The sequence below is a fragment of the Mycetocola sp. Y442 genome (assembly GCF_056898615.1).
Window position 1 is genome coordinate 57,672 of record NZ_JBXHBV010000002.1, and the last position, 109,807, is coordinate 167,478.

Here is a 109,807-nt window from a genome sequence, read left to right on the forward strand (position 1 = left end):
CCGACGGGGCAGGGTTATCAGCAACCTTCCATTCCGGGGGAGGTTCCACCATGCGCGAGGAGCGTCACTGGTCAGATTGGCGCTGCCGGGTTCCAACAGCCGTCCGCCTCCGACGAGAAAGGACGTCATGACGAATCAGACGCCAGAAACCCAGACGACGATTTCGGACGAGATCGCGGCGCTGCATGCTGAGCACGCTGCACGGGCGCACAGCGCCGGACGTCCGCTCGCGCCGCACCCGCCGCGCAACTTCGCACCGTATCGCAGCACCGTTCTTCGGCATCCGACCCACGAACTCGTGCGAGCGGACCCGGAGGAAATCGAACTGGTGTCACCCGCCTTCGGCCACACGGATGTGGCCGCGGAGGAGAACGACCTCACGATCCAGCACCCGGGCGAACCGCTCGGCGAACGCATCATTGTGACCGGCCGTGTGATGGACGGAGACGGTCGCCCGGTGCGGAACCAGCTCGTTGAGATCTGGCAGGCGAATGCGTCGGGGCGTTACGTGCACAAGCGCGACCAGCATCCGGCTCCCCTCGACCCGAACTTCACCGGGGTCGGGCGGCTGATCACGGGTGACAACGGCGAATACCGGCTCACGACCATCAAGCCGGGCGCCTACCCCTGGAAGAACCACCGCAATGCCTGGCGGCCGGCGCACATCCACTTCTCGTTCTTCGGTTCCGCGTTCACGCAGCGACTGATCACCCAGATGTACTTCCCCGGTGACCCGTTGTTCGGCCTGGACCCGATCTACCAGTCCATCGTCGATCCCGCCGCGAGGGAACGGCTCGTCGCGCGCTACGACCATGACGTCAGCGAACCGGAGTGGGCGATCGGCTACCGCTGGGACGTGGTCCTCACCGGGCCACGATCAACCTGGATGGAACCGGAGGATTCCGATCATGCCTGAAACAACACCAGGTCAGACGCCGTCACAGACGGTTGGCCCCTTCTTCGGCTACGCCCTGCCGTACCCCGGGGGTCCGCAGGTCGCAGCCCCGTGGCACGCCGACGGCATCCGCTTTCACGGAACCGTCTTCGACGGTGCCGGTAAACCCATTCCCGACGCCATCGTCGAAATCTGGCATGCGGATGCCTCGGGGCAGGTGATTTCCGAGCGAGGGAGTCTCGAGCGGGACGGCTACACGGTGACGGGATTCGGCCGCGCCGCCGTCGACAGGGCGGGCAACTACAGCTTCTCGACAATCAAACCGGGTCCAACCCGGCCGGATGCCGCGCCCTATGTCCTCGTCACAGTCTTTGCCCGCGGGCTCACCCACCACTTGTTTACCCGCGCGTACTTCGGAGATGAGGCCGGACGCAACGACGCTGACCCGTTCCTGGGGCGCGTGGATCCGGCGCGTCGGGGCACGCTGATCGCGGCCCAGGATGCCGAGAGGAGCTACCGTTTCGATATACGACTGCAGGGCGACGGCGAAACCGTCTTCCTGAATTTCGATGCGGAGATTCATGGCTGAGCGTCCGAAGGTGGCGGCGACCGACTGGGGGCTGCTTGAACCCCTCGCCGTAACCGCTGCGATCACATCGGACGACGCCGTCCTCCAAGCGCTCGTCGACGTGGAGCGCGCACTGGTTCTGGCGCGTGGCCACGTTCTCGGTGAAGACCTCAGCGAGGTGTCCCAGGCACTGCAGAGCGCGAAGCTCGATCGGTCCGAGCTGATTGCCGGGAGCCGCGCGGGCGGTGTGCCCGTCATCCCGCTTGTGGTCCAACTTCGCTCACTGGCCGAGTCAGCGGTCCCCGGCTCTGGCGTTCACGTCCACCAGGGCGCGACCAGCCAGGACATCCTCGATACCGCTCTCATGCTCGTCGCGCAGAGGGCTCTGGGCGATGCCCGCGAACGCCTGCGCACCGCGGGCGAGAGCCTCGTCGCTCTCGCTATCGGCGAGCGGTACACACTCTCGATCGGGCGAACGCTGGGGCAGCACGCCGCTCAGAGCACAGTGGGGGTGTCCGTCGCCGGCTGGCTCGACGGCGTCACCGCGGCGATGGGCGCTCTGACCACGGCCGGTTTCCCGGTGCAGCTCGCTGGCGCCGTTGGCACTGGCGAGGACTTCGATCGCGAGGCAGGCGTGCCGCACACGGCAGACCGGTTGCGCTCGGCGCTGGCTGGCCAGCTGGGGCTCGTCGACCCCGAGTGCTCCTGGCACACCGAGCGGAGCCACGTCCTCCGGGTTGCCTCGGCCGCAGCCCTTGTCACAGCGGCCCTCGGACGGATCGGCCGGGACGTGGCATTTCTCGCGCGCACCGAGATCGGCGAAGCATCGCTCGGCGCAACGGGCGGATCCTCGGCGATGCCGCACAAGCGCAACCCGGTTGATGCGGTGCTTCTCACGGCAAACGGGTTGCAGGCGCCGGGGCTGGTGGCGACGGTCCACTCGGCAGCGGTCTCGCAGGATGCCAGACCGGCCGGGGAGTGGCACGCCGAATGGTCGGCATTCCGTGGTCTCCTGAGGCTAGCCCTCGAGAGTTCGGATGCCGCAGCGTCGATGTTCGCACGTCTCAGCTTTGATCGATCAGCGGTCGAGGCGAATCGCCTCCTCAGCCCTGGTCTCGAGCGGGATCCCGCAGCCACTCGCGTCGCATCCGATCGCATCATCGAGTCGGCCATCGGCCGCTTTCGAGCCGTAGAGCGCAAGGAGCAGCGATGACCGTCCCCCGCCTGATCGGCTCGATCACTCCGGCAGCACCCGATGCCACGGCGAGCGAACTCCTCGTGCTGCTGCCGTCGCTCGGCACGACCACCGCGGTGTGGGACGGCGTCGTCGGGGAACTCTCGCGAGAGTTGCCTCAGGTCCGCATTCTCCGCGTCGACCTTCCCGGGCACGGCGCGAGTCCCCCGACGCGAGAGTCGTTCAGCATCGCTGACCTTGCTGAGGCGGTGCTCCGGATTGTCGACGAACTGGGCGGCGGTCGGTTCCATGTCGCCGGGCTCTCCCTCGGCGGCACGATCGCCCTCGAGCTCGCCTCGACCCATCCGGAACGGCTGCTGAGTCTTGCGTTGTTCTGCAGCGGTTCCCGCATCGGCGATGCCGAGGGCTGGGCAGAACGTGCAGATCAGGTTCGACGTTCAGGAACGGCATCCCTCGTCGCAGGCAGTGCCGCACGCTGGTATGCGCCGGGTTACCTCGAGAACAACCCGAACGGCCAGGGGGCCAGGGGGCTCGGCACTCTTATCGAGGTGGACGACGAGTCATACGCCCTGTGCACGGATGCCCTGGGGCGCTTCGATCGGACGCCCTCGCTCGCAGGCATCGAGGTGGACGCTCTGCTCGTGAGCGGAGAGCGCGACCAGGTCACGACCACCGCCTCGATGAGAGCCATGGCCAATGTGATGCCCCGCGCACGTTTCGCGGAGCTGGCCGGCGCATCGCACCTCGCTCCGCTCGAAAAGCCCGCCGAGGCAGCGTCGCTGCTGGTGGGGCTCATGCGCGCTGCGGGCGACACTTTGCCGGCGACACCGTACGACACAGGAACGGCGGTGCGCCGGGCTGTCCTCGGTGATGCCCACGTGGATGCCGCGCTTGGGGCGATCACTCCGGAGACCGCCGCATTCCAGGACTTCATCACCCGCTACGCCTGGGGTGAGATCTGGGCTCGGACCCAACTGTCCCGCCGCGAGCGGAGCATCGCCACCCTGGCGTCCCTCGTCACCGGTGGGCACGAAGCCGAAATCCGGATGCATGTGCGTGCTGCTTTGCGCAACGGGCTCGGCCGCAGCGACATCGCCGAGGTGATCCTCCACACCGCCCTCTATGCGGGGCTGCCTTCGGCCAACGCAGCGCTCGCCATCATGCGCGCGGTGTTCGCCGAGTCGGATGATGCCGAGTCGGATGATGACAGCGTCCACGCGTCGGACTAGCTTTCTCGGTTGTGTCCCATTCGGCGAGACAACTCTCCACCCACCTTCCGCTTGGATCCAAAGTCAGAGAGTGATCGCACGCGTGCGCTTCACGACCCCGAACTGTCAGAGAGGTTGACCATGCTCCGTGATCCCATGTCGAGCTGCTGCGAAGGCGTCGCGCCCTCGGGCTCGTCGGCCCTTGCCGGGGCGGAGGCGGTGTGACCCAGAACGAGCCGGAGGACCCGGACCGCTCTGCGGAACCCTCCTACGTGCCCGGGACTGACGAGGCACCGTCCGATCCCGCATTCATCCGGGTGCTGTCCACAGTGGAGATCGCGGTCAGCGTCACGCTGTTCGCCCTCGTCATCATCGGCGTGATGTACCAGGTGCTCGGCCGCTATATTCCCGCGCTGGGCTGGGTGGGTGCCGGCGAACTCGCCCTCATGTCGATGGTGGCACTGACCTTCATGACCACGGGATACCTGGTCGGTCGCAACGGCCACATCGTGATCGAGGTGTTCGATCAGGTGTTGGCCGGCCGAAAACTCTTCGCTGTGCTGCGCATCATTTCCGCCCTGATCATGGTCGTCACCTGCCTGGCGCTGGCATACGAAGCATTCGTGAAACTCGAGGTGGAGTGGCTGCGGACCAGTGCCGCGATGCACATTCCACTCGGGATGCTGTACGCCTTTGCTGTCTTCGGATTCGCGTCTGCAGCAATCCATTCCGCCTGGAAGATTCCTTACGCCAACCGCCCGGAACGCAAACTCGACATTTCAGAGATGGACGGCTGATCGATGGACCTCTGGCTTTACGTACTTCTGCTTGTCGTTTTGCTGTTGCTGCGGGTACCTGTCGCCTTCGCCATGATCGCGCCAAGCCTCGCGTACTTCTACAGTCAGGGTCTCTCGCCCGGCTACGCGATCTCGTCGATTGTCAACGGAATCAACAGCTTTCCGCTGCTCGCCGTCCCCCTCTTTATCTTCGTCGGCACCGTTGCAAACCATCTCGGTATTGCGACGAGGCTCTATGACTTTGCCAAAGCGCTCCTCCCGCGGCTCCCCGGGAACCTGGCGTACGTGAACCTGGGCACTGCCATCGGCTTCTCCTGGATCAGTGGCTCGGCGCTCGCGGATGCCGCGTCCACCAGCAAGATTCAGATCCCGCAGATGCTCAAGGCTGGTTACCCCTACGGGTTCTCGGCCGGTCTGACCGCGTCCGGCTCGCTCATGAGTACCGTCATGCCGCCGAGCATCCCCGCGGTCCTCTTCGCCGCGACCGCCTCGATTTCTACTGGTGCCCTCTTCGCGGGCTCCATCCTGCCCGCTGGCCTGATGGCCGCTGGTCTCGCCGTGTACATCTTCATCTGGGTGAAGATGCACCCGGAGGTGGCGACCAGCCGGCCCTTCGATGGCGCTGCGCTCCGCAGGGCGGTAGTGCGGGTCATCGGCCCGATGCTGTTGCCGGTGATTATTCTGGGCGGCATCTTCAGCGGAATGTTCACCCCTACGGAGAGTGCGGGCATCGCTGCCGCGTACATGCTCGTGCTCGGGGTGTTCTACCGGACGCTGACGTTGCCCGTGTTCTGGCGAGCCGCCAAGGAAACCGTGGTCATCTCGGGAGGCATACTCCTGATCCTCGGAGCGTCGAACCTCATGGGCCAGGTGCTGGCGCGTGAGCAGGTGTCGCGCAACCTGGGCGAGTGGCTGACGGCGCTGACCGACAATCCCATAGTCTTCCTGTTGCTCTTGAACGGGCTCCTCATCCTTCTCGGAATCTTCCTCGAGGCGCCCCCGGTCATCCTCGTGCTGGTGCCGATCCTCATGCCCATCATCGGCGATTTCGGTATCGAGCCCGTCCATCTCGGGGTCATCATGATCCTCAACCTGATGATCGGTTCACTGACACCGCCCGTTGGAGCCGTTCTCTTCGTCGTCGGCTCGATCACCCGAAGGCCGATGGGTGAACTCTTCCGCGGCATCCTGCCCTTCCTCATCCCGCTGGGTGTCGTGCTTCTGTTGCTGACGGTGTTCCCGTGGATCGTGACGATAGTTCCGACCTGGCTCGGTTTGCTGTGATGCACGGGATGTTGGTGAGCGCGTCCATGGCACGCGCGATCGTCGGCCAGACGAACAGAAACGGGGCATCCGTGCTCCTGGAAAGGAACCCGCTGTGACCCGCAAGCTGTACGTCCTGAACGGCCCAAATCTCAACATGCTCGGTCGGAGGCAGCCGGAACTGTACGGCACCACCTCCCTGGATGATGTTCGGACAAACTGCGGCAGAGTCGCCGATGAGCTCGGATTCGAGCTGGTCTTCGAGCAGTCCAACGCCGAGTATCAGATCGTCGAGTGGCTTCACCAGGCGTATCGCGAGAAGGCGGCCGTCGTGATCAACCCGGCAGGGCTCAGCTTCGGTTCTGTGCCTGTGCTTGACGCTCTGCTGATCATGGATACCCCCGTCGTCGAAATCCACATCACCAACATTCACGGCCGCGACGAGGCCCATCGGCATTCGCTCACATCAACCGCGGCGCGCGCGGTGATCGCGGGCGCTGGCGTGTTCGGGTATGAACTCGCCATCCGTGCGGCAGACCGGCTGACAGCGGTCGACGGTGCCTGAGTCTGCACCGCGAGCGGCTGGCATTACCGCCCTGGTGACGGGCGGCGCTATGCGCCCTGGCGCGCCGCTCTGAACTGCGCCACGTCAACCGTTTCGTGACGCTCAGCTGCCAACGCCGACGCCTCGACCAGGGCGAGCGTTCGCGACGCATCCTCCGCAGAAACCAGCGGCTCAGCGCCCCTGACCACCTCGACAAAGTGCGCGAGCTGGGCGTGGAATGAAACGTGCGGGGCTGCGTGAAGGTAAGTGCGGGAGAGAGGTGAATGCCAGTCGGCGGCGACACCGGCCGCATACGAGTACCTGGCGAGATTCGGTACGGACAGCGCGCCGGTCGTGCCAACCAGCTGGTAGGCGACCCCATCGGGCAGGAAGGGGAATTCGGCGGTGTCCTCTGTTGATTGATCCCAGCCCCACGGAGAGACGCCGGCATCAGAGGCGAGGAAACTGCCGAGGGCACCATTGGTGAACCGCAGGTTCACCACGACAGTGTCTTCGACCTCGTGACCGCGGATGTGCGAACTCGTGATCGCCTGGACAGCGCTCACTTCCCCGCACAGGTACCGCAGCAGATCGAGGTCATGCACGAGATTGATGAGCATCACGCCCGCCCCACTCTCGCGGTGCCACGGCGCATCCGTGAAGTAGCTCGCTTCCTTCCGCGCGGACCAGATGCCGTTAACGCCGACGAGCTGCCCGATTTCGCCATCGTCGAGGGCTGAGCGGGCGCGAGCGACCGCGGGATGGTGCCGCCGGTGGTGCCCAACGAGTAGCCGGCCGTCGAGGCGTTCAACCGCATCGACGAGCCGAAGGGACTCTGCATAGTTCACGGCGACGGGCTTCTCGAGCAGCACGGCAACACCCTCGGAGAGACATTGAATCGCTGTCTCGACGTGAAGCGTGTTCGGATTCGCGATGATGACGGCATCGAGCGACTCGGCTTTGAGCATGGCGCGCGCGTCCGCGTACGTCGGGCACCCGAATGCCCCATCGGTCAGCAGCGGATCGGCGACAGCCGTCAATTCGGTGTTCGCTCGACGGCGAATGAACTCGACATGCTGGCGTCCCATGAACCCGGCACCGACAACGCCGATGCGAACTGGGTCAGACACCGCAGGCGGCACGAACACTCCTCTGTCATCGTCAATTCGGCCGGTCTCGCACAGCGTATGCCAGCATGAGTCGTCATGTGCGACATGTTCCACTCACCGGCGCTGCGTCGGCTTTCACCGCCGCCGGCGCCGTGTTCCATTCGCCGGGACGTCGCTTTACGTATGGACCCGGCTGGACGAAAGTCGGCATTGCCACAGGGCCGCTTCATTGGCTGCGTGGTCGATGATGTCCTCAGCGTGACGGGGGCTCGTCGATCCAACGCCATTGCGTCCGACCCCGAACGGACCATTACCCAGAGCACGAAGACGTGCCGAAAAAGAGGAGAGTCACATGGGCACAGCAGCCCGATCGACGCGTCGAGGCCTGATGGCCGCGTCCGTGCTCGCAGTCACAACGCTCGCCGTCACCGGCTGCGCCGGCGGCGGCACCCCGGAAAGCACCACCGAAGCGACCGGTTCGGAGAACGAAGCGGTCACGATCACCGTTGCAACCAGCCAGAACGAGCAGACACCGAACTACTACTGCGGGGTCGAGTTGCTGAAGGAACGGCTCGAAGACGCGGATATCGGACTGACCGTTGAGCTGTACCCGGCGAGCCAGCTCGGGCCAGACGCCGACCGGTTCCCGCTCGTCCAGGCTGGCGACATCGACATCGACCTGCAGGGTGCCTCTGCACTCAGCTCTACTTTTGAGCCGATCGGTGTCGTCGATGCGGCGTACGCGTTTGATGACGTCGACCACGCCTTCGACTGGACCGATAACGGGTCGGAGGACCTGTTCTCGTCGTTCCAGGAGGCAACAGGCGTCAGCATCGTTGACGGGTGGTACTTCGGTAACCGCACATTCACCACGAAGGATATTGAGATCCGCAGCCCAGAGGACCTCGCCGGAGTTCCGATCCGTTTCCCGAACTCACCGGCCTTCCTCGCGAACGCCGAGGCTCTTGGAGTGGACAACCCCGTCTCGGTAGCTGTTGAAGAGGTTTACACCGCGCTCCAGCAGGGGATCGCCGTCGGCCAGGAGAACCCGATCGTCGCAACCCGCTCATCGAGCTACGACGAGGTGTTGAACGTTGCTGTTCTCAACAACCACAACATCGGCATCCACTGGATCCTCGTCAGCGACAAGACCTACGAGAAGATGAGTGAGGAGCAGGCCGCGCTGCTCGAGGAGACCATCCACGAGATCCGCCCCGAGAACCGCGACTGCGTTGACGAGGCGACCGAAGAGATCCTCGACGAGTGGCGGGCTGACGACAACTTCACGGTGATCGAGACTGAGGACATCGACATGGACGCATTCATCAGCGAATCCGAGTCCTACTTCGGGAACTACTTCTCCGGAGAGACCCTCGAAGCCTATGAGGCAATTCGGGAGATGGCCGACTAAGCCGGACTCCGGCGGCGGATGCTGGACCGCCAGCGAACTGGGTGGCTGCACATCGCAGCCACCCAGTTTTCGTTTGTCCGGTGTCAGCGGCCGGTTCCGAGGCGGCGGCTCACGTTCGCGGCTGTAGCGCGAACCGCGGGAACCAGCCGGTCGATGTCCAGTTCCTCGACTGACCCGGCGATGGAAACCGCGGCGACAGGAACGGAGCCGTAGCCGAGGACAGGACTCGCTACGCCGGCGCTGTCACTTGCGTACTCTTCGAGCTCAGTCGCTGTCCGGGTTTTCCGTGTCTCCGTGAGTTCCCTGAGGAATAGAGCCGGATCGCAGATTGTGCGAGGTGTGAACGGCTGGAGTCCATCGCGCATCACTTCCGCAACCACGGCCTGCGACGCGAAGGCGAGCATCGCTTTGCCCGGCGCCGTCGCGTGAGCCGGACGTCGCGCCCCGATCCGCTCCATCGGGTGGGCGCTCTGCGCCCCGCGGATCACCGCAACGAACACGACATCTGTTCTGTCCAGCACCGTCAGCTGGACGTTCCGCCCGGTGGCCAGCCTCAGGTCGTTCAATAGTGGGAGCGCGATTTCCCGGAGCTTCCGCGGTCTGCTGACCGTCTGACCGAGCTCGAAGAGCCGGACACCCAGGAACAGTTTGCTTCCCTCTCGGTCGAGAAATCGCTGGCTGACCAGCTCGGCCACGATCCTCGACACCGTCGACTTCGGAAGGTTGGCGCGCCGGGCAAGCTCGGAAACACCCATGCCGTCGCCGTGTTCGCCGAATGCGTCAAAGATCGCGGTGACGCGATCGAGAACGCTCACGGTCGAGGTCCAGTCGGCGTTTCGCATGGGATGTCAGGCCGCCGTGAGCCGACGGGTCAGTGCCACACCAGCGGCCCGCACCAGCGGCGCCACCTGCTCCGGATCCATTGCCCCGCTCGGTCCCGCGATCGAGATCGCGCCAAGGACAACCCGGTCAGCAGAGATTACGGGTGTCGCAACAGCGAGAATTCCCGGATACGCCACCCCTCTGTCCGTGGCTACGACGGTCGCGCGCACCTGACTCAGTTCCTCTCTGAACTGATCGGCGGCGCCGTCGATGAGCGGGGCTGTTGCCCGGTCCACAACAGCGCTGTCCGCACAAAACGCCAGATATGCCTTGCCGCTGGCTGTCTTGACAGCTGGCGATCGCATCCCAGCCCTCGTCGGCAACATGGGGAGCCGCCCGGCCACCGCGGCCAGTGAGATCATGTCGGTGCCCTGATATACCCAGAGGCCGACGCGTTCGCCGGTGAGCTCAACAAGCTCCCGAATCACGGGTGCGGCGGCTGCGAGCAGCCGGCGGGGGAGACCGGCGCGTGCGCCAAGCTCAAAGAGTCGGAGGCCCAGCGTTACCCCCTCCTCGGTGCGCTCGAGATAACGTTGCTCCACCAGTTCCGCGACCAGACGGGACACCGTGGATTTCGGCATGCCGGTCAGCTCGGCCAATCCGGTGATGGACGGGCTGGAATCAGCTTCCTTGACGGCGTTGAGAATCGCGACGATGCGTTCGAGCACCGGCGCTGACGTACTGCCGGACCCCGCTGGGGTGTTCCACTCGGCGAAACTCATCATTGAACGTCTCCTTAGAGCGGGTTAGATCATCCTTGACCGCCTGCTGCGGTCGAACGTACTAGTTAGTACCTTTTTCCGCAAGCAATTCTGAGAGTCGCTCGGGCCACGCTCCCGGTGCCCGCTGGAGGCAACATGCGAACATCGATCGCCACCGTCTGCCTCAGCGGCACGCTCGACCGGAAGCTCGCTGCCGCCAGCGAAGCCGGGTTCGACGGCGTGGAGATATTCGAGCCTGATCTCATCGCGTCGCCCGACTCTCCCGAGGCCATCAGGGCGCGAGCCGTCGAGCTCGGGCTGTCGCTCGACCTCTATCAGCCGTTTCGGGATTTTGAAGGGGTGGGACCTGACCTGCTCGAGCACAACCTGCGACGAGCGGGGGCGAAGTTCACGCTCATGAATCGTCTTGGGATCGAGACGATGCTGTTGTGCAGCAATGTCGGGACAGCGCGAAGCGGTGATGAGCAGCTCGCGGCCACGCAGCTGCGCGTGCTTGGGGAGCTCGCGGAACGCTTTGGTGTGCGCGTTGCGTATGAGGCGCTGGCCTGGGGGCGGTTCGTCGACGATTATGAGCAGGCCGCCCGGATCGTGCGCCTCGCGGATCACCCGCGGGTCGGGGTGTGCCTCGACAGTTTCCACATCCTGTCGCGAGGGCACGACCCGCAGGCTATTGAGACGATTCCTGCCGACAAGATATTCTTCGTCCAGTTGGCCGACGCACCGATCCTGTCGATGGACGTGCTTTCGTGGAGCCGACACCACAGGCTCTTCCCCGGTGAGGGCGGGTTCGACCTCGCCGCATTCATGGGGCACCTGGTGAGGACGGGCTACGACGGGCCGATCTCGCTCGAGATTTTCAACGACACGTTCCGCCAGTCGGATGCCGCGTCGACAGCCGTCGATGCCCGACGCTCGTTGCGATTGCTCGAGGACGAAACCCGGGCCTGGCTTGGGCGGTCATCACGCGGACGCACCGAGCAAATGACGGCAAGGCCTCTCCCGGTCGTCGAGCCCCCAGCCGATATCAACTATGTGGAGTTGCGCACCGATGCGATGGACGAGATGCGCACACTTCTCGCGCAGCTCGGTTTCGCTGCGCACGGCCGTCACCGTACGAAGAACGTCGAGCTTTGGTCGCAGGGCGCCGCGCGAATGGTGCTCGGCAGGCCTGAATCGCAACCGCCGCCACCGACCGTCGCGGGAATTGGATTATCCGTCAGTGATCCGGATGCTGCGCTCCGGCGGGCAACTGATTTGTTCGCACCCGAGATCCACCGATGGGAGGGTCCGGGTGACGAGTCGCTCGTCGGGGTGAGGGCGCCGGATGGATCGGAGGTCTTTTTCGGTCTGGAGGGCAGCTCGGAACCGAAGTGGGTTCGGGAGTTCCCTGTCCCCAACCGGCCGGGGGCTGAGCTCATCGAGCGGGTTGACCACATCAATCTCGCTCAACCGTGGCAGCACTTCGATGCCGGGGTACTTTTCTTCCACTCGGTGCTTGACCTGCGTTCGCAGCCGTCGATGGAAGTGGCCGCACCGGTGGGCCTCGTGCGCAGCCAGGTGCTTCGCGCGGCGGACGGTGTCGTGCGCATCGCGCTCAACCTGGTGCCGTCCGGCGCGCACGACGATGCGATCCTTCCGCAGCACATTGCCTTCGCTTCCACCGATGTTCTCGCTCTGGCGCGCCAGGCGCGAGAACGAGGGTTCCACCCTCTCGACATCCCGGCCAATTACTACGACGACATCGAGGCTCGGTACGACATGGACGCGTCGCTGCTCACAGAGCTCAAAGAACTCAACGTCATGTACGACCGTGACGAGGCCGGGGAGTTCCTCCACTTCTATACCCAGGCGATCGGGACTGTCTTTCTCGAGGTGGTCGAGCGTCGCGAGGGTTACGAGGGGTACGGAGCGCTCAACGCGCCCGTCCGTCTCGCCGCCCAGTATCAGCAGCGCCGTGAAGCGGAAGGTGTTCCGGCGTGATCCGCCACGTCGCCGTTTTCCGGTTCGTGCCGGAGTTCACCGCAGACGAACGGGAACACTGGATGGCTCTGCTGCGCGCTCTGCCCGCGCAGATCCCCTCGCTGCGAAGCATGAGCGTCGGTGTTGACCTGGTCGGCGGTGCGTCATCCCACGACCTTGCGATCGTCGCGGATTTCGATGACCTTGAGGGACTTGACTCGTACACTCGTCATCCGGCGCACGCTGAAGTTCTCAGAATCTCCGCCGGCGTCAAGGCTTCGCTTGCCACAGTCGACTTTGAAATCCCGGAAAGCTGATGGACACCCGGCGGCCCGCCAGGCCCGGGCAGGCCAGTGGCGGCTACCTCGTTGGATTGATCGGTGCTGGAATTTCGGCGTCGTTTACCCCCAGGCTGCACGAGGTCGAGGCAGCGGCACTCGGTCTCGACTACGAATACCGCATTCTTGACCTCATCGCGCTTGGCAAGCAGGCGGGGGATGTTGGGGCGTTGCTCGCCGATGCACGCAGCCGCAATTTCTCGGCAATGAATATCACCCACCCCTGCAAGCAGCTGGTGCTCGATGTCGTCGACGAGCTGGACCCGAGGGCAGAACAGCTGGGCGCGGTCAATCTCGTCGTTTTCGAGGACGAGAAACTGGTCGGCTATAACACCGACTGGATCGGTTACCGCGACGGCCTGGTCGCTGGGCTGCCTGGCGCGTCGCTCGAGCGTGTTGTGCAGATCGGCTGTGGCGGTGCAGGGGCGGCGACCGCCTATGCGCTCCTCTCGAGCGGTGTCACACGGCTCGACCTGTTCGACGTCGACGGGGCCCGCGCGAAGGACATCGCGGAGCGCATGCGCTCCCACTTCCCGTCGCAGATCATCGAAACTGTCCCGCACCACGATCTCGAGGTGATGATCACCAGAGCCGACGGAGTGGTCCACGCGACCCCGATGGGGATGCTCCATCATCCGGGTGTGGCGTTCGACGTCGATCTCCTCCGCGACGGCGCATGGGTTTCAGACGTTGTCTACCGCCCCCTGGAGACGGATCTCATCCGCCGGGCGGTGGAGCGGGGTCATCCGGTGCTCGATGGAGGCCGAATGGCCGTCGGACAGGCCTACGCTAGCCTTCAGATCATCACGGGCCACGAGCCCAACCGGGAAAGGATGGAGGAGCACTTTCGCTCCCTCATTCGACAAGAAGCACCCTCGGGTCCGCCCGCCGGAGGGTGAAGAAGGCAGAACATGGCTGAGGAGTTGCGCGAGGGTCAGGACGGCGGGTCGACGCTGCGCGCTGAGCGGACGAAGGAAGACATTCTCCACGTTGCGACGGCAGAGTTCGCGGCGAACGGGTACGCCGGGGCGCGAGTCGACGAGATCGCCGCGCGGACCCGAACGACCAAGCGAATGATCTACTACTACTTCGCCTCCAAGGAAGGACTGTATCTTCGGGTGCTGGAGCGCGTGTACGCCCAGATTCGCCAGGTGGAGCGCGGGGTGCAAATCGATGAGCTCACGCCGGGAGAGGCGTTGCGCAAACTGGCTGAAGCGACGTTCGACCACCACACGACGCATGAAGAGTTCATCCAGCTCGTCAGCATCGAGAACATCCACCGCGCTGAGCATCTCCTGCAGTCACCGACGATTCTCCGGGAGAACGCCACAGCTATCACCGTGCTCGAGAGCGTCATCCGGCGTGGGGTCAGCGAAGGTGTCTTCCGTGACGACGTCGACGCGCTCGACGTGCACATGATCATCAGTGCATACGCGTGCTTCCACGTCGCCAACCGGCACACGTTCGCGGCGATCTTCGACCGCGACATGCTCGACCCGGGCCTTCGAGCACCCCATCGGCGCCTCATCGGCGACATGGTCGTGTCCACCATGACGTCGGAGCAGGTCTGACCGCCGCTGTTCCACTGAATGGAATGCGAGGTACGGCGAGGAAGACGACGGTAGAGGATGGGCTTCAACCCTCCGACCAGAGAGACGCACCATGCCCAAATCCCCGAGCGCTCGCCCCGGCTGTGGGGAACATCCCCGTGGATAAGACTGTCGAAACGGTGAGCCTGGCCGTCGCGGATATCCCGACAGGCTCATCGCTGGCGGTGGGCGGATTCGGGTTGTCTGGTGTTCCCATCTCGCTGATCCGTGCCTTGCTCGCCCAGGGGTCGAGCGAACTCGAGGTGGTGTCGAACAACTGTGGGGTCGACGGGTGGGGGCTTGGTGAACTGCTGGCCGCTGGTCGCATCCGTCGCGTCATTGCCAGCTACATCGGGGAGAACAGGGAATTCGCTCGCCAGTACCTGTCGGGTGAACTCGATGTCGAACTCACCCCACAGGGAACTCTCGCCGAACGACTCCGCGCGGGTGGCGTTGGCATTCCCGCCTTCTACACCGCTACCGGGGCAGGGACCGCCGTTTCCGACGGCGGGATGCCGATCAGGTATGCCGCTGACGGCACAGTGGCGGTAATGAGCGATCCGAAGGAAACCCGCACGCTCGACGCGTTCGAGACCACCAGGGAATACGTTCTCGAGACCGCGATACGCACCGACTTCGGTCTGGTTCGCGCCGCGGTCGGCGACCGCCACGGAAACCTGCGCTTCGAAAAGGCGGCGCGAAACTTCAATCCGCTTGCGGGCATGGCTGGACGTGTCACCATCGCCGAGGTGGATGAGCTGGTCGAGCCGGGAGAACTTGGCCCTGACGACATCCATCTTCCCGGTATCTACGTCGACCGGATCGTGCAGCTCACTCCCACCCAGGCATCTGACCTGCCGATTGAGAAGGTCACCGTGCGGAGCAGGGAAAGGTCGAACTGATGCCGCGCACACGCGACGAAATGGCGGCAAGGGCCGCCGAAGAGCTGATCGACGGCAGCTACGTGAATCTCGGTATTGGACTGCCAACGCTCATCCCCAACCACTTGCCCGATGGCATCCATGTCGTCCTGCATTCCGAGAACGGAATACTCGGCGTCGGCCCGTATCCGTGGGAGGGGGAGGAAGACCCGAAGCTCATCAATGCGGGCAAGGAGACGGTGACGGTCCTTCCCGGTGCCAGCTACTTCGACTCGGCCGCCAGTTTCGGCATGATCCGCGGCGGACGGGTCACGACCGCGGTACTCGGAGCGATGCAGGTATCCGCCGGCGGCGACATTGCGAACTGGGCAGTCCCGGGCAAGATGGTCAAGGGGATGGGCGGGGCGATGGACCTCGTCAACGGCGCCGAGCGGGTCATCGTGGTGATGGATCACGTCGCGAAGGATGGGTCGCCGAAGATCGTGCCTGAGTGCACGCTTCCACTCACGGGCCGGGCATGCATCGACCGCATCATCACCGATCTCGCGGTTATCGACGTCACAGCGGACGGACTGGTTCTCCGTGAACTCGCACCGGGCGTGACCGTCGGGCAGGTGACCGAAGCGACGGCAGCACCGCTGACGATTGACCCGGAAGTGAAGGAAGCATCGTGAGTGCCATGCGTGAGGTCGTGATCTGCTCGCCCCTCCGCACCCCGGTCGGGCGAATGGGAGGGGCGCTGGCGCCCCTCAGCGCTCTGGAACTCGCCACAACCGTTCTCCGGGCGCTCCTCGAACGAACCGGCGTGGAACCCGGAGCAATCAACGGGGTGATCGGTGCCCAAAGCTACCCGACCATGGAGGCACCGGCCTTCGGACGGGTCGCAGCGCTCGATTCAGGTTTTCCGACCACGACCGGCGGTTACCAACTTGACCGGCGGTGTGGGAGTGGCCTGCAAGCCGTGATGAACGCCGCGATGGAAGTGCAGACCGGCGTCAGCGACGCCGTGGTCGCGCTCGGGGTGGAGTCCATGTCGAACGCTCCGTTTTACACCGAGGAGGGACGACGGGGTGCTCCCCGCGGTGGGTACTTCTTCCGCGACGCCCTCGCGCGCGGCCGTGAGACTGTCGGTGGCCGTTTTTACCCGACACCGGACGGAAACGTCGGAACCGCCGAAACCCTCCGCGCCGAGTACGGTATCGGGCGCGACGCTCAGGATGCTTTGGCACTCCGGTCACACCAGCGCGCTGTCCAGGCGCAGGCATCAGGTGCGTTTGACGCGGAGATCGTTCCCGTGACGGTGCCCGGCCGGCGAGGTGACATTGTCGTCGATCGCGACGAGCATCCTCGCGCCGATTCGACACTGGACGCGCTCGCGGCGCTCACTCCTCTCCTGGCGAAGAAGGATCCGGATGCGACGGTGACGGCCGGTAATGCGAGTGGCCAGAATGACGCTGCCGCTGCCTGCATCGTCACCACACCAGAGCACGCGAGGGTGCTCGGACTCGTGCCGGCCCTTCGCCTTCGATCCTGGGCTGTCGCCGGGGTCGACCCCCGGCGGTTCGGGATCGCTCCGGTGCCGGCAACAGAGCTGGCACTCGCGCGAGCCGGACTCGGTTTGGCTGACCTCGATGTCATCGAGCTCAACGAGGCTTTCGCGGTGCAGGTGCTCGCCTGCCTGGCTGACTGGGGTATCGATGCCGAGGACCAGCGCCTCAATCCGCGCGGCAGTGGAATCTCGATCGGTCACCCGATTGCCGCAACAGGCATCCGCATGCTCGCCACCCTCGCGAACGAGCTGTCCGACCTGGACGGCACTCTGGCCCTCGAGACCATGTGTATCGGTGGTGGGCAGGCGCTCGCCGCGGTGTTCGAACGGGTCGGCTGACCCGCGATGGGCGCGGTTTCCGTTCCAGGTCAGTTCGGTATGCGTGCGGCCACGATGACCGCGGCATAAGCCACTCGCAACCTCCCGGCGATCTCCTCGGGGTCGCTGAGGTAGCCATTGACCATGGCGCCGTCCCGCAGCATCATCAGTTGACCGCCGATAGTGTCGGGGTCGCTGGCGCCAGCGTCCGCCGCGATGGCGGTGAACAGCTCGAGGGTCCACCTTCGGTGCGCATCGACAACGACTCTGACGGGGTCACCCGGGTCGGCGATCTCCGCGGCCGCGTTGATGAACGGGCATCCCCTGAATCCCGGCATGCAACTCGCCGATCCGATGATCTCCGCAATGTTCTCAAGCGCATGCGCAGGGTCTGACTGAGCCCGAGCAGAGGTGAGTGCCTCCCGCTCTCCTGAGGCCTGCCGCTCGAGATAGGCAACAACCAGGTCGGTCTTGGTTTTGAAGTGGCGATAGAACGTGACCTTCGTGATCCCCGCCTGCTCAATGATCCGGTCGGCGCTCGTTCCGCGGATGCTGTTCGCATAGATCAACTCGGTCGCGGCATCCAGGATGCGAGCACGCGTGGCGTCGCCCCGCCGGCTACCGGTCACCCCAGGCGTCATCGGCGTTGTTTCACCCACGGTGCTCCCTTTTTTGAACGTTTTGCTTGCGTTGCTGTCGGTAACGACTCTAGAGTGTCCATTGTAGGGGTACTAGTTCGTCTACATAAACTCTGTGAAAGGAATTCTGGTGACAACCATCGACACCCGTGCGGCCGTGCCTCTTGCGAGGACACTGCGCCGGGTCTATTTCTCCCGCTTCGGTTTTGCCCTTGTCTGGGCACTGCTGCTGGCGTTTGTGGCTCCGAACGCGGCGCCACTCCTCACGGTTCTCGTGATCATTTACCCGCTGGTTGACGCGTTCTCCGTGTTGACCGAGCTGCGGGCGGCTGGAACAACGTCACGGTCCCGGGCCAGCGAAATCATCAACATCGTCAGCAGTGTGCTGGCCGCCGTTGCCCTTGGCTGGGCCTCGCTCGTGTCTCCAGGCGCGGTACTCGCGGTATGGGGCGTGTGGGCGGTGCTTTCGGGCGCCTCGCAATTGGTGACCGGCCTGATTCGCCGCAAGCTCGGTGGCCAGGTGCCGCTGATCGTCAGCGGCGGTTTGTCGGTCCTGGTTGGTTTCGCGTTCCTCGCTCAGGGACTTGGCGGATCCACCATGGTGACCTCAATCGCTGGCTACGCGACCCTGGGCGGCGTGCTCTTCCTGATTTCCGCCATCCGCCTGACTCGCTCGGTGCGTGCCTGATGGCCGGCGCATTCGAGGGGTCCGTCCCTGACTACGACCTGATCGTGATCGGGGCAGGCCCCGTCGGAGAAAACGTGGCTGATTACGCCGCGAAGCGTGGCATCCGGGTCGCGATCGTGGAATCGGAACTCGTCGGTGGTGAATGTTCCTACTGGGCGTGCATGCCTTCCAAGGCGCTGCTGCGCAGCGGGCACGTTCTTCGTGCCGCCCAGCGACTGGAGGGCACTCGGCAGGCGGTCACCGGTGAACTGGATGTTCCGGCGGTTCTTGCCCGCAGGAACACGTTCACGAGCGAGTGGAAGGATGACGGCCAGGTCGACTGGTTGAACTCCGCCGGTATCGATCTGATCCGGGGTCACGCTCGCCTCACCGGCGCACGCACCCTCGACGTGAACGGCCGGAACTACACAGCGAGGGCCGTCGCGGTCGCGACAGGTTCCGTTCCCGTGTTGCCCGACATCGCGGGGCTCGCCGCGGCAAACCCGTGGGGAACCCGCGAAGCGACCAGTGCGTCGACCGCTCCGGCCCGGCTGCTGGTGCTCGGCGGAGGTGTCGCCGGCACCGAACTCGCCACAGCCTGGGCCTCTCTCGGCTCCGACGTGACTCTTCTGTCACGGGGTCCTCTTCTGGAACGCGAAGAACCCCTTGCTGGGGAACTCGTCACGAAGGCTCTCGGGGAGATGGGTGTCGACGTGCGCATCGGCGTCAGTCCGACGGGTGTTCACCGCGACGAGGCCGGCGTTGTAACGACCACACTCGACGACGGCAGCACGGTGGTGACGGACGAAATCCTCATCTCCACTGGCCGCCGCCCGAACACCCTCGACCTCGGCGTCGACGCGGTCGGCTTCACCCCCGGAGAGAAGCTGAGCGTCGATGACACCATGCTCGTCACGGGCACCGACTGGCTCTACGCCGTCGGTGACGTGAACGGACGCGCGCTCCTCACGCATCAGGGCAAGTACCAGGCCCGCGCCGCGGGCGAGGTTATCGCTGCCAGGCTCGGCGGCAGCGACGTGCATGATGCTCCCTGGGGCAGCCACGTCGCAACCGCTGATGACGCGGCCGTGCCGCACGTGATCTTTACCGATCCCGAGGTTGCCGGAGTCGGCCTTACCGAAGCGCAAGCGCGCGCTCGCGGAATGAATGTGAAAGTCGTGGAATACGACCTCGGCTGGGTTGCGGGAGCGAAATTGCACGCCGATGGTTACGAAGGCCACGCGAAACTCGTCATCGATGAGGACCGCCACATCGTCGCCGGGGCGACCTTCGTCGGTCAGGATGTCGCAGACCTGCTGCACTCGGCAACCATTGCGATTGTCGGTGAAGTCCCGATCGACCGGCTCTGGCACGCCGTTCCCTCCTATCCCACCATCAGCGAGGTCTGGCTCCGACTCCTCGAAACCTACGGTCGGCCGAACTGAGCCTGCCCCAACCCAACGAGCAAACACCCAAACGAACACAAACCCACTGGAAGGAAAGAAGCAAATGCCCACGAAGATCACCATCATCATCGATAACCCCGCCGACGCGGACGCGTTTGAAGCGGGTTACCCCGAGATCGTCTCGCTGGCCCAGCAACTCCCAGGGCTGCGCCGCACGGAGTCCGCGAAGGTCTGGCCCAAGGAAGACGGAACTCCCACGCCGTCGCATCGCACCCTCGACCTGTACTTCGACAGTTACGACGATGCCTCAGCCGCTGTCGCTACACCCGCCGCTGGCGAGTTCTTCCAGCGGCTTGTGGGCACAGGAACACCCTTCACCGGGCTCTTCTCCGACATCGAAACGGTCTAGAGCATTCACGACCGCGCCCGACGCACCCGCGTCGGGCGCGGTCGCCCGCATTTCTCAGGGGCCCACCCCGAGCGGGTATCGTCAAGTAATGAGCCAAACGTCAGGATCCGTGACAGCCCACACCGGACCCGAATGGGTGGACCACGTGATCTGGTGGCGGGTGTATCCGCTGGGGTTCGTCGGCGCATTTCCCGAGACAGACGCTGGGCCTGCAACAGCGGATGAACACCGGTTGCTCCGCCTGATCCCGTGGCTCGACCATGTCATCGAACTCGGCGCGTCGGGAATCGCACTCGGACCTATTTTCGCGTCGTCGACGCACGGGTACGACACCACCGACCACTTCAGCATCGACCCTCGCCTCGGCACCCATGAGGACTTCGCAGCCCTCGTCGGTGAGGCGCGCGCACGAGGCCTCCGCGTCCAGCTCGACGGCGTCTTCAACCACGTCGGACGCGAGCACCCGCTCGTTGCGCAGGACTCAGAGGCGCTGAAGCGAACCAGCGACGGGGGCCTGGTCGCGTTCGAGGGCCACGACGCCCTGGTTGAACTCGACCCGGCGCAGCCGGAGACCAGACGCCTCGTCGTCGACGTGATGCGGCACTGGCTCGACCGGGGTGCTGATGCATGGCGGCTGGATGCCGCGTACCGGCTGCCGACAGACTTCTGGGCGGCAGTTCTGCCCGAGGTGCGCCGTACTCATCCGGATGCCTGGTTCGAAGCCGAGGTGATCCACGGTGAGTACGCCGCGTTCGTCAGCGAGGGAACCGTCGACAGCGTCACCCAGTACGAGCTGTGGAAGGCGATCTGGTCGAGCATCGACGAGGGCAATCTCTGGGAGCTGGCCTGGGCGCTCGGCCGCCACAATGAAATGCTCAGCTCGTTTGTTCCGACGACCTTCATCGGAAACCACGACGTCACCCGGATCGCATCCGCGATCACGGATGCCCGTCATCACCCGCACGCGATCGTGCTGCTGGCCACGCTCGGGGGAACTCCGACGGTCTACGCCGGTGACGAGTGGGGTTTCCGCGGGGTGAAGGAGGAGCGCGCCGGCGGTGATGACGTCATTCGCCCGGAGTTCCCGATTGACGGTCCCGCCTCGGTGTCGGTCGTCGACCCCGCGATCGAGCCGCTCTACCAGGAGCTTCTTGGCCTGCGGCGGCGCCACCCGTGGCTTCACCGCGCCACGACCGCGGAACCGCGCGCTCTCAGCAATGAGCACCTCGAGGTCGATGTGGTCTGGGAGGGGGAGAGCCTCACTGTCGCCCTGAACCTCGGCGATGACACGTTCCCACTCGTTGAAGGCGGTGTACTGGCTGCGGATCCGGCAACGCGGGAGACCCCGGGACGGCTCGCGGCGCACGGGTGGGCCATCGTCGGCTGAGGTAGTGGCTTCCGGCGTCAGCGCCGTTATCGAAGCGGATTCAGGCAAACCGGTTGACCAAAACGACTCCTGTGGGAGAGGATGGGCACGCCGTGAAGTAACCGAAAATAACGCAGCATCCTCAATGTCGAGTGACCTGTCGCCACTGCATGAGACACCTGACCCGCAAAGGAGCGGTTAATGTCCCTCACCGCACCACGTCGTCGCCTTTATGTGAGACTCGCAGGCGTTGTGCTGTCTATCGCCGTGATCGTGGCTGCGATAACCAGCACGCGGGTTCTGTCGATCGACGCGGCCGCAGAAGCCTCGCAAGCGGGCGCCTTCGAACCCGACGAGTACGCTGCCGAGCATTTCGAGGAGGACATCGCTCCGGCGATCAGCGACGACGCGGTGGATCTCGCAACGCTCCTCGGTGAACTCGCGGCAGGAGCTGACGAAGCGGACTTCGGGAACACCGCCGGGTCGTCCAGCGCCTATTCATACCCGGTCACGTTTACCGGAATCGCCGGTGCACCCAACGGATCGATCCTGCCGGTCACTGTCGACGGGCTCCCCGAGGGAACAGTCGTGCAGGTCCAGATCGGCCCGGCCATCAATGGCACAGCGATTCGGGATGCCACGGGGACCGTCAAGTTCAACGACTTCACCAACCAGCTCGAGTTTCAGGAAGTCGCGACCGCGCTCAACACCCTCGTCAAGGAGCAAGTGCTCGCCGATGTCGACCCCGCAGTCCTCGAGGGCAAGACCGTCACGGTGACCGGTGCGTTCACCAGGGTGAACCCGGCACTTGTCTCGGTCGTTCCGGTGAAATTTGAGGTGGGGCAATGAGCGACAACGACGTTGTGATGCGCGCCATCGGAATCACGAAAAGCTACGGGGCCACCCGGGCACTCAAAGGTGTCGATTTTTCGATTCGACGAGGGGCCGTCACCGTGCTGTTCGGTGAGAACGGAGCGGGTAAATCAACGCTGATGAAGATCCTCAGCGGCGTCGAGTCCCCGACATCCGGCACCCTCGAGCTCGACGGTGAACCGTTGCGCCTCCGAGACACCGTCGATGCGGCATCCAGAGGTATCGCGATCATCCACCAGGAACTGAGCCTCGCCCCCAACCTCAATGTTCGAGACAACATCTACATGGGACGTGAGAGCACCAGAGGTGGTGTTGTGATCGATTACGGTGCGGAGAACGCGACAACCGCGCGGCTGATGACGCGGCTCGAGGAGCGGCTCGACCCTCGGACTCTTGTCGGAGACCTCCGTCTTGGCCAGCAACAGGTGGTTGAGATTGCCCGGGCGCTCGCCGGAAATGCGCGGGTGCTGATCATGGACGAACCGACCTCCGCGCTGAGCGGAAGCGAGGTCGAGGTGCTGTTCAAACTGATCCGCGAACTGACCGCCGAGAACGTCGCCATCGTCTACATCTCACACCACCTCGAAGAGGCGCTCGAGATTGCAGACCACGCCGTAGTGTTCCGCGATGGCGATCTTGTAGCCACAGGCGACCGCGCCGAGATCGACCTCGGCTGGGTCATCTCGAACATGGTTGGCCGGGACGTTGGCGACCTGTCACCGGATCTCCTCGAGGAGTTCGGCGAGCCAGTTCTCGAACTGGAGAACATTGTCATCGCCGATCCGTCCAACCCGGCGCGCCTGGCCGTCGACGACCTCTCCCTCTCTGTCCGCGCCGGCGAGGTGGTATGCCTCTACGGGCTGATGGGAGCCGGCCGCACGGAGCTCCTGGAAGCACTCGCCGGGCGCATCCCGATCCAATCCGGAACAGTTCGGCTGAAGGGGCGGGTGATCCAGGGAGAATCTGTCGCCGAGCGCATCGCACTCGGACTCGCGCTCGTGCCCGAGGACCGGCAGCGCGACGGTCTGGTTCAAACCATGTCGGTAGGTGAGAACGCATCGCTGGCGAATCTGCTTGCTTTCGTCAAAGGGATTGTCCTGGACCGACGCAGCGAACGCGCCAGCATCGACAAGGTGGTCTCGGATGTCCGCGTCAAAACGTCGGGTCCCAATGCCGCTATCTCCTCGTTGTCGGGTGGAAACCAGCAGAAGGTCGTGATCTCCAAAATCCTCATGACAGAGCCGGAGGTGATCCTGCTCGACGAACCGTCCCGAGGCATAGATGTGGGAGCGAAGGCGGAGATCTTCGGACTCATGGCGCGTGAGGCAAAACGCGGCCTTGGAGTCCTCTTCGCCACGTCCGAGGTCGGGGAAGCCCTCGGCGTCTCCAACCGTGTGATCGTGCTCTCGAAGGGCCGCATCGTCGGCGAGTTCGATCCGAAACACACAGACCGAGAAGGCCTGATGGTGGCCTCAGGCGAATCAACCGAAGCTGCGAAACCAGAGAACGGACTCGTGAAGTGACTGCAACCACAACGGGCATGCGTCCGTCGACCGACGGCGGTGGGCCCGGCAATCGAGACAACGGCGCTGGAAAGCGACAAATCGACTACCTCGGGATCCTTCTCGAGGGGCGCGCGTTCATCGCTCTCATTGTCCTGATCATCATTTTCGCGCTGCTCTCCGATTCCTTCCTGACGTTCAACAACCTGTTGACCATGACCAAACACGTCGCATACAACGCGATTCTTGCGCTCGGCATGCTCTTCGTCATACTCAAGGGCGGCATCGACCTCTCCGTCGGTTCCACAGTGGGGCTGTCCGGTGTCGTCGCCGGTGTGCTGCTGCAGGGGTGGCAGCTTGATGCCTTCGGCGTCGTTGTGTACCCGCCTGTGTGGGTCGTGGTCCTCTGCTCACTCGCCGTCGGCACCCTGGTCGGTTATGTCAACGGTTTGCTCGTGACGAAGTTCAACGTCGCACCCTTCATCGCGACCCTCGGGATGTTATACGTCGCGCGCGGTGCCGCGCTGCTCATTTCAAACGGCTCCACCTATCCGCGCCTTGGCGGGGAGGAAGCCCTGGGAAACACAGGCTTCAACATCATCGGCGGCGGCCGTCTTCTTGGCATTCCGACCGCCATCTGGATCATGGTCGTTTTCGCCCTCGTCGCCGCTTTTGTTCTCAAGAGCACGCCGTTCGGTCGCTGGGTCTACGCCACCGGAGGGAATGAGCGTGCCGCTGAACTCTCGGGTGTGCCGGTGCGTCAGGTCAAATTGCGCGTCTACATGATCAGTGGATTCTGCGCGGCGACAACCGGTCTCATCATCTCCTCTGAGCTGACGAGCGCTGCTCCCCAGCTCGGGGAATCATTCGAGCTCAACGCCATCGCGGCTGTGGTCATCGGTGGCGCCGCGCTGACAGGTGGCCGAGGAAACGTACGCGGCGTGCTCATCGGCGCCTTCGTCATCGGTTTTCTCAGTGACGGACTCGTGATCGTCGGTGTTTCCACCTTCTGGCAGATCACCATCAAGGGTGCCGTGATCATCCTCGCCGTGATGCTGGACCAGGCTCAACAGCGGATCAAGCGGTCGAAGAACGCGGCTCTTGCCGCCGGCAACCACGCTGAACCGGCATCGGCCCCAACCACGCCCTGACGAGACCCCACACCGCGGTGGGTGCACCGCGGCACACCAAGAAAACGAAAGGCTGAAGCAATGAAGCGACAGATTCTGACGGCGACAATCGCAGTGCTCGCCATCGTCGGCCTGGCCGGTTGTTCAGGCGGCTCAGGGGGCTCCGGCAGTTCCGGGGACTCCGGCAATGGTTCCGGCGAGGCCGGTGGCCTCATCGCCATCATCACTCCGGCACAGGAGAACCCTTTCTTCAAGGCAGAGGCGGATGCCGCCAAGGCAGAAGCGGAGGAGCTCGGATACGAGACGTCCGTCGCGTCCCACGACGACGACCCGAATAAGCAAAGCGAACTCATCGACTCGGCCATCAGCAAGGGTGCCAAAGCGATCATCCTCGACAACGCGGGAGCTGACGCATCGATCGGTCCCATCACCAAAGCCGAGGAAGCGGGGGTTCCCGTCTTCCTCATCGACCGGGAGATCAACGAGAACGGAATTGCCAAGGCTCAGATCGTTGCCAACAACGCTCAGGGCGCGGCCGCCGTTGCCGAGTCGTTCGTCGCTGCCCTTCCCGATGGTGGGAAGTACATCGAACTGACCGGCAAAGAGTCAGACACCAACGCCGGTGTGCGGTCGGAGGCCTTCGCGAGCGTGATCTCCCAGTACCCGAACCTGGTGCCAGCGGCGAAAGAAACTGCCAACTGGAACCAGGACGAGGCGTTCCAGAAGGTCGAGACGCTGCTGCAGCGTGATCCCAACATCCAGGGGATCATCGCCGGGAACGACACGATGGCGCTCGGTGCCGTTGCGGCCGTCGAGGCTGCAGGGCTGCTCGACAAGATCAAGATCGTCGGCTTCGACGGCAGCCCCGACGCGGTGCAGGCCATCAAGGACGGCAAGCTCGTTGCGACCGGCCTGCAGCCGGCGGTGCTTATTTCGCAAATGGCCGTTCAGCAGGCTGACGAGTTCATCCGCACTGGTGAGACCGGTGCTGAAGAGAAACAGTCCATCGATTGCGTTGTGATCGATGCCAACAACGCCGAGCAGTACACGAGTTTCGCGCTCGAGGACTAGCTCGGAGCGGCGCAGGGCGATCGGTGGGCTCGCACGAGTCCGCCGATCGCTTACCGCGGGGATCGGCACGTCGTGCGAGCGTGATGGGGCAGGCCTGGAGCAGGGAACGGTCCATCTGATTCAGCACGTCCCCGCCTTACATCCCCGACGGAGCGACACCGTTGGTGAAGGCCCACACGACGGCCTGCAGCCGGTCCCGTGCCCCGGTCTTGGTGAGGATGCCGGCGAGGTGGTATTTCACCGTCGTGAGCTCGATGAACAAACGCTCTGCGATCTCCTGGTTGGAGAGTCCCTCGCTCAGAAGCGCCAGAATTTCCAGTTCCCGGGCGGTGAGCGGCACAGAAGGCGGGGTCTGGATGCGATCCGGTCGCCTCCTTCGGTTGGCGAACTCGGAGATCACCCTTCGGGTCAGGCGCTGGTCGAGCGTTCCGTCACCGCGGGCGACGGAACGGATGGAACCGAGCAGAGTCTGCTCGTCGGCTCCTTTGAGTAGGAAGCCGGCAGCGCCAGCTTCCAGCGCTCCGAAGACGTAGTCGTCGAGATCAAACGTGGTGACGACGAGCACGCTCGTGGTGTTCGCCGGATCGGAGACGATCGCTCTCGTCGCTGAAATACCGTCGAGTCCCGGCATCCGGATATCCATGCAGATCACGTCCGGGTGCTGCTCCTTCGCGAGCGCAACGGCCTCATAGCCGTCCTTCGCCTCACCGACCACCTGGATGTCCTCCTCCTGGTCGAGGATCACGGACAGGCCGGCCCGCACGATGGCCTGGTCGTCGGCAATGGCAACGGTAATCATGACTGCACTCCGTCGTAGGGGATCTCGAGGGTGTTCGCCCAGCCGGCGTCGGGGCTCGGCCCGGTTGTGAGCCTCGCGCCGATCAGGTCGGCGCGTTCCGCCATGCCGACGAGGCCGAACCGGGGCCGGGAGTCCACCTCCTGGGCCACAGCCCGCGAACCCGGCCCGTTCCGCACGGTCACGCGCAGGGCATTCTCGCCGTAATCCACCTCGACGGTGCGAGGCGACCCGGGTGCGTGCCTGGCGGCGTTTGCGAGGGATTCCTGCACCATCCGGTAGACGGTGATGCCGGTGAGCGGGCCGATATCGACCGGAGTACCGGATTCCGACAGCGACACAGGGCTTCCCGCGGCGGATGCCTCGGCAATGAGTCCCGGCAGCTGCTCGATTGACGGAACGGGGGCGAGCGAACCCTCTCCGTCGGCGCGGAGCAGGCCGACCGTCTGGCGAAGGTTATTCAGCGTGGTTCGAGCGTCACTCTGAACGCGGCGGATGTATTCACCAGCGCGGTCCGGATCCGTCGCCCGCAACGCGTCAGCGGCCTGGGCGCTGACGATGATGCCCGTCAGGTGGTGGGCGGCGATGTCGTGTAGTTCCCGTGCCATGAGTGCGCGCTCCTCACGCACGGCATCCTGCGCCAGACGTTCTCTTTCTCTCTCGGCGGCATCCGCCCGTTCACGCAACGCCTCAACGAGCCTGGCGCGACCGTCGACGACCTCGGCAAGGATCACCGGCAGGCCGAACGTGAGAGCCGCACGCAGTAATGCGAACGGCAGCGCCAGCTCGCCGGGCACTTCGAGGCTGGACTGCACGGTGACGATCGTGACGATGACGGATGCCACAGCGATGGCAGCGGGAAGCAGGTAATGGGAGGCCTCGCGGCGCTCGCGGGTATACGAATACACGGCGATGATGACCGCGAAGGTGCCGGTGCTCGCCTCTCCGGAAGAGATGAGCAGCATCAGGACATCGAGCGCCGACGTAGCGATGAGTACGACAACGGGGACGCGGTACCGCCCCAGCAGGGTCGCCGCCTGGGCGAGCACGATCACGCCGGGAAGCCAGGGGTATCTCTGGCCGGCGGACTCGCTGTCGATAACTGCCACCCCGATCACGTAGCCGATGCCGAGGAGAGCCGTCAGCACAACGGGAGTACCCCGCCAGAGCGCGTTGCGAACGCTGCTCTGACGGGGTGGTGTGGTCATCCGACCATTGTCCGGCACGGGGTGCTCAGATGTCACGGGATCGCATTGCCGCTCCCGCCGCTGCCGTCACCACGGCCACGAGCGCCGCGAGTGCCGCTACGGCGATGAGAGGCGGGATGCTGCCCGCCACGCCCGGTGAGACGGCCGCCTGTCCGAGTGACAGGGGCATCAGCTGCGCCCAGACCGGCAATGAGCCGGTGACGAGCTGGATGGTGGCCTGCGCGATCAGTTCGAACAGGAGCACGCCGAGCGTAATGAGCACTCCCGCCAGCTGATTGCGCGCGAGGATGCCGATGGCCAGGCCGAGGAGCCCGAGCAGGGGCACCACGAGAGCACCGCGTCCCAGCACCCCGAGAAGGTCCGGAATGCTGACGGCCAGGTCGGTTTGCGCGAGCGCGAGCGAGATCAGCAGCGTCGCAACGCTGACGACCGCGTACGCGACCCCGACAACCGCCCCGACGATGGCCATTGCGCCCACCTTCGCCGTGAGGATTCGTCCACGACGGGGTTCCGCAAGTGCCGTGGGAACGATCCCGCCGAACCGGTAGTCGGTGGTGCCCGCGAGGACGCCGAGGATCAGGACCGCGAGCACCGCGATACCGATGGAGCCAGCGCCCGTTGAAGAACCGAGCGGGCTGACCGCGGCGAGCTGTGCCGCCGCTGAGGTGAGCTCGAACGCGGGAAGGTCATCTCCCAGCGCTTCCCGGCCGGGGCCGATGGCGCCGCTCGCGAGGGCGGGCAGAACGGTAACGAGGGTGACTTGTGTTGCGATGAGACCGGCGATGCCGACGCCGATCGCTGCCTTGGTGGCTCGAGTCGTGGTGACCTTGAGCAGTTCTGCGCGGATCATCAGCGCACCCCCGCACTTGTCGAGGTGAGGTCGAGATAGTAGCTCTCGAGGTCTCCTCCGTGGGCGTCGACGGTGGAACGCAGGTCGCCGGATGCCGCGACCCTGCCCGCTGCGATCACGACGATGTCGTCGGCGACAAGCGCCACCTCTGACAGGACGTGGGACGACAGGAGGACTGAGCCGCCGGCATCCGCGAAGGAACGGATGAGCTCGCGAAGCCAGTGCATCCCCGCAGGGTCGAGGCCGTTGGCCGGCTCGTCGAGGATCAGGATGGACGGCTCACCGAGCAGCGCTGCTGCCAGAGCGAGTCGCTGCTTCATGCCGAGCGAGTAGCCACCGATCCGTCGATCGGCCGCTGTGCTCAGGTCAACCTCATTGAGCACGGCGTCGATCCGGGGCTGTGCCACGCCGATCTGCGCTGCGGCGATGCGGAGGTGCTCCCTGCCGGTGCGGCCAGGGTGCAATCCTGCCGAATCGAGGAGTGCCCCGATGGTCTGGGCCGGCTGCTCGAGGTCGCGGTACCGGCGTCCGTGGATGAGCGCCTCGCCGCTGTCGGGAGAGGCGAGGCCGAGGATCATGCGGGTGGTGGTGGTCTTGCCGGCGCCATTGGGGCCGAGGAGACCGACAACCCGGCCGTCGAGGACGTCGAATGAGACGTCCTCGACCGCGGGATGTCCGGAGAAGGACTTACTCAGCCCGCGAATCGCGAGGGCTGGTGATGTGGAATTCGTCATGTCCCCAGAGTGCTGCGGTCGCTCCGTCGGCGCCCCATCCTCAAGGACAGTCCTCATCCTGTTCCTCCGGGCGGGGCGCGAGCGTGTGCATCTGGCGAGGCTGGACATGTCCGATTCGGACAGCAGAAGTCTCAACACGATCCAGCTCACGCAGCATGGACCACCTCATCACAAGGGAAGAAACGACATGTCCATGAACCAGCAGGAATCACAGAACACCGTCGAACCGACGGAATCCCAGCCGAGCAGGCGCCGTGGCGTCATCCTCGCGACGACCAGCGTGCTGGCCGTCGGAGCGTTGGTGGCCGGTGCGTGGGGTGCCGGTGCGTGGTCGGATGCCGCGCCGGTGGAGGAGGAGGAGACCGCGAAGAGTTCGGTCATCCAGGAACACCTCGACGGCCTGGTCGATCTCGGCTTTCCCGCAGCGCTCGCCTCATTCACCAGCCCCGACGGGCAGCACGAGGATTACGTGGCTGGCGTCGGGAACCTCACGACCGACGAACCCGTACCCGTCGACGGGGAAGTGCGGCTCGGGAGCAACTCGAAGACGTTTACATCCGTCGCCGTGCTGCAGCTCGTCGAGGACGGTCAGGTCGCTCTTGATGAGCCCATCGACAGCTACCTGCCGGGTCTGGTCACGGGTGATGGCATCGACGGCACCCGCATCACCGTGCGTCATTTGCTGCAGCAGATGTCAGGACTCCCCGAATACGCCGACGAGATCGCGATGGACTTTGAGAAGGCACAGGGCGTCTACACATCGCCGCGCGACCTCCTCGATATCGCGCTCAGCAAGCCGGCGGGCTTTGCCGCCGGTGAGCGCTGGCAGTACAGCAACACGAACTACCTGGTGCTCGGCCTTCTGATCGAACGCCTGGCCGAACGGCCGCTCTTCGAGGTGATCACCGAGCGGATCATTGAGCCACTGGGGCTTGAGCACACCTACTTCCCGACGGTCGGCGAAATGTCACTCCGCGGGGAGCACCCTTCGGGGTATCACAAGGACGCGGATGGCGAGTTCTACGACGTGAGCACACTCGACCCGTCATGGGGCTGGGCCGCCGGCCAGGTCGTCGCAAGCCCGAGCGACCTGAATGAGTTCATGAGGGCGGTTCTCGACGGTCGACTGCTCGGCGAGGGGATGACAACTGAGATGCAGAAGACCGTGCCGGCCGATGAAGGCCTGTGGCCTGGAGCGGGGTACGGCCTCGGTTTGCAGAGCTACCCGCTGAGCTGCGGCGGCGTGATCTGGGGCCACGGTGGCGACATCCACGGCTTTCAGACTCGCAATGGTGTCGCAGCCGACGGAACGGCATTCAGCGTTGCCGTCACTGCTCTGCCCTGGGCCTTCATCGCCGAGGAGGACGAGCCCCGGATGATGGACACTTACAGGGCAGTAACGAAGGCAGTTGACGCGGCCTTCTGTGAAGACTGACGCCGAGCATCCGATCACCAACGCTTCCGGCGCCAACCTCATGAGGTTGGCACCGGAAGCTGTTGTGCGTGAAGGGCTGCCGGTGCGGCCTACGGAACGATGTGGCCCGCCGCGCGGAACAACTCGTACCATTCGGCGCGCGTCAGCGGAATCTCAGAGCCGAGGGCAGCCCCGGCAACGCGTTCTGGGTTCGTCGTTCCGAGCACCACCTGCATCTGGGCCGGGTGGCGGGTGATCCACGCCGTTGCGATCGCGATCGGCGGCACGTCGTACTGGGCGGCAAGTCGATCGATGGCGGCGTTCAGCTCCGCGTACTCGGGAGATCCGAGGAAGACCCCGGTGAAGAACCCGGCCTGGAAAGGCGACCAGGCCTGGATCGTGATGTCGTTGAGGCGGCAGTAGTCGACGATCCCACCACCGTCGAGCGTGACCGACTGCTGCTCGCCGAGCATGTTCGCCGCGACGCCCTGCGTCACGATGGGAGCGTGGGTGATCGAGAGCTGAAGTTGGTTGGCCACGATGGGCTGCCGCACATATCGCTTCAGCAGATCGATCTGTCGAGGGGTGTGGTTCGAGACGCCGAACGACTTCACCTTGCCGGCGCTTTCAAGTTCATCGAAGGCGCGGGCAACTTCTTCCGGTTCGACGAGGGCATCGGGGCGGTGGAGGAGCAGGATGTCGATCCGGTCCGTTTGCAGCGCCTCGAGCGATCCGTTGACCGACTCGATGATGTGCTCGTAGGAGAAGTCGAAGTACGGTCCCTCCCGCACGATCCCGGTCTTGGTCTGGATGGTGATGGCGTCGCGATCCGACGCGCTCAGCTTCATCGCCTCCGCGAATCGTCGCTCGCATCCGTGCAGATCGTTCCCGTAGACATCCGCATGGTCAAAGAAGTCGATGCCGGCATCCCGGGCGGTGTGTACGAGCTCCCGGACCTCATCGTCCGTCTTGTCGGGAATGCGCATGAGTCCGAGGATGACGTTGGGGGCGACGATTTCGGTGTTCGGCAGGGTAAAGGTCTTCACGGTGATTCCTTTCGCAGACGCGGCAACTCCGACGGTGACGCATGCCTACCTAACCACTCACCGGGGCAAAGAGTCCACCACGGCGGCACCCTTCACACGGGGCACGCAGCTGTGTACAGTGTCCGCATCATTGGGGTCGCCGACGGGCGGGCTGCATCGCCGTGACGAGCGCCATCTCTCGAAGGGGGAGCCGTGCCCAATCCCGTCGTTCACTTCGAGATCATCGGTCGGGACCCGGGTGCTTTGCGACGGTTCTACTCCGCTTTGTTCGGCTGGACTGCCGATACCGATTCGCCCGTTGCCCCGGAAATCTCGGAGGCGGGCGAGTACGGGTTCGTCGGTGACGCGGCCGGGGGTCCCATTGCGGGCGGCATCGGAGGCGGGCACGAGTTCGCGCCGCACGCTCTCTTCTACGTTGGGGTGGACGATGTGGAAGTCGCGCTCGCGCGTGCCGAGCGGCTGGGTGGCACTCGAGTGCTCGGTCCAGCGCGCAATCCCAGCGGCGCGCTCGTGGTCGGCCATTTCGCCGATCCGGAGGGCAATCTGATTGGTGTTGCCGGTCCGAGGTAGCGTCCTCGTTACAGCGGTTCTGTCAGAGATTGACAGCCAGAATGGCGTACTACAACATGGTGTGCGACTAGCGCATAGTGTGTGACACACACTATGGTGTGAGCATGGACGACGACCTCTTGAGCGGACACCTGCAGGAACTGCGGCGGGGCACGATCGTGGTGGCCTGCCTGTCCGTGCTGAAGCGACCCGGATACGGCTACGGCCTCCTTGAAGCTCTCGAGCAAGCGGGGTTTGCCGTCGAGGCAAACACGCTGTACCCGCTCCTGCGCCGCCTCGAAAAGCAGGGACTGCTGACCAGTTCCTGGGACACAGACGAGGCGAGGCCCCGCAAGTTTTACACCACCAGTGAGAAGGGCAGCGAACTGCTCGACCTGCTCCTCGCGGAGTGGGATGACCTTCACTCCTCCATTCACCAGCTCAACGAAGGACGATCATGACGACTCTCACCGACCGCTACGTCTTCGCCGCCCTCAAGTCCATCCCCGAAGAGAAGCGCGACGATATCGATCGTGAACTGCGCGGATCAATAACGGATGCCGTCGAGGCGCGGATTGAGAGTGGCCAGGCGCCTGCCGAGGCGGAGAGCACGGTGCTCACGGAGTTTGGTGACCCTCGTCAGCTGGCCGCACGCTACGCCGAGCAGCCGCTGTACCTGATCGGACCCGATCTCTACCTCTCGTGGGTGCGCGTTCTGAAGCTCCTCCTCTGGATCGTGGGCGCGACATCCTTCGTTGGTGTGCTTGTCGTTCGGATGGTCATCGAGCCGGAAGATCCAATCACCGCCTTCAGCGCCGCTCTCAGCGCAAGCATCGGTCTGCTGATTCAGGTGGCGTTCTGGGTGACCCTCGTGTTCGCAATTCTGCAACGCACGGGTGCCCGCCGCAGCTCCCTCGGGCTCAGGGCGTGGGTTCCTGAGATGCTTCCGCCGATCGAGCGACGCAATCAGGTCTCGCTCGCTGACACGATCGCGACGGTAATTCTCCTTGCCTTCTTCATCGGCCTGCTCCTCTGGCAGCGGGTCGGATCCCTGCTGTATCTGGAGGGAAAACCGGTTCTGGTTTTGCAGGAGCACCTGTCGAATTTTTGGCTGCCGTACCTGATCGCTGTGCTGGTTCTCGAGGCCGTCTTCGCCGTGGTGCTCTTCGCGGTTGGGCGCTGGACGCACGCGCTCGCTGCTGTGAACCTCGGCGTCGGCCTGCTGTTCATGATTCCTGCACTCTGGTTGCTCACGACCGACCAGGTCTTCGACTGGTCGTTCCTGTCGAGCGTCGACTGGAATGCCGACACCGCCAGGTGGATCTCGGGCATCACCGCCGCGGCGGTTGTGGTGACCGGTCTGTGGGATGTTGCGAGCGCCTTCCTGAAAGCAGCGAGAAGCAACGCGCAGGTCGTCTCGCCTCGGTAAGAGGCATGCTCGCGGAAATGCCGCCACGGTCCCGGAGGAATCACCCCGGTTCCGGAGGCGTCAATGGAGTCCCGGAGGTGCCATTGGAGCCCCGGGAGGAAAAACCGGGCGGCCAGCCCGCTGTCGCGCTTCGCCCCGGCGAATCTCCTCCCGAAAAACCGCCACTGCCCCTGATCCCCGGGCACCAAAGTCGGTGCCGGATGCGGGGTCAGAGCCTGAACCTCGGTCAACGCCGATGTCAGTGGTTGGCTGTGTACTGAATTCATGAACATCCCGGTCAACTGCGCAATCCGCACCCTTACAGGGTCGCGTCCGAGCGCCCGGGATGGTGTCGGTGCGAGGCCCGCAATGTGGCGGTTCCAATGTCAGGGGTTGGGTGTGTAGTTAAGTCATGAACATCCCGGTCAGCAGCCCGATTCGCACCCGTGCTGGTGTGGCGTTTGGACGCCTGCGAAGGCTCGGGAACGATGCCCGTGGCGCCCGGTTTCAATGTCAGTGGTTGGGTGTGTACTGAGGTTATGAACATCCCGGTCAGCAGTCCGATCCGTCACCGTTCTGGTGTGGCGAACTTCGCTCTGGCCGGGCGTCATGTCCTCGCCTCGGCTCGTGGGGGTGTGCGGGTGTCATGAGCCTCGCGGTGAGCGACTTTCCGCCGGCGTCGGTGCCGGAGGGGGAGAGTGCGCTTACCGGGTTGCTCACGCACCTGGGTCAGGTGGTTGATGTTCTTGACTTGGATCATCTGGACCGGTTGACCGGCGAACAGTTGCTGACGCAGTTGGGCCAGGTCGCCGGGGTGGTGCGTGCCGGTGAAGCGGTCCTCGCGGCGTTGAGTGCCGAGGTCGCGGACCGGTCCGACCCGGCGCGCGGCAACGATGGGTTGGCGGTGAAGCACAACTACCAGCGTCCGTCACACCTGATCGAGGTGATCACCGGAGTGTCCTCGGCTGCCGCGTCACGGTTGATCCGGGTCGGGCAACGGACCTGCCGGAGGCTCACCGATGCTGGGTTCCCGTTGCCGCCGTTGTTTCCGGTGGTGGGGGAGGCGTTCCGTCAGGGTTTGATCGGGGTGGAGACCGCCGAAGCGATCACCCGGGAACTATCGCTGGCCGCGCCCCGTGCCGAGGTGGAACACCTCGCTATTGCCGAGCGCACTCTCGTCAGTGAGGCGGTTGGTGCTGGCTGGCGTGACGGCTTACCGATGTCGGCGGATTTGGTGGGTATTCAGGCTCGGCAGTGGCGTGACCGGTTGGACGAAGACGGGATCGAACCCCTGACCGACAAAGCGTTCCAGAAACGTGACTTCTGGATCGCCCGCGCCGCGAAGGACGGGTTGGTGAAGTTCGGAGGGCAGGTCACCGTCGACGTCGGCGCGAAACTCCACGCGTTACTCGATGCGGTGTTGAGTCCGAAGACCGCGGACCGGTACGAGACAACCGATCCCGCCGGGGCGGACGTGGCCCCGAATGCCACACCGGGCGAGACGCAGGACCAGACTCCGGACCAGACGCCGGAGGAACCCATCCGGGCCCGGCGAACCGCGGGACAGCAACGCGCTGACGTGTTCGCCGCGATGATCGACGCCCTTGCCCGCTCCGGGGACGCACCATCAGTGACCGGCGCTGCACCGACCGTCGTCGTCACGGTCAACGCGGACGTGATCGACTCGAAGTCCGGTACCGGACAGATCGTGGGAGTGAACAGCCCGGTGGCGGCGTCAACGATCACGCAGATTCTGTGTGATGCGAGCATCATCCCGGTGTTCATCGACCCCGACGGCACTGTCGTTGCCCTCGGCAACGACCAGCGCGGGTTCAACCGGACGCAGCGAATGGGCATGATCGCCCGCGACGGACCGACCTGCGCGATGCCGGACTGTCAGATCCCGGCCACCGGCTGCGAAGCCCACCACATCATCCCGCACTCCGAAGGCGGGCCCACCCATCTCGATAACGGAGTCTTGTTCTGCTGGTTCCACCACCGGATGGTCGACACCGGGGTTTTCACGGTCACGATGGTGAACGGCAAACCCAAGGTCACCATCGCCGAATGGATCCGCCGCAAACCATACTTCCGGTAAACCGTGCCACCATCCCCGATGTCCAGGGGCAGGAACGCGACAGCCCGGGTGCGGTCGTGGCAGTGTCCGTCCGTCGGTCAGCGCCTCCTGCAGCGCTCAACGATGTTGATTAATTCCCCCTGGCAGAGCACGCCCGCCAGAAGAAGTTATTAGCGCTGGGTTTGGTGCGGACCTAGTATGGATGTGTAGCTGATTCCCCCGGACCCTGGGACGTGCAAACGGACGATTTCAGGAGATTTCTATGGGTACTTTTACGTACGACGGCGGCACGCCTATCGAGTTTGAAGACCGCACGCTAGCGCATCTTCAAATAGTGATCGGTGCCAAATTACGCCGAGGCGAGTCGTGTTACTTCAGCTGGCCAGTCCCGGAGGGTGGACGAACGACCATCTGGATGCATCCCACTCTCTCGTTGCGATATGACTACACCGCCAGCGAAATGCCGGCGCTGAATCGAGCATGGGTTGAGCTGCTGACCCAGTCTTCATTTGGGCCGGCGGGGCTTGTTCTTCTAGCGGAGCCCGAAGCCATCGACGAATCAGCGCACCAGAAAGCCCCCGAGGGCGATCAAAAAGCCTCCAACGGTGAACGTGATGCTCGCGTCAGAGTTCCAGTGGCGAGTCGTTAAGACAAATTTCGGGCCGCTCAAGCGGCGGCCGTTCCATCTCTCTCCGCCCACGCTCGCTCCAGCGCGTTGGTGATGGCCGCCGCGCTCTGGACGCCTTCAACGCCGTATCTGCCGTCGATGACGAAGAAGGGAACACTGTTGATCCCGTAGGACCGGGCTCGGGCTTCATCAGCGCGGACCGCGTCCAGGTATTCGTTGGACTCCAGCGAACGGATGGCGTCCACAGCGTCGAGGCCGAGCTCCCCGGCGATCCGGCCGAGTTCTTCGATGTCGGAGATATTGCGGCCCTGGGTGAAGTAGGCGGCAAACAGGGCCTCCTCTGTCTGAAGCTGCTTGCCGCGCGCTTTGCCGTAGTGGATGAGCTGGTGCGCGAGCGACGTGTTCGTGAGCAGCGCGGTGTCGAAGTGCAGGTCGAGGCCGACGGCGCGAGCCCGGGTGGTGATCCGGGACAGGAGCGCGCTGGCACTGTTTGGACTCATCCCCTTAGTCATAACGTTGAAGTCGAATACGCGCTGCGTGTGCCCGATAGCGATGTCCGGCTCGAGTTCAAAACTGTGGAACTCGATGTCGATGTCGCGGGCCTCGCCCGGCTCAGCGGCACCGAAGATTCGTGCAGCCTCTTCCAGCCGTCGCTTTCCGATGTAGCACCAGGGGCACATCACATCGGCCCACACATCTACTTTGAGGCGATAACCTCGGCGCGGCTCAGTGGTTTCCGGGCTGAGCCCGGTCTGCTCATTCATGGGACACATCTCCTGTTCGGGTTGGCGGCGCTGTCCGCGGAGGCGCACGCGCCGGGGGTTATGAGCCCGGGGCCACCGGGCTGTGGGATGCGCGTCGGGTGCCAGCAGTCAGGAAGTGATGCGCTCGGCGCGCTGTAGATTGCGCATGAGTTCGTCGCGGCTCTGCCCGTCGACGTGGTGGCGCCACATCGGTGTGCCGGGCGCGCTGCGCCACGATTCGCTCAGCGGGCTGTTGTCGACCGCGTCGAATCCGAGGTCGTCGTAGAAGCGAGTCACCAGCTCGACAGCTTCCGGGTAGTTGCTCGAGACCACCAGCGCCTTCCGGTCGGGTGCGCCCGCTGGCCTCGCCAGCCGGAGTATCGCCGGGAGTGCATCGCTCGGAACACGGATCAGGTGGCGCTCGTGAAACTGGATGTGAGTAAAAGCCTTCGTGACCATAGACTCGGGCAATTGTTCCTGCCGCAACTCATGAATCGTCTTTCGTCCCGAAGTCACCTCGGGAAAGTTACCGTCGCGCCAGGGCATGTAGTTGTTGTTGTCGATCACGACCTTCCCCGCCAGCTCCGCGACGGGCAGCGTGTCGGTCGGCGTGTACCGGAAGGCGGCAACGGCGAAGTCCGCAGCAGCGGCAGCATCCGCGGCTGACGCCGCACGCGCCATCGGACCCAGCGCTCTGACGAGGCCCCTCAGCGTCTCCGGGCCACGGGAATTGGCGATGACGATGTCATAGCCCGCCGCAATCGCCGCGCGGGCGAGAGTGCTTCCCGCCTGGCCGGCGCCCAGAATACCGATTGTGGTCATGAGCGGCTCTCCTCGTGCTGTCGTCGTGAACCTCTCTGCGGCTCACGACGTCAGCCTAAGTCGCTTCAACGAAAACATTCGGGGCCCTGTCATACCCCCGGCTTCACGGGGACTAGATGGAAAACTCGCGACGCCCGCCGGTTACGACGAGCCTCTCGCCCCGCAGCTCACCGCGCCGCTCCTCGGTGATGAACGCCGAGTTGATCGCATTCGTGGCCAGCGTGTCGAGGTCAGCGGCCGACAAACCGAGCGCCGCTTCGACCTCGCGATAGTTGTCATCGATGTAACCCCCGAAGTACGCGGGATCGTCGGAGTGAATCGAGACGTTAAGCCCGGCATCCAGCATCCGCTTCAACGGGTGCCGGGCGAGATCCGCCACCGCACGCAACCGCACATTCGAGAACGGGCAGATGGTGAGGGGCGTCTGCTCGCTCCGCAGGCGCTCGACCAGCGCCGGGTCGTCCATCGAACGGATGCCGTGATCGATGCGTTCAGCCCGTAACACGTCGAGTGCCTCAAGAACGTACTCCGCCGGGCCCTCTTCGCCAGCGTGCGCAACTGCTCGGAGTCCCAGTTCGCGGGCTCGCTCGAACACGTCGGCGAACAGGTGCGGCGGGTAGCCGACCTCGGCCGAATCGAGTCCGACGCCGAGCAGATCGCCCGCCCGGTGTGCGGCTGACTCGAGGGTTGCCGCGGCCTCGGCGACCGGGCGGTCACGAAGGAAGCACAGGATGAGTCCGGCTGTCACCCCGAGATCGTGGTGCGCGGCCGCGATGCCGTCGAGCAGCCCATCGATGACGTCGTCGATGGGCACGCCCCTGAGGGTGTGCGTCTGCGGGTCGAAGAAGATCTCGGCGTGAGCGACACCGGCCGCAGCTGCCCGGCGGAGGTACGCGAGCATCAGGTCGCGGAAGTCCTCGGGGGTGCGGAGAACCGCACAGCACTCGTAGTACAGGTCGAGGAACGAGGGGAGGTCGTCGAACTGCATCAGCTCGCGCAGCGCGGCGACGCTGGCGTAGGGGAGCCGGATGTTGTTTCGGGCCGCGAGGTCGAACACCATTTCTGGTTCGAGGGTGCCTTCGATATGGACGTGCAGTTCGACGAGCGGTTTCATGCCTTGCCTTATTCGGTGGAGCTCTGCCTCAGGGCGGCGAGCCGGGTGGCGACATCGGCGAACGGAAGCCCGTTCACCCGGTCGAGTGTGGTGACGAGGTCCGCGTCGATCGACGCAAACCCTCCAACCGCTCCCGCCATGCCGACGGCCATGGCCCCGATCGTGTCGGTATCGCCACCGAGGTTGGCGGCGAGGAGCGCGCAGCGGTGCGGATCAGCCTGTGCCCTGACAGCGAGGGCAATCGCGGCCGGTACGGACTCCGTGGTTTCCGTACCACTGCCGACAATATTGTAGATGTTCTCGAGAAACGCATCGTCGTCGATGCCCATGCCCGCGAGCGTGATTCCCCATTCGGCGCGTGCGGTCAGTGACGCTCCAGCAACGTCTTCGCCCCGCTGCATCCCTCGATATCCCGCATCGAGAGCTGCTTTCGCCGCGGTCTCGACGGTGGCGGCGACGGCCGAATCTGCCGTGAGCGCCGATGTAATCGCACTGTCGATGTAGCCGGCCACCATCGCGGCCCCGGCGATGGCGATGTTGGTCCCGTGGGCAATGCGGCACGACGCCTCGACCTGGTTGACGAGGCAATCGAGGTTTCCACCCCGCATGCCGACGATGCCGATGGGCGCAATCCGCATGGCGGCGCCGTTTGTCGTTCCTGCCACCCCGGTGGCCGTGGCATCCGCACCGTTGCGGAGGGCCGTAATCACCCGGGCGCTTGTCGGTCCGAGGAAGTGCCCTTCTGACGCGCCGACCCGGTCCGCCCAGGCGACGAGGTCCCTGGCGAGCGTGACCACGTCGACGGTTCCGCCGGTCGAGAGCATCGACTCAGCGAGCATCAGCATCTGTTGCGTGTCATCCGTCACCTGTCCCGCCACGAAACCATCCACGACGAAGTGGCCGTCCGGCCCGTCGAGAAACCTGTCGATGCGTCCGAAGTGGTCCTGGATGTGCTTCCGGGACCACAGTTCTCCCGGCATCCCCATCGCATCGCCGAGCGCTACCCCGTAGACGGTCCCGAGCGCGCGGTCGAGCAGGATGGGGTTGAGGGTCGACGGTGTCGACGTCTGGGAGGTCATCTGGAGGGCTCCGGTCTGGGGCAGTTGACGGTGGCGATGCGCGTGATCGGAAGGTCGGGGCGGATGCTTCTCAGCACGGTTTCGGCAGCGGATGTCGCCGAAACGAGCACGCAGGTGGACGGCCCCGCTGTCGCGTGCACGTCGAGGTCGTGAGCGACAGGCTCGGCGGCGAGCCCGGAGGGGCTGAGAAGGTCGGCCAGTTCGGCCAGGATTCCCCGAGACCCGACGGGCAGGCACTCGTGCACTCCCGCTGTCGCGGCGATGCGGAGGGTTTCCGCGAGTGACGGCATCCGTGGGTCGCCGACGACCAGCCGGTGTTCCGGAGCGCTCAGTGGCACACCGACGCAGAGGATGCTGTCGCCGGGTTCGGTGCTGCCGACGGTGAGCGCCGACGCGGTGCCGATGGCGGTGACACCGAAGCCCGTGGCTGTCACCGTCACGTTATCCTCGGTGGACCCCGTGACGCCGGTGTCGGGGTCGAGCCCCAGTTCGCCGGCCAGTGCGCGGAACTCCGCGATCATCTCCAGGCCACCCGCCCCGAGCGAGAGGGAGAGCGTATTGACGATCAGCGATGGTTTCGCGCCGGCGCAGATCAGTTCCAGAAGCGGCACCCGGGCGCCGAAGTGGGCGACTGTCCTGTTCTCGGTGAGAAAAGTGTCTCCGGGCAGTTCACCGATCCCTCCGACCGAATCGCAGGCCACGACGATCGTCGTGCCGCCGGGGCCGGGCAGAAGGGTCAGGTCGCGGAGCCTACGGGGTACGGATGCCGTCACGCGCTTTCCTGCGTGAACGCCGTGGTAACCCTGCCGGGATCAGCGAGTAACTGGTCTGCCGCGTGGAGAGTCGTGACGTAGTAGAACCGGTCCCCGCGAAGCAGGGTCTCGGCGTATTCGACCGGCTTTCCGCCGGAGTCGAACGTCGTGCGATTGATCAGGAAGACGGCCGTTCCGGGTGCGCACTCGAGCTGTTCTGCCTCGAACCGATCGAGTGAGGTCGCCCTGAGCGTCTCGGTGGCGTGATCGAGGGTGATTCCCTGCTCGTCGACAAGCAGCCGGAACAGGGACTTATCGGTCATGTCGGTGCCGAGCAGGCTGGCACCGATTGCCGCCGGCATCCATGACACCTCGTAGGTGCTGGCGACGTCGCCGATGTAACGGACGCGCGCGAGCCTGATGGTCGACAGGGCATCGTCGGGGACCCCCAGTTCGCGTCTGGCGCTCGCGCTGGGAGCGTGGTAGCCCAGCTCGACGACACGGGTTCGGATCGTGTCGACTCCGCCGCCGACTTCATCACTCAGGCCGGAGAGAAGCCGAAGGCTGCCCTGGACCTGGTTCCGTTGGACAAAGGTCCCTGCGCCACGGCGACGAGCCACAACGCCGTGGCGTTCGAGGCCCTCGTATGCCTTGCGTACCGTGACGCGGGAGACCCCGAGGGCATCCGCGAGTGAGCGCTCAACCGGCAGCTGGGTGCCATGCGGAAGCTCATCGGTTTCGATGAAGCTCTCGATCGCATCCCGGACCTGTAAGTAGAGTGGCGCGGATCCGCCGAGGTGGCTCCGAACATACCCAACCATGGCCTCGGACATCGATGACTCCCTCCGGTGCAACCACAAGCGTTGTATTGCTCATTGACAAGCCGATTCGCGAAGAACCATGATACCAATATTGCCAATTGGATCTATATCGTACCAACCTGCCTTCGGATTGGATATACCTGTGACTTCCCGCTCCTCCCGTGCAATAGCGACGGCGACCCTGGTTTTTCTCGCCCTCCCGGCCCTGGTCGCGTGTGGCCAGGCGCCCGATAGCGCCGCTCCGGAGGGCGCAGGGGATTCGGGAGACTTCCTCGCCTGTGCTGTGTCTGGTGCTGGCGGCTGGAACGACAACTCGTTCAATGAGCAGGTTCGCGACGGGCTGGACCGGGCCGAAGCAGAGCTGGGGGTCGCGACCATTGCTTTCGAGGCCGACACCTCCGACGATTTCGCGCCGGGCCTCGACAGCCTCATCGAGCAGGACTGCAACCTGATCTTCAGCGTCGGTTTCGACGCCAACGCGGGAGCAAACGCCGCTGCTGCGGCGAACCCCGACATCAACTTTGTGTCTGTCGATGGTTTCCAGACCGAAGAATCGATTACAAACTTCAAGCCGGTGACGTACCTGATGGACGAGTCGAGCTACCTCGCCGGTTACCTCGCAGCCGCCCAATCGAAGACCCACACGATCGGCACGTTCGGTGCCGTCCAAAACGAATCCGTCACGTCGTTCATGGACGGCTACTACTACGGGGCACAGGCATGGGCGGAGGAGAACCAGACCCCGACGAAGGTCGCCGGGTGGGACGCCGAAGAGCAGGTCGGTACCTTCGTCGGCGACTTCGTGAACCAGGTGCAGGCGAAGTCGATCTCCCAGGTGCAGATCGATCAGGGTGCAGATGTACTGTTCCCTGTCGCAGGCCCGCTCTTCGTCGCTGCGGCCGAGGCGATCCGTGACAACGGAAACAGCGCAATGCTGATCGGTGTCGATTCCGATATCTCCGTCACCGCACCCGACTTTGCTGACATTGCGCTGACGAGCGTTGAGAAACGGATGACGAACGCGGTCGTCTCGATCATCGATGAGGCGAGCACCGGCGAATTCGACCCGACGCCGTATGTGGGAGGCCTCGACAACGAGGCGACGGGCCTCGCCGGATTCGGCGAATTCGAGGCAGAGATTCCGGACGAGCTCGAGGCGCGGCTGGACGAGCTCCGCATATCCATCATCAACGGGAACGTAAAGACCCGGGGCTGAGCACTGGCCGCGGTTGCGGCTGGCTCAGTCGCGCGTCTCTTGCGGCCCCAACTCGATGCCACTCGGTGTGCCGGTTGCACGGCGGATGGGGAAGTCTGCAGACTTACCGCATGGCGTTGTGCGGATCACCGCGTCGGCGGGTTCTTCGAGGGATGTGGGCGGTATGAACGACGACGACGAGGTGGACCTGCTCGTTGACGCCTGGGCTACGCGCATCCCGGAGATCGACTTCACTCCGCTTGATGTGATGTCGCGCCTTCGTCGCGTCGCGCTCCGCCTGAACGAACTGAGGGCAGAGGCGTTCCGCCGAGCGGATCTGAGCAGCTGGGAATTCGACGTCCTGGCCGCGCTTCGGCGCGTCGACCCTCCCCACGAAATGAGTCCGATGGCGCTCTCGCGAGCAACCATGATCGGGACTCCCGCGATGACCAACCGCCTGGAAAACCTCCACGAGCGCGGTTTGATCGTGCGTAAGCCGAACCCCAATGACGGCAGAAGCAACCTGGCGCGTTTGACGGCCGAGGGCACGGCGCGCGTCGATGCAGCGATGATCGCTCTCGTTCGGCTCGAGGCGGACGAGCTCGAGGTGCTGACCAGCCAGCAGCGCGCCCAGTTCGCAGCCTTGCTCAGGCAGTTGGGGGCTTCGAGCAGCTGATCGTGCCGCTGCAGATCTGTGGCGTGCATCGCTGGCCGCGGCATCCGTTCTGGAACCCCGAGACCCCTCCCGCGTAGGCTTGTCCTGACTCCGCGGTGCGCGCACCGATTGCCGGCCTCGAACGAAAGCAGAACCGTGCAGGTATCACCCCTGATCTGGACTCTCACTATCGTCTTCATCCTGGCGCTGCTGGCGTTCGACTTTTTCTTCCACGTGCGCAAGGCCCACGTTCCGACGCTCAAGGAAGCAGCGATCTGGTCGTCGATCTACATCGGCATCGCGGTAGTTTTCGGCCTCGGAGTTCTCATTTTCGGAGGCACCGGCCCCGGCTCGGAGTATTTCGCCGGCTACATCACCGAGAAGGCGCTGTCTGTCGACAACCTCTTCGTCTTCCTGATCATCATGTCGAGCTTCCGGGTTCCCCGTGAAGACCAGCAAAAGGTGCTGCTGTTCGGCATAGTGTTCTCGCTCATCGCGCGCACCGCGTTCATCTTCCTCGGCGCAGCGCTCATCAACTCGTTTGCCTGGGTTTTCTACTTCTTCGGACTCATCCTCCTGCTCACGGCGGGCAACATGCTCAAGCCGAAGAAAGACGAAAAGGACGAGGCAGACAACCTCATCATCCGGTTGGCGAAGAAAGTGCTCCCGACATCCGAGCACTACGACGGAGACAAGCTCTTCACTGTCGAGAACGGGAGGCGCGTTCTCACTCCGATGCTCCTCGTCATGGTGGCCATCGGTGGAACCGACATTCTCTTCGCGCTCGACTCGATCCCGGCAATCTTCGGACTCACGCAGGACGTCTTCATCGTGTTCACTGCGACGGCGTTCTCGCTGCTCGGGCTTCGCCAGCTCTTCTTCCTCATTGACGGGCTCCTCGACCGCCTCGTTTACCTGTCATACGGCCTCGCCGCGATTCTCGGATTCATCGGCGTCAAGCTGATCCTGCACGCGCTGCACGAGAACAACGTGCCGTTCATCAACAACGGTGAGCACGTTCCCGTTGTCGAGATCAGCACCGGCGTCTCGCTGACCTTCATCCTTGGCGTACTCGTCGTCACTGTCGTTGCGTCAATGGTGAGTCCGAAGGGCAAAGCGCATGCCGCGATCTCCGGAGCGCGCCGCCACGCAACCTCATACGTCGACCTCGAATACACGGCCGACCAGAGCGAGCGTAATCGCATCTTCGCCCAGCTCGTGGTCGAGGAGGAGGCCATCCGTTCCCTGCAGCCCAAGTACCGTCAGTGGGTTCGCGACGAGGCGGAACTCATGGCGCTTCTCAAGCGGGCGCACGACGAGCACGACCAGTCCCTGGCGAAGTAATACTCAGCCCGAAAGGGGCCGACGCTCTCCAGGAGGGCGTCGACCGCCTTCGGGCCCCGTCGGTTAGAGAACCGCGGGTACGAGCACCCGGTCAATGCCGTGCAGAACTCCATTGCTCGCGCGGATGTTGAGCTGCTTCAGGATGAGGCGCGGGTCGCGAAGACTCGTGTTCTCGTCGCGGAGCGTGGTCAGCCGTGGTTTGATCACCCCTCCATTCGCCATGGTGATGGACTTGGAGAGGAGAACCTCGATCGCTCCAAGTGAGCGGTCGGGCACCACGTGGTACAGCAGGACGTTGCTGATCTGTTCCGTGGTGAGTGCTGTCGTGATCGTCGTCAGCGCTGCAGCCTCACTCGCGGGCGCCGCACCGGTCAGATCTGTCACGAGCCGGGTAAACGCGCGGTCGTTCGGTGCAAAGACCGTGAACCGACGCGAGGTGTCTGCGAGCACCGGTGCCAGCCCGGTGGCTCCCAACGCCTGGATCAGCAGATCGTAGTCGTACGGGTTGTTGTCGGGGGTTCCACCACCGGATGCCGCGACAGCGACGTCGACGATGGAGCCGGTGGGGGGTGTGGAGCCGTGCGCACTCGCTGGCGCGATCGGTCCGACGAGGATCAGGGCCGCTGCGGCGGCGACGATCGCGGAGACTGTGTTCTTCTTTTTCATGTTCGGCACTCCTTTGTCATGGCATCTCTATGCCCCGAATGGGTGCCTCCCGCGAAGGAGCATACGACAGTCGCAGAGCCAGCGCCATAGCCAAAAAAACTTCCACACTATTTCAGCGTGGGTGCATCCAAACCGTGCGCTGAGGCGGAAGTACCTGTGAGAGCGCGGGTGTGTCCGCCTGATCCTGGCCGGGTGCCTCTGTCTTGGGTTCCGGCGGCGCATCCCGCTTTCTCATATCCCGGCGTCCGCCGGGATTCAGCACGGCACGACGGCGGGACGCGATGTCAGCGGATCACACTCCAGCCCGGCTCGACGACGGGCGGGGCTGGTCTCGGGGAGGTGAATGGTCGAGACTATCGGTGGCGGCGCGCTCAACTGAGCACCGACCGACTCCAACGTCTCAACCGCGACTCCGGACCGAGAGGTCACACACCGACGTGACGGACCACCCTGATGCCGATATCGCCGCGCGATTCAGTGCGGGTGACGAGCGAGCGCTCGCCGACGCATACGCCCGATTCTCACGCGTCGTGTATTCCCTGGCCCGACGGGTCCTCGGCGTCGATGCCGACGCTGAGGATGTGACACAACAGGTATTCATCGCAGCGTGGCGCGGTCGCGAAACCTTCGATGAGACCAAGGGGTCGCTCGGCGCCTGGCTCGTCGGAATCACCCGCAGGCGCATCGCCGATGCGCTCGAAGCACGCTCACGCCTTCGAAGAATCGAGGAGAGCTGGGCGGATGCCGCGGGCACAAGCGCACAACCCGAAATCGTGGATGTCGCCGACCGGCTGATGATTGCCGACGAGCTGGAACGCCTCGACCCGGTTCCCCGGCGCGTCATGGCGCTCGCGTTTTACGGCGACCTGACACACTCGGAGATCGCAGAGACCACAGGAATCCCCCTGGGCACCGTGAAGAGTCATATCCGGCGAAGTCTCGGCAAGTTGCGCACACGATTGGAGGTGGCTGATGACGCACCTCGATGATGACGAGCTGATTCTCTACTCCCTCGGAGAAGTCACACCGGATGCCGCACAGCGAGAGCACCTCGATGCCTGTTCCGTGTGTGGCGCGGAGCTGAGCGCTTTGCAGCGTCTCGTGAGCGCGGGACGCTCCAGCGACGCCACCGATCTCGTTGAACCACCCGATTCCGTGTGGCAGCGGATCCACGCAGAACTCGACCTGTCGCCGGAACTCGAACCGGTTCCGCGCGACGTCGCTACACAGCCCGTGGTTAGCAGCGTCGAACCTCCCCGAGAGACGGCCTCACGGGGCGCGTCGCCCGACCGGCCCCGGCGCGAACGCCGCAGGGGGATGCCCCGCCCGGTGACAGCCCTGCTCGTTGCGGCGGCGCTCGTGGTCGGACTGATCGCGGGGATTGCAGGCACAGTGCTGTTCTCCCGGCCCGATGATCCGCGACTCCTGGCCCAGGCTGAGCTTGAACCGTTCCCCGATTGGGACGTTTCAGGATCGGCACGCGTCGAGGAGACCGGTTCAGGCACGCGCCGCATCGTCGTGGACGTCGCGGCACCCGGGGAGGGGCTGACGGAGGTGTGGCTCATCGATCCCGAAACGTCCGGGCTGGTCAGCCTCGGACTGCTCGGTGGCGAGTCGGGCACATTCCTGATTCCCGAGGGTGTGGACCTGTCCCGCTACACAGTGGTCGATGTGTCGCGGGAGCCCGTCGACGGGAATCCGGCCCACTCGGGTGACTCGATAGTCCGCGGCGAGCTCCGCGGCTCCTGAGCTTTTATTTGCCCGCCTTTCCTCCTACCGAAAGGCGGGGAACAGGCGGAGAATGGCGGCATGGCCGAGGACGCGGCTGGTCCGCACTTCGAGCAGCCCGCCCCGCCGAGCGTGCGCGCCCAGTTGCTCGCAACCGAGCACTGGGGGTTGCTTGCTGCGCGCGGCACGGCACAGAGCGAAGTACTCTCCCGGATCGGAATCCTCCTGACGCTCGTTTCCGCCGGGCTGGTCAGCCTCGCGCTCGTCGGCCAGGCCACCGGCTTCTCGGAGGCTTTCATCGCTTTCGCCATTGGCGTGCTGGCCTTCATCGTTCTGGTTGGCCTTCTCACGCAGGTGCGGGTGATCAACATCGGCATGGAGGATCTCATGTACGTCGTCGCCATGAACCGGCTGCGAGGTGCGTATGTGGAACTCGACGGCGATATCGGCAGGGTGCTCCTGTCGTCCCCGTACGATGACTTCGCCGGAGTCCAGCAGACCTATTACTTCTTTACGCCGAAGCGGAACCTGAGCCAGTTCCTCGGCAGCACCATGTTCTTCATCATCCTCATCAATACGGCATTGCTCGGCCTTCTCACCGCCGCGATCACCATGGTGTTCACGTCCTCAACACTGATGGCTGTCGCGATCGGACTCGGCGTCGCTGTCGTCTTCCTGGTCCTGTGCTTCTGGCTGGGGAACCGGCACTTCCGACGCACACTCGCCGAGTACCGGCCGGAGTTTCCGTCACCGTCCCCGCCGCCGGGATCATCGGTGGCATAAGCTCGCCCCATCCACTTGCCAGCGGAAGGTGCAGAACATGCCACGGATCGTCGTCATCGGTGCAACCGGCCACGTCGGAAGCGCTCTCGTTCCCCGGTTGGTTGCGGCCGGCCACGATGTCATCGCGGTGAGCCGCGGCATCCGCTCACCGTATCGAGAGGATGCCGCGTGGCGACAGGTGCGGCGGGTCGAACTCGATCGCAAAGCCGGTGATACCGACGGCACGTTCGCGGGCGCGGTCGCCGACCTCAACGCCGACATCGTCGTCGACATGATGTGTTTCACCGAGAGTTCTGCCGCGCAACTCGTCGAGGCTCTCCGCGGGCGGGTCGAGATTCTCCTCAGCGCGGGAACGATCTGGGTGCACGGGCCGGCGGTCTCCGTGCCGACCCGCGAGTCGGACGACAGGAACCCCATCGGCGACTACGGAATCAACAAGGCGGCGATCGAGGCCCTCCTTGCGGCTGAAACCCGAAACGGCGGCCTGCGGACCGCGGTTCTGCACCCCGGGCACATTTCAGGCCCAGGCTGGCCCATGGTCAACGCGCAGGGAAACTTCGACACCGGCGTGTGGGAGACCCTCGCCGCCGGCGAGACGCTGGTCCTCCCGAATCTCGGGCTCGAGACCGTGCACCACGTTCACGCGGATGACGTCGCGCAGGCGTTCCACAAGGCGATCGAGCACCCTGGCGCTGTGGCGGGGAAGAGCTACCATGTGGTGTCGGAACGGGCCATGACGCTCCGCGGAATCGCAGAGACCGCCGCGCGCTGGTTCGGCCGCGAGCCGCGACTCCGGTTCGCCCCGCTCGAGGAATTCCTCGCCACGCTGACACCGGAACACGCGGACGCGTCACGCGAGCACATCTCCCGCAGCCCGTCAATGAGCATCGCGGCGGCAGCGACTGACTTCGGCTATGCGCCGCGCTTCACCTCGGCGGCAACGATCGCGGACGGCGTGCGGTGGCTCGTGGCCGACGGGCAGATCGACACGGGTGGTCGGCCCTTGAGGGAGTGATCCCGGCGCCGCGCCTGGCCTGGAGTGCCCGTGCTGGGAGTGCCCGTGCTGGGAGTGCCCCGTGCTCAGCCCACAACTTCGCCGGTCGCGTCATCCGCTGAGGCGTCGAAGAGGTCGTGGCCGCCGATGGGATCCCCGTCCCACTCCACAACGTTCCAGCCGTCGACCGGGCTGCCGGTCACGATGATGACGCCCGTGTTCGACAGCGGATGCTCGGCGGCGTAATCCCCGTCGATGTTCGCGGCGCGAGCGGCGACCCAGGTGCGGATGGCCGCGCCATGGCTGACCACGGCCGCCGTCGACGTACCTCCCTGCGCTACCCGCTCGACGGCGCCGTCAAATCTCTCGAAGAATTCGTGGCCGTCGTATCCGCCCGGCATGGAGCGGGAGAGATCGCCGGCCGCCCAGGCGAAGACGGTTTCCAGGTACGCCAGATGCGACTTGTGATCACTGTGTCCCTCGAGTGATCCCGCGTGAATTTCGTGGATGCCATCGATGATGCGGGTGTCGAGGCCGCGATCGACGGCGAGGGGTTCGGCGGTGAGCTGGGTCCTGATGAGTGTGGATGCGAACAGTTCTTCGATGTTCTCGGCGCGGAGCGCACGGGGAATGGCGCGCGCCTGACGAGTGCCGAGCGCCGTCAGTCCCGGCCCGGGATAGGCGGTGTCGAGCAGGCCACGCACGTTGGATGGGGTCTGACCGTGCCGAATGAAGAGAATCCGCACTGTGTGGCCTTTCGCAGAGAGTGAAGCTGGAACACCGCGGAGCTGTACCGGGTGGGGGATGGGTTTCCAGTCTCGGTTGACCGTGCCCTGGAGGCAAGTGCGTCGGGTGCGAGCGAGTCGGTGGACTTTTTACATAGAGCGCTTGGCGTGTCGCAACAAAGCTGTCTATGCTCCTTAACATTCGAACATAGATACGCATCAGGGAGTCACAATGAACGGCGTGAGGGATCGAACCGCGACGGTGTGGACCGACGGTGATCGGCCGTTGCGAATGTTCTGGCAAGACAAACGGTGGCGGGTCTCCGACACCCCGACAGGGATCTACGGCGAACCCGATTTCGCTCACCCGCTGCTCACGCACTCGCCCGTCGTGCGCATCGGGTGGCGATTCCAGGTCACCGACGACGAGGGAGAATCCGTGGTCGTGGATGCCATCCAGGACGACGGTCAGTGGGTCATCGCGAGAACGTACCGGTAGACGGGAGAGAATGGTCGTGTGACACATTCGCTCCCGGCACCGCGGTACGGCCAACCCGCCACGATGCCGCGATGAGCGACGGAGCGGTGGCTGATCGCGTGACGCAACTTCGCGACACCGCGAGCGAGCGCATCAAGGACGCCGCGGAGCGCGCGAACGGCGATCCCAAGGTGCGGATCGCCGCTCGTGCAGGACTCGTCGCCAACGGGATCATTCACATTCTCATCGGCTGTATCGCCATCGGCATCGCCTGGGGCGCCTCTGGCCAGGCCGACCAGTCGGGGGCTCTCACCGCTGTGGGTTCCACCCCGGTCGGCAGCGTCCTGCTCTGGGCGGCTTCAGCATCGTTCCTCGGCCTCGCCATCCTGCAGGGCAGCGAGGCGGCGCGGGTCTATTCGATTCACCGGGGGCTCGTTCTTCTTCGCCGGTGGACCAACGTCGCCAAGGGGCTCGGCTACACGGGTATCGCCATGGTGACGTCGCTCTATGCCCTCGGCGGCCGGCACAAGGGCTCCGAGGTTTCGCAAACGCTCAGTGCTGACCTGCTCAACACCCCCGGTGGGGTCTTCGCGCTCGTCGCTGTCGGTGTGCTCGTCGGCACGGTTGGCGGGACCCTGATCTTCCGCGGGCTTTCGCGCAATTTCCGCGAGGAACTCGAGCCGCTCTCCGGCGCCCGCTCACACGTCGTCGTCACGCTGGGGCTCATCGGGCACACGGCAAAGGGTGTCGCACTCGTGATCTCCGGCGTGCTGTTCCTCTGGGCCGCGGCATTTGCCGATCCGGATGCCGCGCGCGGCGTCGATGGCGCGCTGCGGGTTGTCGCGTTTCTCCCCCTTGGCGGAGCTCTGCTCGTCGTGGTGGCGAGCGGCTTTGTCGCGTACGGGTTCTACCTCTTCGCTCGCGCGCGTTTTCTCCGGAAGGGCCCGCTCGTGGTCGTCACCCGGAAGGACCGCAGGCGACTGCAGCGCGGCGAGGCGCTCGACATCTGAATGTTCATGCGCGGTGCCCACGCATGCAAATGGCCCGGTCCCACCTGAGGTGAAACCGGGCCACGACTGGCCTACTTGTTGAAGGCATCCTTCACGTGTTCGCCAGCCTGCTTGAGGTTTGCCTTGCTTTGGTCTTTTTGGCCATCAGCCTGAAGTTTTTCGTTGTCGGTAGCTCCGCCAAGGCCTTCCTTGGCCTTGCCCATCGCTTCTTCAGCGCTGTTGCCGATCTTGTCTCCGAGTCCCATAGGCTTCTCGCTTTCTGTCGTTGCGAACCACAGTGTGGTCGGACAGTTTCACACTAAGCGCTGCCCGGGCCGGTCTCAAGGCCTTGACAACGGATGCCGCTGCACTGGCGTGATCAGGCGCCGTCGGCGTCCGTAGCGGCGTCGCTGTCAGGGGCAGAGTCCTTGTTCACGTCCGGCCGGTTCAGGGGAGGAATGTGGTCCTCGCCCTCAGCGCTTTCCGGTACGGAACCTTGCGACGTTCCGCCGCCCGTCGCGGTGCTGCCGGGTCCGAGGAGGGCTGCGTCCGGGGCATCCGGGTTATCGTCGCCGATATTCGACATGGTTTCTCCTCAGCTCGTGGGCCAGTTGCTGACCCGGTGACGGTGAACGGCCAGTCTGCACGGCGTCGCACGCGGGGTCAAACCGCGGACAGTGTGGCACCGTGAAAGCAACCGGGCGGAAGCGGACCGCGTTGTTGCTCTCGCCGGGGCGGAACTGGCCCTGTGGTGCACGGCGTTGTCGGGCTACATTGTCTGCATGCCAGAGCGCGACCTGCCGACCAGACTCGATGAGAGCCTGCCGGACGTGGACTGGGACCGCGTCGTACCCGGCGCTCGCCGCTGGACGTTCAGCGCACCAAGCGGTCCGCTCGCCGCTCTGGAGTCCGGGATCCCGTCAACAGAACGAGCGGTCCTCGTCCCGGGGGTGACCGGTTCGAAAGAGGATTTCCGGTTCGTGATGCCGCAGCTCGTCTCGGCCGGGTATTTCGTGCAGAGCTTCGACATGGCGGGGCAATACGAATCGTGGCAAGCGGGACCGGAGAACCTCCGCCCGCCTCGCCCCGAATACGACTATGACCTGTTCGTGGACGACCTGATTGCTTTTCTCGAGGCGGGCAGCACGCCCGTACACCTCCTCGGATACTCGTTTGCCGGCGTCGTCGCGCAGCTCGTCGCCGCGCGCCGGCCTGACCTCATTTCGAGTCTCACCCTGCTCAGCACGCCCCCCGTTTCCGGCAGGGCCTACCGCTCGATCAAACGAATCGGCTGGCTCGATCGCTTCGTCGACGCGCGGGGGAGCGCGCTGTTGATGAAGCTCGGGATCGTGTGGAACGTGCAGCGGGTTCCTCCGGGCCGGTTACGGTTCGTGCGAGCGCGTTTTGCGCTCACCCGCAAGGAGGCACATCGGCAGGTCATGGGCCTGCTGTCGAGGACACCCGACCTGGCCGACGCCCTCGCCGCTCAACCGTTTCCCAAACTCGTCGCCGTGGGGATGCACGATCTCTGGCCGCTCGGGCTTTATCGCCGGTTCGCGCAGAGGCTCGGCGCAACGATCGCGGTCTACCGCACGGGTCACAGCCCCTGCGAGACCGCGCCGCATCAACTCAGCCGCGACCTGCTTGAGCTTTTCTCCAGGGCGCGAGCGGAGCGCCGATGAGCCCGGCCGCGCGCCGCTGTGCGCGCCGGCGCCAGAATGGCTGCTCTCGTTCGTTGACGAACACCGTGGCGAACCCCCACCACACCCGCCGGAGAAAGCCAGCAACGGTGCCGAATGGGCGCGCGGAGATCGACATACCCAGACGACTGTCGAAAACCACGCGCATGTCCGGCTTGATCCGGTAGCTGAGATCGAGGTCGTCGTGGATGTCGTTGCGTGACAGGTGGAGGCCGTCTCGCATCCGCTGCCACGCATCGGCCCTGAGCGCGAAGTTGGATCCGAAGAGGGGAGGGTGGCCGAGCAGGTACGCGATGAGCGTGAAGTACGCACCCAGGAAGCAATACCGCCCGAACCAGCGCGAGAATGCGGTGCCGCCGTAGAACGAGGCGGTTCCCGTGATGGCGGATGCTTCGGGCAGCGACCGGAAGTCCGCCTCGATACGCTCCAGCCAGTGTGGTGGCGGAACCGAGTCGGCGTCGAGTCTCGCGAGGATGTCTCCGGTTGCCGCATCGAAACCTGCGGTGGTCGCCCACAGGATCCCGCGGTGCGGCTCTGGCACGATGCGCGCGCCCGCCTGGCGTGCCACGTCGGTCGAGGCATCCGTCGATGCATTGTCGACCACGATCACTTCGTCGGCTGGCCGGGTTTGTGCCGCGATGGCCGACAAGCATGTACGGAGCAACTCTGCGTCGTTATAGACGGGGATGATGACGGAGATCGAAGGCACCCCCCAACACTAGGGAGACTGGGGGATGAACACAGGGGCTTGCGCCGCGGGTCCGCGGATGCCGGTCGGATCGCAACCCCTACCTCGAAGTGTTCGAGTGCCGATATCGTGAGTGCATGGTTGACGAAAACGATGTGCGAATGACGCTGCCCACTGACCGCAAAGACCGCGGTCCGGAGATGGGTGAGGCGGTACAGATCCTCAATCTCGAGGAGATTCGCGAGGACCTCGCGTCCACCATTTCGGCCATTCGCGAGAAGGTGTCGACGGGCATGCTCATCGCTGTCGCCGTCACACTTGCTGGCATCGTTGTCGCCGCCACTCTGGCCATTGTGAGGGGCGATCATGGCGACGACCGCTGACGACCGGTCGCAGGCCGCGCGCGACGACGACGACACGGTCCTCGCCGCTGCGCCGTCCGATAAGGAACTCGCCGAGGACTCCGACGCAGATCGGGATGCCCCACGGCGAGCCAGGCTCACCCCGAAGGGACTGCTCGCCGTCTACTCGCGTGCCTTCCGTGAGTTCACCAAGGACCAGGTCGGTGACATTGCGGCCTCGCTCACCTACTTCGCAATTCTCGCGCTGTTCCCCGCGATCCTCGCAATCGTCTCGCTGTTGTCGCTCATCAACCAGGGCACCAACGTGACCGACGGTCTGCTCAGAATCTTCAGCGAGATTGCTCCGCGCGACACCGTCGAGACCCTGGAGGGCCCCATCGAGGACCTGACCAGGACGCCGGCGGCCGGCCTCGGTTTCGTCGTCGGTCTTGTCGGTGCCATCTGGTCGGCATCCGGCTATGTCCGGGCGTTCTCGCGCGGGATGAACCGGATCTACGGCGTGCAGGAAGGTCGGCCGTTCCTTAAATTCCAGCCGGTCATCCTCCTGATCACCGTCATCTCGCTCATTACCCTCACCCTCATGGCGCTCATGATCGTCCTGAGCGGTGACATTGCTGAGGCTGTCGGAAGCGTGATCGGCCTGGGCGAAACGGCGCTTCTGGTCTGGAATATTGCCAAGTGGCCGGTGATCGCGTTCCTCGCCGTGATGATCCTCGCGATGCTCTATTACGCGACGCCCAACGTGAAGCAGCACCGGTTCCGGTGGCTGACCGTTGGTGCACTGACCGCACTTGTGGTGTGGGCTCTCGCCACCCTCGGATTCTTCTTCTACGTCGCCAACTTCGGCAGTTACGACAAGACATACGGCACCCTCGGTGGCGTGATCGTCTTCCTGCTCTGGCTCTACCTCAGCAACATGGCACTCATGTACGGCGCCGAGGTCGACGCGGAGGTTGAGCGGGTTCGTGAGCTGCAGGCCGGCATCAAGGCGGAGTACGCCATCCAGCTGCCGCTGCGCAGCACCGCGCTCATCGACGCTGCAATCGAGGCCGAGGCGAAGGCCGTGCTAGCGTCCAAGAAGCTGCGGCAGGACTGGCACGCCGAACACGCGCAGGGCTCCGAAGGCGCGTAGTCGCCACCGGCGCGGACGGTGCGCGCCGAGAACATCAGTTGCGGTCGAGAGCATCAGTTGCGCGGGGTGTTCTCGACCGGAAGTGATGTTCTCGCGGCGAGCCGCGTCACACGAGCGTGAGCCGCGCCTCGCGCGTGAGCAGCGACCGCTTCACATCGACGCCCCAGGCGAATCCGCCCATGGTGCCGTCTGTGCGCAGCACCCGGTGGCACGGCACGAACAGCGCCGGCGTGTTGGTCGCGCAGACGCTCGCCGCGGCGCGCACCGCCGCCGGGTTGCCGATCAGTTCGGCGAGTTGACGGTAGGTGAGCGGATGCCCCGGCGCGATTGAGCGGAGCGCGGTCCAGCCCCGAAGCCGGAACTCTCCACCGCTCTGCTCGACGGCAACGTTCTCGATGGCGGCGAGGTCGCCGTCGTAGTAGGCGGTGACGGCATCCGCTGCGGATACTGAACCGGCGGTCACCGTTGCTGGCCGAAGCGCCGCGGCGATGCGCGCGGTGAGGGCGTCGACGTCGGTGGTCCAGCCGGAGGCGAGCACTGCTCCGTCGTCGCGGGCGATGATCGTGAATGGGCCGTCCGGTGTGCTCATCGTCTGGCTGAGCGCGGTGGTCGCGGTCGACGACGGAACCAGAGCGGTGTGTGGCGGGCGGAGGGTCGTGCTGGTCATGCGATCTCCTCGAGGGTCCTGGCTGCCGGTGGCACGGGAGGCGTTTTCGAGCGGCGGGATACCGGCGGTGCCGTGGCGGCGCTCCGCCAGAGGTGCATACAGAGGTAGGAGCGCCACGGCGCGAAGCGTTCGACGTCGCGAGTGAGCGCACGCGGCTCGGCGGGAAGGCCGAGAGTGCGCGCACCGGTGCGCACGGCGACATCGCCGGGCAGGAAAACGTCGGGATTGCCGAGCACACGCATGCTGAGGTAACCCGCCGTCCAGTCACCGATGCCGCGGAACGCGGTGAGCGCCCGATGCTGCTCGACGGCGTCGTCGCCAAAACCGATCGAGAACTCGCCGGTCGCGAGAGCCTCGGCCACGGTCAGCAGTGTGTCGATCTTGGAGCGCGGGCCGACCATGGCATCGCGGCCGTGCTCGACGATCTGCGCTGCGGTCGGGAATAGGTGGGTGAAGCCCTCCGGCCCCTCGGGGCCGTCGACCGGGGTGCCCGCTGCCGCGGTCAGCCGGTTGAGCTGGGTCCGGGCTGCGGCAACCGAGATCTGCTGGCCGATGATGGCGCGGAAGAGCATCTCTTCCGGGTCCAGGGCACCGGGCAGGCGGATGCCGGGGGTTGCGAGAACGCTCGCCGCGAGGCTCGGGTCGGCCCCGAGCGCCCGGTCGATGGCGATCGGATCCGCGTCGAGGTCGAACAGGCGTCGCACCCGCGACACGAGCACGGGCAGGTCGCCGAGCGAACTCAGCGTCGCCCGCAACCGCAGCGCGTCGCCGTCGAGGCGCACCTCGAAGCTGCCGGGGCCGCCGGGGAGGGAGACGGTGCGCCGGTACCCGCTCGCTGTAGCGACCTCGACGCCAGCGACCGCGCGCGGCACGAACCAGCCGAACAGCCCGGCGGCGTCGAACGGCGGACGGAACGGAAGGGCGAGATCCAGGGTGCCTGGCACTGGGCGGTTCGACTGCCTCTGCCGACTGCGAATCTCACCGGGAGTGAGCTGGAACACCTCGCTGACCGTGTCGTTGAACTGCCGGATGCTCGAGAACCCCGCGGCGAACGCAACGTCGGACGCGGGCAGGTCGGTCGAGGTCAGCAGCGTGCGTGCGGTCTGCGCGCGCAGGGCGCGCGACAGCGCGAGCGGCCCGGCGCCGAGCTCTTCGGTGAGGATCCTCGTGAGGTGTCGACTGGAGTAGCCGAGCCGGCCGGCCAGCCCGGGGACACCTTCACGCTCGATGACACCGTCGCCGATGAGCCGCATGGCCCGCGCGGCGAGGTCGTTGCGGAGGTTCCACGCTGGTGTGCCCGGCACGGCTTCGGGGAGGCAGCGCTTGCACGCGCGGTAGCCGGCCTCGTGCGCGGCGGCACTGGTCGGGAAGAAAGTCACGTTCTCGGACTTCGGTGTGCGGGCGGGGCAGGATGGACGGCAATAGATGCCGGTCGTGCGTACCGCCGTGATGAACTGCCCGTCGAATCGGGAGTCCTTCGCCTGGATGGCGGAGTAGCGCTCGGTGAAGTCCATGCTTCGAGCATTTCACAGCGGATGCCGATCGGCTAGCGGAAATCGGACATGGCCGTGGATGCTGCCGAGCGTTAGCGGGACGGCCCGGCCGCCCGGGCCGCCCGGGCCGGCGCGGGCCGGTGTCGCCCGGTGTGGGCGAACTAGTGCCCGCTCTCGCCACGCAGCTTGGTCGTGAGTTGCTTGAGTTGCTGCAACTCGTCGTCCGAGAGGGCGCTCATGAGCTCGGTGATGGTGGCCATGTGGTGGCGTGCGGCGTCCCGGTACCTGTCGAAGCCATCATCCGTCATCGCCACGATCGTGCCACGTTTGTCAGTGGGGTCGGGATGCTTCGACACCAGTGCGCGCGCGGCGAGCCGGTCGATGAGGCGGCTCACGCTGGGCTGGCTCAGCAGAACGAGCCGGTTGATGTCGCGCAGCCGTGCCCTGCGGTCGGGCTGGAGCGACAGGTTGAAGAGAACGTCGTACTCGTTGAACGACATGCCGCGCAGGGGAAATTCGGCGCCGAGTACGCGCAACACGCCGACCTGCGCACGAAACAACGATTCCCACGTGGATACGGCGAGTTCGCGGTCTGTCATTGAGCCTCCTTGCGGATCAAGCCTAGGGGGTGTCGTCTCGCTCGTTCCGGTTCTTCGGCGTTGTGCCGGTGATGGCGCGGTAAATCAGTACGAGCCCAGTGAAGTTGACGGCGATGCCGATGAGGGCGACGAGGATGCCGGGAATCAGTGCGACCGGATTCGACTCAACGAGCTGCACAAGCACGAAGACGACGGCGCTCGCCACCAGCAGTAGTCCGCCGCCGAAACAGACGAGACCGGTGAGCATGCGCCGACGTGCCCGGTCTGGTTGTGAGCTGCTGCGGGTATCCGGCGGGGTGTTCGACATGGGTTCAGGGTATCGATCCGAAGCTGGTGTCGAGCCGTATGCGAACGGATGCCGCGGCATCCGTTCGCGCTTGCGCTTAGTCGCGGCTCACATCGTTGAGCGCCTTCACCCGGCTGAGCGGGGAGAGAGCGACCCACAGGATGGTGGACAGGCACAGGATGCCGCCGACAAGCATGCCGAGGCGCGTGCCGAGCCAGTCGCCGGCAAAACCACCAGCGAGAGCCCCGAGTGGAATGGTTCCGTAGGTCACCGTGCGCATCGTGGCGTTCACGCGGCCGAGAAGTTCGTCGGGGGTTCGCAACTGGCGGATGGTGATGAGGAGCACGTTCGAGATCGTCGTTCCAGCCCCGTTGAGTGCGAGTGCAGCGCCGAGGAACGCGATGATGGCGACGGTGCCCCACGAGGCATCCGCCAGCGGCAGGACGGCGAGCATCAGGCACTCCACAGTGACGCACAGCATCATGATCCGGCCAACGGTGAGCCGCGCGGTGAGTCGTGGGGTCAACGCTGCCCCGGCAAGCGCGCCGGCGGCACCGATGGAGAAGACCAGTCCGAGCTGGGCCGGTTCCAGGCCGAGCTCCCGCACGGCGTGGACGACGAGCAGGATGGTCACCCACTGCGCAAACGGGTTGTAGATCGCGGAGAAGCCGACATTGGACCTGAGGTACGGGTCGTGTGCCACCAGCGATACGCCCGCGCGGAGCTCAGCGAGAAAGTTGGGGCTGGCGTGTGTGGCCGGTTTCGACTCGGGGGTGCGGATCGCCGCGAGTGCTCCCGCCGACGTGAGGTAGGCAAACGCGTTCACCAGGAGCGTCGCTGGGGCCCCGAGCAGCTGCACGATGAGGCCACCGAGTCCCGGGCCCCCGACATCGGCGGCGGCGACGGTTGCCTGGATGCGCGAGTTCGCCTGTTCCAGGTGCTTCCGGGGCACGAGTGAGGGGATGACGGACTGGTAGCCCACCTCGTGCACCACGGCGAAGATGCCCAGCACGGCAGCGGCGACGACCAGGCCGGGCACGCTGAGGGCACCGAGGGTCACAGCAGCGACGAGCGCGACGATGAGTATCGCGCGCGCTGCGTCCGACAGGATGAGCAACCGCCGGCGCCGGTGGCGATCGATGAGGACGCCGAGGGGGAGTGCAAGCAGAAGGAAGGGCACCCACTGTGCGGCGTTGATGACGCCGAGGTCGGTCGCCGACGCGTTCAGGGCGTACAGCGCGAGCAGGGGAAGCGTGAATTCGCGCAGCTGGTCGCCGGTGAACGAGGCGCCCTGCGCCGTCCAGAACCACCGAAAGTCCCGAACTTGCCGCCGCTCCTGCACGGCGTCCGGCGTAATGAGTGATGGCTGATTCATGCATTAGAGTATGGCCGATTTCTAATGGGCAATACAAGCAAAATCTATTAGAATTGCGTCATGGCATCCACCGAGCGCCGCACAACGTTCTCCACCATCGCGGGGCATCCCGCGCTTGATCTCGTCAACACGGTCGACTGGCGGCTGAGCCGGGAGCGGTTCAGCGAGGAGCTGGTGGGCTACCGCGACGTCCTTAACTGGGCTCGCCAGTTCGAGTTCATCGATGCGGGCGAGACCCGTGAACTCGAGCTGCTCGCGAGCGAGCGTCCCCGCGAGGCGGAAGCCGAAACACTCCGTGTCCGCGAATTGAGGGAAGCGATCTACCTCGCCGGTTTCGCTGACGCTGACGGCGAAACCGTTGCCGCCCACTACCGCGACGCAATCCAGGATGGCCGTCTCGATTCCGCCGGTGGGAAGCGGGTGTGGAGATTCCCCGTCGACCTGTCGCTGCCGCGGCGCCAGATCGCGATTCAGGCTCTTGACCTCTTCACGCGGGTGGATGCCACAACGTTCGGCCAGTGCCACGACGCCGAGTGTGGCTGGGTCTTCCTCGACACCTCACCGCGGCACAACCGGCGCTGGTGCGTGTCCGCCGACTGCGGTAATCGCAACCGGGTGCGGGAGTTCTACGAGAGAAACCGCAAGACGGATGAGGCCGGCCCCGCCGCATAGAATCGGCCGCGTGCATGCGCTGCAAAACCGGGCGTTAACGGATTGAAGGCCGGTCGTAGAGGCTTACGACCGGCCTTCCCCTTGCACCAAGAGTGTCCTGCAATCACATTCCGCTTCAGCTGCCACAGCAAACAACTTCCGCTCTTTGAATATATAACGGAAAGGTAACGGCGTCTAGTTACCGAAACGTTATTTTTCTGAAATTACGCCGCGCGTCTCCGACGCAGTACAACCATCGTGGCCCCGGCTGCAACGAGAAGAGACGCGACCGCGGCCAGGAGTGCGGCGTTGGCACCTGTCGCCGCCACGGTCTGGGTGTCAGATCCCGCACTGTTCTCGCGGGATTCCTCACGGGGCCCATCACTGTCGCTCGGCGGCGTGGCCGTGGTGGCGTCATCCCCGGCGGGAAGGGTAACGGCGGGCGCTGCGGTGGCCGGGGGTGCACTCACCGGTGGGGTGACGACCGGAGGGGTAGCCCCCGATGGCGTTTCGGGGGGAAGGGTGGCCGCTGGCTGCTCTACGTCAGGTGCCGTTCCCTCTGGCGGCGCAGTTACGGGCGGTTCGTCAGCTGGCGGAGCCGAAACGGGTGGGGCACCCTGAGGGCCGCAGTCCCGTGGCGCGGTGATCGTGCTCGCGTCGAGCGTAACTGCTCCGTTCCTCGCGAGCAGTCGACCGGCGACATCCGCCCCGGTGTTCGCCGTAATCGATGTCAGGGCCATCACAGTGCCGGCGACGTGTGAGTACGAGCCGAGAGTTGCCGATGAGGTGGACTGCCAGAAAACGTTGCAGTCGGTCAGCTCGCCGCTGAGGACGACGTTGCTGTTCGACGCGAAATTGATGGTGCTCGCGGATTGGAAGATGAAGACCGAGCTGGCGTCGCCGACGAGAGTCAGCGTGCCGGTAAGGCTGAGGGCTCCTCCGGCATACACTCCGGCGGTGAGGCTGCGTCCACCGAGTTCCGTGACGCCGGATTCGGAGGCCGGGCGCCCGGCCGCGTCGAGGTACGCCGTCGTCAGGTCGTTCTGCGCTGTGCGTGCAACGGTGTCGCTCGAGTGGATCGTCCCGTCCACTCGTCCCGGCGGGAACCCCGTGACCGCGGCGGAGGGGCTCACACCGAGGTCGCCGGAGATCACCGACGGGCCCGTGTTGGTGACCGCGGAACCGGCGAGAACGGCGAAGTCTCCGGCCGTGGCGAGAGCAACCGGTGCTTCTGCTGCGGTGGCGCTGAGCGGTGTGGAAACCGACAGGAGCAGTGCGAGGGCGGCGGCGGACACGGCGCGGGCACCGAACTTCCGTGCGGCGATGGGCGAGGGGAGAAAGTGGTGCATGGTGCGGGCCTAACGGGAAGTTGGAGGTGTGAGCGGCGAGCCGCCGTTGGCACGGCGATCTGTGTCGTTCGCTAATGCCTCATCTTTGCGGCGGATCGCCCGCGGTGTTCTCCCAGCCCTGCTCCACAGTCTGGTTCGCGGCGAATGTGACGGACTCGTTCGACGTTGACCTCACCCGCGCAGTCCGAGCGGATGAGCGACGTTAGCATCCTCGCGCGCACCGGTAAGACGGTGGCGAGGATGTCGAGCCCCTCCTGAACCTTACAGTGAGCGGCGGTGGGGCGGCGGCGCTCGGACGGGGAGCGTGGGCGATTATTGTAGGTGCGGATGCCCCGGCGCGCGACCCACGGTCATTTTCAACCACACCCGCATAGTGTGGAGACGGTGTCGACTCTCACGCAGGACCCCGCCCCGATCATTCCCGACGCCACGGACGCGTCAGACGGCTTCGTGCGCGTGCGCGGTGCTCGGGAGAACAACCTCACCGATGTGGACGTGGATGTGCCCCGCGGCTGCATCGTCGCGTTCACCGGGGTGTCCGGCTCGGGCAAGTCATCGCTGGCGTTCGGCACGATCTTCGCGGAGGCGCAGCGCCGATTCCTTGAGTCTGTCGCGCCGTACGCCCGGCGACTGATCGCCCAGGGCCACAACCCGCACGTCGACTCGATCACGGGACTGCCTCCCGCCGTCGCGCTGCAGCAGCGCCGAGGAGCGCCGAGCACACGGTCGACGGTCGGCACGCTCACGACCCTGTCCAACTCCATGCGTATGCTCTTCTCGCGTGCAGGCACCTACCCGGCGGGGGCGCCGCGGCTCGAGTCCGACTCGTTCTCACCCAACACAGCCACCGGCGCGTGCCCGCGCTGTCACGGCCTCGGCATCGCCCACACGGTGACCGAAGCGTCAGCGGTCCACGATCCGTCGCTCAGCATCCGCGACGGTGCGATCACCGCGTGGCCCGGCGCCTGGCAGGGCAAGAACCTGCGCGACGTCGTCGCCGGGCTCGGTTACGACATCGACGTTCCCTGGCGCGAGCTTCCACAGGCCGATCGCGACTGGATCCTGTTCACCGAGGAGCAGCCCGTCGTTGAAGTTACCCCCCAGCGCGACCGCGTCGCGAAGCCGTACAAGGGCCGGTTCTGGAGTGCCAAGAGCCACATCATGCACGCGCTCGCCGATTCCAAGAGTGAGATGTCTCGCGCGCGTGCCGCTCGGTTCGTCGAGTCTGGCCCCTGCGACCTGTGCGGTGGCAGCGGACTCACCCGTGCGGCACTCGATGTGACCTTCGCCGGTCACACCGTTGCTGACCTCAATGCTGTTCCGCTCTCCGAGCTCGCGGAGATCCTCCGCCCGACAACCCTCATCCGCTCGGCGACCGCAGCGGTGTCATCCGCATCGTCCGGTGAATCGACTGAAGTTGCCGTCACGATCGCCACCGACCTCGTCGGCAGGATCGACGTGCTCATCGGCCTCGGTCTCGGCTACCTGAGCCTCGGTCGCAAAACGCCGACACTGTCGCCGGGGGAGATGCAGCGCCTGCGGATCGCCACCCAGCTGCGCTCGGGTCTCTTCGGCGTGATCTACGTGCTCGACGAACCGTCGGCAGGGTTGCACCCCGCCGACGCCGAGCCGCTCATGGTCGTGCTTGAACAGCTCAAGGCGTCGGGCAACTCGGTCTTCGTCGTCGAGCACAACATGGATATCGTTCGTCGGGCCGACTGGCTCGTCGATGTCGGCCCCGGCGCGGGCAGTAACGGCGGAGCCGTGCTTTACAGCGGTGCCGTCGACGGCCTCGCCGATGTGAAGACCTCGGTAACGAGGCGCTTCCTGCACCCGGCAGGCGCGGACCGCGATGAGCCCCGCGAGCAGCGCGAACCGTCGGCGTGGCTCGGGCTTCGCGGCGTCTCGCGGCACAACCTCGTCGACCTCGACGTCGACGTGCCGCTCGGCGTGCTCACGGTCGTCACGGGGGTCTCGGGTTCGGGCAAGTCGACGCTCGTCAGCGGTGTGCTCGGCGACGCCGTGCGCGAGGGACTTCGTGCCGGTCGCCACCACGCCGATCCTGTCGTGACCGAGTCCGCTCCCGATGACGAGTCCGCTGCCGTGGCCACGACCATCGACGGCGTCTCTGGCCTCGACGCCGTCGATCGGATCGTGCGGGTCGACCAGCGTCCCATCGGCCGCACTCCCCGATCGAACCTCGCCACCTACACCGGCCTGTTCGACGCCGTCCGGTCGGCGTTTGCTGCAATGACGGATGCCGCCGCGCGCGGATACGACGCCGGTCGCTTCTCCTTCAACGTCGCCGGTGGCCGCTGCGAGACCTGCCTCGGTGAGGGTTTCGTCGCCGTCGAGCTGCTCTTCCTGCCCGGCAGCTATGGTGCGTGCCCCGACTGCGGCGGCAAACGGTACAACGACGAAACGCTGGAGATCGACTACCGCGGAAAGAACATCGCGGACGTGCTCGCCATGACCGTCGACGAAGCCGCCGGTTTCCTCACCGACGTCGCCGCGGCATCCCGCAGCCTCGAAACGCTCCGCGACGTCGGCCTCGGCTATCTGCGCCTCGGCCAGCCGGCGACCGAGCTGTCCGGTGGAGAGGCCCAGCGCATCAAACTCGCCACCGAACTGCAGCGAGCACGTCGTGGGCACACGCTCTACCTGCTCGATGAACCGACCACAGGGCTGCACCCCGCCGACGTCGAGTTGCTCATGACCCAGCTGAACAAGCTCGTCGACACGGGCAATACCGTCGTGCTCGTCGAGCACGACATGGGCGTCGCCGCCGGTGCCGACTGGGTCATCGACATGGGTCCGTCCGGAGGAACAGCGGGCGGGCGCGTGCTCGTCGCCGGAACCCCGGCCACGGTGGCCGCTCACGATGGCAGCCGCACGGCGCCCTACCTGGCCGAGCGGTTGGCAGGAGCCTGATCGCGCCGGCCGAGCGGGGTGCCCGGGCGTGGACGCGGCGGCCCACCCGCGACGGCCCACGCGCGGCGGCCCAGCCGCGGCGGCCCAGCCGCGCGGTCGGCTCTAGATGAAGTCGGGCGAGTGCGCTGCCGCGTGACGGATGGAGACATCCGCGTGGCGGTCGAAGCGGTAACCGACACCACGCACCGTGCGAACGATGTCTTCGTAACGCCCGAGCTTTGCGCGCAGGCGACGAACGTGGACGTCGATGGTGCGCTCGTTCGGTGCATCGTCGTCGCCGGCCTTCCACAGCGAAGAGATGAGCTCGGCGCGGTCGATCGTGCGGCCCTCGCGGAGCACGAGGTACTGCAGCAGCTCGAACTCCTTGTAGGTGAGGCCGACCGAGTCGTTGTCGAGGATGAGGCGCTTGCGCGAGATGTCGATGACGACACCGGCGTGGGCGCGGTCGAGTTCTTCGTCAGTGTCGGCTTCACGGTGCCTGGCGAGAGCGGACGGGTCCTGGAGCGCGAGCCGAACCACGTCGACGTCGCGTCCCCCTGCGCCCTGCGGCGCGAGCGCGACGGCCGCGTAGGTCTCCGACTCGGGTGCCAGGTCGGCGGCGAGTGCCTTGAGTGCGTGAACGATGGCACCGAGGCTGGTGCCTGCCGCTGCCGCTTTGGCATCGTCGATGCCGACGTAGAGGACGAAGCCGCGGGCCTCGGTTCCCTCCGGAACGGCGCGAAGGTTACGGCCCTGTGGGGCGGATGCTGCCGGCGCGGTCGGCCGGACGTTGGTCGGAGCGAGTGTGGTCGCGTGTGCGAGAGACATGGGAGAAATCCTTGGATGATGTGCCTGTGTCGAATCCGGGTACACCGGATGACGTTTCGACGGTGAGTCGGTGTAGCGGCCGGTGTTACGGCCTGCGCGAATGCGGGGTGTGGCATCCGTTCGCTCGAGCGGGACCTCGATGGGTCACCGGGAGCGGGGCGAGGGTTTCGCGGTCAGCGACACATTCGACAACACATGACTGCGCTGCGGGCCATCATCAAGCCGGCAGTTCCGTGAGGCTCGGACGAGCTCAGGAGTTGCGCGTTATCAGTCATGGGCATGAGTAAACCCCACTGTGTCAGCACGTGTCAAATCTTTGCATTGGATGACGAAATATCGTCGAAAAGTGCAGATCGTGTGAATCAGTGGGGTTTGGCTCGAAGGATATTCGGGACTATTTCCTGTGCGACGAGACCCGTCGCAGGAAGTTCTAAGTGGAATTCGACCTAAACGAGGCCGTAGAGGCGGTCGCCTGCGTCGCCGAGGCCCGGCACGATGTAGCCGTTCTCGTCGAGGCGTTCGTCGAGGGCGCCGAGCACGATGGTGACATCGCGACCCTCCGTCGCCTTTTCGAGGGCGGCGATTCCCTCCGGTGCCGCGAGCAGGCAGATGGCCGTGACGTCGATGGCACCGCGGTCGAAGAGGAACTCGATGGCAGCGCCGAGTGAACCACCCGTCGCGAGCATGGGGTCGAGCACGAAGCACTGGCGATCAGAGAGGTCTTCGGGGAGGCGCTCGGCGTACGTTGTCGGCTCGAGAGTCTCTTCGTTGCGAAGCATGCCGAGGAAGCCAACCTCTGCCGTTGGCAGCAGCTTGACCATGCCCTCGAGCATGCCGAGGCCGGCGCGCAGGATGGGCACGACGAGCGGTCGAGGGGTGCTGATCGTGATACCCGTCGTCCTGGTGACCGGAGTCTCGATTTCGACCGCTTCGGTACGGACGTTACGTGTCGCTTCGTAGGCCAGAAGGGTGACGAGTTCCTCGGTCAGCGCGCGGAAGACCGGCGCCGGTGTCGATTTGTCACGCAAAACGGTGAGTTTGTGGGTGATGAGGGGGTGGTCCGCTACGTGCACTCGCATAGGCTCTAATCTACCTGTTCACCCGCTCTCCGCCGCACAGTTGCTGAGAACCGCGCCGACCCCGAGGATGCCGTGTCACTTCCTGAGCTGCCGGAGCACGTCGACTGGATGGCATCCGCCATCGCCGAGGCCCGGCTCGCGCTGGAGACCGACGATGTGCCGGTCGGTGCGATCGTCGTGAACGGCGATGGCGTGGTGATCGGTGTCGGACGCAACGCTCGCGAAGCCCGGCAGGACCCCACGGCTCACGCCGAAGTCGAGGCGATTCGGCAGGCCGCTGAGGCATCCGGCGACTGGTACCTCACCGACACCACACTCATCGTGACCCTCGAACCGTGCGTCATGTGCGCCGGTGCGATTCTGGCTGCGCGCATTCCGCGTGTGGTGTTCGGCGCCTGGGACGATAAGGCCGGTGCCGCAGGGAGTGTGTACGACGTGCTCAGGGACCGGCGGCTCAACCACCGGGTCGAGGTGTTTGCCGGCGTCGAAGCGGATGCCTGTGGCCGCCTGCTCACTGACTTCTTCCGCGGCGCCGGACCTAGCGAGCGATGACCGTCGGCGCTGCGAGCCGGGCGAGCACGCCGTGGCTCACCGAGCCGAGCAGGAACCGGGCGACCGCACCGCGACCGTGACTGCCGACGACAACGAGTGACGCACTGGCCGCCTCCGCGTTGATCACCGTCGCCGGGTCGCCCTGGCTGACGACCCGCCGCACATCGAGGGCCGGATGGCCATCGCTGACCCACTCGATCGCCCGGGAGATGGCGTCGTGCCCGGTCTCGGTGAGGTCCTCGACATAGTCGACGGGGAACGCGAGGTCGTAGCCGTAGACGACGGGATTCGGCCAGGCGTAGACCGCGACCAGGGGCTGATCCAGTCGTTCCGCTTCGTCCGCGGCGAAGGCGAAGGCGTTGCGTGAGTTGTCGGAGCCGTCGACCCCGACGATCACACCGTTCCGGCCGCGGGGATCGACCTCCGGAATGACCGCCACCGGTGTCGTGCTCGCTGCGGCGATGCGGAAACCCCGGGTTCCGTGCCGCGCCGGACCGTTCGCGCCAGGGTCGCTGCCGACCACGACCATGTCGACGTCGGCCGATCGTCGGGCGAGTTCGGTGATCGGGTCGCCCTCGGTGACGTCGGTCTGGATGTCGACGCCAGGTGACACTGATCGGGCGAGTTCGGTGCTCTTCGTCAGCACCTGTTCGACCGCGGATTCTGTGGCGTCGAGGAGGTCACGGCTGCCCGCCCTGCGGATGCCTTCATCGACGATGTGAACGAGGGAGAGGCCGAGCCCGCGGGATCCCGCTCGCTCGGCTGCCCACAGCACGGCGGCCCTGCTCGCGATGGGATCCTTGACGCCGACCAGAATTCGATTGTTCATGGCTGCCCCCTTTGGGACCACACGGTAGCGCAGGCCCGTCACGCACGCCAGAGTATGGGCGACGCTGCGCGGGCGGTTGGCGGTTGGCGGTCGGCCGTGTGGGTGCCGGGCGAGGGGTGCGCTGCAGTTTCGGGAGGAAGAACGGGTGGTGCATCGCAGATAGTGGTTCGGGCGTGCGGTTTCTCCTCCCGGAGCGACGGTGCTCGCCGCGGAGTCGCGTCCGAGGTGACGGGGCCGTCCACCACGTGACGCCCGCCGCTCGCCGGCCTAGTGCGCCGGCTCCACCTGCGCCGTCGAGATGAAGCGGTAGAGCGGATGCGACGGCGCGACGTCGAGCAGCGACTGAACCCCGTCGAGAGGGAGGCCGAGCGGCGGGGCAAGCACCGCCCCCGGTGCACGGTGGGCAAGGGCCGCAGCCAAGCGTTCCGGCATGAGCGCTGCGCGAGTCGCGAGTGCGCCGACGACACCGACCCGGGCAGGTTCTCCCTGCTGCCAGCCGACGCGGGCAAGCGCGCTGGCCGCCGAGTGTGCGAGTTCTGCGGCTGCCGCCGTGACGATCCCATCGGCGATATCGTCCCCGGCCTGGGCGGCATCCACCACGTCGCGACAGAAGGAGGCGATGACGGAGACGCGCTTGGGGTCTGCCTGAAGGGTCATGTAGAGCTCATCGAGCGGCCCGAAACGCGCCTCGGCGATCTCCCGGAGGGGCGTCGGGGCCGACCTGCCGTCGAATGCGCGAAGCGCTGCGTCAAGTCCGGCGCGCCCGATCCAGTAGCCACTGCCGGCGTCGCCGAGGAGGAATCCCCAGCCATCGACCTTGGCGACGCTCGACTCGGACAGCGCGAGGACGACGACCCCGGTGCCGACGGCGAGCATGACCCCGGGCTCCATACCGTTTGCGGCGAGATAGCCGGTGATCGAGTCGTGGGCGAGCGCGACGCGCTGCACTCCGATCGCGGCTGTCCGGGCGAGCAGCCCGTCCGGGTCAGCGCTCGCCGGTGTCAGGCCAGAGGTGCCGACGGCGAGTTCATCGATCCTGGTCCCGGTTTCCTTCGCGAGGCCGACGGCGATGTCGGCGAGCTGGTCGATCACCGGCCGGTCAGTGAGTACTCCCGGGCGGTCGACCTCGGCAATAACGCCTGTTGGGCCGGTAAGCCTCGTCCGGATGCCGGACTGGCCGCCATCGAGTGAGAGGCGGGTGAGCTGTGAGGTGGTCATGGGAGCCTTCGGGTTGGAGAGGCGGTTCAGAAGAGTGCTGACCGAATGTTCCTGATCAGGCGAACGCGACGGAGCGGAGAGAGCGAGGGGAGAGGCGATCCTGCAGAACGAGCGTCGCTGCACCGAGCGCGGCGGCATCGTTGCCGTTGACGGACATGCGCACCTCCACCGGGTGGATGTCGCGCACCATGGCTCGCTCGGCGAGCGCGCGGGAGATTGTACGCACGTAGATCGAACCGGCGGTGGAGAATGCGTTTCCGGCCAGGACGATGAGCGGAAGATCGAAGAGGTTGACCATCGAGACCAGGGCGCTCGCGAGGTAGTCCGCCGATTCCTCGATCAGGGCCACCGCTCTGGGCTGGCCCTTCATTGCGGCGGTGCCGAGGCTGGCGAAGTCGACCGAGGTTTTTCCGGTGAGCGGGATGTCCAGCTCGCCGCGGTCGACGGCATCCGCTGCCTTCTCCATAATGGCGGCAGGGCCCGCATAGAGCTCGAGGCAGCCGAGGTTGCCGCACGCGCATTTCGGGCCGCGAGCGTTGACGGTGAGGTGGCCGATCTCGCCGACGTTGCCCGAGAGCCCGTGGTAGATCGTCCCGTCGATCACGATGCCGGAGCCGATGCCCGAGCCCATGTAGACGGATGCGTAGCTGCCGTAGTCGACGGTCGCGCCGAGCCAGTACTCGCCGATTGCTGCGGCGGTCGCGTCGTTGTCGAACTCACACTGGAGCCCGGTCGTCGTTGCCAGTGCTGTCCGGATCGGGAAGTCAGTCCAGCCCATGAGCGAGGGGACGCCGCGGACCGTCCCCTCGATGCGGTCAACGGGCCCAGGAATGGCGAGCCCCATGCCAACGATCGATGCCCTGTCGAGGTCGAGGCCCACAATGAGCGACTCGATGTCGTCGGCCATGCGGCCCACAACGGTGATCGGAGAGGCGTCGCCGGGGCCATCCACCCGTTTGCGTCCGACCACGGTACCGGCGAGGTCGGCGGCGATGTAGGTGATGTAGTCCTGGCCGATGTGGACGCCGATACCGAGGCGCGAGGCCGGGTTGATTTCGAGTTGCATGCGCGGCTTGCCGCCGGTTGATTCGCCCCTGCCGGTTTCGCTGATCACTCCGTCGGCGAGCAACTCTCGGACGACCGTCGAAATGGTGGCCTGGGTGAGGCCGGTGAGTTCGGCGAGCTCTACGCGACTGATCGGTCCGGAGGAGCGGATCAGGTCAAGGGTCCTGCCCTTGGAGTTCGCGCGACGGCGCGTTTTCTCGGTCATGCATTCACGATAACTTACTTTGCTTTATAAAGTGCATGAAGTAAGTGGGTGCTGGCGGATTTGCGGTTTCCACACTCTACTCGCGGCGCGATTACTCTGCCACCGCTGCAGAACCATGCGCGCGCTGCAGAAGTATCTGCAGCGCGCGCATGGATGTGTAGCGCTCGGCGGTTACAGCGTGGCCGCGTGCGGGTCCCAGTTGTCCGGCAGCGGAGGCACGGTCGGTGCCGTGCTGTCCACGGTGACGAACTCGCCGCTCGAAATCGACTCGCTGATCGACACCATTGTGTCGACCACGTGGAACGCGAGCTCACCCGATGCCCGGTGCGGGCGGTCCTCGCGGATCGCGCGGGCCAGGTCGAGCACGCCCGTTCCGCGGGTCGAGCTCGCGACGGTCTTCTCGAGAACCTCGCTCGACTCAGAGCCGCGGCGGTGAATCACGAGGTCACCGTCGAAGTAGTTCGGGTCAGGCAACACGAGGGTGCCCTCGGTACCCGCGATCTCCACGAAGCCGTGCCGGCCGATCGCCGAGTCGAAGCTCCACATGCTCTGCGACGAGCCGCCATCGGCAAACTGCAGCAGTGCGCTGACGTGCGACGGCACGGTGACGTCGAACTCTTCGCCGGCCTTGGGGCCCGAGCCGATGACGCGCTTCGGGTGAGCCGTCGATCCGGTTGCCGCGACTCGCGATATCGACCCGAATGCCTGCACCAGAGCCGTGAGGTAGTACGGTCCAATGTCGAACAGCGGGCCGGCACCCTCCTGGAAGAGGAAGGCGGGGTTCGGATGCCATGACTCCGGTCCCGGGGACTGCATCAGCGTCAGCGCGGTGAGCGGTGTGCCGATGTCACCACGACGGATGGCGCGGAATGCCGCCTGCAAACCGGCACCGAGGAAGGTGTCGGGCGCGCAGCCGACGCGCACGCCGGCATCCGCTGCTGCTCGCAACAGTTCGAGGCCGCTCGCACGATCGAGCGAGAACGGCTTCTCGCCGATGACGTGCTTGCCCGCGGCGACGGCCTGGAGAGCGATCGGCACGTGCGCGGTCGGAATCGTGAGGTTGACGACGATCTCGGCGTCCGGGTGGCTGAGCACGGCGTCGACCCCACCGCTGGACTCGATGCCGAACTGTGCCGCTCGCTTCGCGGCAGCATCCTCGAAGAGGTCGCCGACGACGTGCACCTTCACGTCGGGAAACGACGTGAGGTTCTCGAGGTACGTCTCGCTGATGACGCCAGCGCCGATGATTCCGACGCCGACCGGGCCGGTGCCGCTCATGCCGATGCCTTTCCGGTGAGGTAGGTGTAGCTGTCGGCGATGGCCTCGAAGACGTCGCCTGACGTGTCGTCGAGTTCGACCACGCCGATCGCCGAGGCGGGGGCGGCCGCGACGATGCGCTCGATCGGGAGGACGCCCGAGCCGACGGCCACCTGCTTCTTGGTGTCGAGCGTGCCGTCTCCGTCCTTGATGTGGATCGCTACGACGCGCTCGCCGAGGTCCGTCAGCAGTGCAACAGGATCCGCACCGCCGACCTGGGCCCAGTAGGTATCGATCTCGAGCACGACGGACGGGTCGAGGGCGTCGACGAGAAGATCGAGCGCGTACCGGCCGTCGATGCGGTTCTCGAGCTCGAAGTGGTGGTTGTGGTAGCCGACGGTGATGCCGAACTCGGCTCCGAGTTGAGCGGCGCGGTTGAGCTGCTCGGCGGTCGCGGCGATGTCAGCGGCCGTGGTCCAGCGCGCACGGTCGACGTGCGGGTCGATGACGATGTCGATGCCGAGGCGGTTGGCAGCCTCAAACGCGGGGCGCTGGTCGTCGAGGCGCAGGAGCCCGACGTGGGCGGACGGCGCGGTCAGGCCGTACGCCGCGAGACCCTTCTCGAGTGCGTCGACGTCGGCCACGAAGTTGTATGGCTCGACCCGGCGGTAGCCGATGGCGGCGACACGTTCCATCGTGCCGGTGAAGTCCGCCGCGAGGGCGTCCCTCAGTGTGTAGAGCTGCAGTGAGGGGTTGTCGAATATCGGCATGGACTCCATCATCCTTCGTGCGGTCGATCGTGCGGAAAAGGCGAGACGCTCATCGCGCTACTTACTTAACTCGCCTAAGATACTGTCTACCACGCCAGCGCTGTCGAGGAAAGAGATCATGACCACATCCACAACTCCGCCGCAGATTCACCTCCGCAATGCCGGGGTAAGCCTGGTTCTCGATACTCCGGAGAATGCCCTCCCTTCTATCCTGCACTGGGGCGCCGACCTTGGCGAGGCCTCGGCCGATGATCTTCGCGATCTCGCACGTGTCACAGCGCCCATGCTCGAGAATGCCGTCGACGTCCCGGTGCGGGTGAGTGTTGTCCCCGAGCACAGCGCGGGCTGGCTCGGTGCGCCGGGGCTGCAGGGGCACCGCGCCGGTGGTGGCGACTGGTCGCCGCGGTTCGACCGGGTGAGCTACGAGATCGACGGCTCCCGGGTGGTGGCTGCGGCGACGGATGCTGTCGCGAACCTTGACCTCCTCCTCGAGATCGAGCTGACGGCATCCGGTGTTCTCCGCTCGCGTGCAACCGTGACGAATCGCGCCGAGAGCACGTACGAGGTCCAGCGGCTCGTGGTCACCCTGCCGGTGCCGCCCGTCGCGACCGAGTCGCTCGACCAGGCGGGGCGGTGGGCGAAGGAGCGCGTGCCACAGCGCCGGGCGATCACGGTCGGAACGCACCTGCGTGAGTCGCGGAGGGGGCGGACGGGGGCGGATGCCGCGACAGTCCTGGTCGCGGGCGAGGCCGGTTTCGGTTTCGGCCCGCGGACCGGCGAGGTGTGGGGCCTTCACGTCGGGTACAGCGGCAACCACGTCTCGTACCTCGAGCGGATGACGAGTGGCAGGACCCTGCTCGGCGGCGGAGAACTGCTGCTGCCAGGAGAGGTGGTCCTCGGGCTGGACGAGTCCTATGCGACGCCATGGGTCTACGGGTCGTGGGGGTACGGGCTCGATGAGCAAGCGGCTCGATTCCATGAGTGGCTGCGGGCGCGGCCCCAGCACCCGAGGTCGGTGCGGCCCGTAACGCTCAACGTCTGGGAAGCGGTCTACTTCGACCACAGGCTCGAGCCGCTGCTCGAGCTGGCCGAGCACGCGGCGGCGGTCGGAGTCGAGCGGTACGTGCTCGACGATGGCTGGTTCTCCGGCCGCCGGAGCGACAACGCCGGGCTCGGCGACTGGGTCGTCGACCCGGAGGTATGGCCGAACGGCCTCGATCCGCTCGTGAACCGCGTGCGCGAACTCGGCATGCAGTTCGGGCTGTGGTTCGAACCCGAGATGGTGAACTCGGACTCCGACCTCGCTCGCGCGCACCCCGAGTGGATCCTCTCGACCGGCGGGCGGCTGCCGCTCGAGCAGCGCCAGCAGCAGGTGCTCAACCTCGCCATCCCCGAAGCATACGAGTACATCCTCGGGTCGATCTCGAGCCTCGTTGACCAATACCGGCTCGATTACCTCAAGTGGGACCACAATCGCGACCTCGTGGATGCCGGTTCCACCGCGACGGGGAAGGCGGGGGTGTCAGCCCAGACCCACGCGGTCTATCGCCTGCTTGCTGAACTGAAGTCACGGCATCCGCACCTCGAAATCGAGTCGTGCTCGTCGGGTGGCGCCCGGGTCGACTTTGGCGTGCTCGAGTACACCGACCGGGTCTGGGCGAGTGACTGCATCGACCCGCTCGAGCGGCAGGGCATGCTGCGCTGGACCGGGCAACTCCTTCCGCCCGAGCTCGTCGGCAGCCACATCGGCAGCCCGCGCTCGCACACGACCGGGCGCACGCACGACCTGTCGTTTCGGGCGTCGACGGCGCTGTTCGGGCACTTCGGGGTGGAGTGGAATATCTCGAGCGCGACCGAGAAGGAGCGGACGGAACTCGCCGAGTGGATCGCGCTGCACAAGCGGTTCCGTGCGCTGATCCACTCCGGGCGGACGGTGCGGGTGGATCACCCGGTCACCGAACTCGCTGTGCATGGCATCGTGGCGCAGGATCGGTCGGAAGCGCTGTTCGAGTTCGCGCTGCTCGCGCGCCCGTCGACCTGGCCGCCGGGGCTTGTTCGGATCCCGGGCCTTGAGCCCGACCGGCGCTACCGCGTGAGCGCGGTGGGCCCGCACGGCCGGTTCACGACGACCGCCACGACGCCGAGCTGGTTCGCGGACGGCGGTGTCGTGCTCTCGGGCAGGGCGCTCGCCGCGGTCGGAATCCAGGCGCCGAGGCTGCATCCCGAGCACTCGGCACTCGTGCACATCGAGGCGCTGTAGCCGATTCCTCGGGGCTGCGGACCCGCCGACAGCGGCGACCGCTGCACATCCATGCCCGCGCTGCAGAAGTATCTGCAGCGCGGGCATGCAAATGCAGCGCTCCGTGGCAGGGGCGTCCCGCACCCGCGCTCAACCCATTTCCACGAGTTACTTGACTTACCTAATAAAGTCGCCTAAGAAAGTACCCGACGGCTTTTTCTCCTCCCAGGCGCAGCACGCTCGATGGCGAGAACGACCGTGACCCTCGCCACTTTCCGTGGCTTTTCACCGATGAAAGGTCCAAAGATGTCCCTGAAATCACACGGCAGACGGCGGGTGGGCGTGACAGTCACCGCTGTCGCCTCTGCGGCAGCGCTGGCGCTGACCGGCTGTTCATCGAGCGGCGGCGAGAAATCCGACGCCGGCTCAAGCATCACCGTCTTCAACGGTGCCACCGGCACCATCACCGAGAACTTCAACCCGTTCTCCTCCACAGCGCTTCAGCCCACCCTCGGCGTGATCTTCGAGTCGCTCTACTGGTTCAACGCGGCATCCGACCAGGAGCCCGTTCCCATGCTCGCCACCGATTACGAGTGGAACGCCGAGGGCACCGAACTCACCATCACCACCCGCGACGACGTGAAGTGGAGCGACGGCGAAGACTTCACGGCAGAAGACGTCGCCTTCACCTTCAACCTCGTGAACAAGACCCCGGAACTCAACACCACAGGACTCTCGGCCACTGCGGAAGCGACCGACGAGAACACGGCAGTCCTGAAGTTCACCGAACCCTCCTTTATGCAGGAACCGAGTGTGCTCGGTAACCAGGGCATCGTGCCCGAACACGTCTGGAAAGACGTGGAAGACCCGGTGACCGACGTCAACAGCGACCCGGTTGGTACCGGCCCGTACAAGGTCAAGGACTTCAACGCGCAGAGTTACGTGCTCGAGAAGAACACCTCCTACTGGGAGAAGGGCAAGCCCGAAGTCGACGAGGTGCGTTTCATTTCCCTCGAGACAGCGGATGCCGCAAGCGCGGCGTTGCTCGCGGGCCAGGTCGACTGGATGAGCTCGTTCCTCCCCGGTCTTGAGCAGATTCTCAAGGACCACGAGAACCTCTCCTACATCAACACTCCGGCCATGACCACGGCGATCTTCACGTGCTCGAACCCTGACCTGGGTTGCACGGGCCCGCAGACTGACCCTGCCGTTCGACAGGCGATCTACCACGGCATTGACCGCGAACAGCTCGACAAACTCGCCGGCGGCGGATTCGCCGAGACGGCGTCCCCGACGATCATCCTTCCCGAGCGGGACAAGAAGTGGATCGCGAACCCCGAGCACGTCGAAGCGCCAGCGGGTGCAGACGTTGATACCGCAGCAGGAATTCTCGACGCAGCGGGCTGGGCCGTCGGAAGCGACGGCATCCGCGAGAAGGACGGCGAGCGACTGAGCCTCACCATCCAGACCGTCTCCGGCTGGAGCGACTACATCTCGCTCAACGACGCGATGACGCAACAGCTGGCCGAAGTCGGCATCGAGCTGAAGCCGACGCAGCTGTCGTGGAACGAGTGGAACAGCAACCAGACGCTGGGCCAGTTCCAGCTCTCGCTCGACTCCATCGGCCTTCAGCCGTCGAACAACCCGTACTTCACCTACGACAGGTGGTTCAACTCCGCGAACACCACGCCCGTCGGTGAGTCGGCCATCGCCGGCAATGCTGCCCGATACACCAACGACGCGGTGGACACGGCCATCGCCACGGCACGGGCTACCAACGATGAGGCCATTCAGATGGAGCAGTACGCGCTCATCCAGGAGCAGATCGTCACGGATATGCCGTACATCCCGATCTACGTGAACGCCATGCTCACCGAGTTCAACACCGACCGGGCGACCGGCTGGCCGTCGAACGACGACAAGTATGCGCTCCCCGTGTCCTGGAAGTCATGGGACAACGGCATCGTGCTGAAGAGCATCTCTCCGGTCAAGTAGTCTCACCGGCCGGCCGGGGCCCGCTCCAACGGGCCCCGGCCGGCCCTCTTCAGCAGAGAGTTGCTCCTCGTGAAATTTCTTCTTTCGAAGATCGGGTTCTACATCGTGGCGCTGTGGGCGGCGCTCACCCTCAACTTCTTCCTTCCCCGATGGATGCCGGGAAACCCGGTTGACATGATGTTGTCGAAGCTCGCCCTGAAGGGCCCCGTCTCGCCCGAGGCGCGGAGCGCGATCGAGCTGCTTCTCGGCACCAACAGCAAAGCGCCGATCTGGGAACAGTACTTCGACTACCTCGGCAAGGTGCTCACCGGAGACTTCGGGGTCTCCGTCGCCTATTTCCCTGCGACCGTCGGCGACGTGATCGGTCGCACCCTGCCGTGGACGATCGGCCTCATCGGCATTGCAACGATCATCTCCTTTGTGCTCGGCATCGTGCTCGGGCAACTCGCGGGCTGGAAGCGCGGCTCCTGGCTCGACAACCTCATCCCTGTGACGACGATGTTCCAGTCGGTGCCGTACTTCTGGCTCGCGCTCATCCTCCTCTTCTTCTTCGGCAGCATGTGGCAGATGTTCCCGCTCAACGGCGGGTACGACGTCTACACGACGGCGCCTGGCCTCGACTGGGACTTCATCGGCAGCGTCCTCTACTACGGCACCCTTCCCGCCCTCACGATCGTGATCTCCTCGGTCGGCGGCTGGATGCTCGGCATGCGCAACATGATGGTGTCGACGCTCAGCGAGGACTACATCCTCACCGCGGAGGCCAAGGGCTTGAAGCCCCGCCGCATCATGACGACGTATGCCGCCCGCAACGCGGTGCTGCCATCCGTCGCCGGTTTCGCCATCTCCCTCGGCTTCGTCGTTGCGGGGTCCATCGTCACCGAGGTCGTGTTCTCCTACCCCGGCATCGGCTCAGCGCTGCTGCAGGCGGTCTCGAGCAACGACTACTCGCTGATGCAGGGCATCTTCCTCGTGATCACCCTCTCGGTCCTCGGCGCGAACCTGCTCGTCGACCTGCTCTACACACTCATCGACCCGCGCACCCGCGCACGCGCATAGGAGCGACAGTGACGACAACAACGCAGGACCCGGCACTCGCCGCCGTCAGCGCACGCGCGGTCACCCGCAAGACCACGCTTCCGCCGATGACACCGAAGCTCGCTGCCGGGCTGATCATCGCCGGCTCCATCATCCTGTTCGGCATCTTCGGGCCGCTCTTCGTCGGCAACCCGTCCACTGTCGACAACGTCGGCCTTCGCGGGCCCGGGGATGGTTTTATCCTCGGAACGACACAGACCGGTCAGGATGTCTTCGCCCAGCTTGCGTACGCAACGCGCGGTTCGCTCACCATCGGTTTGATCGTCGGTGTGCTGACGCTGTTCCTCTCCGCGTTCTTCGGCATCGTGGGCGCCTACGCCGGCGGCTGGCTCGACGAATCATTCTCGCTGTTCAGCAACGTGATGCTCGTCATCCCTGGCCTGCCGCTCATCATCATCATCTCGAGCTACGTCCCGGACAAGAGCATCCTGCTCGTCGCGCTCGTGCTCGCGATCACCGGCTGGGCCGGATCCGCGCGCGTGCTGCGCGGGTTCACCCTCAGCCTGCGCAACCGGGACTACGTCGCTGCGGCACGCGTTTCTGGCGAGAAGCCGTGGCGGGTGCTCGGCGTTGAGATCCTTCCGAACCTCATCCCACTGCTCGCGTCGCAAGCCGTCTTCGCCGTGATCTTCGCCATCCTTGGAGAAGCCGGTTTGTCCTTCCTCGGCCTCGGGGCATCCGGATCGTTCACCTGGGGCACCATGCTCTACTACGCCCAGAACGGGCTCGCCCTGAGGCTCGGTGCGTGGTGGTGGTTTGTACCGCCGGGGCTGCTCATTGCCCTGTTCGGCGCGGCACTCTCCCTCATCAACTTCTCCATCGACGAGATCATCAACCCCAAGCTGCGCAACCAGACCCGCGCGACCCGCAAGAAGTGGAACCTGTCGAAGTCTGAACTCAAGCAGGTTGTGAAGGAGGACGAGCTGTGACCATCAGCGAACAGGCACAGGCCAGGGTCGACCGGGCGACGACAGCGAGGTCACACCCGGTGCTCACCGTCGACGACTTCAGCGTCGAGTACCGCGGCGAACGCGTCGTCCAGGCCGTGAAGCACGTCTCACTCGAACTCGGCCGCGGCGAGATCCTCGGCCTTGCCGGCGAGAGCGGGTGCGGCAAGTCGACGCTCGCCTACGGCATCAACCGGTTGCTCAAGCCGCCGGCGATGATCACCTCGGGCGGTGCGCACTTCCACTCCCGCGAGGGCTACTCGATCGACCTCGGCGAACTCCGCGGTGACGACCTCCGCGCGTTCCGCTGGGACAAGATTTCGATGGTCTTCCAGGGTGCGATGAACTCGCTCAACCCCGTCATCACCATCCGGGACCAGCTCGAGGACATCTTCACCACCCACCGTCCCGAGATGCGCAAGAAGGAGCGGCGAGAGAAGTGCGCCGAACTGCTCGAGCGCGTCGGGGTCGACCGCTCGCGGCTCGTGTCGTACCCGCACGAGCTGTCCGGCGGCATGCGCCAGCGGGTGATGATCGCCATGGCGATGGCGCTCGACCCGCAGATCATGATCATGGACGAGCCGACGACGGCGCTCGACGTCGTCGTGCAGCGCGAGATCCTCCGCGAGATCACCCGACTGCGTGCCGAGCTCGGCTTCGCGGTCATCTTCATCACCCACGACCTGCCGCTGCTGCTCGAGATCAGCGACCGGATCGCCGTGATGAAGGAGGGTGAAATTGTGGAGCTGGGGGATGCCGTCGACCTCTATACCAACCCACAGCATCCGTATACGAAGAAGCTTCTGGCGTCATTCCCGAGCCTCACCGGCGCTCGCGGCGGATTCGTCCGGGGCCACGCGCAGGACCAGGACGGGGGAGTGGCATGAGTGTTCTCGAGGTAAAGAACCTGGTCAAGGAGTACAAGCTGCGCGAGGGCTGGAAGGGCCGGACGCTCACCGCGGTGAACGACGTGACCTTCTCGATCGAGTCGGGGCGCACCGTTGCGCTCGTCGGCCAGTCCGGCAGCGGCAAGTCGACCCTGGCCAAGCTGCTCATGCAACTGGAGACGCCGACGTCGGGTGTGATCGAACTCGACGGGCAGCCCGTCGTGCGTCGTGGCGCCGGATTGAGGCAGTACCGGAGCGACGTGCAGATGGTCTTCCAGGACCCGTTCGCGTCGTTGAATCCGTACCACACCATCGCCCACCACCTTGCTCGGCCGTTGATCATCCACGGCAAGGCGAAGGGCCGCGACGAGATCGACGCCGGTGTCGCCCGGTTGCTCGAGCGCGTGCGGCTCGAACCCGACATGGCGTCGCGCCGACCGCACGAGCTGTCCGGCGGCCAGCGCCAGCGGATCGCGATCGCCCGGGCGCTTGCACCGGAGCCGAAGATTCTCGTCGCCGACGAGCCGGTGTCGATGCTCGACGTCTCGATCCGGCTCGGGGTGCTCAACCTGTTGGCCGACCTGCAGCGCGAAGAGAATCTCGGTGTGTTCTACATCACCCACGACCTTGCGACAGCCCGGCACTTCTCCGATGACATCCTCGTGATGTTCCAGGGCGAGATCGTTGAGCGCGGCCCGGCTGACGACGTCATCCTCAACCCCCAGCACGAATACACCAGGCTGCTCGCAGAGGCGGCGCCGAACCCAGAGAAAAGAATTTCCGCGTGAGCTTCACCTCCCTCAACTCCACCGACGGCGCAACCTGGACCCTCCGCGCGACGGCCGGTCCGATCGATGCGAGCATCACCGACCGGGATGTGCCCGCGACGGTACCGGGCGAAGTGCAGCTCGACCTGCTCGCCGCCAGCCTCATCGATGACCCGTTCGACGGTGCCAACGAGAAGGTGCAGGCCTGGATCGGCTACTGCGACTGGCGGTATCGCACCTCGTTCAGCTGGACCCCGAACGACGCCGAGCGCCACGACCTCGTTGCCGACGGGCTCGACACCGCCGCGACCATCACCCTCAACGGCACCGAGGTTGGCCGCACCCAGAACCAGCACCGCGGGTACCGGTTCGACATCGGCGCGCTGCTGGTCGATGGTGACAACGAACTCGTCGTCGATTTCCGCTCGCCGATTGAGTTTGCCCGTGAGCAGGAGGCGCTCCTCGGCGCGCGGCCGACCGTGATGCACCACCCGTTCAACGCGATCCGCAAGGTGGCCTCCAACTTCGGCTGGGACTGGGGCATCGACGTGTCGAGCTCGGGCATTCTCAAGTCGATCGGCATCGAGTCCTGGTCGGGCGTTCGCATCGCTTCGGTGCGTCCGCTCACCGAGATCGAAACCGGCGCACACGGCAGCAGCACCGGCATCCTGAACGCACACGTCGCCCTCGAGTGGGCGAGTGCGAACAGCTCCGACGCCACAGTGGCTGTCACCGTGAACGGCGCCACCGAAACCGTTCCGGTGAAGAACGGCGAGACGGATGTCGCGGTGCGGTTCGACGCCGGATTGATCGACCTCTGGTGGCCGCGAGGCTACGGCGACCAGCCGCTCTACGACGTCACGGTGACGGCCGGCGACGCCGAGTGGTCGAGTCGCATCGGGTTCCGCACCGTCACCCTCGACACCGCGCCGGATGCGCACGGCTCGCCGTTTTCCATCCTCGTCAACGGCCAGCTCATCGGCATCCGCGGCGCGAACTGGATCCCCGACGACGCCTTCGTCACCCGCATCACCCGCGAGCGTTATCGCGCGCGGATTACGGATGCTGTCGACGCGAACATGAACCTGCTGCGGGTCTGGGGCGGCGGAATGTACGAATCCGACGACTTCTACGACGCCTGCGATGAGTTCGGAGTGCTGGTCTGGCAGGACTTCCTCTTCGCCTGCGCCGCCTACGCGGAAGAAGACCCGCTGCGGAGCGAGGTCGAGGCCGAGGCCCGGCAGAACATCACCCGGCTGAGCACACACCCGAGCCTCGCGCTCTGGAACGGCTGCAACGAGAACATCTGGGGCTACCTTGAGTGGGGATGGCGCAGTCAGCTCGGGAACAAGACCTGGGGTGAGGGGTACTACATGGACCTCCTGCCGTCGCTCGTCGCCGAACTCGCTCCTGGCACGCCGTATTCGCCCGGCAGCCCGTTCTCGTTCACGAAGTACGCGCACCCCAACGACCCGCGCAACGGCACGATGCACATCTGGGATGTCTGGAACGACAAGGACTACACCGCGTACGCCGACTACTCTCCCCGGTTCGCGAGCGAGTTCGGGTTCCAGGGGCCGCCCGCGTGGTCGACGCTCACGGCATCCGTTCATGACGAACCGCTCGAGCCGTACGGCGAACAAATGCTCGTGCACCAGAAGGCGCACCAGGGCAACCTCAAGCTCGAACGCGGACTCGGGGAGCACCTGCCCGAGCCACGGTCGATCGACGAGTGGCACTGGGCGACCCAGCTCAACCAGGCACGGGCCCTGCGCTTTGGGATCGAGCATTTCCGTTCGCTGTGGCCGCTCAACACCGGGTCGATCATCTGGCAGCTCAACGACGACTGGCCCGTCATTTCCTGGGCCGCCGTCGATTACGCTGGGCACCGTAAGCCGCTGTGGCACGCGCTCAAGCACGCATACGCCGACCGCCTGCTGACGATCCAGCCGCGCGACGGAGTACCCGTGCTCGTCGCGCACAATGATTCGGCCGAACCGTGGACCGCGACGGTGAGCGTGTCGCGCCAGAGTTTCGACGGCACCGAGCTGGCGGCTCAGGCCATCGAGATCGACGTCGAACCGCGCGGTATTGCCCTGATCCCGTTCGACGAGAAGGTGCTCGCGGTGACGGATGCCGGTCGGGAGTTCGTGCGCGCGAGCGTCGACAGCACCCCGAGCACCGACAGCATCGACAGCGCGTTCTGGTACTTCGCTGAGGATCCGCAGCTGGCGCTCGAGCCGACTACAACGGCGCTCGACGTCACGGTCGAGCCTGTCGAGGGCGGCGTCGCCGTCACGGTTCGGGCGAACTCGCTCGTCAAGGACATCGTCGTGCAGGCTGACCGCCTGCACCCGCAGGCATCCGTCGATCGGGGACTCGTCACGCTCGCGGCCGGAGACAGCGCCGTATTCACCGTCTCCGGACTCCCCGGATCCTTCTCCATCGACCGGGCGCCCATTGCCGGTTTCCCGGTGTTATGTTCGGTCAATGACCTTGTCACTGGGTAGCCCGGAGGCGATTGACGTCGTCGGACTCTGCCTCCATCAGCCCAGGCGGCGGGTGTCGCTCGAGCCGTTTTGGATGCAGTTCCTGCAGGGTGCAGAAGACGTCCTCGCTGAGAACGGCAAGACACTCCTGCTCGCGGTCGTGGCCGACCTGGCTGACGAGGTCGCCACTCTGCGGCGCTGGCATGAGAGCGGCCAGGTCGTCGGGGTGATCCTGTCTGACCTGGCGTCGGGTGGAGACGAACGGCTCCGGTTGGTGCACGAGATCGCGATGCCGGCCGTTGTGCTCGCGCAGCCGTTGCTGGCACTCGGGTTCGCGACGATCTCGACCGATAATGCGCGATCGATGCGTGAGATGGTCGAGTTCCTTGCAGCGGCCGGGCACCGCAGAATCGGCAGGGTGACGGGTCCGAAGGAGTTCATGCACACCCTGGTTCGGGATGACGCGTTCTCGGATGCCGCGGAACGTCTCGGCGTTGAGACACTCTCGGTGACGAGCGACTACACAGCGGATGGCGGTGCCGAAGCGACGGCGGAGCTCCTTGGGCGGGCCGACCGGCCCACTGCCGTGATCTACGACAACGACCTGATGGCGCTCGCCGGCCTCGAGACGGTCACCTCGTTCGGCCTGGCCGTTCCGGGTGATGTTGCGATCCTGGCCTGGGACGACTCGGTCCACTGCCAGCTCGCCTCCCCACCGGTATCCGCCCTGATGCACGACCTGGTCGCATACGGGGCGGACACCGCACGCGTGCTGCTCGATGTGTTGAATGGTGTGCCGGAGCCCGGTCGGTTCGCCGAGCAACCCCACCTCGTCGCCCGCGAGTCGACCCGCGTGGTTCGGGACAGGGAGCCGGAAGGGCACCCGGACATACACTTGCAAGGGTGAGCAGCGAGAACAGCACAGCGACCGAAACCACCCTCCCCACGATTGCCATTCTCGGCAGCGGCTCGATGGGATCGGCCATTTTATCCGGGCTGCTTCAGCCGGGAGTGACCGTGGCCGGCGGCATCCGCGTGACAAATCGAACCAGCGCGAAGGCCCAGGAACTCGCTCGGCTTTCCGGCGTCACGTCGCTCGCTCTCGAGGAGCGGCCCGATGCCAACCGGGTCGCCGTCGACGGTGCTGAGGTTGTGCTCGTCGCGGTCAAGCCCGCGATGGTTCCTGACCTGCTGCGCGAGATCAGCGATTCGCTCGCGCCAGGCACGATCGTGATCAGCGTCGCTGCCGGCGTGACGGTTGCGACGTTCGAGTCGCTGCTGCCGGAGACTGTGCCGGTGCTTCGGTCGATGCCGAACACCCCGTCTGTGGTCGGTCGCGGGGTCACCGGGCTGTCGGCCGGTACCCGCTCGAGTGAGAACGATCTCGCCGTCGCCCGGGCGATCTTCGAGACCGTCGGAACCGTGGTCGAGGTGCCCGAGAACCAACTCGACGCGCTCAGCACGATCTCGGGTTCCGGCCCGGCCTACGTTTTCCTGCTGATCGAGGAGCTCACGAAAACCGCCGTCGCGAAGGGCTTCACTCCGGAGCAGGCCGCTGTGCTCGTGAACGGCACCTTCCGGGGTGCCGCAGAATTGCTCGCGCAGTCGGACAAGACTCCCGAGCAGCTCCGCATTCAGGTCACCAGCCCCAAAGGGACGACGGAACGCGCTGTTGCGGTGCTGCAGAAGGCTAACCTCACGCACGTCTTCGATGAGGCGACGGATGCTGCGCTCGAGCGGGCGAGGGAGCTCGCCGCCGGGTCCTGACGGGGTGTGCTCGGAAGCCGGCCACCGGCATCCGCTTGTCGCGACCGCGACCGCGCCGGCATCCGTTCACCGCGAGAACATCACTTGCGGTCGAGAACACCCCGCGCAACTGATGCGCTCGGCCGGAACTGATGTTTTCGGCGAAGGCGAGCGCCTGGGCCGGGCTAGCTCCCCAGCGCCGCGAACTTCTCGATGTCGGCTGACGTTCCCGACACGATGATGAGGTCGTGGTCGGAGACGACGGTGTCTGCCGTTGCGTAGGTGAACGGCTTGCCCGGGCTCTTGACGCCGACGACAGTGATGTTGTGGCGCGATCGCACGCCGCTCTCCGTCAGATTCTTGCCGCGGATCGGCCTCGGCGGGTACATCTTGACGAGGGCGAAGTCGTCGTCGAACTGGATGAAGTCGAGCATGCGTCCGCTGACCAGGTGCGCCACCCGCTCGCCGGCCTCGGCTTCGGGGTAGATGACGTGGTTCGCGCCGACCCTCGCGAGGATTTTGCCGTGCGACTGCGAGACGGCCTTGGCCCAGATCTGCGGGACCTTGAGGTCGACGAGGTTCGCGGTGATGAGCACGCTCGCCTCGATCGACGAGCCGACGGCGACGACGGCGATGGAGAAGTCCTGCGCCCCGATCTGCTTGAGGGCTTCGATGTTTCTCGCGTCGGCCTGGACCGTGTGGGTAATCCGCTCTGACCACTTCTGTACGAGCTCGGCGCCCTCGTCGATGGCGAGCACCTCGCGGTCGAGGCGGTCGAGTTCGCCGGCGCACGCGGCGCCGAAGCGGCCGAGACCGATGATGAGCACGGGGGCGTCGTGCTTGATACGGTCAACCAACGATTGGCCTCTCTTCTGGACGTCGATACAGCTTGGAACTTGTGGTGGCCGCGACTGCCGCAGCGAGTGTCACTGTACCAACACGGCCAAGGAACATCGTCATAGCGAGCACATACTTGGCGGGGTTGTCGAGCTCGGCGGTGAGTCCTGTGGAGAGCCCGACGGTACCAAAAGCGGAGATCACGTCAAAGAGCACATGGTCGAGTGGTGCCTTCGTCATTTGAAGAAGCACGATCGTGGAGATCGCCACAATCGTCGCGCCCCAGAGCACAACGCTCAGCGCGACCCTCAGAACGTCGGGCGGAACCCGGCGGCCGAACGCCTCCATGTCGGGGCTGCCCTTCGCCTCGGCAGCAGCGGCGAGGAAGATCACGGCGAGGGTGGTCACCTTGATGCCACCGCCCGTCGACGCGGACCCACCGCCGATAAACATGAGCATGTCGGCGACGAGCAGGCTCGACCCGTTCATGTCGCCGATCTCGACCGTCGAGAACCCACCAGACCGCGTCATCATCGAGAAGAACAGGGACTGGAAGACCGTGTCACTGAAATTGAGTGTTCCGAAGGTCCTGGGATTGTCGAATTCGAGCACCGAGATTGCGAGCGCTCCAGCGAACAGCAGGATGACGGTGGTCAGCAGCGTGAGCTTGACGTGGAGCGACCAGTACCGCACGTGCCAGAGGTGGCGCTTGAGTGCGTAAATCACCGGGAAGCCGAGCGCTCCGAGGAAGACGCCGAGCATCAGGATGGAGAGGAACCAGTAGTCGTTCGCGAACTGGCCGATGCCCCCGGCGTTGGGAGTGAACCCGGTGTTGGTGAAGGCCATGGCCGAGTAATAGAGGCTGTTCCAGATGGCATCCCAGGTGGGGATGCCATCGATCACCATGCGGGGAAACAGCAGGACAGCGATGATCCCCTCGATCACGACGAGGCTGAGTGCAACGGTGACGAGCAGGTTGCCGATTTCGCCGAGCCGTACGGCCTGTCCCTCGGCGACGGGGCCGCGGTGGCCCCGCATGGGGTTCGAGTCGCTCGCGGCCATGAGCTTCGCGCGAAGCCCGAGCCGGCGCGAGATGACGAGACCGAGAATGGACGCCAGGGTCAGCACGCCGACAGCACCGATCTGCACGCCGATGTAGACGAGGGTATGACCGGCCAGCGACCAGTGCGTTGCCATGTCGACGGTGGCCAGGCCGGTGACGCAAATGACGGAGACCGCCGTGAAGAATGCGTCGGCGAGCGGAGTCATCCTGCCGTCAGCGGAGGCGATCGGAAGCGAAAACAGGAGGGTGAAAAGGAGGATCAGCGCTGTGAAGATCAGGATGGCAAATCGCGATGGAGAGCGCCCGGTAAAGTCCTCCACCTCTTCGCGGATACGCGCGAAGCCCGTCGCAACGAGAATGTGCGGACGCGCCTCGGTGGTGCTGCCGGCCACGGTTCCCCCGATCTTGGGCTTGGTTCGGACCGTTGTCATGGTACTCCGTGCTGAGAGTCACTAACCTTGGGCCATGGCTGACATATTTGACGTTATTGCGGATGCCACCCGGCGTGACATCCTGCAGATCCTCCTTGACCGGTATGAGTCCGACTCGACGGTCTCTCACGGGGGGACGAGCGTATCCGAAATTGTGACCGCTCTCGGCCTCAGCCAGCCGACGGTCTCCAAGCACCTCAAGGTGCTTCGCGAAGCAGGTCTCGTCGCCGTGCGTGAGGAAGGCCAGCACCGTTACTACCGGTTGGAGAGCGCCCCGCTCGAGACCGTCGAAGACTGGTTGATCCCCTTCCTCAGCGTCGACTTCGACGTCGCCGGTGCGATCGAGGTTGCCCTGACAGATCAGGCAAAGCAAATGGCGGATGCCATCGGGCACGCGGTCGCCGACACCACTCATCGCGTAACGAGTGCCGTTCAGGCAGTGAGCAAGAAACTGGGAAAGTAGGGACCCTCGACACCACTGATGGGTGGCGCTACAGTCAGAGAAGATCAGCCTGTTCCGCTTCGACGACACCCATCAGACCGAGAATCCCGCACCAGGAGACACCATGGCAAGTGGTTTGGAAGACGTACGTTTTCTTACGGTTGCCGAGGTCGCCGACATGATGCGGGTGTCTCGGATGACCGTGTATCGCATGGTTCACGCCGGAGAACTCCCGGCCATCCGGTTCGGCCGGTCGTTCCGTGTGCCCGAGTCAGCGGTCGAGCAGGTTGTCGGCTCGCACGTCGCATCCCAGGTCGCGGATAGCGCCTGAGTCAGCGTGGGATCTTGAGCCTTCGGGATCGGGTAGACTGTCCCGAGGGCATTTTTTCTGCCGGCCGTGGCATCCGCGGCCATAGCCGATCTTTGTGAGGTAAGTAGTGGGTTCTGTAATCAAGAAGCGCCGCAAGCGTATGGCAAAGAAGAAGCACCGCAAGCTGCTTCGCAAGACTCGTCACCAGCGTCGCAACAAGAAGTAGCGAAACGCACCAGTTAAGCGCCGGGCCTTCGGGACTGGCGCTTTTTGGCGCGCCCGGGGGGGGCCGGCGCTTTCTTACGCCGCCATCGTTTTCTCGTAACGGCGGCGAAGGGCTGCCCGCTCCACGAACGTCCAGGTCGTCGTGACAGCGAGGTAGAGCGTTGCGGCAAGCGGAACGATCGCCGCAAAGATCAGCGTGATGAATGGCATCCAGCTCAGAATCCCCGTGAGGTTCTGCATGCCGGGCGGAAGCTCGTCGCTGACCGGAGGGGCGTTGCGCTGGGCTGCGCGGCGACTCAGCCAGGCGACGACCGCAATGATGGCGAGGAGTGCGACATAGACGAGCACTCCCGGCCACACGGCACCGCCGCCGAGGAAGCCGATCAGTGAGCTGCCGAGTTGGACACCGAAGACGTCCTCGGTGAGCAGATCATTCGAGTGTCCGTTGATGCTCTGCAGAATGAACAGGCCGTAGACGGTTGAAATGACGGGTGCCTGCAGAAGTGTGGGAAAGCATCCGGCCAGCGGTGACGCCTTTTCGGCCTGGTACAGCTCCATGGTCTTTTGTTGCAGAAGTTCGGGTTTCTTCTTGTAACGCTGCTGCAGTTCTTTGAGCTTCGGGGCGAGGCGTCGGCGGGTGAACTCGGCGCGCACCTGGGAGCGGCCGACCGGGATCAGAAGCGTGCGCACGAGCAGAGTGATGGCCACGATCGCTGCAGCGGTGCTCAGCTCTCCGGCGATCGGTGCGAGCAGGGTGGCGAGAGCGGTGACGAGTGAATAGGCAAAGTCGAGCACGATCGCGATGGGCGCGAACGAATAGATGTCCACAGGGGGAGTCCTTACGGTCAGAGGAAGAGGTGGCGACTGAAGGTCGCGGGTTCTCTTCGTTACCGAAGGGCTACGCGACCGCCTCTGACAGCCCTGGGGCTCGCGGCTGGGGGCGTCCGGCCGTGTTGGGGTGGCTCGGCGCGGGAATGCGGGTGAGTGACTCGCGGTGTTCGCGCGCGCGGGACCCGACCATGAGTCGCAGCGCGATGATGATGACGGCGAGATAGCGGGCACCAAGAAGAGCGGATGCCGCGAGGACCGCAACACCGGCAACGAGCACGGCGGATGGTTCTGCGGCCTGCGCTACAGCGAGCACGAGGAACGACATGGTGAGCACCATGATCAGTTGCTCGTAGCGGGATCTCATCGGTTCCTCGGTTAGCGGTTGGATTCGAGGGTATCGGATGCCGCGGCCCGCGTCAGCCTGGCGGGGCTGTGGGCCGGGCACCGCGGGCGTCAGCGGAGGCAGAGGTGCCGACCACGTCCCGGGGCGTCACCCGAGCCCCGGGAGGAAAAACCGGGCCCCCAGCCCTCTACTGCGCTTCGCCCCCACGATTCTCCTCCCGAAACACCGGGAAGCAGCGGCGGAGGCAGCGGAGGTAGCGGGGTGCTAGTCGAGCGGAGCGCGCCAACCGAGCCCCGGAGGCGTCACCCGAGCGGAGCGCGCTAACCGAGCTCCCGGAGGCGTCACCCGAGCGGAGCGCGCTAACCGAACTCCCGGAGGCGTCAGCCGAGCCCCGGGAGGAAACACCGGCCACCCGGCCCCGTATTGCGTTTCGCCCCTCCGATTCTCCTCCCGGAACACGGCCAAGATTCTCCTCCCGAAACCGCCACTACCCCTGATCCCCGAGTGCGAGAACGGTGCCGGACGCCGCGGCCATCGCCTTGAGTTCGGCCAACATCGCTGTCAGTGGTTGGGTGTGTAGTTAAGTCATGAACATCCCGGTCAGCTGTTTGATCCGCACCCATGCAGGGTCGCGTTTGAACGCCCGGGATGGTGCCGGTGGAAGGCCCCCAGTGTGGCAGTTTCAATGTCAGTGGTTGGGTGTGTACTGAAGTCATGAACATCCCGGTCAGCAGCCCGATCCGAACCCGTTCCGGTGCGGCGGACTTCGCTGTGGCCGGGCGTCATGTCCTCAGCTCGGCTCGTGGGGGTGTGCGGGTGTCATGAGTCTCGCGGTGAGCGACTTTCCGCCGGCATCGGTGCCGGAGGGGGAGAGTGCGCTCACCGGGCTCTTGCAGCATCTGGGGCAGGTGGTTGATGTTCTCGACCTGGATCATCTGGACCGGTTGACCGGGGAGCAACTGTTGACGCAGCTGGGGCAGGTTGCTGGCGTGGTGCGTGCTGGGGAGGCGGTTCTCGCGGCGTTGAGTGCTGAGGTCGCGGACCGGTCTGACCCGGCGCGCGGCAATGAAGGTTTGGCGGTGAAGCATAACTACCAGCGTCCGTCGCATCTGATCGAGGTGATCACCGGGGTGTCGTCTGCTGCCGCGTCACGGTTGATCCGGGTCGGGCATCGGACCTGCCGGAGGCTCACGGATGCTGGGTTCCCGTTGCCGCCGTTGTTTCCGGTGGTCGGGGAGGCGTTCCGGCAGGGTTTGATCGGGGTGGAAACCGCCGAAGCGATCACCCGGGAACTCTCACTCGCCGCACCACGTGCCGAGGTGGAACACCTCGCTATTGCCGAGCGCACCCTGGTCAGTGAGGCGGTTGGTGCGGGGTGGCGCGACGGCTTGCCTATGTCGGCCGATCTGGTGGGTATTCAGGCTCGGCAGTGGCGGGACCGGTTGGACGAAGACGGGATTGAACCCCTTTCCGACAAAGCATTCCAGAAACGCGACTTCTGGATCGCCCGTACCGCGAAGGACGGGTTGGTGAAGTTCGGTGGGCAGGTCACCGTCGATGTCGGAGCGAAACTCCACGCCCTGCTGGATGCGGTGCTGAGCCCGAAAACCGCGGACCGATACGAGACAACCGACCCCGCCGAGGCATCGGACGGCGAGGCAGGTGATCGGGCGCCGGACGAACCGATCCGGGCCCGGCGGACCGCCGGGCAGCAACGCGCTGACGTGTTCGCCGCGATGATCGACGCCCTCGCCCGCTCCGCCGACGCACCCAGTGTTACCGGCGCAGCACCGACCGTCGTCGTGACGGTCAGCGCGGACGTCATCGACTCCAAGAGCGGCACCGGACAGATCGTGGGAGTGAACGCCCCGGTGGCGGCGTCAACAATCACCCAGATTCTCTGCGATGCGAGCATCATCCCGGTATTCATCGACCCCGACGGCACCGTCGTCGCCCTCGGCAACGACCAACGCGGGTTCAATCGAACCCAACGAATGGGCATGATCGCCCGCGACGGACCAACCTGCGCGATGCCGGACTGTCAGATCCCTGCCACCGGCTGCGAAGCCCACCACATCATCCCGCACGCAGAAGGTGGGCCCACCCATATCGACAACGGTGCACTGTTCTGTTGGTTCCACCACCGGATGGTCGACACCGGAGTGTTCACCGTCACGATGGTGAACGGCAAACCCAAGGTCACCATCGCCGAATGGATCCGCCGGAAACCCTACTTCCGGTAACGGGCGCTGACCGGCGCTGACCCGCATGACCGGTGCAGACCGGCGCTGACCCGCGTGACCGGTGCGGAGGGTGCTGACGGCGTTGACCCGCGTGACCAGTGCGGAGGGCGCTGACCATCGTCGGCGCATGCTGACCAGCCCGGCTCCGCCATCCGCGTGGGCATCCCATCGTCCGCGTGGGCGCCCCACCATCGCCGTGCGCGTACTCTTGATCCCATGAGTGAATCGCGCAACACCCCAGGCCAGAAGAACGACACCGGCTGGGATGTGGGCGTACGAAAGACCGTGGACACCACACCTCAGAGCCTCTGGGATTACCTCTTCGGTGAGGGACTTCCGCTCTGGCTCGGCGAGATTGACTCCCTTCCGACCAAGAAGGGCGTCCGTTACCAGACCACCGACGGCGTTCGGGGCACGATTCGTGCCTTCACCGCCGGCAAACAGGTCCGCCTCACCTGGCAGCCCCAGGACTGGCCGCACGACACCACGCTGCAGCTCACTGTGTCCAAGTCCGGCCCGGGCGCTATCGTCGAGTTCCACCACGAGGACCTCGCCGACCGTGACGAACGACGGATGATGCTGGGTCACTGGCACAACGTCACCGACTCCCTCGTCGACCACTTCGCCTAGCCGATTAGGCTGGAACCGTGGCAACGGCATCCCTCACCCTGATCTCGAAACCGGGCTGTCATCTCTGCGATGACGCTCGCACGGTCGTCACCAGCGTGATGACAGAACTCGAGTCTCGCCAGGACGCACCCCGGCTGACGCTCGATGAGGTATCGATCCTCGACGATGCCGAATTGCACGAACGCTACGTCGAAGAGATTCCCGTTCTCCTCATCAACGGACGGGTCCACAACTACTGGCGCATCGACCCCAAACGCCTCACAACAGCACTTTTGGAGCTCACATGATCCGCCACATCGTCTGCTGGAAACTCGCCGCAACGGATGCCGCCACCAAGGCGGAACACGCCGCCCGCATCGCCGCGGAGATGGGCGAATTGCCCGCCCTCATTCCCGAGATCCTCTCGCTTCAGGTGGGCGAGAACGTCCTGTACCCCGAGGTCAACTGGGATGTTGTGCTGATTGCCGACTTCGCGGATGCCGCTGCGCTCGAACGTTATTCGGCGCACCCCGAACACCAGAGGGTGGGTAAGTTCATCGGCGAGGTCCGGTCGGACCGCATCGCCGTCGACTTCGAGGTCTAGACCCGGCCAGACCCGACACCGCTAAGCGCGAGCGAGCGCCTTCGCTTTGAGGGTCTCGAACTCGGTTTGCGAGATCGCCCCCGAATCGAGCAGCGCCTTTGCGGTGGCTATCTCGTCACTCGGCGTCGCCTTTCCGGCAGTTTCGCGAATGTAAGCATCCGTCGCTGCCTTCGCGGTGTTTGCTCGCTCCGCCGACCGCTCTGCCATGCCTTTGCCGCGCGCGATCAGGTAGACGAGCGCGGTGAGGAACGGCAGGAAGACCAGGAAGATGAGCCATGCGGCCTTAAGCCAGCCGTTGAGGCTACGGTCCTGAAAGATGTCCGCGATGATCGAGAACAGGGCAAACAGGTAGGCGATAAACGCGAACGCCCAGAAGAAGACCCACAAGAGGTCCCAGATGTTTCGAACGAATTCCACAGCGGATCCTTCCTGCGGGCGAGCTCATGTGACTCGCGTGGCCGGATCATATCGCCGTGGAACGGCGAAAAGACAGGGCCCCCGGGAAGCTGCCTGCGCGTGACGCGGCGTTCCCGGGGGCCCTCGGATTCAGCGTCCTACGGCAGCAGGCGCGTCGGTCCGCGGAACAGGTACGTGACCTCGCGGATCGACGTCTCGTGCAGCATGAGCATCAGTACACGGGCGAGGCCCATGCCGAATCCACCGTGCGGCGGAACGCCGTAACGGAAGAAGTCGAGGTAGAACTCCAGCTCCTCCGGGTCGAGGCCCTTCTCCTTGGCCTGCTCGATGAGCACGTCGACGCGGTGTTCACGCTGGGCGCCCGTGGAGATCTCGACGCCGTTGAAGATGAGGTCGTAGCTCTTCGTGATCGACCCATCGCCCTCGTGACGCATGTGGTAGAACGGCCGGATGCTTGACGCATAGTCGGTGAGGAATACGAACTCGTGGCCGAACTTCTCCGCGACGTGGGCCGCGATCTGACGCTCACCCTCGGGGTCCATGTCGTCATCGGCGCGGGGCACTTCGTATCCACGGTCGGCGACGATCTGCTTGGCCTCGGCCAGCGGGATGCGGGGGAACGGGGTGGCAGGAACGGTGACCTCGAGGTCGAACAGCGCCTTGATCTCTTCGCCGTGCTTCTCCTTGACCGCGCTGAAACCGGCGACGATGAGGTCCTCGTGCAGCTTCATGACGTCTTCGTGCGAATCGATCCAGCTCACCTCGGAGTCGATCGACGTGAACTCAGTGGCGTGACGTGAGGTGAACGACGGGTCGGCGCGGAACGCGGGTCCGACCTCGAAGACCTTGCCGAAGCCGGCAGGCTGAGCCATCTGCTTGAAGAACTGGGGGCTCTGCGCGAGGTAGGCCTTGGTGTCGAAGTAATCGACCTCGAAGAGCTCGGCGCGCGACTCGCTGGCGGATGCCATTAGCTTCGGTGTGTGGATCTCGATGAAGTCGTTCTCGATCCAGTACGTACGCAGCGCGTGCTCGAACGTCGTCTGGATACGGAAGATGAGGTTCTGCTTCGGGTTGCGCAGGTCGAGGAAGCGCCAGTCCATGCGCTTGTCGAGGCTCGAGTCGGCGGCGATGGGTGTCTCGGGCAGGGCCTCGGAGACAACGGTCAGCGTCTCGAGCTTGATCTCGAGTCCGCCGAGCTTGACGCGCTCGTCGTGCTTCAGTGTTCCGGTCACGGTGATGAAGGAGCCGTGGGCCAGGGCCGAGATTGACTCGGTGATGGCCAGCTTCGATGCCGACGCCTCATCCTCGGGGTTCAGCTCGCGCACCGCGGGGTTCACCAGCTGTGCGGCACCAGACTCATCGCGCAAGACGATGAACTGCACCTTCTTCTGGTCACGGACGGTCTCGACCCATCCGGAGACGGAGACGGGACCTTCGGGAAGGTCGGCCAGGTTCTTGATCAATACGCGTGTGGTCACGAGGGTCAATCTTACCCGCGCGCCGCTGCGGTTCTCCTGACGGCGTCGACCCGCGGTCCTCGGCGTTTCCGCTCCCGCTGGCGAGGGCGAGTCACTCTCGGTGTTTTCCGAGTTCTACCGAACGTAGACTGGGACGTGTGGTAGCCAGCCAGATCCACCTCGTCCGTCACGGCGAGGTGCACAATCCGACACGAGTCCTCTATGGTCGACTCCCTGGTTTCCGACTCTCCGAACGGGGAGAACTCATGGCTGCCGCCGCAGCAGATGACCTCGCCGCGCGCGATCGCACGATCACCCGGCTGGTGGCCTCCCCGCTCCAGCGCGCACAGGAATCCGCGGCTCCCATCGCGTCCAGGTTCGGTCTTGAGATCGTCACCGACGACCGCATCATCGAGCCGACCAACCACTTCGAGGGCAGGATCATGCGGGCCGCCCTTCGCAACCCTGCGAACTGGCCGGCGCTGCGCAATCCGCGCAAGCCAAGCTGGGGCGAACCATACGTGTCGATCGTCGCCCGGATGCTCGACGCCGTCCGTGACGCGTGGGAATCCACCGAGACGGGCGACGCCGTTCTCGTGAGCCACCAGTTGCCGATCTGGATGGTGCACTCATCGCTCACCGGCACACCGCTGCCCCACGATCCACGCCAGCGTCGGTGTGCACTCTCGAGCATCACCACTTTCGAACACCGCGATGGAGCCTTCGTCGAGGTCGGCTATTCAGACCCGGCGGCACCGCTCAGTGCTGGCGCGACGGACGTGGGGGCGGTATGAAGCACCGGATGCCGCTGGTCGCCACGCTCCTCGCCTCGACGCTCCTTCTCGTCGGCTGTTCGAGCGACCCACTCGCTGAGCAGTATGCGGAGGGCAGCAACAAGGGTTACATCGCGGGCGACGGGAGCGTCACCGAGATCGCCGAGGCCGACCGCGGAGAGTCGATCACGTTCTCCGGCGTCGCCGACACCGGTGAGCAGATCGCGTCGGCCGACTTCGCCGGCGACGTCCTGGTGGTCAACTTCTGGTACGCCGCGTGCGCACCCTGCCGCGCCGAAGCGCCACTGCTCCAGGAACTCAGTGCGGAGTACGACGGCAAGGACGCGCAGTTCATCGGCGTCAATGTCTACGACCAGCCAGACACCGCACTGTCGTTCAACGACAAGTACGGCATCACCTACCCGTCGATCATGGACGTGCAGGATGGGGCGGTGAAGCTCGCCTTCACCGGCAGCGTGCCACCCAAGGCCGTTCCCACCACCCTCGTCCTCGACAAGGAGGGTCGGGTCGCCGCACGAATTCTCGGCCAGGTGAAGGAAGCGTCGATTCTCGACACCCTCATCCGCGACGCGATCGCCGAGTAACCACGTGAACCCCGGCGAGATCATTTTCAATGGCCAGCTTCTGGCCGCCATCCCGATAGCTCTGCTCGCGGGGCTCGTCTCGTTTGCGTCTCCCTGTGTGCTCCCGCTCGTTCCCGGTTACCTGGGCTACGTCGGTGGCATGTCGAACGGCGCACGTGGCAAGGCCACCCCGGCGCGGTCACGCGTGCTTCTCGGTGCCACGCTCTTCGTGCTTGGGTTCTCGCTTGTCTTCGTGCTCATCGGCGCGTTCGCCGGAACTGTTGGCGCATTCGTCGTCCGCTGGGAAGACATCATCACCCGGGTGCTTGGTGTCGTCGTCATCGTCATGGGACTCGTCTTCATCGGCCAGTTCTCGTTCCTGCAGCGCACGGTGAAGTCCAACTTCCGCCCTGCAACGGGACTCGCCGGAGCGCCGCTACTCGGCATCGTCTTCGCGGTCGGCTGGACCCCGTGCCTCGGCCCAACACTCATCGCCATCAACGCGCTGAGCTTCGAGACCGGGTCGACCGGGCGGGGAGCGATCCTCGCGCTGTTCTACTGCGTCGGACTCGGCATCCCATTCCTTCTCGTCGCGGCCGGCCTCAACTGGGTGACCGGATCCGTTGCATTCTTGAAGCGGCATATTCGCGCAATAAATATCGGAGGCGGCATCCTGCTCGTAATCATCGGCCTGCTCATGGTCACTGGTGTGTGGGGCATCTTCATGTCGAAGCTCGGGGTGGTGATCAGCGGATTTGTCCCGGCCATCTGATTACGTTGACGCCGGAGCGCCGCTGAGCGAACGCGAGCGCCCGGATTCCGACGCCGCAGACGTCCAGCAGCCCAAGCTCGGATTCGTCGGCACTCTTCGCTTCTTCTGGCGCCAGCTCACGAGCATGAAGACGGCGCTGCTGCTCCTCCTCCTGCTCGCTGTCGCGGCGGTACCGGGTTCGCTCGTGCCCCAGCGCAGCTCGGACCCGAACGGCGTCATCCAGTATTTCGCCGACAACCCTGACCTCGCTCCGGCTCTCGATAACATCCAGATGTTCGACGTCTACGGGTCCGTCTGGTTCTCGAGCATCTACCTTCTCCTCTTCGTGTCGCTCATCGGTTGTGTGATCCCTCGCACCAAGCACCACCTCCAGGCCATGCGCGCCCGGCCGCCGCGCACTCCCGCCCGGCTCGAGCGCTTGCCTGCCCACACCGAGCAGACCCTCTCGGGCGGGGATGCCGGAGCCGCAATCGACGCGGCAAAGGGCCTGCTGAAAAAGTCTGGCTATCGTGTCGAGCTCTACCAGGGCAGGGACGGCGCCGTCTCGGTCTCCGCGGAGCGCGGTTACCTGCGCGAGACGGGCAACCTCGTCTTCCACTCTGCTCTCGTCGGCATGCTCGTCACCGTCGCGATCGGCGGCGGACTCGGTTACGCCGGACAGCGGGTTGTCGTTGAGGGGCAGACTTTCGTCAACACCCTGCTCGACTACAACTCCTTCAACCCGGGCCGGTTCTACAACCCGGACGACCTCGCGCCGTACTCGCTCTCGCTCGATCGGTTCGATGTGGCCTACGAGCAGGAGAACCTCGACGCCTACGGCCAGCCCATCGACTTCACGGCATTCGTCACGACCCGCTCGCCCGGCGGCGATCCGGTGGAACGCACGGTGAAGGTCAACGAACCGCTCCGCTACGAGGGCACAGACGTCTACCTCCTGGGCAACGGCTACGCGCCGACGATCACTGTCCGGGACCCGGACGGCACTGTCGTGTTCACCGATTCGGTGCCATTCCTTCCGCAGGATGCCAACCTGACGTCCCTTGGTGTCGTGAAGGTCCCCGACGGACTCGAAGAGCAGATCGGGATGATCGGTTTCTTCTACCCGACGGCGCAGCTGCTCGAGACCGGCGCATACACCTCTACCTATCCCGACCTCGTGTTCCCGGTCCTGACGCTCAACGTGTACACGGGTGACCTTGGGATCGACGAGGGAGCACCGAAGTCGGTGTATGAACTCGAGACCGACGACATGACTCAGCTCACGGGCGGCAAGACCGGCGTCGACTCCATCGAGCTGATGCCGGGCGAGAGCCAGGAGCTCCCGGGCGGCGTCGGCACGATCACCTTCGAAAATGCCAACCCCGACGCGGTTCCCGTCGATCCGGATGCCGCTGCGAGCGACGACCACGCAGCCGTCACCGCCGCGCACTACGAAAACGCGGTCCCGCGGTTCGCGTCATTCGATGTCCACCGCGACCCGACCCAGGGGTGGGTGCTTCTGTTCGCCATCCTCATCCTCGGCGGGCTGCTCACCTCGCTGTTCGTACCGCGGCGCCGGGTCTGGGTCAAGGCAACGGACAAGCCCGACGGCACTGTGCACATCCAGTACGCCGGCCTTGCGCGCGGGGAGGATCCCGGTCTCGTCGAAGCCGTCGATGCGATCGCCTACCGTCACGGCACGGCGCTCGGCCTCGAACGATGAGCGTGCGCACCCGCGATGTAGCAATCGCTGTCGCTCTCGACGTCGTCGTGACGCTGGTTTTCGTGCTCATCGGGCGCGGCACGCACAACGCTGACCCTACGCTCGTCGGTCTTGCGACGGCGTGGTGGCCGTTCCTCGCCGCGCTCGCGCTCGGCTGGGTCTTCACCCTCGCGTGGCGCCGTCCGTTCGGACCTGTCTGGCCGGGGCTGGGACTCTGGCTGATTACCGTCTCCGGTGGGATGCTGTTCCGCACGCTGTCAGGGCAGGGAACAGCCCTCGCCTTCGTCATCGTTGCCACCCTGTCCCTCGGCATCCTGCTTATCGGATGGCGCGGCATCGCCGTGTTGATCCGCCGTCGATCATCACTTACTCACGCTCCCTCAGCGTGAAACCCGAGAGGTACTGTTAAACCGTGGATCTCAACGAACTGTCCGTTCTCGCCCTCTGGTCCGCCATGGCGATCTACGCGCTGGCGTTCATCGCCTTCGCGGCCGACCTCGCCAAGCGCTCAGCCGACGTCACGGCGGCCGCAGAGCTGACCGAGGGCGACGGCGCGAGCGCGCCAATGGCTGCAACAGTCGGCTCAGCAGGGAACGCCATGGCCGCAGCATCGGCGGATTCGTCGGCGTACTCGGGGCGTCGTCCCGTCGGGACGCTCACGCGCACTGACCCGGACGCTCCACAGGTCCAGGCTAAGAAGTCGGCTGTGCTCCGGGTTGCGGTCGCGCTGACCGTGCTCGGGCTCCTGCTTCACCTGACCGCAGCGGTCACCCGTGGCGTCGCCGCTGAGCGTGTTCCGTGGGCCAACATGTACGAGTTCGCCATGACCGGCACGCTCCTCATCATTGCCACCTACCTCGTCGTGCTCACCCGGGTGGACCTGCGCTTCCTCGGCACCTTCATCGTCGGCCTCGTGCTCATCATGCTCGGCGTCGCTGCCGTGAACTTCTACGTTGAGGTCGTTCCGCTTCCGCCGGCGCTGCAGTCCGCGTGGCTCGTGATCCACGTTTTCGTCGCGTCGACCGGAACCGCACTGTTCGCGCTCGGGTTTGCGCTGTCTGTTCTGCAGCTTGTGCAGCACCGCAGGGAAGCGAGCGGTTCCGACCTCAAGTCGCTCAAGCTCAAGTTCGTCGCAACGCTCCCGTCGGCAGCGCGCCTCGAGAACCTCGCTTACCGTTCCAACATTGTCGCGTTCATCCTCTGGACGTTCACCCTCATCGCCGGTGCGATCTGGGCAGAGCGCGCGTGGGGCCGCTACTGGGGCTGGGACACCAAAGAGGTCTGGACCTTCATCATCTGGGTGATCTACGCCGGATACATCCACGCACGCGCGACGCGTGGCTGGCGTGGATCGCGCTCGGCGTGGCTGTCGATCATCGGCTTCGTCGCGGTGATCTTCAACTTCTCGATCGTGAACCTGTTCTTCAAGGGCCTGCACGCCTACTCGGGCCTGTAAGCCTGCAACCCCAACCGCCGGCCGAGCTCCCGCGAGTGTCCGCTTGCCCGAGCGCCCGAGCGTCTGCGCGGCTGCCGGGTACCGAGCGCTGGTGCGTCTGCGCGGCTTCGTCCTGCCGCTCGTCGAGAGCTACAGTCCCATGCTCACGCTGCAGATACTTCTGTAGCGCGGGCATGGATGTGCAGCGCGCGCCGACCCGGGCCGGGGTCGTGGTCGGGTGTGGGTGCGGCGGGCCCGGCTCAGGCAGCGCGCGGTGGGCAGGTTTGCCCGGCTGCCGGGGCCGCTCGTCGTGAGCGCCCGTCCCTTGCCATGCGGCCGCCCGGCAATCCGCTGCCGCTCATCGAGAGCTACAGTCCCATGCCCGCGCTGCAGATACTTCTGCAGCGCGGGCATGGATGTGCAGCGCGTGCCGAGCAGGCCATGGCTCGCGCCGGGCTCGTGGTGGGGCGTGGGTGCCGAAGGGACTGCGGGCCCGGCTCAGGCCTGCGCGCCGTGGGCAGAGCCTACGCAACCGCCCGGCTGCGCCCTGCCGCTCGTCGAGAGCTACAGTCCCATGCTCACGCTGCAGATACTTCTGCAGCGCGGGCATGGATGTGCAGCGCTCGGTGGGTAGCTCCGGGGCTCAGGCCAGCGCCGCAGCCGCGTCGCCCTCCGCGAGCAGCTCGTAGCAGCGCGACACCCGCTCCAGCCACCATTCGCGGCGGGCCGGTGACGCCGCATAACCGTCGATCAGCCGCGGCGTCGGGGTGACCCTGCGCACATCGATCGATCCGCCGGATGCCTGCATCGGGGCATCCGTGACATCCGCCGACAGCAGCGACGCCGTACCGAGCCCGCAGTCGTAGTCGAGCTCGGGAATCACCGACGCGAGCCACGCCCCCATCGACAGGCCAACCGACGTGTCGAGGGCACTCGACACGACCACGGGAAGCCCGGCCTGGGCAATGATGTCGAGCGAACGACGGATGCCGCCGAGCGGCTGCGCCTTCAGCACGAGAATGTCCGCGGCACCGGCCCGCGCAACGTTGAGCGGGTCGGCGGCCTTGCGCACACTCTCGTCTGCAGCGACCGGCACTCCCATGTACTTCGTCCTGCGGCGGATTTCGACGAGCTCCGCAACCGTGGCGCAGGGCTGCTCGACATACTCGAGGTCGTACTCGGCGAGGGCGTGGATGGCGTGCTCCGCCTCGTCGATGTTCCAGCCGCCGTTTGCATCGATACGGATCCGGGCTTCCGGGCCGAGGATGTCGCGCACCGCACGCACCCGCGCGACGTCTTCGGCGAGCCCCTGGCCACGTTCGGCGACCTTGACCTTTGCCGTGCGGCATCCGTCGAACCGCTTGAGGATTCCGGCGACGCGGTCGACGTGCACCGAAGGGACCGTGGCGTTGACCTGGATGCTGGAGCGCAGCGGGGTGGGCAGGTCGCCGAACGCGAACTCGATGGCAGCCCGAAGCCAGGTGGCGCTCTCAGCGTCGTCATATTCGACGAACGGGGAGAACTCGCTCCACCCGTTCGGACCCTCGAACAGCAATGCTTCGCGTTCCTCGATGCCGCGGAACCGGGTGGCGAGGGGCAGCGCGACGACCCGCGCTGTGTCGAGGAGATCGTGGAGCTGTGGACGCATGCCTCCAGTCTGGCATCCGTTCCCGCCGTCGTTAGGCTGGAGCAATGACCGTGTCAGAAATATTCGACGAGACCCAGTGGGCGGATGTGACGGGGTTCGATTCCCTCACTGACGTGACCTATCACCACGACACGACGGGCCGCATCGCTCGTATCGCGTTCAACCGGCCAGAGGTGCGCAATGCGTTCCGGCCACACACGGTCGACGAGCTTTACCGGGTGCTCGAGGATGCGCGCACCAACTCACGAATCGGTGTCGTGCTGCTCACCGGAAACGGTCCGAGCCCGAAGGACGGCGGCTGGGCGTTCTGCTCCGGCGGCGACCAGCGCATTCGTGGCCGCGACGGCTACAAGTACTCGGACACCGACTCGGCCGGGGGAGTCGACCCCGCGCGCGGCGGGCGCCTGCACATTCTCGAGGTCCAGCGTCTGATCCGGTTCATGCCGAAGGTCGTCATCGCTGTCGTTCCCGGTTGGGCTGCCGGCGGCGGCCACTCGCTTCACGTGGTCTGCGACCTCACGATTGCCAGTCGTGAGCACGGCAAGTTCAAGCAGACGGATGCCGATGTCGGCTCCTTCGACGCCGGTTACGGAAGCGCGTACTTCGCCCGCCAGATCGGCCAGAAGTTCGCCCGTGAGATCTTCTTCCTCGCCGAGGAGTACTCGGCAGAGCGCGCCTACCAGATGGGCGCGGTCAATGCCGTCGTTCCACACGAGGAGCTCGAATCAACTGCGCTCGACTGGGCGCGTACGATCCTCGGGAAGTCGCCGACAGCCATCCGGATGCTCAAGTTCGCGTTCAACGCGGTCGATGACGGCATGGTCGGTCAGCAGGTGTTCGCCGGTGAGGCAACGAGGCTTGCGTACGGAACCGACGAAGCCGTTGAGGGCCGCGACTCGTTCCTCGAGAAGAGGGAGCCGGACTGGGGGCCTTACCCCTGGCAATACTGACGGCTCGGCCCGGGGTCTTTAGTCTCCTGACGGGGCGGTCGCTGACGCGCATACTGTGCGGAAGGGCCGCTCGGTCCGCGTCCACACGACGAGCACAGGAGGACGAAATGACCGCTAGACCCGCCCAGTCACACAGTGACGACGTCAGAGAAATTCCGGTTAACGGCCGCGGCGATATCCTCACTCGAACCGCTCGCCGCTGGCTCGCCGTTCTCAGGCTCGCCCTCGGTTTCCTCTTCCTCTGGGCTTTCCTCGACAAGACCTTCGGACTCGGCTTTTCGACCCCGTCTGAGCGCGCCTGGATCAACGGAGGAGCGCCAAGCCAGGGTTTCCTCAAGAGCGATGCGGTCCGCGGGCCGCTGAAGGACTTCTTCGGCAGCATCGCCAGCCCGTTGACCGACTGGCTGTTCATGCTCGCGATGCTCGGACTCGGTGTTGCCCTGATGCTCGGCATCGGCTTGCGCGTGAGCGCCGTCGTCTGCACCTTTGTGATGATCCTCATGTACCTGGCTGAGTGGCCGTTCACGCCCAACTCCGGGTCCACCAACCCCCTCGTGGATTACCACATCATCTACGCACTGGCCAGCATCGTGATCGCCGCAACCTATGCTGGCGACACCTGGGGCGCCGGCCGCCCGTGGAGGCACCTGGGGATCGTGCGCAAGAACCCCTGGCTGATCTAGCACTGCCCGTTACCACGAAGGGCGAACGGATGCCGATCCGTTCGCCCTTCGTCTGTGCGGGCATCACGCACGGCGAGCAGGACGCTGACACGCCTCGTTGTGGTGCCATCCCGGCGCCTGGGGGCGTAATCGGAGCTGCTAGGCGGAGATGAGGGAGGCAAGCTCCGCCCACTCGGCGCGCGGCAGCCTCCGTTGTCCCGTCAGCACGTGCAGCGCGAGGTGGTCGGCCCCGGCGGCGATGTGCTCGTCGATGCGGCGGCGCACATCGTCCAGTGACCCCCAGGCGACAACGCGGTCGATGAGCCCGTCGCTGCCGCCGGGCACGAGGTCGTCGTCGCTAAAGCCGAGGCGCCGGAGGTTCGCCTGGTAGCTGGGGAACCCGATGAACATGCCGATGCCGGCTCGTGCTATCTGGCGGGCCTTCGCAGGATCAGTTTCGAGCACGACCGCCAAGTGGGGCGCGATCAGCCTGCTCTCGCCGAGAAGGGAGCGGTTTACGATGTTCGACTCGGGGGTGACGAGGAATGGGTGAACCCCCGCGCCTCGCCGCCCCGCGAGCTCGACCATCCGCGGGCCGAGTGCTCCAAGGATGCGGTCGTTCGCCGTCAGTGGCGGCGTGGCCTGGTCGAGGCGGTCCAGGTACTGGTTCATCGCGCCGATCGGGGTGCCGAAGGGCTTGCCAACGGCGGCAGCGTTCTGCGGACTGCTGACGCCGAACCCGGCGAGCAGCCGGTCGCCGTGTTGCCCGGTGATGCGTGCGAATTCGTTGGGTGCGGCATCGGCGTCCGGCCCCCAGATACTCGCGACGCCGAGCGCGACGCTCAGCCGGCTGGTCGCCGCGAGCAGATCGCTGGCGCTCCGCCAGATTCCCGGTCCACCGGCGCCGGCAAGCCAGAGAGCTCCCCAGCCTGCGTCGTCGAGCTCGGCGGCGGCGTCGCCAGCCGCGGAGGGATCGGCTCCGCGCAGTTCGAGGCTCCAAACTCCGAGCCGTCCAATGTCGGCGTGGGCCGACCTCTCCGTAGTCATCTCGCGTGTCCTTTCGTATGTGTGCGATTCAGTCGTTCGGGGCTGGGACTCAGGCGGTCCAGCCGCCGTCGATGGTCACCGTTGAGCCGGTCATGTAGGCCGCTTGGTCGCTGGCGATCCACGCCACGAGTGGTCCGACTTCCTCGACGGTGCCGAAGCGGCCCACGGCAGTCAGGCCGGCGAGGAACTCACCCGCGGGACCGCCCGCGGGGTTGCCCTCGGTGTCGATCGGGCCGGGCTGGATGATGTTCGCGGTGATCTTGCGTGAGGCGAGGTCACGGGCGAGGCCCTTGGTGAACGCCACGAGGGCAGCCTTGGTCATGCCATAGATCGCCCCGCCGGGGAACGGCAGGCTCTCGGCAGTGACGCTGCCGATCGTGATGATGCGGCCGCCGACGGGCAGGTGCTTGATCGCCTCCTGCGTCGCGTAGACGGTGCCCCGGATGTTGATGTTGACCGTGTGATCGATGTGCTCGTCGGACGCGTCCTGGAACGGCTCAAACCACCCGGCGCCCGCGCTGTTCACCAGGATGTCGAGCGAGCCCAGCTTCTCAGCCGCCTCACGCACGCCCGCGCGGGCGCCATCCGCGGTGGAGTTGTCCGCGCGGATCGCGACCGCCTCGCCGCCGGCGTCCTGGATCGCCGTGACGACCTGCTCAGCCCGCTCCGGCGACGACCAGTAGGTGATGGCGACCCTTGCGCCCTGTGCCGCGAGCTCGGTCGCCAGTCCTGCGCCGATGCCGCGGGACGCTCCCGTGACCAGGGCTGTCTTGCCTGCGAGGGGACGAGTAGTGGTGGTGGTCATGCTGACTCCTTCGATTTGTGTTCGGTACAGTACAGAATCACGATGCACCCGCCGGTATTCCTCGAAGCGGTAAAATTGTTCGATCGGGTACAGAATGAAGGACCGGAGGCGCAACATGGCGGAGCGAGGCCGACCACGTGAGTTCGAGCTCGACGTGGCGCTGGACGCGGCAATCGAGGTGTTCTGGCGGCAGGGGTATGAGGGCACCACGCTCGACGACCTGACGAGGGCCATCGGGATCAACCGGCCGAGCCTCTATGCGGCGTTCGGGAACAAGGAAGAGACCTTCAGGCGGGCTATCGCGCGCTACGCCAAGGTCGACATGGCCTATGTCGACGAGGCGCTCGCCATGCCAACGGCCCGTGCCGTCGCCGAGCACTATGTGCACAGCAATGTGCTGGCGATTACCGATCCGTCCAAGCCGCCCGGTTGCCTCTCGATCCAGGGTGGACTTGCCGGTGCCCCGACCGATCAACGGGTCGTCGACTTCCTCAACTCCAGCCGGGCCGCCGGCGAAGCGCGCTTCGCCGAACGCTTCGCACGCGCGATCCGTGAGGGGGACCTGTCGGACGCCGAAGACCCGGCAGAGCTCGCGAAGTATCTCAGCACCGTCACCAGCGGGCTCGCTGTCCAAGCCGCTGGAGGCGCCGAGCGCCCCGCCCTTGCGAGAGTCGCCGAACGAGCGCTCCGAGCCTTTCCGGGATGACCAGCCCCGCGCCACAGCCGAGGTTACGAAATCCGCCACGGCGCTGCCTCCTCTCAGGCTGCTCTCCGCGGCCAGGCATCCGAAGCTCCTGACACGGTCGTTGCCACCCGCATACACTGAAACCATGACGAGGCCACTCACCCGGGTGTCTGCCACCGACCCGCTCGAGCTGATGGTCGAGCTCCGGCGCGCACTCGACAGGTCGGGCCCGGCCATCACTCCCGTTCCTGGTGCCGACGATGGCGCAGATACGACAGTGCCGACGGATGAAGAGGTGTCACAACCTGTCGGAGTAGTCATCGAGACCTCTGGCTCGACCGGGGTGCCCAAGCGGGTTGCCCTTGGCTGTGATGCCCTGCTCGCGAGTGCCGCAGCGTCGGCAACGGTCCTCGATGGCCAGGGCCAGTGGCTCCTCGCTCTGCCGGCTCACTACATCGCGGGGATCCAGGTTCTCGTCCGCTCGATCGCCGCGGGAACCACCCCCATCGCTTTGCCCCAGGGGCGCTTCGATCCGGCCGCGTTCGCCGACGCATCGAAGCGTCTCACCGCTGAACGCCGGTTCACCTCCCTCGTGCCGCTTCAGCTCTCGCGCCTGCTGGAATCCAGGGCCGGGCTTCTCGCTCTTCGGCGATTCGACGGCATCCTCATCGGTGGCCAGGCGATGCCGCTCCCGCTTCTCGCGCGCGTTGAACAGCTGGGCCTTCCGATCTATCGCACCTACGGATCGAGCGAGACCTCTGGTGGCTGCGTCTACAACGGGGTCCCGCTTCCCGGTGTGCGCGTCCGGGTGGTCAACGGTGAGGTCGAGCTGGCGGGCCCGATGCTCGCGGAAGGGTATCTCGGCGACGACGCGCTCACCCAACGAACTTTTGTTGTCGATGACGGTCTGCGCTGGTATCGCACCGGTGACCTCGGCGAATTCGAGGACGGCGTCCTCCGGGTGACCGGGCGTGCCGACAACGTCATCATTTCCGGCGGCGTGAACGTCTCCCTCGACCGGGTCGAACGCGTGGTCCGGGGAATTCCCGACCTGGCGGAATCTGTGGTCGTTCCCGTGGCGGACGACCGGTGGGGAGAGGTTCCCGTCGTCGTCACGGTCGGACGGCATCCCGAACTGTCTGACATTGCGGATGCTGTCGCGGTCGCGCTGGGCAAACCGGCCAGGCCAGCGCACGTCGTCCGTCTCGACTCGATGCCAACCCTGCCGTCCGGTAAACCCGACCGGCTCGCGATCGTCGCGATCGTTGCGGTCACGCTCGGTTCTGAGGACGCGCAGACCGCCGAGCCGTAGTCCGCCCGCCACGTCCGCCCCCCCCAATCGGTTACCTCCGTCCGACCGCCTGGGCTGACCGGGTAAGCGAAAAGGCCGGGGCATGACGCCCCAGCCTTTCGCTTCTGCTCACTTCGGCAGCCGACGGTTCAGCAGATCCCGCCGGAGTCAGCCGCTCAGGAGCCGCTGCCCGACTCGGAAACCTGGAGCGTGTCCTGCGGCTCGTTGGCGAGCGAGACCTCGATCTTGCGTGGCTTGGCCCGCTCCGAAACAGGGATCAACACCCGCAACACGCCGTTGGTGTAGTTCGCCTCAATACGCTCGGTGTCGATGCCCTGACCGAGGTTGAGTTGCCGCAGGAAGGTACCGGTCATCCGCTCTCGTGCCAGCCACTTCACGCCCTCGCCCGTGCTCAGGGTGCGCTCCGCGCGGATCGTCAGCAACTGGCCGTCAACATCGATGTCGACGGACCCCGGGTCGATGCCTGGGAGATCGGCCTCGAGTACGTATCTCTCGCCCTCGCGATACAGATCGACGGGCATCAGGCGCGGTCCGTGCCTGAGCAGGGAATCGGTCACACGGTCGAGTTCACGGAAGGGGTCGAAGTTCAGTGCCATAAGAAAGTTTCTCCTTTGCTTCACTGGGTTAAACAGGTACTGATCGTGAAGTTGAGTCGGTCAGACTCAAGTTCTGGCAGACATGCTAGCACCGGTGGCGAAAAATCAAAATGACGGCGCTCGCGTACTGTGGCGCGCAACAAAACCCGTCACGTCGTAGCTGTAAACTCCTTCCGGACAGAGGGAGGTTGCCAGGTGGCAGCTAAGCAGCAGAGACTCACGCCGCCCACGGCACCGGCAGCATCGAAGCGAAAGGGCAAGAGCGGGAACCCCGCGGCACGTGTGTACGCCGATGTTCGCCCGGCCCGGTTCAGCGACTGGGTCGCCGGAGCGCGCATCCCGACCCTGCCGATGTCGGTCTCCCCGGTGCTCGTCGGCACCGGCGCGGCGATCGCGGCGAGCGACCCGGGTGAGTACCACTGGGTGCGTGCGCTGCTCTGCCTCGTCATCGCGGTGAGCCTCCAGATCGCGGTCAACTACGCGAATGACTACTCAGACGGCATCAGGGGTACCGACCGCGACCGTGTCGGTCCGTTCCGTCTCGTTGGCAGCGGCAAGGCGACGCCTAAGGCCGTGCTCACCGCTGCACTGATCTTCTTCGGCATCGCGGCTGTTGCTGGCCTGATTCTCACCGTTCTCACCCAGCTGTGGTGGCTGATCGCCGTCGGCGCCGTCGCAATAGTCGCTGCCTGGTTCTACACAGGCGGCAAGCGCCCGTACGGATATCTGGCGCTCGGTGAGCTCTTCGTTTTCATCTTCTTCGGTCTCGTGGCCACACTCGGCACCACCTACGCGCAGGTCATGGACCTCACCCAGGAGGCATGGCTCGGAGCGGTCGGCGTCGGTCTCATTTCCGTTGCGACGCTCATCGTCAACAACATCCGTGACATCGAGCAGGACCGCGTCGCAGGCAAACGCACCCTGACGACGTTCCTCGGAACGATCCCCAGCCGCATCCTGTACATCGTGTGCCTGCTGGTTCCGTTCGGCATCGCCGTCTGGATCGCGCTGCTTTACCCGATCGCCTGGTTCGCGCTCTTCGCACTTCTCGCTGCGCTCCCCGCGGCGATCATCGTCGCAACGGCGCGGACGGCCAGGGAGTACATCCTCGCGCTGAAGCTGACCGGACTCACCCAGCTGCTCTACGGCATCGCGCTGTTCTGGGCGTTCTGGAAGTAGCTCAGCGCTCGGTTGGTGAGCGGGACTCGTCTGTGTTCCGCTCATTCACCGTGTCCTCGGCATCCACCGTGTGCTCGGTGTCGACCGTGCCATCGGCGTGCGCTACGTGCGCGGTGTCTTCCGCGTCTTCGTCGGCGGTGACCGGCGTGCGGTTGCCGTGGCGGCGGTCGTACAGTTCTGCCGCGACCTGCTCGCGCGGCTGCCTGAGGAAGATGTACGACAGGCTCAGCCCGATGATCGCGGCGAGCACCGTCGCGACCCACGGCTCGAAGCCCAGGAAGAGAAGCAGGGCAAGGGGAACCGCGAAAGCGAGCAGGCGGAGCACCGTGTAGGTCACAACGGGGGGAATGCGTTTCACGGGATCAAGTGTATGCGCGCCAGTCTGGGAGGACGCTCGCCGGTGCAGCGTCCGTGATCCCCTCCCCGGGGTAATTCACAGAATGAAGACTACGATGAAGGTATGCGTTGGCTCGTGATTCTCCTCGTTGTGGTGGTAGTCGCAACGATCTTCGCCGTGATCGATTGCGCCATGATGGCGAGGGAGAGAGTGCGGGGCCTGTCCAAGCCCGTTTGGCTCGTCGTGATCGTGTTGTTGCCGGTTCTCGGCCTCATCCTGTGGTTCACGATCGGTCGCGCGAGGGTCACCCAGGTCGCCCGCCCGCGGCTCGCTCCAGACGACGACCCCGCCTTCATCGGCACCCTCGGCCGCGATAAGGAGCAGGACGAACGCATCCGGCGGCTTGAAGAAGAACTCGCCGCCCTCGACTCGGACGC

The 109,807-nt window shown here is 65.3% G+C and carries 116 protein-coding genes (1 of these 116 running past the window's edge); 72 read left to right on the forward strand and 44 right to left on the reverse strand.

Annotated features, from left to right (window positions below; translation table 11 throughout):
• Positions 1-127: 127 nt before the first annotated feature.
• From pcaH to AC1X6S_RS06995, 7 genes are all read left to right on the forward strand, one after another.
• Entirely contained in the window at positions 128-916 is a 789-nt protein-coding gene (pcaH, locus tag AC1X6S_RS06965; protein WP_483405039.1) for a protocatechuate 3,4-dioxygenase subunit beta, read from the forward strand.
• Positions 909-1,484 carry a protocatechuate 3,4-dioxygenase subunit alpha gene (gene pcaG / locus AC1X6S_RS06970; RefSeq protein ID WP_483405040.1) on the forward strand — a complete coding sequence of 192 codons (576 nt, stop codon included), beginning with the start codon at positions 909-911 and terminating at the stop codon, positions 1,482-1,484. The genes pcaH and pcaG overlap by 8 nt, the downstream gene beginning before the upstream one ends.
• Positions 1,477-2,676 (forward strand): lyase family protein, encoded by a 1,200-nt coding sequence (locus tag AC1X6S_RS06975; protein WP_483405041.1) that lies wholly within the window; start codon positions 1,477-1,479, stop codon positions 2,674-2,676. The genes pcaG and AC1X6S_RS06975 overlap by 8 nt, the downstream gene beginning before the upstream one ends.
• The gene (pcaDC, locus tag AC1X6S_RS06980) at positions 2,673-3,887 is read left to right on the forward strand and encodes a bifunctional 3-oxoadipate enol-lactonase/4-carboxymuconolactone decarboxylase PcaDC (protein ID WP_483405042.1); all 1,215 of its coding nucleotides are present in this window, start codon (positions 2,673-2,675) and stop codon (positions 3,885-3,887) included. Before AC1X6S_RS06975 ends, pcaDC begins: the two co-directional genes overlap by 4 nt.
• A 200-nt stretch (positions 3,888-4,087) precedes the next feature.
• Positions 4,088-4,663, forward strand: a complete 576-nt coding sequence (locus AC1X6S_RS06985) for a TRAP transporter small permease (protein ID WP_483405043.1) — start codon at positions 4,088-4,090, stop codon at positions 4,661-4,663.
• Between the two features lie 3 nt (positions 4,664-4,666).
• Positions 4,667-5,947, forward strand: coding sequence for a TRAP transporter large permease (locus tag AC1X6S_RS06990; protein WP_483405044.1), 1,281 nt, complete (start codon positions 4,667-4,669; stop codon positions 5,945-5,947).
• A gap of 94 nt (positions 5,948-6,041) precedes the next feature.
• Positions 6,042-6,491 (forward strand): type II 3-dehydroquinate dehydratase, encoded by a 450-nt coding sequence (locus AC1X6S_RS06995; RefSeq protein ID WP_483405045.1) that lies wholly within the window; start codon positions 6,042-6,044, stop codon positions 6,489-6,491.
• A 47-nt stretch (positions 6,492-6,538) separates the two neighbouring features.
• Here AC1X6S_RS06995 and AC1X6S_RS07000 read toward each other — a convergent pair whose 3' ends face one another.
• Positions 6,539-7,600 carry a Gfo/Idh/MocA family protein gene (locus tag AC1X6S_RS07000; RefSeq protein WP_483405046.1) on the reverse strand — a complete coding sequence of 354 codons (1,062 nt, stop codon included), beginning with the start codon at positions 7,598-7,600 and terminating at the stop codon, positions 6,539-6,541.
• A gap of 331 nt (positions 7,601-7,931) precedes the next feature.
• On the opposite strand from AC1X6S_RS07000, the gene dctP reads away from it, so the two are divergent.
• The gene (gene dctP, locus AC1X6S_RS07005; RefSeq protein ID WP_483405047.1) at positions 7,932-8,990 is read left to right on the forward strand and encodes a TRAP transporter substrate-binding protein DctP; all 1,059 of its coding nucleotides are present in this window, start codon (positions 7,932-7,934) and stop codon (positions 8,988-8,990) included.
• Between the two features lie 83 nt (positions 8,991-9,073).
• Here the strand turns inward: dctP and AC1X6S_RS07010 are convergent, their stop codons facing one another.
• Complete coding sequence (locus AC1X6S_RS07010) at positions 9,074-9,832, reverse strand: IclR family transcriptional regulator (RefSeq protein WP_483405048.1); 759 nt, start codon at positions 9,830-9,832, stop codon at positions 9,074-9,076.
• A gap of 6 nt (positions 9,833-9,838) precedes the next feature.
• Positions 9,839-10,597, reverse strand: coding sequence for an IclR family transcriptional regulator (locus AC1X6S_RS07015; protein ID WP_483405049.1), 759 nt, complete (start codon positions 10,595-10,597; stop codon positions 9,839-9,841).
• 132 nt (positions 10,598-10,729) lie between these two features.
• Between AC1X6S_RS07015 and AC1X6S_RS07020 the strand changes: the two genes are divergently transcribed.
• From AC1X6S_RS07020 to AC1X6S_RS07050, 7 genes are all read left to right on the forward strand, one after another.
• Positions 10,730-12,574 (forward strand): bifunctional sugar phosphate isomerase/epimerase/4-hydroxyphenylpyruvate dioxygenase family protein, encoded by a 1,845-nt coding sequence (locus AC1X6S_RS07020; protein WP_483405050.1) that lies wholly within the window; start codon positions 10,730-10,732, stop codon positions 12,572-12,574.
• Positions 12,571-12,870: a Dabb family protein gene (locus AC1X6S_RS07025; protein ID WP_483405051.1), complete on the forward strand. Its 300-nt coding sequence runs from the start codon at positions 12,571-12,573 to the stop codon at positions 12,868-12,870. Before AC1X6S_RS07020 ends, AC1X6S_RS07025 begins: the two co-directional genes overlap by 4 nt.
• Entirely contained in the window at positions 12,870-13,790 is a 921-nt protein-coding gene (locus tag AC1X6S_RS07030) for a shikimate dehydrogenase (protein ID WP_483405052.1), read from the forward strand. Before AC1X6S_RS07025 ends, AC1X6S_RS07030 begins: the two co-directional genes overlap by 1 nt.
• 12 nt (positions 13,791-13,802) lie before the next feature.
• Positions 13,803-14,462, forward strand: a complete 660-nt coding sequence (locus AC1X6S_RS07035) for a TetR family transcriptional regulator (protein WP_483405053.1) — start codon at positions 13,803-13,805, stop codon at positions 14,460-14,462.
• A gap of 137 nt (positions 14,463-14,599) precedes the next feature.
• The gene (locus tag AC1X6S_RS07040; protein ID WP_483405054.1) at positions 14,600-15,382 is read left to right on the forward strand and encodes a CoA transferase subunit A; all 783 of its coding nucleotides are present in this window, start codon (positions 14,600-14,602) and stop codon (positions 15,380-15,382) included.
• Positions 15,382-16,035 carry a CoA transferase subunit B gene (locus tag AC1X6S_RS07045; RefSeq protein ID WP_483405055.1) on the forward strand — a complete coding sequence of 218 codons (654 nt, stop codon included), beginning with the start codon at positions 15,382-15,384 and terminating at the stop codon, positions 16,033-16,035. Before AC1X6S_RS07040 ends, AC1X6S_RS07045 begins: the two co-directional genes overlap by 1 nt.
• A 5-nt stretch (positions 16,036-16,040) precedes the next feature.
• A complete protein-coding gene (locus AC1X6S_RS07050; protein WP_483405878.1) occupies positions 16,041-17,249 on the forward strand; it encodes an acetyl-CoA C-acetyltransferase in 1,209 nt (402 codons plus the stop codon).
• Between the two features lie 29 nt (positions 17,250-17,278).
• Here the strand turns inward: AC1X6S_RS07050 and AC1X6S_RS07055 are convergent, their stop codons facing one another.
• Complete coding sequence (locus tag AC1X6S_RS07055; RefSeq protein WP_483405056.1) at positions 17,279-17,887, reverse strand: TetR/AcrR family transcriptional regulator; 609 nt, start codon at positions 17,885-17,887, stop codon at positions 17,279-17,281.
• 109 nt (positions 17,888-17,996) lie between these two features.
• Here AC1X6S_RS07055 and AC1X6S_RS07060 point away from each other — a divergent pair, with 109 nt between their 5' ends.
• The 8 genes from AC1X6S_RS07060 (at position 17,997) to AC1X6S_RS07095 (ending at position 26,290) form a co-directional block, all read left to right on the forward strand.
• Entirely contained in the window at positions 17,997-18,554 is a 558-nt protein-coding gene (locus tag AC1X6S_RS07060) for a hypothetical protein (protein WP_483405057.1), read from the forward strand.
• Positions 18,554-19,978: a dihydrolipoyl dehydrogenase family protein gene (locus tag AC1X6S_RS07065; protein ID WP_483405058.1), complete on the forward strand. Its 1,425-nt coding sequence runs from the start codon at positions 18,554-18,556 to the stop codon at positions 19,976-19,978. The genes AC1X6S_RS07060 and AC1X6S_RS07065 overlap by 1 nt, the downstream gene beginning before the upstream one ends.
• A 64-nt stretch (positions 19,979-20,042) precedes the next feature.
• Positions 20,043-20,348: an EthD family reductase gene (locus tag AC1X6S_RS07070; RefSeq protein ID WP_483405059.1), complete on the forward strand. Its 306-nt coding sequence runs from the start codon at positions 20,043-20,045 to the stop codon at positions 20,346-20,348.
• A gap of 88 nt (positions 20,349-20,436) precedes the next feature.
• Entirely contained in the window at positions 20,437-21,735 is a 1,299-nt protein-coding gene (locus AC1X6S_RS07075; protein ID WP_483405060.1) for an alpha-amylase family glycosyl hydrolase, read from the forward strand.
• Positions 21,736-21,915: 180 nt separating this feature from the next.
• On the forward strand, positions 21,916-22,563 hold the full coding sequence (locus AC1X6S_RS07080) for a DUF2291 family protein (RefSeq protein ID WP_483405061.1): 648 nt from the start codon (positions 21,916-21,918) through the stop codon (positions 22,561-22,563).
• Complete coding sequence (locus tag AC1X6S_RS07085; protein ID WP_483405062.1) at positions 22,560-24,110, forward strand: sugar ABC transporter ATP-binding protein; 1,551 nt, start codon at positions 22,560-22,562, stop codon at positions 24,108-24,110. The genes AC1X6S_RS07080 and AC1X6S_RS07085 overlap by 4 nt, the downstream gene beginning before the upstream one ends.
• Positions 24,107-25,240 carry an ABC transporter permease gene (locus AC1X6S_RS07090; RefSeq protein ID WP_483405063.1) on the forward strand — a complete coding sequence of 378 codons (1,134 nt, stop codon included), beginning with the start codon at positions 24,107-24,109 and terminating at the stop codon, positions 25,238-25,240. The genes AC1X6S_RS07085 and AC1X6S_RS07090 overlap by 4 nt, the downstream gene beginning before the upstream one ends.
• Before the next feature lie 60 nt (positions 25,241-25,300).
• Positions 25,301-26,290: a substrate-binding domain-containing protein gene (locus AC1X6S_RS07095; RefSeq protein ID WP_483405064.1), complete on the forward strand. Its 990-nt coding sequence runs from the start codon at positions 25,301-25,303 to the stop codon at positions 26,288-26,290.
• 136 nt (positions 26,291-26,426) lie between these two features.
• Here the strand turns inward: AC1X6S_RS07095 and AC1X6S_RS07100 are convergent, their stop codons facing one another.
• Genes AC1X6S_RS07100 through AC1X6S_RS07115 form a run of 4 tightly spaced genes read right to left on the reverse strand, consistent with a single transcriptional unit; the run spans position 26,427 to position 29,878 of the window.
• Positions 26,427-27,089, reverse strand: a complete 663-nt coding sequence (locus AC1X6S_RS07100; protein ID WP_483405065.1) for a response regulator — start codon at positions 27,087-27,089, stop codon at positions 26,427-26,429.
• Positions 27,086-28,294 (reverse strand): sensor histidine kinase, encoded by a 1,209-nt coding sequence (locus AC1X6S_RS07105; protein ID WP_483405066.1) that lies wholly within the window; start codon positions 28,292-28,294, stop codon positions 27,086-27,088. Before AC1X6S_RS07105 ends, AC1X6S_RS07100 begins: the two co-directional genes overlap by 4 nt.
• Positions 28,295-28,319: 25 nt before the next feature.
• Complete coding sequence (locus AC1X6S_RS07110; RefSeq protein WP_483405067.1) at positions 28,320-29,144, reverse strand: hypothetical protein; 825 nt, start codon at positions 29,142-29,144, stop codon at positions 28,320-28,322.
• Positions 29,144-29,878: an ATP-binding cassette domain-containing protein gene (locus AC1X6S_RS07115; protein WP_483405068.1), complete on the reverse strand. Its 735-nt coding sequence runs from the start codon at positions 29,876-29,878 to the stop codon at positions 29,144-29,146. The genes AC1X6S_RS07110 and AC1X6S_RS07115 overlap by 1 nt, the downstream gene beginning before the upstream one ends.
• A gap of 187 nt (positions 29,879-30,065) precedes the next feature.
• Between AC1X6S_RS07115 and AC1X6S_RS07120 the strand changes: the two genes are divergently transcribed.
• Entirely contained in the window at positions 30,066-31,313 is a 1,248-nt protein-coding gene (locus tag AC1X6S_RS07120; protein ID WP_483405069.1) for a serine hydrolase domain-containing protein, read from the forward strand.
• Positions 31,314-31,402: 89 nt separating this feature from the next.
• Here AC1X6S_RS07120 and AC1X6S_RS07125 read toward each other — a convergent pair whose 3' ends face one another.
• On the reverse strand, positions 31,403-32,338 hold the full coding sequence (locus tag AC1X6S_RS07125) for an aldo/keto reductase (protein WP_483405070.1): 936 nt from the start codon (positions 32,336-32,338) through the stop codon (positions 31,403-31,405).
• 192 nt (positions 32,339-32,530) lie between these two features.
• Here AC1X6S_RS07125 and AC1X6S_RS07130 point away from each other — a divergent pair, with 192 nt between their 5' ends.
• The 5 genes from AC1X6S_RS07130 to AC1X6S_RS07150 all read left to right on the forward strand — a co-directional run bounded on the left by AC1X6S_RS07130 (position 32,531) and on the right by AC1X6S_RS07150 (position 37,021).
• Complete coding sequence (locus AC1X6S_RS07130; protein ID WP_483405071.1) at positions 32,531-32,908, forward strand: VOC family protein; 378 nt, start codon at positions 32,531-32,533, stop codon at positions 32,906-32,908.
• A 104-nt stretch (positions 32,909-33,012) separates the two neighbouring features.
• Positions 33,013-33,348 (forward strand): PadR family transcriptional regulator, encoded by a 336-nt coding sequence (locus AC1X6S_RS07135; RefSeq protein WP_483405072.1) that lies wholly within the window; start codon positions 33,013-33,015, stop codon positions 33,346-33,348.
• Positions 33,345-34,316: a permease prefix domain 1-containing protein gene (locus AC1X6S_RS07140; protein WP_483405073.1), complete on the forward strand. Its 972-nt coding sequence runs from the start codon at positions 33,345-33,347 to the stop codon at positions 34,314-34,316. The genes AC1X6S_RS07135 and AC1X6S_RS07140 overlap by 4 nt, the downstream gene beginning before the upstream one ends.
• A gap of 625 nt (positions 34,317-34,941) precedes the next feature.
• Positions 34,942-36,393: an HNH endonuclease signature motif containing protein gene (locus AC1X6S_RS07145; RefSeq protein ID WP_483405074.1), complete on the forward strand. Its 1,452-nt coding sequence runs from the start codon at positions 34,942-34,944 to the stop codon at positions 36,391-36,393.
• Positions 36,394-36,634: 241 nt separating this feature from the next.
• Complete coding sequence (locus tag AC1X6S_RS07150; protein ID WP_483405075.1) at positions 36,635-37,021, forward strand: DUF7882 family protein; 387 nt, start codon at positions 36,635-36,637, stop codon at positions 37,019-37,021.
• A 17-nt stretch (positions 37,022-37,038) separates the two neighbouring features.
• Here the strand turns inward: AC1X6S_RS07150 and AC1X6S_RS07155 are convergent, their stop codons facing one another.
• The 6 genes from AC1X6S_RS07155 to AC1X6S_RS07180 form a co-directional block, all read right to left on the reverse strand.
• Complete coding sequence (locus tag AC1X6S_RS07155; RefSeq protein ID WP_483405076.1) at positions 37,039-37,764, reverse strand: DsbA family oxidoreductase; 726 nt, start codon at positions 37,762-37,764, stop codon at positions 37,039-37,041.
• A gap of 108 nt (positions 37,765-37,872) precedes the next feature.
• Positions 37,873-38,565, reverse strand: a complete 693-nt coding sequence (locus AC1X6S_RS07160) for an NADPH-dependent F420 reductase (RefSeq protein WP_483405077.1) — start codon at positions 38,563-38,565, stop codon at positions 37,873-37,875.
• Between the two features lie 112 nt (positions 38,566-38,677).
• Positions 38,678-39,679 (reverse strand): adenosine deaminase, encoded by a 1,002-nt coding sequence (locus tag AC1X6S_RS07165; protein ID WP_483405078.1) that lies wholly within the window; start codon positions 39,677-39,679, stop codon positions 38,678-38,680.
• Positions 39,680-39,687: 8 nt separating this feature from the next.
• The gene (locus AC1X6S_RS07170) at positions 39,688-40,758 is read right to left on the reverse strand and encodes an ADP-ribosylglycohydrolase family protein (protein WP_483405079.1); all 1,071 of its coding nucleotides are present in this window, start codon (positions 40,756-40,758) and stop codon (positions 39,688-39,690) included.
• The gene (locus AC1X6S_RS07175; protein ID WP_483405080.1) at positions 40,755-41,531 is read right to left on the reverse strand and encodes a hypothetical protein; all 777 of its coding nucleotides are present in this window, start codon (positions 41,529-41,531) and stop codon (positions 40,755-40,757) included. The genes AC1X6S_RS07170 and AC1X6S_RS07175 overlap by 4 nt, the downstream gene beginning before the upstream one ends.
• Positions 41,528-42,343, reverse strand: coding sequence for a GntR family transcriptional regulator (locus AC1X6S_RS07180; protein WP_483405081.1), 816 nt, complete (start codon positions 42,341-42,343; stop codon positions 41,528-41,530). The genes AC1X6S_RS07175 and AC1X6S_RS07180 overlap by 4 nt, the downstream gene beginning before the upstream one ends.
• A gap of 130 nt (positions 42,344-42,473) precedes the next feature.
• On the opposite strand from AC1X6S_RS07180, the gene AC1X6S_RS07185 reads away from it, so the two are divergent.
• From AC1X6S_RS07185 to AC1X6S_RS07195, 3 genes are all read left to right on the forward strand, one after another.
• Positions 42,474-43,547 (forward strand): BMP family lipoprotein, encoded by a 1,074-nt coding sequence (locus AC1X6S_RS07185; RefSeq protein WP_483405082.1) that lies wholly within the window; start codon positions 42,474-42,476, stop codon positions 43,545-43,547.
• A 163-nt stretch (positions 43,548-43,710) separates the two neighbouring features.
• On the forward strand, positions 43,711-44,202 hold the full coding sequence (locus tag AC1X6S_RS07190; RefSeq protein ID WP_483405083.1) for a MarR family winged helix-turn-helix transcriptional regulator: 492 nt from the start codon (positions 43,711-43,713) through the stop codon (positions 44,200-44,202).
• Between the two features lie 135 nt (positions 44,203-44,337).
• Positions 44,338-45,525: a TerC family protein gene (locus AC1X6S_RS07195; RefSeq protein WP_483405084.1), complete on the forward strand. Its 1,188-nt coding sequence runs from the start codon at positions 44,338-44,340 to the stop codon at positions 45,523-45,525.
• Between the two features lie 63 nt (positions 45,526-45,588).
• Here AC1X6S_RS07195 and AC1X6S_RS07200 read toward each other — a convergent pair whose 3' ends face one another.
• Positions 45,589-46,191: a fasciclin domain-containing protein gene (locus AC1X6S_RS07200; RefSeq protein WP_483405085.1), complete on the reverse strand. Its 603-nt coding sequence runs from the start codon at positions 46,189-46,191 to the stop codon at positions 45,589-45,591.
• A 437-nt stretch (positions 46,192-46,628) separates the two neighbouring features.
• Here AC1X6S_RS07200 and AC1X6S_RS07205 point away from each other — a divergent pair, with 437 nt between their 5' ends.
• From AC1X6S_RS07205 to AC1X6S_RS07220, 4 genes are read left to right on the forward strand one after another with little or no spacing between them, the layout of a single operon-like run.
• Positions 46,629-47,180, forward strand: coding sequence for an RNA polymerase sigma factor (locus tag AC1X6S_RS07205; RefSeq protein WP_483405086.1), 552 nt, complete (start codon positions 46,629-46,631; stop codon positions 47,178-47,180).
• The gene (locus tag AC1X6S_RS07210) at positions 47,164-47,940 is read left to right on the forward strand and encodes an anti-sigma factor (protein WP_483405087.1); all 777 of its coding nucleotides are present in this window, start codon (positions 47,164-47,166) and stop codon (positions 47,938-47,940) included. Before AC1X6S_RS07205 ends, AC1X6S_RS07210 begins: the two co-directional genes overlap by 17 nt.
• A 60-nt stretch (positions 47,941-48,000) precedes the next feature.
• A complete protein-coding gene (locus tag AC1X6S_RS07215) occupies positions 48,001-48,702 on the forward strand; it encodes a hypothetical protein (RefSeq protein WP_483405088.1) in 702 nt (233 codons plus the stop codon).
• 37 nt (positions 48,703-48,739) lie between these two features.
• Complete coding sequence (locus tag AC1X6S_RS07220) at positions 48,740-49,717, forward strand: NAD-dependent epimerase/dehydratase family protein (protein WP_483405089.1); 978 nt, start codon at positions 48,740-48,742, stop codon at positions 49,715-49,717.
• Positions 49,718-49,782: 65 nt separating this feature from the next.
• Here AC1X6S_RS07220 and AC1X6S_RS07225 read toward each other — a convergent pair whose 3' ends face one another.
• Positions 49,783-50,442 carry a histidine phosphatase family protein gene (locus AC1X6S_RS07225; protein ID WP_483405090.1) on the reverse strand — a complete coding sequence of 220 codons (660 nt, stop codon included), beginning with the start codon at positions 50,440-50,442 and terminating at the stop codon, positions 49,783-49,785.
• Positions 50,443-50,662: 220 nt separating this feature from the next.
• Between AC1X6S_RS07225 and AC1X6S_RS07230 the strand changes: the two genes are divergently transcribed.
• Positions 50,663-50,920 (forward strand): hypothetical protein, encoded by a 258-nt coding sequence (locus tag AC1X6S_RS07230; RefSeq protein WP_483405091.1) that lies wholly within the window; start codon positions 50,663-50,665, stop codon positions 50,918-50,920.
• A 71-nt stretch (positions 50,921-50,991) separates the two neighbouring features.
• Positions 50,992-51,909: a DUF1206 domain-containing protein gene (locus tag AC1X6S_RS07235; protein ID WP_483405092.1), complete on the forward strand. Its 918-nt coding sequence runs from the start codon at positions 50,992-50,994 to the stop codon at positions 51,907-51,909.
• A gap of 71 nt (positions 51,910-51,980) precedes the next feature.
• Here the strand turns inward: AC1X6S_RS07235 and AC1X6S_RS07240 are convergent, their stop codons facing one another.
• Together AC1X6S_RS07240 and AC1X6S_RS07245 are read right to left on the reverse strand one after the other, a co-directional pair.
• Positions 51,981-52,154, reverse strand: coding sequence for a CsbD family protein (locus tag AC1X6S_RS07240; protein WP_483405093.1), 174 nt, complete (start codon positions 52,152-52,154; stop codon positions 51,981-51,983).
• Between the two features lie 113 nt (positions 52,155-52,267).
• Positions 52,268-52,474: a hypothetical protein gene (locus tag AC1X6S_RS07245; protein ID WP_483405094.1), complete on the reverse strand. Its 207-nt coding sequence runs from the start codon at positions 52,472-52,474 to the stop codon at positions 52,268-52,270.
• A gap of 196 nt (positions 52,475-52,670) precedes the next feature.
• Between AC1X6S_RS07245 and AC1X6S_RS07250 the strand changes: the two genes are divergently transcribed.
• Complete coding sequence (locus tag AC1X6S_RS07250) at positions 52,671-53,570, forward strand: alpha/beta fold hydrolase (protein ID WP_483405095.1); 900 nt, start codon at positions 52,671-52,673, stop codon at positions 53,568-53,570.
• Here AC1X6S_RS07250 and AC1X6S_RS07255 read toward each other — a convergent pair.
• Positions 53,518-54,297: a glycosyltransferase family 2 protein gene (locus AC1X6S_RS07255; RefSeq protein ID WP_483405096.1), complete on the reverse strand. Its 780-nt coding sequence runs from the start codon at positions 54,295-54,297 to the stop codon at positions 53,518-53,520. The two genes, AC1X6S_RS07250 and AC1X6S_RS07255, sit on opposite strands and share 53 nt — an antisense overlap.
• Positions 54,298-54,413: 116 nt before the next feature.
• On the opposite strand from AC1X6S_RS07255, the gene AC1X6S_RS07260 reads away from it, so the two are divergent.
• Positions 54,414-54,659: a hypothetical protein gene (locus AC1X6S_RS07260; RefSeq protein WP_483405097.1), complete on the forward strand. Its 246-nt coding sequence runs from the start codon at positions 54,414-54,416 to the stop codon at positions 54,657-54,659.
• Positions 54,643-55,770: a YihY/virulence factor BrkB family protein gene (locus AC1X6S_RS07265; RefSeq protein WP_483405098.1), complete on the forward strand. Its 1,128-nt coding sequence runs from the start codon at positions 54,643-54,645 to the stop codon at positions 55,768-55,770. Before AC1X6S_RS07260 ends, AC1X6S_RS07265 begins: the two co-directional genes overlap by 17 nt.
• A gap of 106 nt (positions 55,771-55,876) precedes the next feature.
• On the opposite strand, the gene AC1X6S_RS07270 is transcribed toward AC1X6S_RS07265, so the two are convergent.
• From AC1X6S_RS07270 to AC1X6S_RS07290, 5 genes are all read right to left on the reverse strand, one after another.
• On the reverse strand, positions 55,877-56,437 hold the full coding sequence (locus AC1X6S_RS07270; protein WP_483405099.1) for a methylated-DNA--[protein]-cysteine S-methyltransferase: 561 nt from the start codon (positions 56,435-56,437) through the stop codon (positions 55,877-55,879).
• Positions 56,434-57,951, reverse strand: a complete 1,518-nt coding sequence (locus AC1X6S_RS07275) for an AlkA N-terminal domain-containing protein (protein WP_483405100.1) — start codon at positions 57,949-57,951, stop codon at positions 56,434-56,436. The genes AC1X6S_RS07270 and AC1X6S_RS07275 overlap by 4 nt, the downstream gene beginning before the upstream one ends.
• A gap of 140 nt (positions 57,952-58,091) precedes the next feature.
• Positions 58,092-58,529 carry a MarR family winged helix-turn-helix transcriptional regulator gene (locus AC1X6S_RS07280; RefSeq protein ID WP_483405101.1) on the reverse strand — a complete coding sequence of 146 codons (438 nt, stop codon included), beginning with the start codon at positions 58,527-58,529 and terminating at the stop codon, positions 58,092-58,094.
• Positions 58,530-58,551: 22 nt separating this feature from the next.
• Positions 58,552-58,836, reverse strand: coding sequence for a hypothetical protein (locus AC1X6S_RS07285; RefSeq protein WP_483405102.1), 285 nt, complete (start codon positions 58,834-58,836; stop codon positions 58,552-58,554).
• 76 nt (positions 58,837-58,912) lie between these two features.
• Positions 58,913-60,190: an MFS transporter gene (locus AC1X6S_RS07290; RefSeq protein WP_483405103.1), complete on the reverse strand. Its 1,278-nt coding sequence runs from the start codon at positions 60,188-60,190 to the stop codon at positions 58,913-58,915.
• 60 nt (positions 60,191-60,250) lie between these two features.
• On the opposite strand from AC1X6S_RS07290, the gene AC1X6S_RS07295 reads away from it, so the two are divergent.
• Positions 60,251-60,862: a CGNR zinc finger domain-containing protein gene (locus tag AC1X6S_RS07295; RefSeq protein WP_483405104.1), complete on the forward strand. Its 612-nt coding sequence runs from the start codon at positions 60,251-60,253 to the stop codon at positions 60,860-60,862.
• 203 nt (positions 60,863-61,065) lie between these two features.
• Here AC1X6S_RS07295 and AC1X6S_RS07300 read toward each other — a convergent pair whose 3' ends face one another.
• The gene (locus AC1X6S_RS07300; RefSeq protein WP_483405105.1) at positions 61,066-62,190 is read right to left on the reverse strand and encodes an ice-binding family protein; all 1,125 of its coding nucleotides are present in this window, start codon (positions 62,188-62,190) and stop codon (positions 61,066-61,068) included.
• Between the two features lie 327 nt (positions 62,191-62,517).
• On the opposite strand from AC1X6S_RS07300, the gene AC1X6S_RS07305 reads away from it, so the two are divergent.
• On the forward strand, positions 62,518-65,121 hold the full coding sequence (locus tag AC1X6S_RS07305) for an excinuclease ABC subunit UvrA (protein WP_483405106.1): 2,604 nt from the start codon (positions 62,518-62,520) through the stop codon (positions 65,119-65,121).
• Positions 65,122-65,223: 102 nt separating this feature from the next.
• Here AC1X6S_RS07305 and AC1X6S_RS07310 read toward each other — a convergent pair whose 3' ends face one another.
• On the reverse strand, positions 65,224-65,928 hold the full coding sequence (locus tag AC1X6S_RS07310) for a winged helix-turn-helix domain-containing protein (protein ID WP_483405107.1): 705 nt from the start codon (positions 65,926-65,928) through the stop codon (positions 65,224-65,226).
• Between the two features lie 446 nt (positions 65,929-66,374).
• Positions 66,375-67,007: a uracil phosphoribosyltransferase gene (gene upp, locus AC1X6S_RS07315; protein ID WP_483405108.1), complete on the reverse strand. Its 633-nt coding sequence runs from the start codon at positions 67,005-67,007 to the stop codon at positions 66,375-66,377.
• Positions 67,008-67,115: 108 nt separating this feature from the next.
• Between upp and tadA the strand changes: the two genes are divergently transcribed.
• Positions 67,116-67,559: a tRNA adenosine(34) deaminase TadA gene (tadA, locus tag AC1X6S_RS07320; RefSeq protein ID WP_483405879.1), complete on the forward strand. Its 444-nt coding sequence runs from the start codon at positions 67,116-67,118 to the stop codon at positions 67,557-67,559.
• On the opposite strand, the gene AC1X6S_RS07325 is transcribed toward tadA, so the two are convergent.
• The 5 genes from AC1X6S_RS07325 to AC1X6S_RS07345 form a co-directional block, all read right to left on the reverse strand.
• Entirely contained in the window at positions 67,546-68,388 is an 843-nt protein-coding gene (locus tag AC1X6S_RS07325) for a universal stress protein (protein ID WP_483405109.1), read from the reverse strand. The genes tadA and AC1X6S_RS07325 overlap by 14 nt on opposite strands.
• Positions 68,389-68,655: 267 nt before the next feature.
• A complete protein-coding gene (locus tag AC1X6S_RS07330) occupies positions 68,656-69,606 on the reverse strand; it encodes an N-acetylglucosamine kinase (protein WP_483405110.1) in 951 nt (316 codons plus the stop codon).
• A 55-nt stretch (positions 69,607-69,661) separates the two neighbouring features.
• On the reverse strand, positions 69,662-70,876 hold the full coding sequence (locus AC1X6S_RS07335) for an ROK family transcriptional regulator (protein ID WP_483405111.1): 1,215 nt from the start codon (positions 70,874-70,876) through the stop codon (positions 69,662-69,664).
• A gap of 171 nt (positions 70,877-71,047) precedes the next feature.
• Entirely contained in the window at positions 71,048-72,154 is a 1,107-nt protein-coding gene (locus tag AC1X6S_RS07340; RefSeq protein WP_483405112.1) for a Gfo/Idh/MocA family protein, read from the reverse strand.
• Entirely contained in the window at positions 72,151-72,903 is a 753-nt protein-coding gene (locus AC1X6S_RS07345) for a sugar phosphate isomerase/epimerase family protein (RefSeq protein ID WP_483405113.1), read from the reverse strand. Before AC1X6S_RS07345 ends, AC1X6S_RS07340 begins: the two co-directional genes overlap by 4 nt.
• A gap of 118 nt (positions 72,904-73,021) precedes the next feature.
• Between AC1X6S_RS07345 and AC1X6S_RS07350 the strand changes: the two genes are divergently transcribed.
• From AC1X6S_RS07350 to proC, 9 genes are all read left to right on the forward strand, one after another.
• On the forward strand, positions 73,022-75,163 hold the full coding sequence (locus AC1X6S_RS07350) for an alpha-galactosidase (RefSeq protein ID WP_483405114.1): 2,142 nt from the start codon (positions 73,022-73,024) through the stop codon (positions 75,161-75,163).
• Between the two features lie 321 nt (positions 75,164-75,484).
• A complete protein-coding gene (locus tag AC1X6S_RS07355; protein ID WP_483405115.1) occupies positions 75,485-77,137 on the forward strand; it encodes an ABC transporter substrate-binding protein in 1,653 nt (550 codons plus the stop codon).
• Positions 77,138-77,206: 69 nt separating this feature from the next.
• Positions 77,207-78,196 (forward strand): ABC transporter permease, encoded by a 990-nt coding sequence (locus AC1X6S_RS07360; protein WP_483405116.1) that lies wholly within the window; start codon positions 77,207-77,209, stop codon positions 78,194-78,196.
• A gap of 8 nt (positions 78,197-78,204) precedes the next feature.
• Positions 78,205-79,164 carry an ABC transporter permease gene (locus AC1X6S_RS07365; protein ID WP_483405117.1) on the forward strand — a complete coding sequence of 320 codons (960 nt, stop codon included), beginning with the start codon at positions 78,205-78,207 and terminating at the stop codon, positions 79,162-79,164.
• A 2-nt stretch (positions 79,165-79,166) separates the two neighbouring features.
• Complete coding sequence (locus AC1X6S_RS07370; protein WP_483405880.1) at positions 79,167-80,069, forward strand: ABC transporter ATP-binding protein; 903 nt, start codon at positions 79,167-79,169, stop codon at positions 80,067-80,069.
• Positions 80,066-80,857 (forward strand): ABC transporter ATP-binding protein, encoded by a 792-nt coding sequence (locus AC1X6S_RS07375; RefSeq protein ID WP_483405118.1) that lies wholly within the window; start codon positions 80,066-80,068, stop codon positions 80,855-80,857. The genes AC1X6S_RS07370 and AC1X6S_RS07375 overlap by 4 nt, the downstream gene beginning before the upstream one ends.
• Positions 80,854-83,346, forward strand: a complete 2,493-nt coding sequence (locus AC1X6S_RS07380; RefSeq protein ID WP_483405119.1) for a glycoside hydrolase family 2 protein — start codon at positions 80,854-80,856, stop codon at positions 83,344-83,346. The genes AC1X6S_RS07375 and AC1X6S_RS07380 overlap by 4 nt, the downstream gene beginning before the upstream one ends.
• Positions 83,327-84,232, forward strand: coding sequence for a LacI family DNA-binding transcriptional regulator (locus tag AC1X6S_RS07385; RefSeq protein WP_483405120.1), 906 nt, complete (start codon positions 83,327-83,329; stop codon positions 84,230-84,232). Before AC1X6S_RS07380 ends, AC1X6S_RS07385 begins: the two co-directional genes overlap by 20 nt.
• The gene (gene proC / locus AC1X6S_RS07390) at positions 84,229-85,092 is read left to right on the forward strand and encodes a pyrroline-5-carboxylate reductase (protein WP_483405121.1); all 864 of its coding nucleotides are present in this window, start codon (positions 84,229-84,231) and stop codon (positions 85,090-85,092) included. The genes AC1X6S_RS07385 and proC overlap by 4 nt, the downstream gene beginning before the upstream one ends.
• 164 nt (positions 85,093-85,256) lie before the next feature.
• Here the strand turns inward: proC and AC1X6S_RS07395 are convergent, their stop codons facing one another.
• A complete protein-coding gene (locus tag AC1X6S_RS07395) occupies positions 85,257-85,928 on the reverse strand; it encodes a potassium channel family protein (RefSeq protein WP_108390042.1) in 672 nt (223 codons plus the stop codon).
• Entirely contained in the window at positions 85,921-87,402 is a 1,482-nt protein-coding gene (locus AC1X6S_RS07400) for a TrkH family potassium uptake protein (RefSeq protein WP_483405122.1), read from the reverse strand. The genes AC1X6S_RS07395 and AC1X6S_RS07400 overlap by 8 nt, the downstream gene beginning before the upstream one ends.
• 34 nt (positions 87,403-87,436) lie before the next feature.
• On the opposite strand from AC1X6S_RS07400, the gene AC1X6S_RS07405 reads away from it, so the two are divergent.
• The 3 genes from AC1X6S_RS07405 (at position 87,437) to AC1X6S_RS07415 (ending at position 88,380) form a co-directional block, all read left to right on the forward strand.
• Positions 87,437-87,865: an ArsR/SmtB family transcription factor gene (locus AC1X6S_RS07405; protein ID WP_483405123.1), complete on the forward strand. Its 429-nt coding sequence runs from the start codon at positions 87,437-87,439 to the stop codon at positions 87,863-87,865.
• Positions 87,866-87,968: 103 nt separating this feature from the next.
• Complete coding sequence (locus AC1X6S_RS07410) at positions 87,969-88,175, forward strand: helix-turn-helix domain-containing protein (protein WP_108390044.1); 207 nt, start codon at positions 87,969-87,971, stop codon at positions 88,173-88,175.
• A gap of 106 nt (positions 88,176-88,281) precedes the next feature.
• A complete protein-coding gene (locus AC1X6S_RS07415; protein ID WP_003792170.1) occupies positions 88,282-88,380 on the forward strand; it encodes a 30S ribosomal protein bS22 in 99 nt (32 codons plus the stop codon).
• A 74-nt stretch (positions 88,381-88,454) separates the two neighbouring features.
• On the opposite strand, the gene AC1X6S_RS07420 is transcribed toward AC1X6S_RS07415, so the two are convergent.
• Positions 88,455-89,207 carry a YidC/Oxa1 family membrane protein insertase gene (locus AC1X6S_RS07420; RefSeq protein WP_483405124.1) on the reverse strand — a complete coding sequence of 251 codons (753 nt, stop codon included), beginning with the start codon at positions 89,205-89,207 and terminating at the stop codon, positions 88,455-88,457.
• Between the two features lie 70 nt (positions 89,208-89,277).
• A complete protein-coding gene (locus AC1X6S_RS07425; RefSeq protein ID WP_108390046.1) occupies positions 89,278-89,574 on the reverse strand; it encodes a DUF6412 domain-containing protein in 297 nt (98 codons plus the stop codon).
• A gap of 812 nt (positions 89,575-90,386) precedes the next feature.
• Between AC1X6S_RS07425 and AC1X6S_RS07430 the strand changes: the two genes are divergently transcribed.
• From AC1X6S_RS07430 to AC1X6S_RS07445, 4 genes are all read left to right on the forward strand, one after another.
• Positions 90,387-91,796 carry an HNH endonuclease signature motif containing protein gene (locus AC1X6S_RS07430; protein ID WP_483405125.1) on the forward strand — a complete coding sequence of 470 codons (1,410 nt, stop codon included), beginning with the start codon at positions 90,387-90,389 and terminating at the stop codon, positions 91,794-91,796.
• Positions 91,797-92,012: 216 nt separating this feature from the next.
• Complete coding sequence (locus tag AC1X6S_RS07435) at positions 92,013-92,426, forward strand: SRPBCC domain-containing protein (RefSeq protein ID WP_483405126.1); 414 nt, start codon at positions 92,013-92,015, stop codon at positions 92,424-92,426.
• Positions 92,427-92,443: 17 nt separating this feature from the next.
• Entirely contained in the window at positions 92,444-92,713 is a 270-nt protein-coding gene (locus tag AC1X6S_RS07440) for a glutaredoxin family protein (protein ID WP_483405127.1), read from the forward strand.
• The gene (locus tag AC1X6S_RS07445; RefSeq protein WP_483405128.1) at positions 92,710-93,009 is read left to right on the forward strand and encodes a Dabb family protein; all 300 of its coding nucleotides are present in this window, start codon (positions 92,710-92,712) and stop codon (positions 93,007-93,009) included. Before AC1X6S_RS07440 ends, AC1X6S_RS07445 begins: the two co-directional genes overlap by 4 nt.
• A gap of 21 nt (positions 93,010-93,030) precedes the next feature.
• On the opposite strand, the gene AC1X6S_RS07450 is transcribed toward AC1X6S_RS07445, so the two are convergent.
• Positions 93,031-93,426 carry an SHOCT domain-containing protein gene (locus tag AC1X6S_RS07450; protein WP_483405129.1) on the reverse strand — a complete coding sequence of 132 codons (396 nt, stop codon included), beginning with the start codon at positions 93,424-93,426 and terminating at the stop codon, positions 93,031-93,033.
• Positions 93,427-93,563: 137 nt separating this feature from the next.
• Entirely contained in the window at positions 93,564-94,889 is a 1,326-nt protein-coding gene (aspS, locus tag AC1X6S_RS07455; RefSeq protein ID WP_483405881.1) for an aspartate--tRNA(Asn) ligase, read from the reverse strand.
• A gap of 152 nt (positions 94,890-95,041) precedes the next feature.
• Here aspS and AC1X6S_RS07460 point away from each other — a divergent pair, with 152 nt between their 5' ends.
• The 6 genes from AC1X6S_RS07460 (at position 95,042) to ccsB (ending at position 100,170) form a co-directional block, all read left to right on the forward strand.
• Positions 95,042-95,677, forward strand: a complete 636-nt coding sequence (locus AC1X6S_RS07460; RefSeq protein WP_483405130.1) for a histidine phosphatase family protein — start codon at positions 95,042-95,044, stop codon at positions 95,675-95,677.
• Between the two features lie 8 nt (positions 95,678-95,685).
• Positions 95,686-96,261, forward strand: a complete 576-nt coding sequence (locus tag AC1X6S_RS07465; RefSeq protein ID WP_232529086.1) for a TlpA family protein disulfide reductase — start codon at positions 95,686-95,688, stop codon at positions 96,259-96,261.
• A gap of 4 nt (positions 96,262-96,265) precedes the next feature.
• Positions 96,266-97,012 (forward strand): cytochrome c biogenesis CcdA family protein, encoded by a 747-nt coding sequence (locus AC1X6S_RS07470; protein WP_483405131.1) that lies wholly within the window; start codon positions 96,266-96,268, stop codon positions 97,010-97,012.
• On the forward strand, positions 96,996-98,714 hold the full coding sequence (resB, locus tag AC1X6S_RS07475; RefSeq protein ID WP_483405132.1) for a cytochrome c biogenesis protein ResB: 1,719 nt from the start codon (positions 96,996-96,998) through the stop codon (positions 98,712-98,714). Before AC1X6S_RS07470 ends, resB begins: the two co-directional genes overlap by 17 nt.
• A 2-nt stretch (positions 98,715-98,716) precedes the next feature.
• On the forward strand, positions 98,717-99,103 hold the full coding sequence (locus AC1X6S_RS07480; protein ID WP_483405133.1) for a DUF3054 domain-containing protein: 387 nt from the start codon (positions 98,717-98,719) through the stop codon (positions 99,101-99,103).
• Positions 99,104-99,168: 65 nt separating this feature from the next.
• A complete protein-coding gene (gene ccsB / locus AC1X6S_RS07485) occupies positions 99,169-100,170 on the forward strand; it encodes a c-type cytochrome biogenesis protein CcsB (protein ID WP_483405882.1) in 1,002 nt (333 codons plus the stop codon).
• A gap of 622 nt (positions 100,171-100,792) precedes the next feature.
• On the opposite strand, the gene AC1X6S_RS07490 is transcribed toward ccsB, so the two are convergent.
• Positions 100,793-101,797 (reverse strand): o-succinylbenzoate synthase, encoded by a 1,005-nt coding sequence (locus AC1X6S_RS07490; protein WP_483405134.1) that lies wholly within the window; start codon positions 101,795-101,797, stop codon positions 100,793-100,795.
• Positions 101,798-101,841: 44 nt separating this feature from the next.
• On the opposite strand from AC1X6S_RS07490, the gene AC1X6S_RS07495 reads away from it, so the two are divergent.
• Positions 101,842-102,747: a 1,4-dihydroxy-2-naphthoyl-CoA synthase gene (locus tag AC1X6S_RS07495; RefSeq protein WP_483405135.1), complete on the forward strand. Its 906-nt coding sequence runs from the start codon at positions 101,842-101,844 to the stop codon at positions 102,745-102,747.
• 107 nt (positions 102,748-102,854) lie between these two features.
• The gene (locus AC1X6S_RS07500) at positions 102,855-103,430 is read left to right on the forward strand and encodes a DoxX family protein (protein WP_483405136.1); all 576 of its coding nucleotides are present in this window, start codon (positions 102,855-102,857) and stop codon (positions 103,428-103,430) included.
• A gap of 138 nt (positions 103,431-103,568) precedes the next feature.
• Here the strand turns inward: AC1X6S_RS07500 and AC1X6S_RS07505 are convergent, their stop codons facing one another.
• Together AC1X6S_RS07505 and AC1X6S_RS07510 are read right to left on the reverse strand one after the other, a co-directional pair.
• On the reverse strand, positions 103,569-104,456 hold the full coding sequence (locus tag AC1X6S_RS07505) for a TIGR03620 family F420-dependent LLM class oxidoreductase (RefSeq protein WP_483405137.1): 888 nt from the start codon (positions 104,454-104,456) through the stop codon (positions 103,569-103,571).
• A gap of 49 nt (positions 104,457-104,505) precedes the next feature.
• A complete protein-coding gene (locus AC1X6S_RS07510) occupies positions 104,506-105,261 on the reverse strand; it encodes an SDR family NAD(P)-dependent oxidoreductase (RefSeq protein ID WP_483405138.1) in 756 nt (251 codons plus the stop codon).
• 115 nt (positions 105,262-105,376) lie between these two features.
• Between AC1X6S_RS07510 and AC1X6S_RS07515 the strand changes: the two genes are divergently transcribed.
• Together AC1X6S_RS07515 and AC1X6S_RS07520 are read left to right on the forward strand one after the other, a co-directional pair.
• Complete coding sequence (locus AC1X6S_RS07515; RefSeq protein WP_483405139.1) at positions 105,377-105,967, forward strand: TetR/AcrR family transcriptional regulator; 591 nt, start codon at positions 105,377-105,379, stop codon at positions 105,965-105,967.
• A 124-nt stretch (positions 105,968-106,091) separates the two neighbouring features.
• On the forward strand, positions 106,092-107,258 hold the full coding sequence (locus tag AC1X6S_RS07520) for an AMP-binding protein (RefSeq protein ID WP_483405140.1): 1,167 nt from the start codon (positions 106,092-106,094) through the stop codon (positions 107,256-107,258).
• Positions 107,259-107,413: 155 nt separating this feature from the next.
• On the opposite strand, the gene AC1X6S_RS07525 is transcribed toward AC1X6S_RS07520, so the two are convergent.
• Positions 107,414-107,854: an Hsp20/alpha crystallin family protein gene (locus tag AC1X6S_RS07525; RefSeq protein ID WP_483405141.1), complete on the reverse strand. Its 441-nt coding sequence runs from the start codon at positions 107,852-107,854 to the stop codon at positions 107,414-107,416.
• Positions 107,855-108,049: 195 nt separating this feature from the next.
• Here AC1X6S_RS07525 and AC1X6S_RS07530 point away from each other — a divergent pair, with 195 nt between their 5' ends.
• On the forward strand, positions 108,050-109,033 hold the full coding sequence (locus AC1X6S_RS07530) for a 1,4-dihydroxy-2-naphthoate polyprenyltransferase (protein ID WP_483405142.1): 984 nt from the start codon (positions 108,050-108,052) through the stop codon (positions 109,031-109,033).
• 1 nt (position 109,034) lies between these two features.
• Here AC1X6S_RS07530 and AC1X6S_RS07535 read toward each other — a convergent pair whose 3' ends face one another.
• Entirely contained in the window at positions 109,035-109,391 is a 357-nt protein-coding gene (locus AC1X6S_RS07535) for a DUF4229 domain-containing protein (protein WP_483405143.1), read from the reverse strand.
• Positions 109,392-109,493: 102 nt separating this feature from the next.
• Here AC1X6S_RS07535 and AC1X6S_RS07540 point away from each other — a divergent pair, with 102 nt between their 5' ends.
• A protein-coding gene (locus AC1X6S_RS07540; RefSeq protein ID WP_483405144.1) for a PLDc N-terminal domain-containing protein crosses the window boundary here: on the forward strand, positions 109,494-109,807 show its 5' portion. 97 nt of this gene lie beyond the right edge of the window; the window shows 314 of its 411 coding nt (coding positions 1-314); it begins with the start codon at positions 109,494-109,496; its stop codon lies off the right edge, out of view.

What these genes read in the sequence shown, in the direction of transcription:
- AC1X6S_RS07250 (WP_483405095.1), top strand. Translation starts at nt 52,671, where the DNA reads ATGCCAGAGCGCGACCTGCCGACCAGACTCGATGAGAGCCTGCCGGAC.
- AC1X6S_RS07350 (WP_483405114.1), top strand. Translation starts at nt 73,022, where the DNA reads ATGACCACATCCACAACTCCGCCGCAGATTCACCTCCGCAATGCCGGG.
- pcaDC (WP_483405042.1), top strand. Translation starts at nt 2,673, where the DNA reads ATGACCGTCCCCCGCCTGATCGGCTCGATCACTCCGGCAGCACCCGAT.
- AC1X6S_RS07140 (WP_483405073.1), top strand. Translation starts at nt 33,345, where the DNA reads ATGACGACTCTCACCGACCGCTACGTCTTCGCCGCCCTCAAGTCCATC.
- AC1X6S_RS07200 (WP_483405085.1), bottom strand. Translation starts at nt 46,191, where the DNA reads ATGAAAAAGAAGAACACAGTCTCCGCGATCGTCGCCGCCGCAGCGGCC.
- AC1X6S_RS07015 (WP_483405049.1), bottom strand. Translation starts at nt 10,597, where the DNA reads ATGATGAGTTTCGCCGAGTGGAACACCCCAGCGGGGTCCGGCAGTACG.
- AC1X6S_RS07300 (WP_483405105.1), bottom strand. Translation starts at nt 62,190, where the DNA reads ATGCACCACTTTCTCCCCTCGCCCATCGCCGCACGGAAGTTCGGTGCC.
- AC1X6S_RS07105 (WP_483405066.1), bottom strand. Translation starts at nt 28,294, where the DNA reads ATGACCACACCACCCCGTCAGAGCAGCGTTCGCAACGCGCTCTGGCGG.
- AC1X6S_RS07290 (WP_483405103.1), bottom strand. Translation starts at nt 60,190, where the DNA reads ATGAATCAGCCATCACTCATTACGCCGGACGCCGTGCAGGAGCGGCGG.
- ccsB (WP_483405882.1), top strand. Translation starts at nt 99,169, where the DNA reads ATGGCGATCTACGCGCTGGCGTTCATCGCCTTCGCGGCCGACCTCGCC.
- pcaH (WP_483405039.1), top strand. Translation starts at nt 128, where the DNA reads ATGACGAATCAGACGCCAGAAACCCAGACGACGATTTCGGACGAGATC.
- AC1X6S_RS07375 (WP_483405118.1), top strand. Translation starts at nt 80,066, where the DNA reads ATGAGTGTTCTCGAGGTAAAGAACCTGGTCAAGGAGTACAAGCTGCGC.
- AC1X6S_RS07495 (WP_483405135.1), top strand. Translation starts at nt 101,842, where the DNA reads ATGACCGTGTCAGAAATATTCGACGAGACCCAGTGGGCGGATGTGACG.
- AC1X6S_RS07310 (WP_483405107.1), bottom strand. Translation starts at nt 65,928, where the DNA reads ATGTCTCTCGCACACGCGACCACACTCGCTCCGACCAACGTCCGGCCG.
- AC1X6S_RS07065 (WP_483405058.1), top strand. Translation starts at nt 18,554, where the DNA reads ATGGCCGGCGCATTCGAGGGGTCCGTCCCTGACTACGACCTGATCGTG.
- AC1X6S_RS07070 (WP_483405059.1), top strand. Translation starts at nt 20,043, where the DNA reads ATGCCCACGAAGATCACCATCATCATCGATAACCCCGCCGACGCGGAC.
- AC1X6S_RS07445 (WP_483405128.1), top strand. Translation starts at nt 92,710, where the DNA reads ATGATCCGCCACATCGTCTGCTGGAAACTCGCCGCAACGGATGCCGCC.
- AC1X6S_RS07215 (WP_483405088.1), top strand. Translation starts at nt 48,001, where the DNA reads ATGGCCGAGGACGCGGCTGGTCCGCACTTCGAGCAGCCCGCCCCGCCG.
- AC1X6S_RS07035 (WP_483405053.1), top strand. Translation starts at nt 13,803, where the DNA reads ATGGCTGAGGAGTTGCGCGAGGGTCAGGACGGCGGGTCGACGCTGCGC.
- AC1X6S_RS07085 (WP_483405062.1), top strand. Translation starts at nt 22,560, where the DNA reads ATGAGCGACAACGACGTTGTGATGCGCGCCATCGGAATCACGAAAAGC.
- AC1X6S_RS07515 (WP_483405139.1), top strand. Translation starts at nt 105,377, where the DNA reads ATGGCGGAGCGAGGCCGACCACGTGAGTTCGAGCTCGACGTGGCGCTG.
- AC1X6S_RS07155 (WP_483405076.1), bottom strand. Translation starts at nt 37,764, where the DNA reads ATGAATGAGCAGACCGGGCTCAGCCCGGAAACCACTGAGCCGCGCCGA.
- AC1X6S_RS07050 (WP_483405878.1), top strand. Translation starts at nt 16,041, where the DNA reads ATGCGTGAGGTCGTGATCTGCTCGCCCCTCCGCACCCCGGTCGGGCGA.
- AC1X6S_RS07270 (WP_483405099.1), bottom strand. Translation starts at nt 56,437, where the DNA reads ATGACCAGCACGACCCTCCGCCCGCCACACACCGCTCTGGTTCCGTCG.
- AC1X6S_RS07145 (WP_483405074.1), top strand. Translation starts at nt 34,942, where the DNA reads ATGAGCCTCGCGGTGAGCGACTTTCCGCCGGCGTCGGTGCCGGAGGGG.
- AC1X6S_RS07500 (WP_483405136.1), top strand. Translation starts at nt 102,855, where the DNA reads ATGACCGCTAGACCCGCCCAGTCACACAGTGACGACGTCAGAGAAATT.
- AC1X6S_RS07100 (WP_483405065.1), bottom strand. Translation starts at nt 27,089, where the DNA reads ATGATTACCGTTGCCATTGCCGACGACCAGGCCATCGTGCGGGCCGGC.
- AC1X6S_RS07010 (WP_483405048.1), bottom strand. Translation starts at nt 9,832, where the DNA reads ATGCGAAACGCCGACTGGACCTCGACCGTGAGCGTTCTCGATCGCGTC.
- AC1X6S_RS07465 (WP_232529086.1), top strand. Translation starts at nt 95,686, where the DNA reads ATGCCGCTGGTCGCCACGCTCCTCGCCTCGACGCTCCTTCTCGTCGGC.
- AC1X6S_RS07335 (WP_483405111.1), bottom strand. Translation starts at nt 70,876, where the DNA reads ATGACCGAGAAAACGCGCCGTCGCGCGAACTCCAAGGGCAGGACCCTT.
- AC1X6S_RS07385 (WP_483405120.1), top strand. Translation starts at nt 83,327, where the DNA reads ATGACCTTGTCACTGGGTAGCCCGGAGGCGATTGACGTCGTCGGACTC.
- AC1X6S_RS07180 (WP_483405081.1), bottom strand. Translation starts at nt 42,343, where the DNA reads ATGTCCGAGGCCATGGTTGGGTATGTTCGGAGCCACCTCGGCGGATCC.
- AC1X6S_RS07220 (WP_483405089.1), top strand. Translation starts at nt 48,740, where the DNA reads ATGCCACGGATCGTCGTCATCGGTGCAACCGGCCACGTCGGAAGCGCT.
- AC1X6S_RS07425 (WP_108390046.1), bottom strand. Translation starts at nt 89,574, where the DNA reads ATGAGATCCCGCTACGAGCAACTGATCATGGTGCTCACCATGTCGTTC.
- dctP (WP_483405047.1), top strand. Translation starts at nt 7,932, where the DNA reads ATGGGCACAGCAGCCCGATCGACGCGTCGAGGCCTGATGGCCGCGTCC.
- AC1X6S_RS07325 (WP_483405109.1), bottom strand. Translation starts at nt 68,388, where the DNA reads ATGAACAATCGAATTCTGGTCGGCGTCAAGGATCCCATCGCGAGCAGG.
- AC1X6S_RS07120 (WP_483405069.1), top strand. Translation starts at nt 30,066, where the DNA reads ATGTCCATGAACCAGCAGGAATCACAGAACACCGTCGAACCGACGGAA.
- AC1X6S_RS07160 (WP_483405077.1), bottom strand. Translation starts at nt 38,565, where the DNA reads ATGACCACAATCGGTATTCTGGGCGCCGGCCAGGCGGGAAGCACTCTC.
- AC1X6S_RS07520 (WP_483405140.1), top strand. Translation starts at nt 106,092, where the DNA reads ATGACGAGGCCACTCACCCGGGTGTCTGCCACCGACCCGCTCGAGCTG.
- AC1X6S_RS07400 (WP_483405122.1), bottom strand. Translation starts at nt 87,402, where the DNA reads ATGACAACGGTCCGAACCAAGCCCAAGATCGGGGGAACCGTGGCCGGC.
- AC1X6S_RS07510 (WP_483405138.1), bottom strand. Translation starts at nt 105,261, where the DNA reads ATGACCACCACCACTACTCGTCCCCTCGCAGGCAAGACAGCCCTGGTC.
- AC1X6S_RS07240 (WP_483405093.1), bottom strand. Translation starts at nt 52,154, where the DNA reads ATGGGACTCGGAGACAAGATCGGCAACAGCGCTGAAGAAGCGATGGGC.
- AC1X6S_RS07330 (WP_483405110.1), bottom strand. Translation starts at nt 69,606, where the DNA reads ATGACCACCTCACAGCTCACCCGCCTCTCACTCGATGGCGGCCAGTCC.
- AC1X6S_RS07490 (WP_483405134.1), bottom strand. Translation starts at nt 101,797, where the DNA reads ATGCGTCCACAGCTCCACGATCTCCTCGACACAGCGCGGGTCGTCGCG.
- AC1X6S_RS07135 (WP_483405072.1), top strand. Translation starts at nt 33,013, where the DNA reads ATGGACGACGACCTCTTGAGCGGACACCTGCAGGAACTGCGGCGGGGC.
- AC1X6S_RS07020 (WP_483405050.1), top strand. Translation starts at nt 10,730, where the DNA reads ATGCGAACATCGATCGCCACCGTCTGCCTCAGCGGCACGCTCGACCGG.
- AC1X6S_RS07435 (WP_483405126.1), top strand. Translation starts at nt 92,013, where the DNA reads ATGAGTGAATCGCGCAACACCCCAGGCCAGAAGAACGACACCGGCTGG.
- AC1X6S_RS07075 (WP_483405060.1), top strand. Translation starts at nt 20,437, where the DNA reads ATGAGCCAAACGTCAGGATCCGTGACAGCCCACACCGGACCCGAATGG.
- pcaG (WP_483405040.1), top strand. Translation starts at nt 909, where the DNA reads ATGCCTGAAACAACACCAGGTCAGACGCCGTCACAGACGGTTGGCCCC.
- AC1X6S_RS07165 (WP_483405078.1), bottom strand. Translation starts at nt 39,679, where the DNA reads ATGAAACCGCTCGTCGAACTGCACGTCCATATCGAAGGCACCCTCGAA.
- AC1X6S_RS07210 (WP_483405087.1), top strand. Translation starts at nt 47,164, where the DNA reads ATGACGCACCTCGATGATGACGAGCTGATTCTCTACTCCCTCGGAGAA.
- AC1X6S_RS06975 (WP_483405041.1), top strand. Translation starts at nt 1,477, where the DNA reads ATGGCTGAGCGTCCGAAGGTGGCGGCGACCGACTGGGGGCTGCTTGAA.
- AC1X6S_RS07245 (WP_483405094.1), bottom strand. Translation starts at nt 52,474, where the DNA reads ATGTCGAATATCGGCGACGATAACCCGGATGCCCCGGACGCAGCCCTC.
- AC1X6S_RS07260 (WP_483405097.1), top strand. Translation starts at nt 54,414, where the DNA reads ATGGTTGACGAAAACGATGTGCGAATGACGCTGCCCACTGACCGCAAA.
- AC1X6S_RS07280 (WP_483405101.1), bottom strand. Translation starts at nt 58,529, where the DNA reads ATGACAGACCGCGAACTCGCCGTATCCACGTGGGAATCGTTGTTTCGT.
- AC1X6S_RS07295 (WP_483405104.1), top strand. Translation starts at nt 60,251, where the DNA reads ATGGCATCCACCGAGCGCCGCACAACGTTCTCCACCATCGCGGGGCAT.
- AC1X6S_RS07095 (WP_483405064.1), top strand. Translation starts at nt 25,301, where the DNA reads ATGAAGCGACAGATTCTGACGGCGACAATCGCAGTGCTCGCCATCGTC.
- AC1X6S_RS06990 (WP_483405044.1), top strand. Translation starts at nt 4,667, where the DNA reads ATGGACCTCTGGCTTTACGTACTTCTGCTTGTCGTTTTGCTGTTGCTG.
- AC1X6S_RS07285 (WP_483405102.1), bottom strand. Translation starts at nt 58,836, where the DNA reads ATGTCGAACACCCCGCCGGATACCCGCAGCAGCTCACAACCAGACCGG.
- AC1X6S_RS07305 (WP_483405106.1), top strand. Translation starts at nt 62,518, where the DNA reads ATGCCCCGGCGCGCGACCCACGGTCATTTTCAACCACACCCGCATAGT.
- AC1X6S_RS07275 (WP_483405100.1), bottom strand. Translation starts at nt 57,951, where the DNA reads ATGGACTTCACCGAGCGCTACTCCGCCATCCAGGCGAAGGACTCCCGA.
- AC1X6S_RS07505 (WP_483405137.1), bottom strand. Translation starts at nt 104,456, where the DNA reads ATGACTACGGAGAGGTCGGCCCACGCCGACATTGGACGGCTCGGAGTT.
- AC1X6S_RS07265 (WP_483405098.1), top strand. Translation starts at nt 54,643, where the DNA reads ATGGCGACGACCGCTGACGACCGGTCGCAGGCCGCGCGCGACGACGAC.
- AC1X6S_RS07190 (WP_483405083.1), top strand. Translation starts at nt 43,711, where the DNA reads ATGAACGACGACGACGAGGTGGACCTGCTCGTTGACGCCTGGGCTACG.
- AC1X6S_RS07235 (WP_483405092.1), top strand. Translation starts at nt 50,992, where the DNA reads ATGAGCGACGGAGCGGTGGCTGATCGCGTGACGCAACTTCGCGACACC.
- AC1X6S_RS07115 (WP_483405068.1), bottom strand. Translation starts at nt 29,878, where the DNA reads ATGACGAATTCCACATCACCAGCCCTCGCGATTCGCGGGCTGAGTAAG.
- AC1X6S_RS07080 (WP_483405061.1), top strand. Translation starts at nt 21,916, where the DNA reads ATGTCCCTCACCGCACCACGTCGTCGCCTTTATGTGAGACTCGCAGGC.
- AC1X6S_RS07150 (WP_483405075.1), top strand. Translation starts at nt 36,635, where the DNA reads ATGGGTACTTTTACGTACGACGGCGGCACGCCTATCGAGTTTGAAGAC.
- upp (WP_483405108.1), bottom strand. Translation starts at nt 67,007, where the DNA reads ATGCGAGTGCACGTAGCGGACCACCCCCTCATCACCCACAAACTCACC.
- AC1X6S_RS07405 (WP_483405123.1), top strand. Translation starts at nt 87,437, where the DNA reads ATGGCTGACATATTTGACGTTATTGCGGATGCCACCCGGCGTGACATC.
- tadA (WP_483405879.1), top strand. Translation starts at nt 67,116, where the DNA reads ATGGCATCCGCCATCGCCGAGGCCCGGCTCGCGCTGGAGACCGACGAT.
- AC1X6S_RS07030 (WP_483405052.1), top strand. Translation starts at nt 12,870, where the DNA reads ATGGACACCCGGCGGCCCGCCAGGCCCGGGCAGGCCAGTGGCGGCTAC.
- AC1X6S_RS07345 (WP_483405113.1), bottom strand. Translation starts at nt 72,903, where the DNA reads ATGCCGATATTCGACAACCCCTCACTGCAGCTCTACACACTGAGGGAC.
- AC1X6S_RS07410 (WP_108390044.1), top strand. Translation starts at nt 87,969, where the DNA reads ATGGCAAGTGGTTTGGAAGACGTACGTTTTCTTACGGTTGCCGAGGTC.
- AC1X6S_RS07340 (WP_483405112.1), bottom strand. Translation starts at nt 72,154, where the DNA reads ATGAGCGGCACCGGCCCGGTCGGCGTCGGAATCATCGGCGCTGGCGTC.
- AC1X6S_RS07525 (WP_483405141.1), bottom strand. Translation starts at nt 107,854, where the DNA reads ATGGCACTGAACTTCGACCCCTTCCGTGAACTCGACCGTGTGACCGAT.
- AC1X6S_RS07110 (WP_483405067.1), bottom strand. Translation starts at nt 29,144, where the DNA reads ATGATCCGCGCAGAACTGCTCAAGGTCACCACGACTCGAGCCACCAAG.
- AC1X6S_RS07045 (WP_483405055.1), top strand. Translation starts at nt 15,382, where the DNA reads ATGCCGCGCACACGCGACGAAATGGCGGCAAGGGCCGCCGAAGAGCTG.
- AC1X6S_RS07170 (WP_483405079.1), bottom strand. Translation starts at nt 40,758, where the DNA reads ATGACCTCCCAGACGTCGACACCGTCGACCCTCAACCCCATCCTGCTC.